The organism is Bradyrhizobium sp. NBAIM08, from assembly GCF_020193935.1.
In the GTDB taxonomy this organism is placed as follows: domain Bacteria; phylum Pseudomonadota; class Alphaproteobacteria; order Rhizobiales; family Xanthobacteraceae; genus Bradyrhizobium; species Bradyrhizobium yuanmingense.
In genome coordinates this window covers 394,375-504,537 of record NZ_JADYVR010000003.1, presented here as the reverse complement: position 1 = coordinate 504,537, position 110,163 = coordinate 394,375, and the positions used below count along the sequence as shown (strand labels likewise).

Genomic DNA, 110,163 nt, shown 5'->3' with positions numbered 1-110,163 from the left:
CTTCGTCATGCCCGGGCTTGTCCCGGGCATCCACGTTCTTCGTACCGCAATTGTCAACATCAAGCTCTATCCCGACGCCGACGGCCGGGTCGGCCACATCGATGTCGAGGAACGCGCGAGCGGCGCGCGGCTCGGCGCGCTGACGCAAGCCGCGAGCGGCTTTGCGATCCGAGCGGGCGCAGCCACGGCCGGCGGCATGCGCTTTGCTGCCGTGCCGATCATAATTCCCGCGCAGCAGATCGCGCGCGACCGCGGCTTCGTCGGCCAGGTGCATCTGGCGCAGACTGCGGGCCGGCAGATCGTCATCGAGCAGCGCGACTTCCGTCGCGCCAATCCGGCTGCGCTCAGCCGCATTCCGCGGCCGGCACAACCGCCGCAGCAGCAACAATTGCGGCCGACGACAACCCCAGGCCGGCAGCCGCAACGACCGAACGTCCAGCCGCGACAGGACAATCGTCCGGGTCAGCAGCAGCCGGGCACGCCGAGCCGGCAGGGACGACAGCAAGGTACGCAGCCGCCGCAGCGGCAGGGACAAGGACAACAAAGCGGCACGGTTCGGCCGGGCACGCCGCGTGCCGGGCAGCAGCAACACTTGCAACCGCAGCCCAGCCAGCCGCAAGGTGCCGGCCGTCCACGCGCACCACAGATCCTGCCGCAGCGTGATGGACAGATTCAGCCCGGAGGAATCGTGCCGCCGCAACCGGGCGGGAGACAGCAAGCAGATCCGCAGCAGCCATTGCCGCGCACAGGATTGCAACCGGGCCAGCCTCCGGCTCAACAACCAGGTATGCAGCGCCCCGGCGGCTTCCAGCCACGCCTCCCCGCCGCGCAACGTCCCGCAGCGCCGCACAGACCCGCGCCCGCTCCGAAGGAGAAGGAGCGGCGATAGTCTTCCTTCTCCCCTTGTGAGAGAAGGTGGCGCGAAGCGCCGGATGAGGGGTTCTATCCACTCGCCGGACCCGCTCGTGAGGATAGAGACCCCTCACCCGTCTCGCCGCTATTGCGGCGAGCCACCCTCTCCCACAAGGGGAGAGGGTGCACCTTCAATGCCGCACTGAAATTGCGCGTAAATAACTCACGCTTCGCCGCGCAGCCAGGCCTTCACCTTCCGCAACAGGCCATGCCGCAATTCATCGACGGAAGCTGCTTCCGCTTGTGTCAGCGTCTGCAATGATGCATGGATGTCGTCTTTCGCCAACGGCGACACCGGCTCGGAAACCTGCTCCGGGGCGAACAGAGGCGCCAGCCCTGCCGCCGCGAGCGCGATCGGTCCGATCTGAGTCAGGAAGACGCGTTCGTATTCGCGCGACAGACGGGCGATCGCGTCGTCCAGCGTCAGCCAGTCGACCGCCTTGATGTCGTTCATCAGCTTGCGGACCGGCCCGCCGTCGGCCTCCATCCGCCAGTAATGCACGACCTTGGAGCGCCCGCCGGACTGATAGACCAGCGTGCCTAGAAATTCGTGCACGGCCACGTCGTGGCCGGTCTCCTCCAACACCTCGCGGTGCGCGGCTTCCCTCGGCGTCTCGCCGTCGTCGAGCTTGCCCTTGGGCAGGACCCATTCGTTGCGCTTGCGCTGGCGCACGACTGCAACCAGCGGCACCGGCGCGCGCCGCAACACAATACCACCCGCCGCCATGACCGGCGCCCGCGCCATCGTCACATCCGTATCGATCGAATCGTCCCCGCCCGACGATATAGGCGGCGGGGGCGGCGGATTGAAGGCTACTTTCTCCTGAGCAGCGCTTGACCGGCGCGAATGCGCGTGCCCTCGGCAATGCCGTCGCAGAACGAGAAATCGCCGGGCGCGAGGATGATGATGGTCGAGCCGTGCTCGAACCAGCCGAGCTCCTCGCCTTTGCTCACGTTGACGTCGCAGGGAAAATTGACCGGGCCGCGCGTCTGCGCGTTCAGCACCATGTCGAGGAAGTGCAGGCGGATGCTCGCGACCAGAATCGCCGCCACCGGCACCAGCGTCACGGCTTCGCCGGTCGACAAATGCGTGCGGATCACCGCGCGCTCGTTCTTGCAGAACAGACGCTCGACGCGCTTGAGCGCGATCGGGTTGACGTTCCAGACGTCACCGTGGATCAGCGTGACCCGCTCGATGTGCGCGTCATAAGGCGCATGGAAGCGGTGATACATGCTCGACGTCAGCCGCAGCGTAACGAAAGAGCCGTTGCGGTGCTGCTCGACCAGCGCGGAATCGCCGACGAGATCGAGCAGCGAATAGGGCGCGCCCTTGACCTGGAACAGCTCGGTGTCCGCGATTTTCCCGTGAGCGCCGACGATGCCGTCCGAGGGGCTCGCCACCACTGCAGGATCAGGATCGAACGGCCGCAGGCCCGGCTTCAGCTCCCGGGTGAAGCAGTCGTGCAGACTGCTGAACTGCGTCTTGCGCGCCTCCGACAGATCGAGGTCGGAGAACAGCTTCCACAGCGCGATCGAGAAGTCCCGCACCAGGGGATTCTCGATCTTGGAGAACCAGCCCATGAAGCGGGTCAGGGCCGCGCGCGGGATGCGGTTGGTCAACAGGAAGTTGAGGTCTTCCTGCTGGGTGAAAGAGGCGATGAGGGCTTTGACTGTCATGAATCTGTCAGCTCGCAGGTTTAGCGCTTGTTGTCATGGAAACGACACTCCCGATTCTCTCGATGTCCGTGGCCGCCGCAGCGTCCGCTGCCGCCGTCCTCCCGAAGATCAAGGCGCGGGTCGAACTCTCCCGCGCCAAGCACCGCTCGCTGGCCGGGCACTCGAAGATGTCGCGCCGGGTGGCGCGGCTGCTGCCGTTCTACGAGTTCGAGGGTGATCAATACTTCGCCTGCGACGGCGCGCCGGCGAACATCGCAGCGCAACGCAAGGACGCCTTTTTCCGTCTCGCCAGGCTTTACGCCGAGCGCTACCCCAAGGGTCGCGCGATGACGAAGGAGGCCGCGGAGACGATCTCCGATCTCAACTTCACCGAAAGCTACCGCGTGCCGTTCCAGTTCTCGCGTCTCGTCCGCGAGCATCTGGGCACGTCGACCTTCATGGAATCCTCGCGCGGCGTCACCGTCACCGACGTTGACGGCAACACTGCTTACGACCTCACAGGATCCTACGGCGTCAACATCTTCGGCAACGACTTCTACAAGGAGTGCATCGAGGGCGCCGAGAAGCGCGCGCACGCGCTTGGACCCGTGCTCGGGCCCTACCATCCCGTCATCCTCGAGAATGTGCAGCGGCTCTGCCAAATCTCCGGCCTCGACGAGGTCTCGTTCCACATGTCCGGCACCGAGGCCGTGATGCAGGCGGTGCGGCTGGCGCGCTACCACACCAAGCGCACGCATCTGGTTCGTTTCGCCGGCGCCTATCACGGCTGGTGGGGCGACGTGCAGCCGGGCGTCGGCAATCCCATTCCTGCGCATGAGACCTACACCCTCGCCGAAATGTCGGAGAAGACGCTGCATGTCCTGCGCACGCGCAAGGACATCGCCTGCGTGCTGGTCAACCCGCTGCAGGGGCTGCATCCCAACGCCAACGCGCCCGGCGATTCCTCGCTGGTCGATTCCTCGCGCGGCGGCAACTTCGATCGCGCGGCTTACACCGAATGGCTGAAGAAGTTGCGCGAGGTCTGCGACCAGCGCGGCATCGTCCTGATCTTCGACGAGGTCTTCGTCGGCTTCCGCCTCGCTGCCGGCGGTGCCCAGGAGTATTTCGGCGTGCGCGCCGACATGGTGACCTACGGCAAGAGCCTCGCCGGCGGCCTGCCGGTCGGCGTGGTCTGCGGCAAGCGCGAATTGATGCGGCGCTTCCGCGACGACCGCCCCGCCGACATCTGCTTCGCCCGCGGCACCTTCAACTCGCACCCCTACGTCATGACGGCGATGGACGAGTTCTTGAGCCGCCTCGCCAGCCCGAACTTCCGCGCCGTCTATGATGGGCTGGAGGAGACCTGGAACGGGCGCGTGAAGAAGCTCAACCAGATGATGCAGGATGCCGACCTGCCGGTGCGCTTCGCCAACTTCTCCTCGATCTGGACGGTGAAATACACCACGCCGTCCCGCTACAATTGGATGCTGCAATATTACCTGCGCGCCGAAGGCCTGGCGTTGAGCTGGGTCGGCACCGGACGGCTGATCTTCAGCCTCAACTACACCGACGCCGACTTCACCGAAGTCGCCGACCGCTTCGTCCGCGCCGCGCAGAAGATGAAGGCCGACGGCTTCTGGTGGCACGATGGCGTGCTCACCAACAAGCAGATCAAGCGCCAGATCCTGAAAGAGATGCTGGCCAAGCGCTTCGGGCGCTGAGGCTTTCTGACACTTGGCCCCGATCACCGCTCGCCCTTCTCCCTCGCCCCGCTTGCGGGGAGAGGGTCGGGGTGAGGGGGACTCTCCGCGCGTGCGGTGAGCGTTGACGCACGACAATCTGGCAGCACCCCCGCGGATAGCCCCCCTCACCCGAATTTGCGCTCCGCGCAAATTCGACCTCTCCCCGCACGCGGGGAGAGGTGAAGGAAGCACCGCGTTCGCAGTCCCCAACACGTGGATGCCCGGGACAAGCCCGGGCATGACGTAGCCATTAGACATCGAAGCGTGTCGCGTGCGCGGCGCGCTTCAAGCGTGCTGCTCTTCGAGCACGGGCTCGTCGATGAAGCCCAGCGTGTGCTCGGGATTGAGGTGCAGGCCGGGATCCATCAGCTCGCCGCGCATCAAAGCGAGCGGAGCACCGCGATAGAGCATCAAATCGTGGAACGGATCGGTCAGGATCTTGGTCATCCAGACGAGGCCGGTCTCGACGTCGCGGATGAAGAACAGGTGCACGGTGCGGAACAGCAGGCCGCCGCCGCCGACCACGAGCCAGATCTTCGCCACCTGCCGCATGAAGTCGGTCGCGCTCTGCCAGGGCGTGAAGATGCCGAACAGGGTGGGGTCGACGACCAGCACCAGCGGCGACAGCGCCCAGATCGCCATCAGCACCACTTTGCGCTGCAAATTGTAGCCGACCTTGATCTCTTCCTTGTACTCGTGCGTCGCCTGATTGATGTGGTCGTAGGTGTGCGGCTCGAAGAAGAAGTGACCAGCCTGGCGCGAGGTCATCGACACCAGCCAGCCGACCAGCGCCGAGACGACGGGATCGATGAACAGCCAGACATAGGCAAAGAGGAAGCTCAGCGCGCTGACGAAGTGCAGGCTCTGATTGATGCGGCTGTGGTGATAGTAGCGATGGTCGTCCCAGCGCTGGATCCGCAGCTGCTCGAGATAGTTCTTGATCATGCTCATCCCCAAAATGCTTTCGGGTTCAGGATTTACAGAGATTCGATGTAGGCCGTGTGACATCATCATTTTGTCATGTGACGATGTGCAGCGGCGCGATGACGCACGAAAGACGCGTAAGCTCACGCCGCCTTGGCGACGTCGACCTTGCGGAAGCGCACCAGCGAGAAGTGTCCCAGCGGCGGAATCAAGCGGCGCTCGGCAAGCTCGATGCCGTGCGCGCCGGCGAGCCATTTGGCGTAGCGCGACCAGGCGAACTCGGCGGTGCGGAAGCCGAGCGGACGCACCACCGGCTGCAGCTTCTGCTCGATGAAGCGGCGCATGCCGGTGTCGGCGCTGACGCGGGTGAGGATGATCAATTCGCCGCCCGGACGCAGCACGCGGGCGAATTCGTCGAGCGCCTTCTCCGGGTTCGGCACGGCGGTGACGACGTATTGCGCCATCACGACGTCGAAGGAATTATCGGGGAATTCGAGCTTCTCGGCGTCCATCACCGCGAGGCCCTCGACGTTCTTCAGCTTCTGCTCCGTCACGCGGCGCCGCGCCTTGTCCAGCATCGCTTCCGAGATGTCGGTGCCGAAGATGCGCAGGTTCGGCGCGTAGAGCGGCAGCGAGATGCCGGTGCCGACGCCGACCTCGAGCACGCGGCCGCCGATCTTGTTGGTAGCCGCGATCGCCGCCTGCCGGCCCTTGGCGAACACGCCGCCGAACACGAGATCGTAGACCGGCGCCCAGCGGTCATAGGCCTGCTCGACCGTGCCGCGCGTGAGGTCGAGCTGCTGGGTGCCGTCAAGGTTCATGATCTTAGCCATCGATGAGGTTCTCGCTGTGGTTCGAATAAACGGTCAGCCGCGCACCGGCCGCCGCGCCATGCGAGGCGAGGCGCGCAAGGAGCGGCTGGGCTGCAGTGAGGTGAGGTTGCCGACGAACTGGCGCGCGCTGTTCTCCCAGGAGCGCTCCAGCGCGAAGTTGCGGCAGGTCTCGCGTGACATCGTGAGCGCGCGCAGGCAGGCGGTGCGCAGATCGTGGTCGATCGCGCCGATCGGGTGATCGGCAATGACGTCCTTCGGGCCCGTCACCAGAAACGCCGCAACCGGCGTGCCGCAGGCGAGCGCCTCGAGCTGCACCACGCCAAAGGTGTCGGTCAGGCTCGGAAACACGAATACGTCGGCCGCGGCGAGATGCGCGGTGAGATCCGCCCCCTTCTTCTCGCCGAGGAAGACTGCGTCCGGATATTTCTTCTCCAGCGCCGCCTTCTGCGGACCGTCGCCGACCACGACCTTGGTGCCGGGCAGGTCGAGCGAGAGGAACGCTTCGAGATTCTTCTCCACCGCCACGCGCCCCATCGTCAGGAAGATCGGGCGCGGCAGGTCGAGCTGTGCCGGAGCGTCGGGATGAAACAGCCCGGTGTCGACGCCGCGCGTCCAGAAGCCGAGCCGCTTGAAGCCGCGCTCCGACAGCTCCTGCCGCAGCGAGGGCGTCGCCACCATGGTCATGGCGGCGGCATCGTGGAAATGGCGCAGCACCGCATAGCCGACGCCCGCCGGGATGCCGGTCCGCACCGAGACGTATTCCGGAAAGCGGGTCGTGTAGGAGGTGGTGAAGGCGAGCCGGTTGCGGCGGCAATAGGCGCGCGCCGCCCAGCCGATCGGGCCTTCGGTCGCGATATGCAGCGCCTCCGGCGCGGCCTTCTCGATCCGCCGCGCGATCTCCTTCGCCGAAGGCAGCGCAAAGCGCAGGCCCGGATAGGTCGGCAGCGGCCAGGACGGAAAGCCGTCGGGAGTGAGGAAGTCGATCTCGACGTCGAGGGTCTTGGCCGCATTCGCCAGGGAGGTCAGGGTGCGGACCACACCGTTGACCTGCGGATGCCAGGCGTCCGTCGCGATTAATACCCGCATGGGAATATCCCGAGAGTTTGATGATTCTCAGGCATCGACCATCAACGAAGGTTATTTCAGGCGTGTGACGTCACAGAAGTGTCGGCGCGCTGTTTTGTTCGTTAACGAGCCGGCGGGGCCACGAAACTGTCATGAAACAATTCTTGCCGCCGTGAAACCGTTTTCGGTTTTCCGCGCAAATGTCCCGAAACGTTTTGCCGTTAGGAATTCAGGCAACGGAGCACCGCAACGGTGCCGCGGTGAGCAAAACACCGAGCAAACAGGGGCGATCACATGTTCAATCTGGACACGTTCAAGACGTTTTCGCGCGCCGTTGCACTCAGTGCCGTCGCGGTTTCCGCAATCGCATTTGCAGGTGCAGCCAAGGCCGCGCCGGTGCAGATCTTCCCGTTCTTCCAGCCGCTGCCGCCGATGACCGCGCCGCAGCCGCTGCAGCCGTATCAGCCGTCGTATCAGCCCTATCAGGCGCCGACCTACCAGACCGAGCCCGAGGATCAGGACGCGGTCGAGCTGCCGGCCCGCTTCCGCCGCCAGACCGTCTCTTACGCGACGCGCGAAGCGCCGGGCACGATCATCATCGATACGCCCAACACCTATCTCTATTACGTGCTCGGCAATGGCCAGGCATTGCGCTACGGCATCGGCGTCGGCCGCGACGGCTTCACCTGGTCCGGAATCCAGTCGGTGAGCCGCAAGGCCGAGTGGCCGGCCTGGACGCCGCCGCCGGAAATGATCGCCCGCCAGCCCTATCTGCCGCGCCACATGGCCGGCGGCCCCGGCAATCCGCTTGGCGCGCGCGCCATGTATCTCGGCGGCACCATCTACCGTATCCACGGCACCAACGCCCCCGAAACGATCGGCAAGCGCGTGTCCTCCGGCTGCATCCGCATGACCAACGAGGACGTCACCGACCTCTATTCCCGCGTCAACGTCGGCACCAAGGTGATCGTGCTGCCGATGACCGAGCGCCGCGCAGACCTCGGCGCCGCGAGCCGCTGAAGCGACAGGACAACGTAACGCGAACGGCCCCGGAACCCACCGGGGCCGTTTTCGTTTGCCCTGACATCCCGTTGCGCCTGTTGCGGCGCAATCCCCGATGGAGGCGCAAATGCGACCACGAAGGCAACCCTCGCCAAGCCCATGGCTGCACGCCCTCGCCGGCGCCGGAGCACTGACGCTGCTCGTGTCCGCGCCCGCCTCGCTCGCGCAGCAACCCGCGCCTGACGACGCCGGCAAGCAGGCTTTCAACAATTCCTGCCGCACCTGCCATTCCATGAAGGAAGGCGACAATCGCCTCGGTCCCAATCTCAACAAGATCGTCGGACGCAAGGCCGGCTCGCTGCCGGACTACAATTACTCCTCGTCCATGAAAGAAGCCGGCTTCGCCTGGGACCAGGACAAGCTCACCCGCTTCATGGTCAAGCCGGACGAGGTCGTGTCCGGCCACAAGATGCAGCCCTATGGCGGCATCTCGAAGGACGAAGCGGGTAAGGTGGTTGCGTATCTGCAAGCGGCGGGCGGGCAATAGATCGTAACGCGCTCTTTCCGCTGTGCGATTGCGGTGCGCTTACCGGCTGACTGCGCCCCGCCACTCCGCTATCAGCCTCAGCCACGCCGCGGCGTGGAACGCGCTCATCAAGAGATACATCGGCACCATCCCGCCGAGCAGAGAGCCCTGCCCGGCGCCGCACAGCATCTCCGCGGGCCCACCCCCGGGCAAAGCCGTCAGTACGGCCATGATGGCGAAGGTCGGCGTGGCCGCCAGCCCCAGCCATCTGGCGAGGTGGCGTGCGGCCGCGACGCCGTCGGGGAGGCCGCTGGGGACCGCGCTGACCGGACCGGTCATTTCCGCTCTCCCGCGGCCTCCTCGCGGAAGGCTTTCTCGCCGGCGTCCGAGATCTCCACCCATCGCTTGTCGGGCGCGGCGCCTTCGGTGTAGCTGTCGTGCCAATTCCACCATTTGTAGGTCGGGGTCTGCGGATAGCCTTTCGGCGAGTCCTCCCACACCTCCTGGCGGCCGAGCGGGGTGATGTCGAGATAGTTCCAGGTCCCACCCATCTGCTCGTCGCCGCGGCTCTTGACGAAATAAGTGCGGAAGATGCGTGTCCCGTCTCGGTAGAACACATTCGTGCCGTGCCATTCGTCGACGCCGAAATCGGCATCGAAGCTGTCGGTGATGGTGACCCAGGGCATGATCCAGCCCATCCGCTGCTTCAGCCTGACGATGTCGGCTTGCGGCGCACGCGAGGCGAACACCAGCGTGGTGTCGCGGGCATTCAAGTGCGAGACATGGGCGACCTGGTCGGCCACCATGGAGCAGCCGCGGCAGGCGTGATCGGGCCAGCCGAACACACCGGGCTCGAAGAAGGCGCGATAGACGATCAGCTGCCGCCGGCCCTGGAACAGGTCGTGCAGACTGAGCTTGCCGCCGGGCCCCTCGAACGCATAGGTTTTGTCGACAGCCATCCACGGCATGCGGCGCCGCTCGGCGGCCAGGGCGTCGCGGGCACGGGTATGCGCCTTCTCCTTTACGAGCAGCTGCAGACGGGCCTCCTCCCAGTCCTGCGGCGACACCACCGGTGGGGTCTGCATGGCGGTGTGTCCGTTGGTTCCTGCTTTTTCTGCTGATGTCATCATGACTCTCCAAAGCTTTTGCTCGACGTCCTGCCAACGACTTCTGGCACCAAGCGGTTGCGCGGTGGGAGTAACAAGTGTGGCGGGATTGACATGGAATCGCTGATCACTGCCGCTGCGCGCGCCTTAGAGGCCGGTGATCCGCTCGGCGCCCTGAACCGCGTCGCGCTGCGCAACGATGCGCCGTCGCTGGCGCTGCGCGGCATCGCAATGGCGCAGCTGGGCGATCTCGCCAAGGCCAAGTTGCTGCTGCGCACCGCCGCGCGCGCCTTCGGTCCGCGCGAGGCGGTGGCACGCGCAAGATGCCTGGTGGCCGAAGCCGAGATCGCGCTGGTCTCGCGCGATCTGAACTGGCCGGTGAAGACGCTCGCCGCGGCACGCGCGACGCTCGAACAGCACGGCGATCTCGTCAATGCCGCCCATGCGGGCCATGTCGAGGCGCGCCGCCTGCTTCTGGTCGGGCGCCTCGACGAGGCCGAGCGCACCCTCGCCGAAGTCCGTCCCGCGATGCTCCCGCCCGCGTCGCAGGTCGTCCGCGAGCTCGTGCTCGCCGGCATCGCCATCAGGCGGCTCAGAACGAACGACGCGCGCACGGCGCTCGGCCGCGCGGCTCACGCGGCGCGCCTTGCAGCCATTCCGGCGCTCGTGGCCGAGGTCGACAGCGCGAGCCTGATCCTCGACACGCCGGCAGCACGCCTGATCGCCCGCGGCAGCGAACATCCGCTGTTGCTGGGAGAGGTCGAACGTCTGGCGACCTCGACGGCGCTCGTCGTCGATACCTTCCATCACGTCGTGCGGAGGCAAGGCGTCGCGGTGTCGCTTGGAACGCGTCCCGTGCTGTTCGCGCTCGCGCGTCTCCTGGCGCAGGCATGGCCTGCGGATGTCTCGCGCGAGACGCTGATATCCGGCGCCTTTCAAGCCAGGCACGCCGACGAATCGCACCGCGCGCGCCTGCGCGTCGAGATCGGACGACTCCGCACCAAGCTCGCGCCGCTGGCCGATATCAGCGCGACGAAGCAGGGCTTCGTGCTGGCGCCGCGGAAGACGCGCGACGTCCTCGTGCTGGCGCGGCCCGTTGAGGAGAAGCACGCCGCCGTCCTCGCCTTTCTTACCGGCGGCGAGCCATGGTCGAGCTCGGCGCTCGCGCTTGCGCTTCGCATCAGTCCGCGCACCGTGCAGCGCGCGCTCGAGGAGCTGGCGCGGTCGGGCAAGGTGCAGTCGTTCGGACACGGACGGGCGCGCCGCTGGATGACGCCGCCCGTTCCGGGTTTCCCGACAGGCTTGTTACTCCCCACGCCGCTCCTGAAGACGTAGGATGCGCGTTAAGCACAGGGAGCAAGCACATGAAACGTTCAGCCGCCGAGATCGTCACGGAGTATGGACCCTTTCCAGGCGTCGAGGCCGTGCATGGCGTCACCTATGACGGCACGCGCGTCTGGTTCGCTTCCGGCGACAAGTTGAACGCGCTCGATCCGGCCGACGGCAGGATCGACCGCTCCATCGACGTCGCCGCGCATGCGGGAACGGCGTTCGACGGACGGCACCTGTTCCAGATCGCCGAGGACCGCATCCAGAAGATCGATGCGGCTTCGGGCAAGGTGCTCGGCACCATTCCGGCGCCGGGCGGCGGCGGCGATTCCGGCCTCGCCTGGGCCGAGGGCTCGCTCTGGGTCGGGCAGTATCGCGACCGCAAGATCCATCAGATCGATCCCGAAACGGGGAAGATCCTCCGCACCATCGAGAGCAAGCGCTTCGTGACCGGGGTGACCTGGGTGGACGGCGAGCTCTGGCACGGCACCTGGGAGAACGAACAGAGCGATTTGCGTCGGATCGACCCGGAAACGGGACAAGTGATCGAGCAGATCGACATGCCCGCCGGCACGATCGTGTCAGGCCTGGAATCGGACGGCGGTGACCGTTTCTTCTGCGGCGGAGGCAATCGCGGCAAGGTGAGAGCGGTCCGGCGCCCGCGGCAAAGCTAGAGCATGATCCGGAAAAGTGCGAAGCGGTTTTCCGAAAAGATCATGCTCAAACAACAACCTAAAGCGCGATGACGATTCATCCTAATCGCATCGCGCTTTAGTCCTTGGGTCTGGCGTGACGGCACGCCGACGGCGCGTTCACAATCCGTAACCTGTTCGCCCCAATTCCACCCAACGGGTGCGCTCTAGCGCCCTCCTCGCCCGCCCTGTAGAATCCCCGTCGGGGCGACTTGGGGGATTGATGCGTCTGACGTGGAATCTGAAGACTATCCTGATCGGTGTCGCGGTGCTCGCGGCGTCGTTCTTCATCAGCCTGAAGGCGATGGACTTGCTGGCGCCACGCGCGACGGATTCGGCGCCGCCGGTCGCTCAGCTGCAGCCGCTGCCGCCGGCCTCGAAGAGCTCCATCGTGATCGCGCCGGTCGCCATCGCGCTGTCGGCTATCCGCGAGCAGGCCGAAAAGGCCGCGCCGCGCAATTTCGCCGGCAAGGCCGACAACCCGATCTCGCAGATCCTGGAGAATGCCGATATCGGCTGGTCCGCCGCCCGGGGCCCGATGGCGGCAGCCGGCGACAAGGACGTGCTGACGATCTCGACCCCGCTCACCGGCAAGCTCAACGTGACCGGCTCTCTGTCGTCGAAGGCCACAGGCGCGCTTGGCGATGCGCTTGGCAGCGTGCTCGGCGGCGACGCCGCGAAGCGGATCGGCGCGGTCAACATCAAGAACCTGAACGCGAGCGCGGAGATCAAGGGCAACGTCGTCGTCACCTCGCGCCCGAAGCTCGCCGCCGCCTGGTATCTGGAGCCCAATCTCGGCGCCCAGGTCAATCTCGGCGACACCAACCTCAACGTCGCCGGCGCCAAGGTCAACGTGCCCGCGCAGGTCAAGCCGCTGATCGACAAGACCGTCGGCGAGCAGATCAACGCCGTCTCCGAGCGCATCCGCAACGATCCCAGCCTGCGCGAGAATGCCAAGGCGCAATGGATCAAGGCCTGCCGCTCGATCCCGCTGCAAGGCTCGGGTTCCTCGCTGCCGCCGCTCTGGCTCGAGATGAAGCCGGTGCGCGCGATCGCGGCGCAGCCGCGCGTCGATGCGCAGGCCGTGACCTTATTGCTCGGCCTCGAAGCCGAGACACGCGTGACCTCGACGCCGACCAAGCCGGACTGTCCGTTCCCCGACAAGATCTCGATCGTGCCGCCGACCGGCACAGGCGTGAGTATCGGCGTGCCGATCGACGTGCCTTTCACCGAGATCAACAAGCTGATCGCAGCGCAGATGGTCGGCCGCACCTATCCGGAGGACGGCTCCGGCCCGGTCGACGTCACCGTCAAGAGCGCCAACGTCATCCCGTCGGGCGACCAACTGCTGATCTCGCTTCTGGTGCGCGCCAAGGAGAAGAAGAGCTGGTTCGGCCTCGGCGCCGAGGCGAATGTGCACATCTGGGGCCGGCCGGTGCTCGACCAGGCGCAACAGACGCTGCGGCTCACCGACATCCAGCTCGCGCTGGAATCCGAGGCCGCCTTCGGCCTATTGGGTGCCGCCGCCCGCGCCGTCGTCCCGCAGATGCAGCAGGCGCTGCTGCAGAGGGCAACCCTGGATCTGAAGCCGATCGCCGCCAACGCCCGCGAGAAGATCGCCGCCGCGATCGCCGATTACCAGAAGAGCGAGGACGGCCTCAAGGTCGAGGCCAGGATCGACAGCCTCACTCTCGCCGACATCGCCTTCGATTCCAAGACCCTGCGCGTGGTCGCGGAAGCCGGCGGCTCGCTGAACGTATTCGTGACGAAGCTGTCGGGGATGTAGCGCGTCCCTGCGCATCGCAGGGCCGTCGCATGTGAGAGCTCTTCCCTGCGGCCATCCTTCGAGACGCCCGCTTGGGCGGGCTCCTCAGGATGAGGGCGGAGTGCGCGGCAGCTGTTGCAACGAGCACGGACGCCGATGAGCCTCATCCTGAGGAGGCGCGCAAGCGCCGTCTCGAAGGACGAGGCGTGCGTGCAGGCGCCGCCACCCGTCAGAGGCGGTTGTCCCGCCACTCGCCGGACCCGCACAATTCCTCGTCGCTTGCGCCGCTGGCATTCTCGCTGCAGGATGCTAATCTCGCACGCGCATTGTAGGGGACAACGCGAGGACAACATGGAAGCCGGCATGGTCACGCCTGCGCCGGCGCTGGTGCGTTTTTCCGGCATTCAAAAGACCTATGATGGCGAGCATCTCGTGGTGAAGAACCTCGACCTCGACATCAGGAAGGGCGAATTCATCACCCTGCTCGGCCCGTCGGGATCGGGCAAGACGACCACGCTGATGATGCTGGCCGGCTTCGAGGTGCCGACCCATGGCGAGATCTACCTCAGCGAGCGGCCGATCAAGAACGTGCCGCCGCACAGGCGCGACATCGGCATGGTGTTCCAGAACTACGCGCTGTTTCCGCACCTGACGATCGCGGAAAACATCGCCTTCCCGCTCTCGGTTCGCAAGTCGAGCAAGGCGGAGACGCAAGAGCGCGTCAGCGCGGCGCTGCGCATGATCAAGATGGAAACTTTTGCGCACCGGCGGCCCGGGCAATTGTCCGGCGGTCAGCAGCAACGCGTGGCGCTGGCCCGCGCGCTGGTGTTCAATCCGCAGCTCGTGCTGATGGACGAGCCCCTGGGCGCACTGGACAAGCGGCTGCGGGAGCAGATGCAGCTGGAGATCAAGCAGCTGCACGAGACGATGGGCATCACGATCGTCTATGTCACCCACGACCAGAGCGAAGCGCTCACGATGTCGGACCGCATCGCCGTATTCAACGACGGCATCGTGCAACAGATCGACCGCCCCGACGCGCTGTATGAGCATCCCGTGAACAGCTTCGTCGCCCACTTCATCGGTGAGAACAATGTGCTCGCCGGCACCGTGGAAACCGTGGAGAGGGATTATTGCCGCGTCGCGCTGGCCGGTGGCAGCACAGTCGCCGCACGGGCGGTCAACGTGTCAGGCGCAGGCGCATCGACCTCTCTGTCGGTGCGGCCGGAGCGTGTCGCAATAATTCCCAATGGCAATTCCAGTGAGGGACCGAACCGGCTGCCGGCAAAAGTGCAGAACACCATCTATCTCGGCGACCACGCGCTGGCCGTGCTGGATGTGGCCGGCAACGCCGAGTTCATGGTCAAGCTTCAGCCGGCAGCGCATCACGGCCTAAGACACGGCGAAAGCGTGTTCATCACTTTCCGCCCGGAGGACTGCCTCGCCCTCGATCCCGTCTGATCCGTCGGCGGCGAAGCTGGACACTCGATGTCAACGCAACTCACATGAAGAAGGAACGAAGACCATGCTGAAGCGCAAGATTGCTCTGGGTTTCGCCGCGGCACTGGGCGCCGGTGTCGCGCTGACCAATGTCGCAGAAGCGCGTGACCTCACTGTCGTCTCGTGGGGCGGCGCGTATCAGGAGGCCCAGAAGAAGGTCTATTTCGAGCCGTTCAAGAAAGCATCCGGCATCGCGATGAACGACGAATCCTGGGACGGCGGCGTCGGCGTGCTGCGCGCCAAGGTGCAGGGAGGCGCCGCCACCTGGGACGTCGTCCAGGTCGAGAGCGATGAGCTCGCGGTCGGCTGCGAGGAAGGCCTGTTCGAGAAACTGGACTATTCCAAGATCGGCGGCGAGGCCGCCTACATCCCGCCGTCGGTCAATCCTTGCGGGGTCGGCGCCATCCTCTACGATTTCGTCCTCGGCTACGACAAGGACAAGCTGAAGGAGGCCCCGAAAGGCTGGGCCGACTTCTTCGACACCAAGAAGATTCCGGGCAAGCGCGCGCTGCGCCAGGGCCCGAAGACCACGCTGGAGATCGCCCTCATGGCCGACGGCGTCGCACCGAAGGACGTCTACAAGGTGCTGGCGACCGACGAAGGCATCGAGCGCGCCTTCAAGAAGCTCGACACCATCAAGGGCGACCTCGTCTGGTGGAAGGCCGGCGCGCAGCCGCCGCAATTGCTCGCCTCCGGCGAGGTGGCGATGACCTCGGTCTACAATGGCCGCATCGACACCGCGAACAAGAACGAGAAGAAGAACTTCGGCATGGTGTGGGACGGCGCGCTCTTCACCCTCGACAGCTGGGTCATCCTGAAGGGGAGCCCGAACAAGGATGCGGCCTACAAGTTCCTGGACTTCGTCGGAAAGGCGGAGAACCAGTCCAAGCTGTCGGAGAACATTGCCTATGGCACTTCGAACAAGGATGCCGCCGGCCGGCTCGCGCCCGCCGTCCTGAAGGACCTGCCGACGGCGCCTGACAACATCAAGAACGCGGTCGAGATCAACGTGGCCTTCTGGCTCGAGAACATCGACCGCCTGACCGAGCGCTTCAACAAATGGGCCGCGAAATAGCGGGAGCAGCTAGAGGTGCGCGCGGACAACTCGCCCGTGGCGCATCCTTCGAGACGCCCGCCTACGGCGGGCCCTCAGGATGAAGGTCTGAGTCTGTGGCAGCGACGTTACTGGCACCAATGTCAATGAGCCTCATCCTGAGGAGACCGCGAAGCGGTCGTCTCGAAGGACGAGGCGCTTGCTCAGGCTGCTCCAAGAGGCTTTCTCCATGACAGCAGCGCCCGCGCTCGGCGCCGATAACAAGACTGAGGTGCCGCTCAAACGCCGATTGAGGCGTGCGGAGCGGACACGCCAGGTCAAGGCATTGGCGCTGGTCCTGCCGCTTCTGCTGTTTCTGCTCTTCACCTTCGCAGGTCCCATCGCCGGCATGCTGTGGCGCTCGGTCGAGGACTGGGAGGTGCGTCAGGTCCTGCCGCAAACGGTCGCTGCTCTTGCCAGTTGGGACGGCAAGGACTTGCCGGATGAAAACGCCTATGCGGCGCTTGCAAGCGACATCCTGGCGGCGCGCGCCGCCGGCACCCTTGCGATTGCGGCCAAACGGCTCAACTACGCGCTGAACGGCTTCCGCACGATCCTGACCAGCACAGGACGCAATCTGAAGGCGGTGCCTGAGCCCGGTACGGCCAGGGAGACGCTGGGCAGGATCAACCCCGCCTGGCGCGAACGCGCCACCTGGACCACGATCAAGGACGCCGGCGGCCCGATCACCGGCTTCTACCTGCTCGCCGCGCTCGACCTGACGCGAAACGCCGACGGCGCGATCGTCGCCGCACCACCGGATCAGGCCATCTACCGCGACATTTTCCTCCGCACCTTCCTCATCAGCCTCGCTGTCACGGCCCTCTGCCTGATTCTCGGCTTTCCGGTCGCCTACCTCCTGGCGACGCTGCCGCCCGGCCGGTCGAACCTCTTGATGATCTTCGTACTGCTGCCGTTCTGGACGTCGCTCCTGGTTCGCACCTGCGCCTGGATCGTCCTGTTGCAGAGCAAGGGCGTCGTGAACGATAGTCTGCTCTGGCTCGGCATCATCGACGCACCCTTGCGCCTGATCTACAACCGCTTCGGCGTCTGCGTTGCCATGACCCACGTTCTGCTGCCGTTCATGATCCTGCCGCTGTACAGCAGCATGAAGGCGATCTCGCCCGCCTACATGCGTGCCGCCGCTTCGCTCGGTGCACCGCCCCTCACCGCCTTCCTACGGATCTACCTGCCGCAGACCCTGCCTGGCATCGGCGCGGGAAGCCTGCTCGTCTTCATCCTGGCGCTCGGCTACTACATCACGCCGGCCCTCGTCGGCGGCGCCGCCGACCAGATGATCAGCTACTTCATCGCCCTCTACACGACCGAGACGGCCAATTGGGGCCTTGCTTCGGCGCTGGGCGCGGTGCTGCTGCTCGCCACCGTTCTGCTCGCTCTCGTCTACGGCAAGCTGGTGCAGGGCCAGCAGGTCACGGGAGGGATGAAGAATTGAGCGACAATTCCTCCTTGCGCACCCCCAGCCAGCGCATCGCGTGGACCGCGACTATCGTTGTCTCCACGCTGGTGTTCATCTTCCTGATCGCGCCCATCCTTGCGATCATGCCGCTGTCGTTCAGTTCCAGCTCGTACCTCACCTATCCGCTGCCGGGCCTTTCCTTGCGCTGGTACGACGACTTCGTCAATTCGCCGCGCTGGATGAACTCGCTCAAGAACAGCGTGATCATCGGCGTCGCCTCGACGCTGTTGTCCATGGTCCTCGGCACGCTGGCCGCGCTGGGGCTGGCGCAGTGGAAGAGCCGGTTCAAGCCGCTCGTGCTGGCCTTCGTGCTGTCGCCGGTGGTTGTGCCCGGGGTCATCACCGCGGTCGGCCTGTACTTCTTCTTCGCGCCGATCGGGCTGACCGGCAGCTATCTCGGCCTGATCCTGGCTCACACCGCGCTGGCGACGCCCTTCGTAGTGATCACGGTCGGGGCGACGCTGCAGAGCTTCGACACTAATCTGGCACGCGCGGCCGCCTCGCTCGGCGCCTCGCCAATCTACGCGTTCCGTCGCGTGATCCTGCCGCTGATCCTGCCGGGTCTGGCATCAGGCGCGCTGTTCGCGTTCGCAACCAGCTTCGACGAGGTGGTGATCGTGCTGTTCATGGCGGGTCCCGAGCAGCGCACCCTGCCGCGCGAGATGTTCAGCGGCATCCGCGAGAACATCAGCCCGACCATCACGGCAGCGGCCGTGATCTTGACGACCGTCTCGGTCATCTTGCTCGCCACCCTGGAAGCCCTGCGCCGACGCAATGAACGGCTCAAGGGCAGCGGGGGTTGAGGAAGTTAAAGACATGACAGCGCGCCCGGTGAAAACCAGGCGCGCTTCGTTCAGGCAGTTACGCGAGCCGCATTACTCCGCGTACTTGAACTGCGGCATGTTCTTCAGCTCGTCCTTGCTGGCATTGAACACGGCGTGGTCCGGGTACCATTTTGACGCGGACGACGTCGATGCGGTCGCGGCAGGCCTGTCGGTACCGGTCGCAGCGCCGGTCGTCGTGCCGGCGGGCCGGGCGCCGGTGTTCGCGCCGGTGCCGGTATAGGCGACGGGCTCGTTGACGAACTTCAGCTTCTCGTAGGGCACGGCGACCAGATGCTCGCCCATGCCGAGGAAGCCGCCGACTCCGATCACGGCGATCTTGATGTCACCGTTCTTGTCCATCAGCAGGTCGTTGATCGTGCCGATGTTCTCGTTGGCCTCGTTGTAGACCTTCAGGCCATCCATTTTCGAGGTACGCCACTGGCCGGAAGCCGTCGTGGTCGTTGCGGTGGCCGCAGGGGCCGCCTTGTCGGTGGTGGCGGCGGGCGGCGTTTGCGCGATTGCGACGGTCGCAAGTAGCGCGGTACCGGCGAGGCCGGTGACGATCGATTTCATCAACATTGTTGTCCTCTCCTTCACAGAAAACTCGTGCGGAGAAAACCGCTCTGATCGGGCGCAGTTCCGTGCGCGCCGCAATTTCGTCGCGCCATGCGCGAACTGTTCCTGCGTCACTCAGGAACATTTTGCGGTGCACGGTTCCCCGCCGAGGATCATGCGCATTGGGGCAAGGCAGGACCGCGGCGAGGACCTCGCTGACCCGGCGTCGCCGAGGTCAGCTCTTGTAGTCGATCAGGAGCGCGGCGAGGCTCGAATTGCCGGTTGAGCTGCCATTGGCACCGTAGGAGGAGGCTGACGATTGCGATTGCTGCAGCGCCTGGAGGAATTGCTGGAGGATCTCGGCGGTGGTCTGGTCCGTCGAGCTACTGCTCGTCGAATCCGTCGTCGTCGAATCCGAAGAGCCGTCGTCCGGCGGCGGACCGCCTAGTCCACGCGCGAAGGCGGACTGAAACACGCTTTTCAGCTTCTCGGCCTGTTCGGAGGTCAGCGTCCCGTTCGACACTTCGCTCGAGATGAGGTCCTCGATCTTCGACTGCATCTCGTCCTTGGAGGGAGGCGCGCCGCTCGACTGGCCTCTCGATCGGCTCTGCTGGAGCGTCATGTCGATATCCGTCAGCGCCGTCGAGAGCGCGGACTGGTGCGACGACGAGATCGTGCCGGCGGAGACTTGCGACTGCAATTCCTGCTGAAGCCGTTGCAGTGGCGATTGATAGCTGCCGGCGGAGGCCGCCGAGATCGAGGTCATGATGGCTCCCTTGGTTTTGCGGGTTTCGCCGCGGACCACGCCACGGTATGGTTAACGGCCTTAACGAGAGCTTCCCGCTCGGCGGTGGGGCGATTGCCGTCCGTTGCTGACCGCCCGGTAGAAACAATTCGAAACAAAAATCTTCGCCTTTTGGCCGGAATTTTGGACAAACAAGGTCCATGGCCATTCCCAATCCCAACATCCTGGTCGTCGAGGACGACCGCGAAACCCGGACGCTGATTGCGAAATATCTGCGCAACAACGCCTGCAACGTCACCGCCGTCGCCGACGGCCGCGAGATGTCGCGCGCCATGGCCGACCACCGCGTCGATCTTATCATCCTGGACGTCATGCTGCCTGGCGACGACGGCCTCAGCCTGTGCCGCAAGGTGCGCGCCGAAAACCAGACGCCGATCATCATGCTGACCGCGCGCGGCGAGGACATCGACCGCATCGTCGGCCTCGAGATGGGCGCGGACGATTATCTGCCGAAGCCGTTCAACCCGCGCGAGCTGCTCGCCCGCATCAACGCGGTGCTGCGTCGCCAGGCGGCCGCGCAAGCGGCGAGCTCGGTCGAAGGTGCCTCCGCGCTCACCTTCGAAGGCTGGCGCATCGATCTGCGCTTGCGCGAGCTCCGCAATCCCGCAGGCGCGCGCGTCGCGGTGACCAGCGCCGAGTTCGACCTGCTGCGCACGTTCTGCGAGCGGCCCGGCCGCGTGCTGTCGCGCGACAGCCTGCTCGACCTCACGCAGGGGCGCAACACCGGCGCGTTCGAGCGCTCCATCGACGTCTTGGTCAGCCGCATCCGCCGCAAGATCGAGCCCAATCCGGCCGATCCCACCCTGATCAAGACGGTGCGCTCCGGCGGCTATCTGTTCACGCCACGAACCGAGGTCGCGAAAACCGAGGCAGCAAGCGCCGAAGCGACCGCAGTGCCCGTGAGCAGCTGAGGGGGACGACGATGAAGCCGTTTTCGTTCTTCCACCTCAAGGGTATCGGCGGGCAGATCGCCGCGCTGGTGCTGGCCTCGACAGTGGCGCTCCATCTCGTCATCACCACCGCCTTCCTGATTATCCGGCAGGACCGCCCTGATGCCCCGCCGGACCGGGCGCATCAACTGGCCGATGCCGCGCTGCTGCTCGAGGCGGCGGAGGCGAGCGAGCGTCCGCGCCTCGTCACCGATCTCGCGCGCGCCTTCCCCGGGCTCGGCATCGAGATGCTGGCGCCCGGCACGGCCAATCTCGCGGAGAGCGACAGCCTGCATCTGCGCTGGATGCGCCGCCATCTCGGCCGCGCCTACAAGACCGGACGGCTGGCTTCAGGCAGCATCGAGCCCCGTATCGGCGTGCAATTGCCCGACGGCACCGTGATCGCGGGCCATGTCGATGGCGCCCCGCGGCCGTTGTTCTCTGGCGCGCCCTGGCTGATGGCACTGATGAGCGCCTTCATCTGCGTCACCGTGCTCGGCCTGTGGGCGGCGCGCGCGCTGACGAGGCCGCTGTCGTCCTTCGCCGCGGCGGCGGAGAATTTCAGCCTCGAGGGCGCCGCCGAGCCGCTGCCCGAGCGCGGCCCGGAGGAGATCCGCGCGGTGGCGCGCGCGCTCAACCGCATGCACGAGCGGATCGTGCGGCTGATGTCGGACCGCACGCGGATGCTGGCGGCGATCAGCCACGATTTGCGCACGCCGATCACGCGGCTGCGCCTGCGCGCCGAGTTCATCGAGGACGAAGCCAACCGCAAGCGCATGCTGATGGATCTCGACCAGATGCGCGCGATGCTGGAATCGGTGCTGTCGCTCTTGCGCGACGACCGCAAGGTCGAGGCGGTGACGCTGGTCGACATCGCCAGCACGCTGCAGCTCGTCGCCGATCAGTTCGGCGACATGGGCCATGTCGTGCACTATGTCGGGCCGGCGTCCGCGACCGCCGCCGCGCGGCCCGACGATCTGCATCGCGGCGTCACCAACCTGGTCGAGAACGCGGTGCGCTTCGGCGCCGAGGTGACGATCCGCCTCGACGTCTCGGACGCCATGCTCGTCATCGACGTCGAGGACGACGGCCCGGGCATTTCGGATGCACGCAAGCAGGAGATGCTGGAGCCGTTCGCGCGCGGCGACGACGCGCGCACCATGGACTACTCCACCGGCTTCGGGCTCGGCCTGTCGATCGCGCGCGCAATCGCGCTCGGCCACGGCGGCGAGCTGTCGCTGCATGACCGCGCCCCGCGCGGCCTGATCGTGCGGATGCGATTGCCGGTCTCGCAGGCGCCGCGCCTTGCCGCCTGATCAAGCCGCGAGCGGCGGGTGCTCGATCGCCTCGTGCGGGAAGATCGCCACCGCCTCGAAGCGGTAATTGCAGGCGTGGCAGGTCCAGAGATAGGAGACGCGCCCTTCGCCCGGCTCGATCCAGTCAGGGAACGGGATCGGTGTGCCACATTGTGCACAAGGGTTCTGCTTGGGAATGTCGTCGATGTCTGCAGGGGTCATGGACGTCTCCCGAGTGCTGGCTTTGACTAGCGATTGTTGGGCGAATGCGCGAAATGGACAGACCCTCTGTCGCGTAAGGCGCTCCACCAGCTCCGAGCTTAACCCAGGTTTAAGTCGCAAAAGCGACGAGCCGGCGAAAATCGCCGTTGGTGACATTTCGCCACATCATCGCCGTGTTCCCACGGCCTAACGCGCTCGGGCGCGGGTCCGTTATGCCGAGGAATATTTCGATGAAAATCTTACGAATTGTCGCGTTGCTCGCGGCGGGACTGACGTTGCCGCAGGCAGCTTGCGCCGGGCAAGCCGAATATGCCGAGATGGTGGCCGCCCATGCCCGCGCCAACGGCGTGCCGGAAGCGCTGGTGCATCGCGTCATTATGCGCGAAAGCCGCTATCAACCGCATGTGGTCGGCCGCGGCGGCACCATCGGGCTGATGCAGATCAAGCTCGCGACCGCGCGCGGGGTCGGCTACACCGGCGATGCCGCCGGCCTGCGCGATCCCAACACCAACCTCACCTACGCTGTGAAATACCTCGCCGGCGCCTACCGCGCCGCCAATGGCGATCACGCCCGAGCCGTGCGTTATTTCGCGGGCGGCTATTACTATGCTGCAAAGCGCCAGCGGCAGGAGGCGGTCCAGGTCGCCCATGCGGGCGAGACCATGGGCCAAGGCACTATGGGCCAGCCCTGGCTCGAGCCGAACGGCAATCCGCAGCCGATGTTCGCCGCGCCGACGCACAGGAAGCTCGCCCAGCGCGTCCGCAACGCGCGGGCGCAGGTTCCCGCTCATTGATCTCCGTCATGGCCGGCTTGACCCGGCCATCCACGTCTTTGCATCCGCGCCAAGAACGTGGATGCCCGGGCCTTCGCCTCGCCGCAGCGGCTTCGGCCGCGCAGGCGGGACAAGCCCGGGCATGACGACTGTTACCGCGTTGACCACCCCATCCTGCTGGCATACATTACCACCGTTCCGAGGGGTGCTCCGAGGAGGAGCTGAGATACCGCTAAATGGGCAATACCGCCCAGGACCGCGGTGACCCTTTGAACCTGATCCGGGTCATGCCGGCGAAGGGACAGGGATGTTGCAGACCATCAAGCGACCGGATTCACCGGTATCCATCATCGGCGCAGGCATCGCGGGCGCCTGGCAGGCGTTGCTGTTCGCGCAGGCCGGTCATGCCGTCACCTTGCACGAGCGCGGTGACGAGGCGATGACGGATGCCACCAGCCATTGGGCCGGCGGCATGCTCGCGCCCTATTGCGAGGCCGAGATCGCCGAGCCCATCATCAGCCGCTTGGGGCTGCGCTCGCTCGATCTCTGGCGGCGCGAGCTGCCCGACACGCCGTTCAACGGCTCGCTGGTCGTCGCCCACCCGCGCGAGCGCAACGATTTCGAGCGGTTTGCGCGCATGACCGAGCATCACCGCCGGCTCGATGCCGCCGGCCTAGCCGCGCTCGAGCCGTCGCTGGAGGGCCGCTTCCGTGACGCGCTGTTCTTCCCTGCCGAGGGCCATGTCGAGCCGCGCCGCGTGCTGCCGCAGCTGCACGAGCGCATCAAGGCTGCCGGCGGCACCATCACGTTCTGCAGCGACGTCACCGCGAACGAGCTTGCAAACCTGAATCCTAAAAGCATCGTCATCGACTGCCGCGGCCTTGGTGCCCGCGACGAGCAGAGCGAGCTTCGCGGCGTCAAGGGCGAGATGATCCTGATCGAGACGGACGAGGTGCAGCTGGCGCGCCCGGTGCGGCTGATCCATCCGCGTTGGCCGCTCTACGTGATCCCGCGCGAGAACGGCCTGTTCATGCTGGGCGCGACCTCGATCGAGGCCGAAGACACCGGCGTCAGCGTGCGCTCCGCGCTGGAGCTATTAGGGGCCGCCTACACTGTGCACCCGGCGTTCGGCGAAGCCCGCATCGTCGAATTCGGTTCGGGGCTTCGTCCCGCCTTTCCCGACAATTTGCCGCGCATCGGCATTCGCGATCGCAAGATCAGCGTCAACGGCCTCTACCGCCACGGCTTCCTGATCGCGCCTGCGCTCGCCGAGCTGACGCTCGCCTATGTCGAGCGCGGCCAGATCGACAACGAGGTAGTGCAATGCGCGTGATCGTCAACGGTGAGCAGCGCGAGGTGATTTCGTCCAGCGTGGACGCGCTGCTCGCCGAGCTCGACTACGAAGGCAGCCATTTCGCCATCGCGCTCAATTACGACGTCGTGCCGAAGAGCCGCTGGGCGGAGACGCTGCTGAAAGCCGGCGACGAGATCGAGATCATCACGCCGCGGCAGGGAGGGTGAGCCGAATGACGGAGCGCGCCTTCCATCTGCCGCCCGTTCAGGGTTCTTTCCGTCATTGCGAGGAGCGCAGCGACGAAGCAATCCAGAGTGTCTCCGCGGATGAATCTCTGGATTGCTTCGCTTCGCTCGCAATGACGGCGGAGAGAGCGTTAATCGAGGAAACACCGACATGGTGACCTTCTACGGCAAAACCTTCGCCTCCCGCCTGCTGATCGGCAGCGCGCTCTATCCCTCGCCTGCGATCATGCAAGAGGCGATCCGCGCCTCCGGTGCCAACATCGTCACGGTGTCACTGCGGCGCGAATCCGCCGGCGGCAAGACTGGCGATGCGTTCTGGAAGCTGATCCGCGAGCTCGACGTCACCGTGCTGCCGAACACCGCGGGATGCCGCACCGTGCGCGAGGCGGTGACGACGGCCAAGCTCGCACGCGAATTGTTCGGCACGAGCTGGATCAAGCTCGAGGTCATCGCCGACAACGACACGCTGCAGCCCGACGTCGTCGGCCTGGTCGAAGCCGCCGGCATCCTGATCAAGGACGGCTTCGAGGTGTTCCCCTATTGCACGGAAGACCTCTCGGTCGCGAGCCGCCTGGTCGACGCCGGGTGCAAGGTGGTGATGCCGTGGGCCGCTCCGATCGGCAGCGCCAAGGGCATCACCAACCGCGATGCGCTAAAACTGTTGCGCGAGCGGCTGCCCGACATCACGCTGGTGGTCGACGCTGGCTTAGGGGCGCCCTCTCACGCCGCGCAGGCGTTCGAGCTCGGCTATGATGCCGTGCTGCTCAACACCGCCATCGCCAAAGCCGCCGATCCCGTCGCAATGGCGAACGCCTTCCGCCTCGGCTGTGAGGCCGGCCGCACCGCTTACGAGGCCGGGCTGATGAACGCCCGCGACTTCGCCTCGCCCTCCACCCCTGTCGTTGGGACCCCGTTCTGGCATGCCGTATCCTGATCGCTTCTATCCCGTGGTTGATAGCCTGGCCTGGGTCGAACGCCTGACCAAGCTCGGCGTCGGCACCATCCAGCTGCGCGCCAAAGAGCTGAACGACGCCGACGCGCTGCAGATCGTCACCGACGCGCTGGCCATCACCAAGGACACGCAGGCCAAGCTGGTGGTGAACGATTATTGGCGCGCAGCGATCGTTGCGGGTGCACAATACCTGCATCTCGGCCAGGAGGATCTTGCAGACGCAGATCTCGGCGCTATCCGCGAGGCCGGCCTCAAGCTCGGCATCTCCACCCATGACGACGCCGAGCTTGAGACCGCGCTGGCGGCGAAGCCCGACTACGTCGCGCTCGGCCCGATCTTCTTCACGACCCTGAAATCGATGCGCTTCGAGCCGCAGGGCATTCCCAAGATCACCGAATGGAAAAAGCGCATCGGCACCATCCCGCTGGTTGCCATCGGCGGCATCAAGTTCGAGCACGCCGCGGAGATTTTTGCCGCCGGCGCGGATTCGATCGCTGTTGTCTCCGACGTGACCCAGAACCCCGACCCCGATGCCCGCGTGCGGCAATGGCTCGACGGTTCGAAGGAGGCGGCGTGATGATCGCCCCGCTCTCACCCCACACGCCACTGTCATCGCCCGGCTTGACCGGGCGATCCAGTACGCCGCGGCCTCTCGGTTCTAGCCGCACCGCCTCTGGAATACTGGATCCCCGCCTTCGCGGGGATGACAGCCGAATTTGTCTCTCGCGCAGCGACGCCATCGAACTGAATTAGGAGGATCCCATGAACATCCGCTCCAACCCCGATAAGACCGTTCCCGCCGTCACCACCGGCCCCCTGCCCTCCTCGCGAAAAATCTTCGCGACACCCGACGCCGCGCCGGATATCCGCGTGCCCTTGCGCGAGATCATCCTGTCTGAAGGCGCGGGCGAGCCGAACCTGCCGGTCTATGACACGTCGGGGCCCTACACCGACCCCTCCGTCACCATCGACGTCAATGCCGGCTTGGCGCGCAACCGCAAGCAATGGGTGCTGGAGCGCGGCGGCGTCGAGGAATATGAGGGCCGGCAGATCAAGCCGGAGGACAATGGTAGCGTCTCCACCGACAAGGCCGCGCGCGCCTTCTCGGCCTATCACAAGCCGCTGCGCGGCCTCGACGGCCACAAGGTGACGCAGCTCGAATTCGCCCGCGCCGGCATCATCACCAAGGAGATGATCTACGTCGCGGAGCGCGAAAACCTCGGGCGCAAGCAGCAACTCGAGCGCGCCGAAGCCGCGCTCGCCGACGGCGAAAGCTTTGGCGCCTCGGTGCCCGCCTTCATCACCCCGGAGTTCGTGCGCTCCGAGATCGCGCGCGGCCGCGCCATCATCCCCTCCAACATCAACCATTCCGAGCTCGAGCCGATGATCATCGGCCGCAACTTCCTGACCAAGATCAACGCCAATATCGGCAACTCCGCGGTGACGTCGTCGGTCGAGGAAGAAGTCGAGAAGATGGTGTGGGCGATCCGCTGGGGCGCCGACACCGTGATGGACCTCTCGACCGGGCGCAACATCCACACCACCCGTGAGTGGATCCTGCGCAACTCGCCGGTGCCGATCGGCACCGTCCCAATTTATCAGGCGCTGGAGAAGTGCAACGGCGATCCGGTCAAGCTGACCTGGGAGCTCTACAAGGACACGCTGATCGAGCAGTGTGAGCAGGGCGTCGACTATTTCACCATCCACGCCGGCGTGCGGCTGCAATACATCCACCTCACCGCCAGCCGCGTTACCGGCATCGTCTCCCGCGGCGGCTCGATCATGGCGAAGTGGTGCCTCGCGCATCACAAGGAGAGCTTCCTCTATACGCATTTCGACGAGATCTGCGACCTCATGCGCAAGTATGACGTCTCGTTCTCGCTCGGCGACGGCCTGCGTCCGGGTTCGATCGCGGATGCCAACGACCGCGCGCAGTTTGCCGAGCTGGAGACGCTCGGCGAGCTCACCAAGATCGCGTGGGACAAGGGCTGCCAGGTCATGATCGAAGGCCCCGGCCACGTGCCGATGCACAAGATCAAGATCAACATGGACAAGCAGCTCAAGGAATGTGGCGAAGCGCCATTCTACACGCTTGGACCGCTGACCACCGACATCGCGCCGGGCTACGACCACATCACCTCGGGCATCGGCGCCGCCATGATCGGCTGGTTTGGCTGCGCCATGCTCTGCTACGTCACGCCGAAGGAGCATCTCGGGCTACCCGATCGCAACGACGTCAAGACCGGCGTCATCACCTACAAGATCGCCGCCCACGCCGCCGACCTCGCCAAGGGCCACCCCGCCGCACAACTGCGCGACGACGCCCTCTCCCGCGCGCGGTTCGAATTCCGCTGGACCGACCAGTTCAACCTCGGCCTCGATCCTGATACCGCCAAGAACTTCCACGACGAGACCCTGCCGAAGGAAGCCCACAAGGTCGCCCATTTCTGCTCGATGTGCGGCCCCAAATTCTGCTCGATGAAGATCACGCAGGACGTGCGGGATTACGCGGCGACGCTGAACGATCCGAACTCGGTGGGGATGTCGATGAGCGGCACCGCCGAGGACGGCATGGCGAAGATGAGCGCGAAGTTCAAGGAGATGGGGAGCAGCGTTTATCTGGATGCGGAGAAGGTGAAGGAGAGCAATCGGGTGCTGTGAGGAGAGGGCCTGCCATATTTTCGACCGAGTTCCACAGCAGGAACGAGAGAATTGCTCGGCTCGACCTGAGAGGCTCCCAATGCCTGCGCTTAAGGGTACGACGGTAAGGCGTGGCGGCGTGACCGCCCGCTATTGGTATGAGACTATCAATTCGGTTTCGATCACTGCGGCGAGTCAGATCAACATCGCGTTCACTATGGACTCGAAGGGCGGGGGTCGGACTCAAGTCCAAATGGAGATCGGGCCGGAAGACTTTCCAACCCTGGTGCAGATGATGTCGCTCGTAGATCGACAGGCTGCGATGGAAGCAATGGCATCCGAATTAGCACGCCAAGTTCAAACGCAACCTGCACGAAATATTGAAACTGCCAGTGCAGCTATGGAAACTTGGCTTCACTATCGTTTGAGGCACGGCTAGTGGACTTCTGGGCCCTTTGCTGCTTTGCCACCATATCTCTCCAAATCAACACACGAAGCTAATCTATCGAAACTGCAATGCCACTCTTAGTAGCTGGAACGAAAGTGGACATAAGCAAGTAGTATGGCAATAGAAATATTCCGGCTGACCACAGACTCTACCCGGGATGATTGACGCACCCGCTTCCGTCCCCCACCGCCTCCCCGATCGACTCCGCGCAGGCCTCCGCCTCGTCTTCGTCGGCACCGCCGCCTCGACGCGCTCGGCCGAGCTCGGGCACTACTACGCCCATCCCGGCAACCGCTTCTGGCGCGCGATCCATGAGGCCGGGATCACGCCGCGGCGCTATCAGCCAAGGGAGTACGCGTCGCTGATCGAGCTCGGGATCGGCTTCACCGATCTCTGCAAGACGGGCGCCGGGATGGATCACCAGATCGCGGCGGAGACGATCGACGTGCCGGGATTCCGGGCGAAGATGGACAAGTATCGGCCGCGGACCGTTGCGTTCACGAGTAAGAAGGCGGCGAGCTTGTTTTACGGCAGGCCGTCAGCTGCGATTGCGCTGGGGCGGCAGCCACGCGACGGAAGCTGGCCGGAGACATTCGTGCTGCCCTCGCCCTCGGGTGCTGCGTCGGGGAGTTGGACGCTGGAGCCGTGGCGAGAGCTTGCGGCGTGGATCGCTGCGTAGGGTGGATTAGCCCGCGGCTGCGCGAAGCGCAGTCCGCCGGCGTAATCGACCAACTTCGTCCAGCAACCGAGAAGGGATGGTGGGTTACGGCTTCGCCTAACCCGCCCTAGGCGCCGTCGCCTCAGCCCGCATACGCGCTGTCCAGCTCCGCGATCACGATCTTCCGCATCCCCATCATCGCCTGCATCACGCGGTTCGCCTTGGTGCGGTCGGCGTCGCCGAGATAGCGGCCGAGCGCCGTCGGGATCACCTGCCAGGACAGGCCGAACTTGTCCTTGAGCCAACCGCACTGCGATTCCTCGCCTCCATCGGCGGTCAGTGCATTCCAGAAATAGTCGACCTCGCCTTGCGTCTCAACGCTGATGAAGAACGACACCGCTTCGTTGAAGCGGTATTTCGGCCCGCCATTGAGCGCGTGGAAGCGCTGGCCTTCGAGCTCGAACACCGCCACGAAGTCGCTGACGGTTTCGATCTTGGCATTGGGAAATACCGATTTGTAGAAGGCGATGGCCGCCGGGACGTTGTTATCGAACCAGAGAAACGGTGTGATGGACGTCATGAATGGAGCTCCTTTCGGCCCGTGCGGCGCGCGGGCACTTCAAGGACGCGGGCGGGAGGGGTGTTCCGACAAGGTCGGCCGGTTTTTTTTGCCTAGCACAATTGTAGCGCGGAAAACGTGATACCTGTCGGCCGCCGCCCCGGTCGTTCGTCCTCTGGAAACGATCACCCCGAGCCCCCGATGCCCACCATCACCGCCTTCGAATCCTCCCCCGACCGCGGCAAGGGCCACGCGCGCGACATGCGGGTACGTTGGGCGCTGGAAGAGGTCGGGCAGCCCTACGACGTCCGCCTCCTCTCGTTCGCGACAATGAAGCAGCCCGCGCATCGCGCGCTGCATCCGTTCGGGCAGATCCCAACCTATGAGGACGGCGATCTCACGCTGTTCGAATCCGGCGCGATCTTGCTCCACATCGCCGAGCGCCATGATGGCTTGCTGCCGAAGGATGCCAACGCGAGGAGCCGCGCTATCGCATGGATGTTCGCTGCGCTGAGCACGGTGGAGCCGTCGATCGTCGAGCTCTCCATGGCCATGCTGCTCGAGCGCGACAGGAGCTGGTACGCCGAGCGCTTGCCCATGCTGCAGGACCGCGTTCGCACCAGGCTCGGCGAGTTGTCGCGCCGCCTCGGCAAAGCCGACTGGCTCGACGGCGCCTTCAGCGCCGGCGATCTCATGATGGTAACGGTGCTGCGGCGGCTGAATACGTCGGGCCTGCTCGACGAGTATCCCGACATCGCCGCCTATGTTGCCCGCGGCGAAAGGCGGCCGGCGTTCAAACGGGCGTTCGAGGCGCAGCTCGCAATGTTCAACGCCGCGGCGCGCTCGTAGGTGGATTGGTCGCTTCAGCTCAGCTCAACCAGTTCGCGCGCGAGGTTGGCACGGGCCTGGCGGTCAAAGCTCGCGGCGAAGACCGGATCGGGAAAGATGACCTCGCGGGCCGCGAAACGGCGCAGCACGCGGGCGCGGCCGGCGCGATACTCGTCCTCGGCGACATAGCTGAACTCCCGGCGGATCGCGGCGGCGTACGCGTCGTAGCGGGCGGGATCGGCGCCGAGAATGCTGAGGTCGATCGAGATCAAGATCGCCCCGAGACGATCGCCGGCGGGAACGTCGTGCGTTTTGGTCAGCCGGATCAGGCGGCCGACCTCCTGGCGAAGCTCGGCGCGGACGTGCTGCTCGGCGAGCTCCGCGCTGCGCTCCTCGTTGTCCGTCCGCGTCGGATCGTAGACGGCGTCGTGCCACCAGATCGCTTCCGACAGCGTCTCGCGCTCGGCGGCCGAGAGACCATCGATCCGCGCGAGCGCCGCCAGGCAATCCTCGATATGCGCGAGATTGTGATAGTGGCGGCCGGGCGCCGCATAGGCAGCGACCAATTCGTCGCGGGTCATGGGCGAAGTCTCACGTCGTCGATCTTGTTGATGGCCATCGTGATCTCCCGGACCAGAGGATTGCGGTCATCCTATTGCGCAAAAGGCAATTCGCAAATGGCGCTCTGACGTAGCCCGGATGAGCGCAGCGATATCCGGGGAGCCCATTCCCGCATGTCGCTGCGCTCTGCGGGCTACGAGGATTGCATCCGTTTCCACTCCCTAGCATGCTGGCCTCCGCCACCCCGGAGGAGCCCGCCCATGCTGACCCTCTACTCCTACCCAGAGCTCTTCGGCGTCGCCGACAACAACGGCTACGGCCTCAAGGTCTATGCGTTTCTCAAGCTCGCGGGCGTGCCGTTCGTGCATGAGCACGTCTTCGATGCATCGGCCGCGCCGCGCGGGCAGCTGCCTTACATCGTCGACGACAGCGAGATCATCGGCGACAGCGAGACCATCATCGCGCACGCGACTAAGAAATACCGCCTCACGATCCACGCCGGCTTGTCATCGGAACAGCGCCGCACCGACCATCTCGTCACGCGCATGCTGGACGATCTCTACTGGGTGATGTCCTATTCGCGCTGGAAGGACGAGCGCTTCTATCCGGCGTTCCGCGACGCCTTCATCGCGCAGCATCCGCAGATCGACCCTACCGGCTTCGAGAAGGCCAAGGCCTACAACGCGCAGCGCTATCACTTCCAGGGCATCGGCCGCTACACGCCCGAGCAGGCCTATGCCCGGGGGCTGGCTGATCTGCAGGTGCTGACTGACATCGTGCCGGCGCAAGGCTTCGTGCACGGCGCGGCGCCGACGAGCGTTGATGCCGGCATCTACGGCTTCATCGCCAACATCTATTTCTTTCCGATCCCGACGCCGCTCAAGGCCTTCGTCGATGCGCACGCAAACCTCGTCGCGCATTGCGAGCGGGTGCATGCGATGGTCGGGAAATCGTAGGGTGGGTTAGCTTCGGGCGGCGCGAAGCGCTGTCCGAAGCGTAACCCACCTCCTCTCTTTCCAAGGCGGCAGAAATGGTGGGTTACGCCCTGCGGATTCGCTTCGCGCATCCGCAGGGCTAACCCACCCTACGGCACCTCGCCTACCGCATCGTGATCGCAAGCCCGCTGAGATCCGCATTCGCCATCAACCCCACCTGCGTGCCCGACAGCTCCAGCACTGCGCCCTTCTGGTTGGTCAGCACGATGGCGCGGGCGCCGGAGCCGACGGCGATGCCGGCACCGGCGGCGCCGTAGACGCCGGCAACGTCGGAGGGACGGTTGATGTTGGAGACGCGGCCGCGCAGCACGGTCTTGGATCCCCCGAACACCAGGCCGTAGTCGAGGCCGCCGGTGGAGAGCCCGTACGAGCGGCCGCGGAAGTTGAGGACGCCCGAGCCGCCCGAGCCGCCGATGATCCAGCCCGCCTTGTAGATCGTCAGCGTCACGAAGCCGCTGTCGGCCTGCGCGGTCGTCGAGAGGCCAGCCAGGGCGACGATGGCGACGCACGCGGCGCGGAGGGTGGATGCGAGCTTCATGGGGGTCTCCGGGGGCTGTTTTTTAAAGGAGGGTTCGAATCAGACGGAGCGAATGTACCTGATCGATCGGGGCGGCAACATGATCGGCGGGCGTTTCCGCAAGCAAGGCGGCGGCGAGACTCGCGGAAGGTCCTCATGCTCCGTCATTGCGAGCCAACGGGTCCGCGCGAAGCGCGGCCTGATGACAGGCTCCGCGAAGCAATCCAGAATCGCTCCGCGGCGGCAGTCTGGATTGCTTCGTCGCAAGGGCTCCTCGCAATGACGGGTGAATGGCCTGCTCTCTCGCCACGCGCAGGCCGCACGCGGGGAGAGGCGAAGACCACCAACCGCCAGCATGCCATAATGCCCCTGTTTTGCCCGACGGAGCAACCGAATGCTTCGCGTTTGGCGAATTCTGGAAAACATCAATGATTTCCGTGCGGCGCCTACTGTGCATGGGGTTGTTTTCGCACTTTTGTTTTGAGCATCCCCGCGCCAGCCGCTACGCTCCTGCGTCCGCCCCCGTCCTGAGGTGATCCCATGCCGATCCAGCATTTCGCGCCCCCGCCGCACGTCAAGGCGCCGCCGCTGTCCTTTGCGACGCGGGTTGGCGACCTCCTGTTTGTCTCCGGCATTCCCGGCTTCGATGCCAATGGTGCGCTGCCCGACGGCTTCGAGACGCAGTTCGCCAATGTCGTCGTCAACATCAAGCGCGTGCTGGGCGAGGCCGGCGCCGGGATGCATGATCTCGTCAAGGTCAACGTGCTCCTGACCCGCGCCTCGGACGTTGCCGCGATGAACGCGCTCTATGCGGGCGCCTTCGGCCCGCCGCCGTACCCGGCGCGCACGACTTGCGTGGTGCAGGCGCTGCCCGATCCGAAGATGCTGATCGAGATCGAGGCGGTCGCTTCGCTGGCCAAGTAGGAGCCTAGTCAGCTGCGTGTGACCTATCGGGCACGCGTCCAAACCAAATGCGTTGGGCACAGCTGACATGTCCGTGAATGGCGGCCCCCCGGCTTGCAAAGGACCTGCTTTTACCGCACGAATTTTTTCGGTCCCATGTCCCACCACCCATGTCCCACCAGGAGATACTTCATGCGTCGCCTTCTCGCGCTCAGTGCCGTTGCCGGCATCGCTAGTTCCGTGTTCGCCGTGCCCGCCTTCGCGAAGGTCGGCTATTACGTGATCCGCTGGGACAACACCGGCATCTGCCAGGTCTGGAACGAGGACCTGCAGTACAAGCCGTTCCAGTTCGGTGTCTCGACCTACAAGGTCGTCAGCAAGCCGTTCCCGACCTTCCAGCAGGCCTCGGACCTGCAGATCAAGATGCGCACCGAGCGGAAGTGCACGCTCTGAGCCGGACGCGAGAGTAGCGTTTGAGGGCGGGTCGCGCGGGCGATCCGCCCTTTTGCTTTGCGTGGCCTGAAGCGTTTCCCGGCCGCAATCAGACCTGTCCCGCGCACATTTTTTGAACCTCGGCGGCGGGTGGAACTACTCACATCTTGTCCGGGGCGCATGCCAAGCGCGTCCCGCACCACCCCTCCCCGTCATTGTCGGGAGGCGCATCACATCATTCATTTGAGGAGCTGATCATGCGTCGTATTTCCATGCTGTGCGCTGCCGCCGGTCTTGCCGTCACCGCGTTCGTCGCCGCGAGCCCGGCCGAAGCCAGCTATCATCTGATCCGCTGGCAGGACACCGGCTTCTGCCAGATCTGGGACGAGAGCATCCCGACCACGCCGTGGCCGGCCGGCTATCACCGCGCCAGCGCGAGCGTGCCGACCTTCGTCGATGCACTCATGGTCAAGGACGCCGCGCTCAAGAGCGGCAGCTGCAAGTGGTAAGATAATCGATCGGCGGACGAAGAACCGGGCAAGGACGAGGGCGTCCTTGCCCGGTTTGCTTTTCGAAGGCCCGAGACGCTCACGCGTCCTTGTGCGCGCCCGGATGGATCAGAATGTCGCGCGCGGCGGCGAGATCGATGAAGGCTTCGGCGCTGCCGCCCTGGTCGGGATGCAGGCCCTTGGCGGCGCGGCGATAGGCCTGGTTGATGTCCTCGCAGGTGAGCTGCACCGCGAGCGGCAGGCCGAGCACCTTGCGCGCGCGGTCCTCGCTGGAGAGCTTCTTCGGCGCGGCGTTACGGCGGCCGAAGCGCGGCGCGGTCAGATCGTGCACGACCTCGAGCACCACACTGATACGGCGCTGGGCCGCCAGCGTCACGCTGTGATCGTCGTTGTCGACGGCCTGGCGCAGCACCGGCAGCGCCTGCTCGGCAGCCTGGCGCAGCGTGACGTCGCTGCTCATCCGCGCGATCTCGGCCACCAGCCGGCCGGCCTCGGCCCAGTCAGGCGCTTGCGCCGACCGCAGCCGCTCCAGAGCGAGTTTCCAGGTTTCGAGCCGTTCCATCATGCGCGCAACGTTTAGCAATCAGGATCAGTATGCCAAGGCCGCCGTTTCCGACCCCTTAATTTCGCGTTAGCGTTTCGTGAAACTTCGAAACGAAAACGGGAGGAAACTGCCATGGCGCTGCTCGCAAACCACATCGCTGTCGTCACCGGCGCCGGTTCCGGAATCGGCCGGGCGATCGCCACCGGCTATGCGCGGGAGGGCGCGCAGGTCGTGCTGCTCGACGTCAACGCCGAGACGGCGGCGGAGGCCGCGCAGGAGATCCGGACAGCGGGCGGCAAGGCCGAGAGCTTTGCGCTCGACGTCGTCAGGCGCGAGGATTGCTTCGCGCTCGCCAGGCAGATCGCGGACAAAATCGGGCAGGTCTCGATCCTCGTCAACAATGCCGGCATCACCCGCCGCAACGCCTTCACCGCGGAGACCGAGACGGTGGCGAAGGACTGGAACGACATCATCTCGCTCAACCTCAACGGCGTGTTCAACGTGACGCAGGCGTTCCTCGCGCCCTTGCGCGCCAGCAAAGGCCGCATCATCAACATCGGCTCGATCCAGTCCTTCGTGCATCTGCGCACGCCGAGCTCGGCGGCCTACACCACCTCGAAACACGGCGTGCTCGGCTTCACCAAGGCGCTCGCGGTCGAGCTCGGCAAGGAAGGCGTGCGCGTCAACGCGATCGGCCCCGGCTTCATCGAGACCAACCTCAACGCCAATGCGCGCGCGACCAATCCGGCGCTGGTGCAGGCCTTCATCGATCACACCCCACTGGCGCGCACCGGCAAGCCCGAGGACATCGTCGGCCCCGCGGTGTTCCTCGCCTCCGATCTGTCGGCCTATGTCACCGGAACCATCGTGATGGTGGACGGCGGCTATCGCACGGTGTGAGGGATGCGAGGCTCGCACCAATCGCGGCGGCATCTGGGCATTCTCAAGATCAATTCGGTGCAGCCCCTCCAATTAACCTTTCATTAACCAAACCGGACCACCGTAGATTCACGGCTTGGGGGTCGTTGGTTCTCGATCCGCTTCCGACGATGGAAGCGGGCGTTGATCGGGAGGTGTTTTGATGACCACTGTTCATGTCGCCGCGTCCGGGCCGGACGCACAATTCCTTGCCCCGAACCAGATCGTTCCGCTTCTGATCGGTGCCACCGTCGACGAGGTCGAGCGTGAGCTCGTGATCCAGACGCTGGCGCGCTGTGACGGCAACCGCACGCGCGCCTCGCGCGTGCTCGGCCTTTCCGTACGCACGCTGCGCAACAAGATCAGGCTCTATGCCGCCTCCGGCATCGACGTGCCCGCCTGTCAGGATTAGCGCACGACATCAATCGGCCAGCGACGGCGCGCTGCGCAGCCACGCGCGATCGATGAGGCGGCCGCTCGCGCCGCCGATTGATGTTGATCAAGCCTGGCACGATGCGCGGGCAGAATTGCTGCTGTCGTCAAACGCCGCTAAGTAGCTTGCTCCAGGTGAAGGGAGCGGTGGCGTGGCAGACGACCAGGGACGACGGCCGGGGCCTCAGGGGCCTCGCGGGCGGCAAGGCGAGCCGGGACGGCCGGGGCCACAGGGGCATCCGGGCCGGCGCGGCCCCGACGGCGCACGCGGCAAGCCCGGGCCGCAGGGCAAGCCGGGCCCGGTCGGGAAGGCCGGGCCGCCCGGCAAGCCCGGTCCGCAAGGCAAACAGGGCGAAGCCGGTCCGCGTGGGCCAGCCGGCGCACCGGGACCTGCCGGGCCGCAGGGACCGGCGGGGCCGCAAGGCCCGCGCGGCGAGCCGGGTCCGCCCGGCCAATTGCCGTCGATCGAGCAGGTGCTGCCCTGGCTCGACCAGCTCTTCGATGCCTGGGACGAACGCCGCCGCCAACGCGAGCGCGAAGCCGCCGAGCGCGAAGCGCTCGAAGCCGCCGTCCAGGAGACCGACGAGGCAATCGTCGATGACGAGAGCGATGATGGCGACGATCACAGGAAGAAAAAGAAGAAGCAGGGCAAGGATAGCCGACGGGTCTAGTCGGGCCGATCCTCGCGCCGCGGCAGCATGCCCATGCGCTCGAATTGCCAGCGCATGGCGCGATACCAGAAATAGCCGACCGCCGCGCCGCACAGGGCGAGGATGATCACGTTCGCGCTCGAGAACGAGCCGCCCCACCACATCATCCACGCGGTCCACAGCAGCGTGAAGACGATGGCACCTGCTTTCAAAGGAAGAAGGGGGTGGCTCATGTCGTGCTCCGGGCGATCAAAACCCCGGCCGCCACCATCGCAAGCCGAGGCAGCAGATACCGTGAGCCAGATCACGGAGCACGCTGCCTGACCTCACGTACCGAAGCGCAGCCGCGAACGCTCTTTCGCCTTCTCCGCCTCAACCTCGCGGTCGCGCGCCGGCGCGTTCGTATGCAGCGAGGTCAGGAGTTTTCGCGCCGCCTCGGAGACCTCGGCCACCGCACGATCGAACGCCGCCTCGTTGGCCTGCGATGGCTTGTTGAAACCCGACAGCTTTCGCACGAATTGCAGCGCGCTGGCGTGGATCTCATCCTCCGTCGCCGGCGGCTCGAAGTTGAACAGCGTCTTGATGTTGCGGCACATGCACTTTCTCCCGGCGTTTTCCTTAAGACGAAGGTCCGAGCCGAAATCCTACATCCGCCTTCTCGCTTCTGCGACCAACTTGGTGGATGCGCCACAAGCTGATCTCGCAGCGCATCATAAGCGGGGGGCGCCGGCATCGCATATTATTTGAGCATGCATTGCAGTGACGGCTCAGGCTTAATCCGTGCCAACGATAGGGAAAGACGCGCAGGACAATCGCGCGCCCATGGCACGATACGCGACGAGGAGGATCGCATGCACAGGCTCGCACTGTGCGTTTGGTTGGTTGCGACGACAGCACTGGCAAACGTTGCGTTCGCGCGCGACAATGGCCAATACGACCACGTTCCGCCCGACATCCGCGCCTGGTTCAAGAGCGTGATCGCGCCGAACGGGGTTCCCTGCTGCGACATCTCCGATGGCCATCGCACCGAGTATGACGTGCGCAATGGCGCTTATTGGGTGCCGATCGAGGGACAATGGATCGAGGTGCCCGGACGCGCCATCATCCGCGACCAGGGCAATCCGATCGGCCAGGCCGTGGTGTGGTACGTCCACCACCGCGGCTCCATCATCATCAGCTGCTTCGTGCCGGCGGATGCGGTGTAACGCGCCTTGGTGATTTCCATTGGCTGGCGACGGCCCGATCGGGTAGCTTGAAGCCCAGCTGAAGCGGAGGCACGCCGTTGACCGATCTTAGCGCCGAAGACCTCGCCACCATCTATGCTATGCCGAGCCCGCGCGTGATCGCGAAGGCACGGCCCGCGATCGATGCGCATGCGAAGAAATTCATCGAGATGTCGCCATTCTGCGTGCTCGCGACATCGGGAGCGGACGGCAGCGTCGACGCTTCGCCGCGCGGCGGCGGCATCGGCTTCGTCCGCGTCGCCGGCTCCAACCAGCTGCTGATGCCCGACCGCTCCGGCAACAACCGCATCGACAGTTTTCGCAACGTGGTCGAAGGCTCAGGCTTCGTGCATTTGCTGTTCTTCGTGCCGGGCATCGAGGAGACGCTGCGCGTCGGCGGCCGCGGCACGCTGTCGGCCGACCCGGATCTGCTCGCCTCGATGGTGGAATTCGGCAAGCCGCCGCGCGCGGTGCTGAACGTCGCGGTCAGCGAGGTCTATTTCCATTGCGGCAAGGCGCTGATGCGCTCGAAGCTGTGGGGGTCGGAGAAGGTGCAGCGCTCGGTGATGCCGAGCATCGTCACGGTCATTCACGAGCAGACCGGCCTCGGCGAACCGGCGAGCCAGGAGGCCGTGGAAGAGCTCTACAAGACGCAGCTGTAGCCAAGAGCGGTTCCGCAAAACGAAGCGTCGTGCGGCAACACGTGGATGGCCGGGGTCAAGCCCGGCCATGACGATGGAGGGAGCCAGGCCCGAGTTTAGTGCCCCTCGCCCTCGAGCCCGCCGACATGCTTCTGGGTGTAGAGCTCAAGGCCGATGCGGCCGATCAGATCGAGCTGGGTCTCGAGGAAGTCGATGTGGTGCTCCTCGTCGCTCATCAGCTTCTCGAACAGGTCGCGTGTGACATAGTCCTTGGCGCTGTGACAGTAGGTCGCCGCTTCCTGATAGAGCGCCCGCGCGCTCATCTCGGCGGCGAGATCGCACTCGATGATCTCCTTGACGTTCTGGCCGATGCGCAGGGGATCGAGCACCTGCATGTTCGGAAAGCCGTCGAAGAACAGGATCCGCTCGGTGAGCTTGTCGGCGTGCTCCATCTCCTCGATGGATTCCTTGCGCCAGACCTTGGCCATGTCCAGCAGGCCCCAATTGTCGAGGAAGCGGTAATGCAGCCAGTACTGATTGATCGCAGTCAGCTCGTGACGCAGCGCCTTGTTGAGATAGTCGATGACTTTTGCGTCGCCCTGCATGGTTCACTCCAGCTCTTGCAGTCCAAATCGGTCCCAAACCGAGTTTAGAACGCTTCTAAATCACTTTGCGAGCGAGAGCAACCGGCTACGGGAACCCAGCCGGGGAAAAGCTCAGCCGGAATTGCGGAAGTTTTCAGCAGGCCGCGAGGGCGAACTCGGCGGGTTCGGCGGTCTCGTCGTTGGCGGCCACGGTGTGGCTATGCGGGCAGCCGGCGCAGCAGGACTGCGCACAGGGGCCGAGCGCTTCGTCGATGATACTCTTGATCGTCCGGGCGCAGCGCCCGCATTCGGCGCTGCAGCCGAGACAGCCATAGACCTGTTTGGCATGCCGCACGGCGTCGTCGGACTCGGCGACGGCGGCGCGGATATCATCATCGCTCAGCACGTTACAGGAACAAACGATCATGGAAGCGGCAGGCCCTTCGGTGATGCGCCATCATCGATATTTAACAGGCCGGCCGGATGCAAAAGGAAAAACAGGTATTTGAAGCTATTCCAAACTGGCCTGATCAAAGCCTAGAACGGCTCTAAATCAAGCTCTTGCGCTGGATCAAGATTGTAGCCCACTAGTCGCCGCCACCGCCGCCTCCTCCTCCGCCGTCGCCACCGCCTCCGCAGTCGCCGCCGCTACTGCTGCTATCGCTGCTGGAACAGCTTGCGCCGTCGCCAGAGCTCCCCGAACTGCCGCCGGAAAACCAGCTTCCCAGCGAGAAGCCGTCATTCGTCCCGGAATAGGTGCTCTCCCCGCTACTCCCTCCGTGGCTGCCGGCGGTAGCGCGGGAGCGCCGTGCGCGGTTCTGGAGATGTGCGATCCAGCCGTAGCCGACCGCGAAAACGATCCCGGCCGCAATCAAAGCATTAACCATCGCGTTGCCCATCATCGTCTCCCGGTGGGACCCATACCAATTGGTCGTCTCCGGCAAAGGTGCCGTTCATTGATCATTCAAGCGGAATATGGAACCTTGCGGCCCAAAGGTTCCCGCGTGTTCGTCTGAAAGGTCAAGCAATGAAGAAGTCGCTCCTGGCGGTCGCTGCCGTCGCCATTCTGGCCCTGACGGCCGGAACGCCGGCCCATGCCCAGCGCGGTGTCGCGGCAGGCGTGGCCGCCGGGATCATCGGCGGCGCCCTTGTCGGCGGCGCGCTGGCTTCTCCGTATTATTACGGGCCTAGCTATGGCTACTATGGGCCGGGCTACTACCCGCCGCGCTACTACGCCCCGGGTCCAGGCTATGTTGCCGACGACTATTACGGCGGCTGCGTCTGGCAGAAGCAGCGCTTCTGGGATGGCTATGCCTGGCGCGTCCGTCGCGTCCGAGTCTGCGGCTGAGGCGCGCCAAGCCGGTTCACTACGGATGCGCCGTTCATCTCAGGGCCTGAAAAAGACCGCTTTTTCTCGTCACAGCTCCGTGTGCGTTTACCGTGGATTGACCATTTGCGCGCTTCCTAGCTGCAGGGCCAATTCCATCAGAGTGTGCGTGAACCTTTGAAACCCGGGCGCCTCTAGCAGGAGGAACCCATCTCCCAGGAGAGCCAAGAGCATGAACAAGACTTTAGTTGCCGCCCTCACGGTCGCGACGGTCGCCGGTTCGCTGGTGACCGCCGCTCCGTCCGCGAAGGCCCATGACGGCGTCGGCGCCGGTATCGCAGCCGGCCTGATCGGTGGCGCCATCGTCGGCGGCGCCATCGCCTCCAGCCGTCCGGCCTATGGCGGCCCCGTTTACATCGCCGAGCCCCCGCCGCCCGCGCCCTGCTACTGGCGCCGCGAGCGCTATTGGGACGGCTACGGCTGGGTCAGCCGTCCGGTTCGCGTTTGCTACTGATCTGATTGCCTGGCGCATGCGCGCCGCGATCGGAAAGCCCGGCCGAGAGCATTGGCCGGGCTTTTTGTTTGCGCACGCTAAAGCGCGATGCGGTTAGGATGAAGCGTCATCGCGCTTTAGGTTATTGTTTGAGCATGATCTTTTCGGAAAACCGCTTCACACTTTTCCGGATCATGCTCTATCGCGCCGCCTGGATCGAACGCAGCACCTCTTCGCTCGGCCAGCAATCGAGCTTGAGGCCCGCCGACTTCTGATAGGCGCCAAGCGCCGCACGGGTCTGCATGCCGGCCTTGCCGTCGATCTTGTCCTTGTAGAGCCCGATCCGCGTCAGCTCGCGCTGCATGGTCTCGACGTCCTTGGTGCGCAATTGCTTCGAGGCGGACCAGGGCGTTGCGAACGGCAGCGGGCTCGTCATGCGGTCGCTGAGATGGCCGACGAACAGCACGTAGAGATCGGAGAAATTGTATTCCTTGATGACGAAGTAATTCTTCGTGGTCAGGAATGACGGGCCGTAGATGCCTTCGGGCTGGAGCAGCGAGGCCGGCTGCGCCTGCTCGGCGGCGCTGAGCTTTTGGCCGCGTACCGGGACAAAACCCTCGCGCAGCCATTGGCCGATCGGCTTCGTCACCTCCGGCACGCCCGTCGTGCAATCGACCTTCGCCGGCGCCTGCACCTCGTAAGCCCAGCGCACGCCGCTCTGCCAGCCCTTGTTGACGAGCTGCTGCGCAGCCGAGGCCAGCGCATCTGGCACCGAGTGCCAGATGTCGATGCGGCCATCGCCGTCGAAATCGACGCCATGCTTGTAATATTCGGACGGCAGGAACTGGGTGAGGCCGGTCGCGCCGGCCCAGGACGAGCGCATGTCCTTGCGCGTGACGACGCCTTCATCGAGGATCTTGAGCGCGGCAATGAACTCGTTGCGATACTGATCCTTTCGGCGTCCGACATAGGCCTGCGTCGCCAGTACGCGCACCAGATCGTAGGGCAACGTGTGCCGGCCATAGTCTGTCTCGCGGCCCCAGATGGCGAGCATGACGGTCGCCGGCACCCCGGACTTCTTCTCGATCTCGTCCAGCGAGGTACGATGCTTTTGGAGCAGCCGCTGCCCCTCGCCTGCAAGCCGCGCGATCGAGGCTTCCTTGACGTAGTCGGCCGGCACCTGCACGAACTCGGCCTGCGACGGCGCACCCGTTGCCGGCCGCCCGGGCAAGAGCAGATCGGGCAGCTTGTAGTCGGGCTCCAGCCCGCGCGTTTGCGCATCGAACGTTGCGCGCGAAACGCCGGCCTGTTGGGCCTCCGGCCACAACGAGGCGATGAACTGGGTGAAAGCGGCGTCGGCAGCACGGACGGGCGACCAGCTGCAGGCGATGACGATCCCCGCAGCGATGAGCGCCCGTCGCATCATGCCGCCATCACCGCGTCAGCTTCTTGTACTTCACGCGGTGCGGGATGATGCTGTCCTGGCCGAGCCGGCGCATCTTGTCCTTCTCGTAGTCCTGGAAATTGCCTTCGAACCATTCGACGTGGCTCTCGCCCTCGAAGGCGAGGATGTGCGTCGCGATGCGGTCGAGGAACCAGCGATCGTGGCTGATGATGACCGCGCAGCCGGCAAAATCCTCCAGCGCCTCTTCGAGCGCGCGCAGCGTATCGACGTCGAGGTCGTTGGTCGGCTCGTCGAGCAGCAGGACGTTGGCGCCGGACTTCAGCATTTTCGCCAGATGCACGCGGTTGCGTTCACCGCCCGAGAGCGCGCCGACCTTCTTCTGCTGGTCCGCGCCCTTGAAGTTGAACGACGAGCAATAGCCGCGCGAGTTGACTTCCTTCTTGCCGAGCAGGATCAGTTCGTTGCCGCCAGAGATCTCCTCCCACACGGTCTTCTTGCCGTCGAGCGCGTCGCGCGACTGGTCGACGTAGCCGAGATGCACGGTCTCGCCGACCGTGATCGTGCCGGAGTCCGGCTTCTCCTGAGCGGTGATCATCCTGAACAACGTGGTCTTGCCGGCGCCGTTGGGACCGATCACGCCGACGATGCCGCCGGGCGGCAGCTTGAAGGTGAGGTTGTCGATCAGGAGACGATCGCCAAAGCCTTTGCTGAGCCCCTCGAAATCGACCACGTTGGCGCCGAGCCGCTCGGCCACTGGAATGATGATTTGCGCGGTCTGGGTCTGCTTCTCGCTCGCCTTCTTCAGCAGCTCCTCATAGCGCTGGTAGCGCGCCTTCGACTTGGCCTGGCGGGCCTTCGGCGACGAGGCGACCCATTCCTGCTCGCGCGCGAGCGTCTTCTGGTGCGCCGCATCCTCGCGGCCCTCCTGCTCCAGACGCTTCTGCTTCTGCACCAGCCAGGACGAGTAATTGCCCTCGTACGGGATGCCGCGGCCGCGATCGAGCTCGAGGATCCAGCCCGTGACGTTGTCGAGGAAGTAGCGGTCGTGGGTGACGATCAGGATCGCACCGGGATAGTTGCGCAGGTGCCCTTCCAGCCACGACACGGATTCCGCGTCGAGATGGTTGGTCGGCTCGTCCAGCAGCAAGAGTTCGGGCTGGTCGAGCAGCAGGCGGCACAGCGCGACGCGGCGGCGCTCACCGCCCGAGAGTTTCGTCACGTCGGCATCGTCGGGCGGACAGCGCAGCGCGTCCATGGCCTGGTCGACCTTGCTGTCGAGATCCCACAGGCCCTGGGCCTCGATCTCGTCCTGCAGCTTGGTCATCTCGTCGGCGGTCTCGTCCGAATAGTTGACCGCGAGCTCGTTGTAACGGTCCAGGATCGCCTTCTGCTTGGCGACGCCCTGCATGACGTTTTCGCGCACGGTCAGCTTGGAATCGAGCTGCGGCTCCTGCTCGAGATAGCCGACGCGGGCGCCCTCGGCGACCCAGGCCTCGCCGGTGTATTCCTTGTCGAGACCGGCCATGATCTTGAGCAGGGTCGACTTACCCGAGCCGTTGACGCCGAGCACGCCGATCTTGGCGTCCGGGTAGAAGCTCAGATGGATGTTATCGAGCACCTTCCGGGTCGGGTAGCTCTTGGTCAGGCCCTGCATGAAATAGATGAACTGGCGCGCCATCGGTCCCGTGAAACCTTCGATTTGAGGAAATTTGCTTCGCCAGCGATGTAGCGATCCCGCCCCCAAAGGGCAACGTTTTCCGTCCGTTCACCACGGATGAATACGGTCAGGAAACCATCCGGCCACCGATCCGGACAATTGAAACCATCTTTTAATAAATCAGGCCAAAGCTCGGTTTCGCGCGGAAACAGCGCCACCCGCTCAGAACGAACGGGGAGCACAGCGAGGCCGCATCATGGCTCTGATCGAGACCCATTCTCTTCCTGTTCCGGCAGGAGCCGGGCGCGACTCCGGGTTCGCCTCGGAGATCAAGGCCTTCTGGAAGCGCTTCTTCGTCACCGCCTTCAATCCCTACCGGCCCGAACTGCATTACATGCGCGGCCCCGGCCCCGCCTGGCGCGCCAAGCACGGCATGGATGCACCGTTCCGCCTGAAGCCCCGCGACGTCTGAGCGTATCGGACTTTTGAAGACGCAGGCTGCTTGCGCGCCGGCGCGATTGCGCGCAAACCATGGCCAGGTTCCGATGACGGCGCCCGCCTGGCGCCTTCACCTCTCGCCATGGATGAACGCTGATGAGCCGGCTGCGCTGCGCAATCCTCGACGACTATTTCAATCTCGCCCTCGACGTCGCCGACTGGCCGAAATTGTCGGATCGCGTCGACGTCACCGTGTTCAGCCATCCCTTCGCCTCCGAGCAGGCCGCAGCCAGTGCGCTCACCGACTTCGAAATCATCTGCGCGATCCGCGAGCGCACGGCGTTTCCCAAGAGCCTGTTCGATCGCCTGCCGAAGCTGAAGCTGCTGCTGACCTCGGGCATGCGCAACGCTGCGATCGACATCGAGGCCGCGAAAGCGCGCGGCATCGCCATCGGCGGCACGCAATATTCCCGCGATCCGACGGCGCCGCTCACGATGGGCCTGATCCTGGAATTGACCCGCGGCATCGGCCGAGAGAACGCGCGCATGCATGCGGGCGAGTCCTGGCAGACATTTGCCGGAGTCGAGATCGAAGGGCTGACGCTCGGCGTCGTCGGGCTCGGCAAGCTCGGCAGCAAGATGGCGGGCATTGCGAAGGCGTTCGGCATGAACGTGATCGCCTGGAGCCCGAACCTCACCGCGGAGAAATGTGCGGCGGCCGGCGTCGGCTACGCCTCCAAGGAGGAGCTGTTCGCCAAGGCCGACATCGTCACCATCCACGTGGTGCTGAGCGAGCGCTCGCGTGGCCTCGTCAGCCGCGCGGATCTTGCGCGGATGAAACCGACGGCCTTCCTGGTCAATACCGCGCGCGGGCCGATCGTGGATGAGCAAGCGCTGCTGGACGCTTTGCAGCAGCGCAAGATCGCAGGCGCCGGCCTGGACGTGTTCTCGGTCGAGCCGCTGCCGGTCGACCATCCCTTCCGCAAGCTCGACAATCTCGTGCTGACGCCGCATCTGGGCTACGCCACCACGGATGGTCTGCGCATCCATTACGGCCAGATGGTCGAGGCGATCGACGCCTTCACCAAAGGCGGCGAGCTGCCGCGGAAGCTGGCCTAAAACGAAAAGGGCGTGCCGACGGCACGCCCTTCGCAATCTCATCGAGTTGAGGCCCTCAGCGCACGGTGACCGGCGCGGGCAGCGGCGGCACAACGGTGGGCTGCGTCCCCGGGACCGGGCCCGCCTGGGCGGACATCGGAGCCGGCCCGGCAGCGCTCTGCGTCGGCGCGGCGGAGGCCGTCGCCGTTCCCGGCGGCGGACCACCCGGCATCACGACAACGCGGGTGCCGACCTTGACGCGCTCGAACAGGTCGGAGACGTCCTCGTTCAGCATGCCGATGCAGCCGGAGGAGACGAACTTGCCGATGGTCGAGGGCTGGTTGGTGCCGTGGATGCGGTAGACGGTCGAACCTAGATACATCGCGCGGGCGCCGAGCGGATTACCCGGGCCGCCGGCCATGAAGCGCGGCAGATAGGGCTGACGCTCGATCATCTCGGTCGGCGGATGCCAATCCGGCCACTCGGCCTTGCGGGTGATCTTCTGCACGCCCGTCCAGGTGAAGCCGTCGCGGCCGACTCGGACGCCGTAGCGGATCGCACGGCCGCCTCCGAGCACGTAATAGAGGTAGGTGTTGGGCGTATCGACCACGAGCGTGCCGGCCGGCTCCTTGGTCTGGAACGCGACCTCCTGACGGCGCAGGTTCGGCGGCAGCTGCACCGGCGCGGCATCGGGCTGCTCCTCGGGCGGCAGCGCGGCCAGGGTCACCGGGCGGCCATCCGTGCCCACGGGCGGCTGTCCGGCCTGGACCGTCCCAGTCGCGGAGGGACCGCCCACAGACTCGGGCGGACGCAGGCCATCGTTGGCGGGCGATTGCTGAGGCGGACGGTCGGCGTAGATCACCGCCGGCGGACCGGCGGGGCGGCCGTAGCGGGGATCGTCGGGCGACATCACGGGGCCCTGCGGCGCGGCCGAATAGACCGGCGGGGCGCCAGCCGGGCGCCCATAGCGCGGATCATCCGGCGACATCACCGGACCTTGCGGCGGGGCGGCCGAATAGACCGGAGGCGCGCCCATCGGACGACCGTAGCGCGGATCGTCGGCCGGACCGGGCGGGGGCAGCGAGGCATGCGGCATCGCCTCGTCGTCTTCGTCGAGCGCGTCGAAATTCGGCATGCGGTCACCGGGCCGATATTCGGCCGGTGCGCCATAGCTTGGCACCTGCTGGATCGGATAGCTCTGAGCCTGAGCGAGCGAGGTTCCCGCCGCAGCGACTGTTGCGGCAGCGCATATCGTCAGAAAGTGTTTGATCATCATCGCTCTTGTATAGTCCCCAAGCCCGACCGGACCGTTAACGGCCAGATGACGGAAGATAGCGGCACATTCAAGACATATCAGGCGTATTTGCGCCGGATTTGCCGATTTGTGATCCGCAAGACTACCGTTGCCCCGTTGCATCACGGGGCTGAAATCGTATCGCGCCTTCGATTGGCGCGATGGTCGACCGCGATTTTAACGGAACGATGCGGAGACGTTGCGATATGGTCGAATCAGCCTGATTCGCCACCTTTTTGAGCTCCGATCCCGCGTGGCGAACGCGGCAAGCAGTACCGTCACCGCGTTCAGATGGCTCTTGAGCCCCGGCCACTCCGCCGCCGGGGCGGAAATTCGCAATCGCTCAATGCTTCCCGGCTTTCGCTTCCTGTTTGCCGCGATCCTGCTGTCAACCTCCATCCTGGTGTTCGGCCTAGGGGCCGCCGCTCTGCTCCGGGCGACCCATCAGCAATATGTCAACAACCCCGGCTGGCGGAACGGGCCGCAGGAGCAAATGTTTGCGCAGGCGCCCGAGCCGGCCCAGCCGGTGCTCGCGGTGCTGCGGACCGAGCCGGAGCCACCTGCCGAGACCACGCCATCGCTGCGCGACCAGGTGCCGACCATCGCTCTGCCCCTGAGCGAGCCCGAACAGGTTGCTGCACTGACGACCGAGACCGACGTCCAGCCCGAGGCCGCCGCGCCCCTGGCTGAAGTGCCGGCCATCGAAGCAGCCAAGCCCGAACCGACCGCGACGGCCGCAGCGCCGGCTTCCATCGATACGCTGACCCCCGCCGACACCACGGCCGGGATTCCCGAGGCCCAGCCTGCCGCAATCGCCAGCGAGCCGGAACCAGCTGACCCGGCCCTCGCCGCCGCGGCGCTCGATGTCGCCTCCGCAAGGCTCGCTGCGCTGAACGCCGCCACAGCGGCGACGGACGCGCCGGCGAAGGTCAAGGCCGAGAGCAGCAAGGCCGAGAGCACCAAGTCGGACAGCAAGGCGACCAAGCGCAAGGCGAAAGCCAAGAAGCGAGCCCGCGTGGTGCGGCGCCCGCCGCCTCAGCAGTTGCAGCAGCAGCTCGATCCGTTCGGTCAGCAGCAGCCGGCCTTCGCGACAACGACGACCGCACGCACGCGGTGATCTTACTTCTTCACCTCTCCCCGCTTGCGGGGAGAGGTCGGAATACGCGCGTCGCGCGGATTCCGGGTGAGGGGGTACAGGTCCGTCGATAGTCTCATCGTGTGGAGAGAGGCCCCTCACCCCAACCCTCTCCCCGCAAGAACGGGGCGAGGGAGCGCACCGTCATCGTGGCTGCAACCTCAAGCCGGGCCGGTCGCGATGGCCGGGCCGCCGGCCTGGCCCCATTCCGACCACGAGCCGTCATAAAGCGCGGTGTCGGTGATGCCGAGGCGGTAGAGCGCGAGCGTCAGCACGCCGGCCGAGACGCCGGAGCCGCAGCTCGTCACGATCGGCGCATCCAGCTTGACGCCGGCATTGGTGAAGGCGGCACGGAGCTCGTCGAGCGGCTTCATCTCGCCGGTCGCGGCGTCGAACAGCAGATTGTAGGGCACGTTGCGGGCGCCGGGGATGTGACCGGAGCGGATGCCCGGGCGCGGCTCGGGCGCGCGGCCTTCGAAGCGATCGGCGGCGCGCGCGTCGATCACCTGCTCGTTGCGGCTTTCGACATTGGCGATCAGTTGCTGCATGCTGCGCACGCGGTTTGCGTCATAGCTCGCCGTGAAGGTCGTCGGCTTCGGCTTGACCTCGCCGCTCTCGGTCGCGCGTCCCTCAGTGCGCCACTTCTTCAGACCGCCATTGAGAATGCGCACGTTGCTGTGGCCATAGGACAGGAACATCCACCACGCACGCGGCGCTGCGACCCAGCCGCCGGCATCATAGAGCACGACGGTGTCCGCGTTGGAGATGCCGAGATTGCCGACGTCGCGGCCGAACTGCTCGGCGCTCGGAAACATGTGCGGCAGCGGGTTGGAATGATCCGACACCGCATCGACGTCGAAGAACACGGCGCCCGGCAGATGCGCGGCGAGATAGTCGTCCTTCGGCAGCGGCAGCACGCCCGGCAGCTTGAAGCTGGCGTCGAGGATCTTGACGTTGGCATCGCCGATGTGAGCGGCGAGCCATTCGGTGGAGACGAGGGGGTCGGTGGCGGTGGTCATTGAAGCATTCTCCGTTGGTCATTCCGGGGCGTGCGAAGCACGAGCCCGGAATCCATCGTGCCTCAGACTCTGTGGATCAATGGATTCCGGGCTCACGCTTCGCGTGCCCCGGAATGACGGGTGGAGAGGGCAAGGCCCTCACCCCTTCTTCTTCGGCTCCCACTTCTCCGTGGGCCCGCCGGCATCGCGCCAGGCTGCGTAGCCGCCGGCGATGTGGGCGACGGGCTTGAGGCCCATGTCCTGCGCGGTCTTGGCGGCGAGCGCGGAGCGTAAGCCCCCGGCGCAGTGGAACACGAACTTCTTGTCTTCCTGGAAGATCGGTTTTGCGTACGGGCTCTGCGGGTCGATCCAAAATTCGAGCATGCCGCGGGTGCAGGCGAAGGCGCCGGGGATGCGGCCGTCGCGCTCGATCTCGCGGGGATCGCGGATGTCGACGATGACGACGTCGCCGTTCCTGGATATCTCGATGGCGTCCTTGGCGGTGAGCGTCTCGATCTCGGCATTGGCCTCGTCGATCAGCGCCTTGATGCCGCGGGTGATGGTCTGGGGCACGTGCTTCTCCCTCTTGTTGTCATTCCGGGGCGCGCGTAGCGCGAGCCCGGAATCTATTCCTCTACATGCACTGCGGCCCGATGGATTCCGGGTTCGCCCTTCGGGCGCCCGGAATGACGACGGGAGGCATCAATGCGTCAATTCCTTCATCGCGGCTTCCAGCCCCTCGATCGTGATCGGATACATCCGATTGGCGAAGATGCGCTTGATGATGGTGGTGGATTCCGAATAGTCCCAGTGCTTCTGCTGCACCGGGTTCAGCCACACCGTATGCGGATAGGTGCGGATGATGCGGTCGAGCCAGACCGAGCCGGGCTCCTCGTTGACGTGTTCGACCGAGCCGCCGGGCACCATGATCTCGTAAGGCGACATCGAGGCATCGCCGACGAACACGACCTTGTAGTCGTGCGGGTATTTGTGCAGCACGTCCCAGGTCGGCGTGCGGTCGGTGAAGCGGCGCTTGTTCTGCTTCCACACGCCCTCATAGAGGCAATTGTGGAAGTAGAAATACTCCATGTGCTTGAACTCGCTCTTCGCCGCCGAGAACAGCTCCTCGACCTGCTCGATATGCGCATCCATCGAGCCGCCAATGTCGAAGAACACCAAGAGCTTCACCGCGTTGCGCCGCTCGGGTCGCATGTGCACGTCGAGATAGCCGTGATTGGCGGTCTCGCGGATGGTGGTGTCGAGATCGAGCTCGTCGGGCGCGCCGGTGCGGGCGAATTTGCGGAGGCGCCGCAGCGCCACCTTGATGTTGCGGATGCCGAGCTCGACATTGCCGTCCAAATCCTTGAACTCGCGCTTGTCCCACACCTTCACGGCGCGGTTGTTGCGGTTCTTCTCCTGGCCGATCCGCACGCCCTCGGGGTTATAGCCGTGCGCGCCGAACGGCGAGGTGCCGGCGGTGCCGATCCATTTCGAGCCGCCCTGGTGCCGCCCCTTCTGCTCCTCGAGGCGCTTCTTCAAGGTCTCCATGAGCTTGTCCCAGCCCATGGCCTCGATCTGCTTCTTCTCTTCCTCCGTCAGGTACTTTTCGGCGAGCTTCTTCAGCCACTCCTCGGGGATCTCCGCCTTCTCCATGGCGTCGAGCAGGCTTTCCAGCCCCTTGAACACCGTGCCGAAGACGCGGTCGAACTTGTCGAGATTGCGCTCGTCCTTCACCAGCGAGGCGCGGGACAGATAGTAGAAATTCTCGACCGTATAGTCCGCAAGGTCGGCGTCGAGCGCCTCCATCAGCGTGAGGTATTCGCGCAGCGTCACGGGGACCTGCGCATCGCGCAGAGAGGTGAAGAATTGCAGGAACATGGGTGACAGATTGCCCGTCGGGTGGCGAACGTCAAGGGGCGGAGGCCGCTGCGGGACGCTGGACCGGCAGGCATTTTGCTCTAGAATTGCCGGCCTCAAGGGGTTGTTTGGGGGACGTTTGCAATGGGAATTCTCGCAGCGCTGATCATCGGCGCCATCGCCGGCTGGCTTGCGGGCAAGATTGTCCACGGGGCGGGATTTGGGCTGGTCGGCAACATCGTCGTCGGCATCATCGGCGCGCTGGTGGCGAGCTGGGTTCTGCCACAGCTGCACATCCAGCTGGCAACGGGCACAATCGGCGCCATCGTCAACGCCACGATTGGCGCGGTGATTGTGCTCGTCATCCTTTCGCTGATAAAACGGGTCTGAAAGCCTGACCGAACCAGGAACGGCCGCCGCGAGCGGCCGTTCGCTTGTCGTGACCGAGGCCATTGATACTGACAATGCCTCGCGACGACGACCAACAAGGACGCGCAATGAAATTTACCGGCACCAAGGACTACGTTGCGACCGATGACCTCAAGGTCGCCGTCAACGCTTCGATCGTGCTCGAGCGCCCGCTCCTGGTGAAGGGCGAGCCCGGCACCGGCAAGACGGTGCTGGCGGAGGAAGTGGCGAAGGCGCTGAACGCGCCGCTGCTGACCTGGCACATCAAGTCCACCACCAAGGCGCAGCAGGGCCTCTACGAATACGACGCGGTGTCGCGCCTGCGCGACAGCCAGCTCGGCGATGCGCGCGTATCCGACATCCGGAACTACATCAAGCGCGGCAAGCTGTGGGACGCCTTCACCAGCGAGCAGCGCCCGGTGCTCCTGATCGACGAGATCGACAAGGCCGACATCGAATTCCCCAACGATCTGCTGCTCGAGCTCGACCGCATGGAATTCCATGTCTACGAGACCGGCGAGACGATCAAGGCGAAGCAGCGCCCGATCATGATGATCACCTCCAACAACGAGAAGGAGCTGCCCGACGCGTTCCTGCGCCGCTGCTTCTTCCACTACATCAAGTTCCCCGACGCCGACACGATGGGCCGCATCATCGACGTGCACTTCCCCGGCATCAAGAAGCGCCTGGTCGAGGAAGCGCTGCGCATCTTCTTTGAGGTGCGCGAGGTCCCGGGCCTGAAGAAGAAGCCGTCGACCTCGGAGCTGCTCGACTGGCTCAAGCTGCTGCTCAACGAGGACATGAGCGCCGAGCAGCTGCGCGAACGCGACCCGCGCAAGCTGATTCCACCGCTGCACGGCGCGCTGCTCAAGAACGAGCAGGACGTGCATCTGTTCGAGCGGCTGGCGTTCTTGAGCCGAAGGGAAGTGTAGGCACGCCGTAACGCCTCGCACGGTGCCGTAGGGTGGGCAAAGGCGCATAGCGCCGTGCCCACCATTCCTCCGTGATGGATGCAGATCGTGGGCACGCTTCGCTTTGCCCACCCTACGATATCGAGTGTGTCGCGAGCAGCCTCCCGATCCCGTCATTGCGAGCGCAGCGAAGCAATCCAGTATCCCTCCACCGCAGTAGTCTGGATTGCTTCGCTGCGCTCGCAATGACGGAGCAAGGGGCAACGGCGTCGTTCTCCGACTCGCATCTCTATTGCAGACACAGCTTCGCAGCCTCGCGGCTCATCTCGCCCGAGCTTTGCTTCATTCCATCGCCTCTTCCGAACAAAGAGGGCGCAGGGAAGACCGGGTGCCGACGGGCACCCGCGGTCCGCTGCGCGAAAAGCACACGCAGAGAAACCGCACAGCAGCATACAGGTGTCGCCGATCACTCGGCCTTCCCTGCGCGATGGTCGGACGGCTTATGCCGTGCTCTCCCGGGAGCCGAATTCCTTCTGGCCTCCCTCGCCCCGCGAATTGACGATGCCGTCTGCCCGGTTGGGCTCGCGCGCATCTCCGCAAAGGGCTTGACCGTAGCAACGACGGCCAGGACCACACGGTTTTGCCGTACGCAGCTCATCCGGCTTCGCCAAGAGGCTTCGCCGGACTTCAGCGCCGCTCGTCTGCACGGGGCCTCGGGCTCACAGGGACTACCCGCCCTGCCCGCGCCTCTCGCGCACGACGCTGCCGCGTCCACCGCAACCCGGCCCGCGTTTCGAACGACTCGCGAACCGCCCCTCTTTCGTGAGCCGGGCTGTTTCGATCTATGCCGCAATTCCGAATTTCGGTAAAGTGGAATATTTTTGCGAGACGGGGTTGACGATGCGGCGGGTGTTTTGCCCGACGGGCTACGGGCCGTGAAGCGTCGCCGCCCACTCCAGCGCCGGCAGCACCGTGCCTACGAGCAGACCATATGAGAAGGCCTTTTGAACTGGTGTGGGCCGAGGAAACCATCCTATTCCGCCCATGAAGTACATTATCGCCCAGAGGCCGGCAAAGAGGGTCCAATCGCGCCAGCCCACGCGGAGCAGCAGACCGAGCGGAATAGCGGTGCAGAGAAAGACGATGCCGCAGATGGCAATCTGGCCAACGGATTGCCGCTCAGCGCCGGATTGGGGCATTTGGCGTTTTGCCTATCGGTGAAGCGCGTAGGGCGGATTGGCCGAAGGCGTAACCGCCACGGCTCGTTTTCACATCGAAAGAAACGGTGGGTTACGCCTACGGCCGCGCTTCGCGCCGCCGCTGGCTAACCCACCCTACGAAGATATCACGCCACCGCTGCGTCCGGAATCCTTGCGGCTTCCAGCGGCTGCTTACCGCGGATGAGGTCGGAGGCGCGGTCGGCGATCATCATCGTCGACGCATTCAAATTTGCCGAGATCATGCGCGGCATGACGGAAGCGTCGATGACGCGGAGGCCTTCGAGGCCGTGGACGCGGAGGTGGTCGTCGACCACCGCCCAGGTGGAATCCGCCGGGCCCATGCGGCAGGTGCAGCCGGGGTGGAAGGTGGTGGTGCCGCGCTCGGTGGCGGCGTGCAAAAATTCGTCGTCGGTGTTGACGTTGGGGCCGGGGAAATCTTCGTAGGCGTAATAGGGCGAGAGCGGCGCACTCTTCAATAGGCGCCGCGCCAGCTTCATGCCGCCGACGATGACGCGGCGGTCGAGCTCGGCGTCGAGATAATTGGTCTGGATGATCGGCGGCGCGAACGGATCGGATGAGCGGATCCGGACATAGCCGCGGCTCTCCGGGCGCTGCTGCCAGGACGCCACGGTCATGCCGGGCTCGTCCTCGAGCTGGCCCTGCACGCCCTCCTTGTAGCTTGCCGGCGTGAAGGTGAGCTGCAGGTCGGAGCTCTCCGCGCTCTCGCCGGAATGCCAGAAGCAATAGACCATGGTCGGCGACAGCGACAGCAGGCCGCGGCGCGCGGTGGCCCATTTCGCCGCCTCGACCCAGAGACGCCAGCCGCGGCGAAGCTCGTTGATGGTCTTGATGTCCTTGACCCGCGCCACCGTGCGCGGGGCATAATGGTCCTGCAGGCCCTCGCCGACCGGTAGCGCGTGACGCACGGCAATGCCGTGCTGCTGCAATAGGTCCGGCGAGCCGATGCCGGAGAGCTGCAGCAGCTGCGGCGAATTATAGCTGCCGCCGGAGAGGATCACCTCCTTGTTGGCGTGCACTTCGACAGGATGGCCGCCGCGGCCGCCCTTCATGTAGCGCACGCCGACGGCGCGCTTGCCCTCGAAGATGATCTCGGTCGCGTGCGCATGCGTATGCACATGCACGTTGGGCCGCTTCATCGCCGGCTTGAGGAACGCGGTCGCGCCGGAGACGCGCAGGCCGTTGTTGATGGTGCGCTGGCAGTAGGAGACGCCTTCCTGGGTCTTGCCGTTGTAATCGGGATTGCGGGGAATGCCGAGCGAGACCGCGCCTTCCATGAAGGCCTCGCAGAGCGGATCGCGCCAGTTCATGGTGGTGACGATGAGGTTGCCGTCGCGGCCGCGATAGGTCTCCTCGCCCTCGCCGATCCGCTTCTCCAGTCGGCGGAAATAGGGCAGCACGTCGGCATAGCCCCAGCCGCGATTGCCCATCTGCGCCCAGGTGTCGAAATCCATGCGCTGGCCGCGATTGTAGATGTGGCCGTTGATCGAGGACGAGCCGCCCAGCGTCTTGCCGCGCGGCGCATAGATGCTGCGCCCGCCGGTCCACGGACCGGGCTCCTGCTGATAGGCCCAGTTGATGCTCTTCATGTGGAAGGTCTTGATGAAGCCGGCCGGCAGATGGATGTAGGGGTGCCAGTCGGACGGGCCCGCCTCGAGCACGCAGACACTGGTGTTCGGATCCTCGCTGAGCCGGCTGGTGAGCACGCAACCGGCGGAGCCCGCGCCGACGATCACATAATCAAATCTATCCATGGTCCCTCGGCCGCCCCTAGCGCGGCTTGTCGTTGAGTTGAAATTCGAGATGCGCCTGCACCGTCGGCCATTCGGCGGCGGTGATGCTGTAAACGACGGTATCGCGCAGCGTGCCGTTCGGCGCGATCTGATGGCTGCGCAGGATACCGTCCTGCTTGGCGCCCAGGCGCTCAATGGCGCGGCGGCTCTGGTGGTTGAAGAAGTGCGTGCGGAACTCGACCGCGATGCAGTTCAGCGTCTCGAAGGCATGGCGCAGCAGCAGCAGCTTGCACTGCGTGTTGAGCGGGCCGCGCTGCGCGCTCTTGCCATACCAGGTCGAGCCGATCTCGACGCGGCGGTTGGCGGCGTCGATGTTCATGTAGGTGGTCATGCCGACGATCTTGCCGCCGGCATCGAACACGGTTAAGGGCAGCATCGAGCCCGCGGCCTGCAGGCCTAAGCGGCGGTCGATCTCCTTGCCCATGTTCTCCGGCAGTGGGATTGCGGTGTACCACAGCTTCGACAGCTCGCCGTCCTTGACCGCCTCGACCAGCCCTTCGCGATGGTCATGCGACAGCGGCTCGAGACGGGCATGCTGTCCGCGCAGGGTGACGGGATCGGGCCAGGGCATTCTGTCGTTCCTTATGATTGTCATTCCGGGGCGGCTTGAAGAGCCGAACCCGGAATCTCGAGATCCCGGGTTCTATGCTCCGCATAGCCCCGGGATGACAATCGCGTTTTACGCGATTGTCACTTGTTCAGAAAATTCAACGGCAATCCGCCGCGCGGCCAGTCCATGGCGATCAGCTCGCCCTTGCCCGACAGCGTGATGTAGGCGGTCTTCAGCTCGGGGCCGCCGAAGGCGATGTTGGTGGTGACGCGGTCGCCGGTCGGAACCTGTTCCACCAGGGTGCCGTCGGGCGCGATCACCGAGATGCAGCCGGAGACGAGCGTGGCGACACAGACATTGCCGTTCGCTTCCACCGCGAGCGAGTCGAACATCTGGTAGCCGCCAAGGCCGCAGATCGGCTGGCCGCGCTCGCCGCGATAGATCGGATCGCGCGGCTTGAGCGTGCCCGGCGCCGAGAGCTCATAGGCCCAAAGCCGCCCGGTCGGCGTCTCCGCGATGTAGACCGTATTCTCGTCCGGCGACAGGCCGATGCCGTTCGCCGGCAATACGCCATGCACGATTTCGACGATCTCGCTCATGCCGGGCTTGAGGTAATACATGCCGCCGACATCCATCTCGCGCGCGCGCCGCTTGCCGAGGTCGGAGAACCAGAGACCGCCGTGCTTGTCGAAGACGAGGTCGTTCGGCCCGCGCAGATCGTGCGCGCCACATTTGGTCACGACGGTCTCGACCTTGCCGGACTGCAGGTCGACGCGCTGGATCGCGCCGCCGAGATAATCGTCCGGCTGCGGGCCGGGCATGATCATCTTGCCGGCCGGAATCCAGGAGAAGCCGCCATTGTTGCAGACGTAGATCTTGCCGTCGGGTCCGAGCGCGGCGCCATTCGGGCCGCCGGGAATCTTCGCCACGATCTCCTTGCGGCCGTCGGGATAGACGCGCGTCAGGCGCTGTCCCCGGATCTCCACCAGCACCACCGAACCGTCCGGCATCACGACCGGCCCTTCGGGAAATTCGAGGTCGGTGGCGAGAACGCGGACGCTGGACATTGGAGACCCTCCCGGCGGCTTGTTATGGCTTGCACGGGATGTCCGGCTCGGGCCCCCGCAGGCAAGATTTGCCTGCGGTTATGGCAAAGTCGCCGGGGCTTGCCAAGCAAGCGGGACGGTATGCCAGCGTTGCGTGTTACTCTCGCACCGGTATCCAGATTTCAAAGCCGCCATGGCCGGTCGCGGGATCGAATTTCTCGTCATAGCGCTCGAAGTTGGGCGCGTCCGCGGCTTTCAGGCCAGACGCCGGCAGCCATTGATTCCAGATCGTGTTGACGGTGCGCCGGATCGAGGCGACGTGATCCTTGTGCGTGAACACCGCATAGCGCTGCTCCGGAATGCGGATGCGACCGAAGCGGCGCGGCAGGTCGGAGAAATCGGCGACCTCGACGCCGGCAATGTAATCGAAATTGCCGGCATCATCGCCGTTGCAGCAGACGCCGTAGGCGACGTGACCGACCCGCGCGGGGATGTCGGCGACCTCCTGATTGAAGCGCTGCCACAGACCAGGGATCATGGCACCGTTGTCGCAGGAGATGCGCTCGGCGCAACCGGCGACGAGGAAGGCCTTTGCGGTCTCGAAACGCGGTGGGGCAAGATGGTCGAGCATGGTGGAATCCATGAGGATCGGCTCCTGTAGCCTGAGCTGGTTGACGCACGCTGCCGCCCTCACCGCTTCGGGCGTGGTGCCGAATTGGTCGCGGAACGCGCGGGTGAAAGCTTCGTGCGAGCCGTAATCCGCCTCCAGTGCCAGCGACAGGATGTCAGGTGCGCCCTTTGCCAGACTGCGCGCCGCCTCCGTCAGCCGCCGCGCGCGCACGTAGCGCATCACCGGCAGACCGACGGCTGCGGCAAACGCACGCACAATGTGGAACCGCGACACGCCCGAGATCGCAGCGATCTCGTCGAGCGTCATCGGCTCGGCCAGATGGCTCTCGATATACCAGAGCGCGCGCTGGGCTGGATTCATGGCGGTTCAGGCTCTCGTTCGAAGCGCGGTGATGATGCGCCGATCGGCATCACTTTGCTTGATCGGCATTGCTGTCGTTTGCATGAGGATAGCCGGTCAATGGAAGCTGGCAACGCCCCGGTGTTCGTGGCTACACTCGCCGAAACCGCTCACGAGAAAGAGGAACCGGGTCATGGAAATCACCGATGTGCGGGCGCACCATATCCGCATCCCCTATGATGCCGGTGTCGCGAGCTTCCGCCAGGGCGCTTCCGCCATCACGGCGCTCGACATGGTGCTCGTCGAGGTCACGACCGATGCCGGGCTGACCGGCTGGGGCGATGCTTTCGCCTATGTCTGCCCGCGCACGACGCGCAGCGCGGTCGAGGAGATGATCGTGCCGCAGGCCCGCGGGCTGGAGGTGCCCGATGCGGCCGGCATCCCCGCCGTGATGGAGCAGATCCAGCGCAATTTGCATCTGTTCGGCCGCTACGGCATCACCATGTTCGCGATCTCCGGGCTCGATATCGCATTGTGGGACCTCGCCGCGAAGGTCGCGGGCGTGCCGCTGCACCGCCTGCTGGGCGAGATCAGGCGCCCGGCGATCCCGGCTTACGCGAGCCTGCTCCGGATCGGCTCGCCCGACAGCATCGCCGCCGAATGCAGGAAGGCGCTCGCGCTCGGCTATGGCGCGATCAAGCTGCACGAGACCACGACGCCTGCGGTGCTTGCCGCGCGCGAAGCGATCGGTCCGAGGATTCCACTGATGGTCGACATGAACTGCCCGCTGACCGGGGAGCAGGCGATCGCGTTCGCGGCGACATGCCGCGACGCGCAGCCGATGTTCCTGGAAGAGCCGGTCTGGCCGCCGGAAGACTTCGCCACGCTTGCCGAGGTGCGCCGCAAGAGCGGGCTCGGAATTGCCGCCGGCGAGAATGCCTGCACCGAATATCAATTCCGCCAGATGATGGAAGCGGGCGCGGTCAGCCACGCCCAGCCGTCAGTCATCAAGGTCGGCGGCATCACGGAATTCCTGAAGGTCGCAGGCTTGGCCGATCGGCTCGGCATCAGGATCGTGCCGCACTCGCCTTACTTTGGCCCGGGCCTGCTGGCGACGCTGCATCTGCTCGCGACGCGCGACGACGGGCTGGTCGAGATGTTCTATTTAAAGCGCGAAGCCTGCCTCTGGGGCGGCCGCGCCGATGTCGATGCAAGCGGCCATGTCGCGGTGCCGGCGGGTCCCGGGCTCGGCTACGAGCCCGATCGTGGCGTGATGGAGCGATATCGCGTCGCGTGATCGACGCGCCTATTTCGCAGCATCCTTCGCCGGCGGCGCGTCCTGCTTGTTCTTCAGATCCTCAGTGGTCTTCGCCTGCGCGGCCTGGAGATCGAGAAGCGTCTTCTGCAGGCCGGCGATGGCTGTCTTCAGCGCATCGATCTGGCGATTGGCAACATCCAGCTTTTGCTGATGGTCGAGGCTGAGCTTGGTGATCGTCTTCTGCAGGAAGTCGACATTGCTCTGGAGGCAGCTGGTGCGGCGCTCCATGGTTTTCTCGACCGTGCAGATCTCGATGCCGGGCACGTCCTGCGCGAGCACCGGCAGAGGCGCCAGCGCTGCGAGCAGCAACATTGCGAAACAAACTCCGGCGTTTCGAAGCAGCATGAAAGTTCCTCGGCCAGTCGATCACATCAATGTGCGCTGTTTGCGCGCTGCAGCGTGAGGCTACCACACTCGCACCGCATTCTCGCGTTGAGCTTGGGCCCGTTCCCCTGGGACGGGGAGCAGTGAACCGCATGCGGGAGAAGTGGGCGCTCTCCGCGGCTTTGTTTAGGGGAGATTTTTGGAATGGCAACGCGCGATAGACGTTTGGCGGAATTCGACGGCGCCGGAGAACCACCGCCGGGCCTGCCACTTGAAGTGCTGTGCGAGGATCACAGCGGGACATATCAACTGCCGTTCGCCTGCCGCTATGTCGAAGGACGCTGGCAAAACCACGAGGCCGGGATTGCGGTGGAAGCAACCGTGATCGGCTGGCGCCTGCCGCGCCTGAAGCAGCGCGGGGCCGCCTGAAGGCGGTGTCTGTTTCAAAATGCGACGGGGCCGCGCTGCGCTTTAACCTTCGGAACGCGGCCCGAACGAATCACGTCCGAATCAGCCGAAGCGCCTTGTACGCACCTGTTCACGGCTAGATCTCGCTGCGGTTCGGCAGGCGCGCACAATATCTGCGCAGCCGGCCGGATCGCAGGCGCCTGTCGCCGGGTCCAAAGGTTAATTGTTGCAAGGGCATAGCGCCGCGGTCCGCAGCGGAGGGCCGCCGCCCTCGAAACAGGCACAGCCGTGCAACGCCTGCCTAATATTCGACCTCGAGCTCCTCGATCTCGGCCGGCTCCTCCTTCGCCGCCGCGACCCATTCCTGCATCTCGGGCACGGCCATGATGGTGTCGGCATAGGCCTTGAGCGGCGGTGCGAGCTTGACGTCATAGGTCACGAAGCGCGTTACGACGGGAGCGTACATCGCGTCCGCCATGGTGCGCTTCTCGCCAAACAGGAAGGGACCGCCCGATTTCTCCAGGCAATCGCGCCAGATGAACCAGACCCGGTCGATATCGGCCTGCGCCCGCGACCAGATCTTGAAGCCGGGAAAGTGCCCCTTCAGGTTGACCGGCAGTGAGGCGCGCAGCGTGGTGAAGCCGGAATGGATTTCGCCCGAGATCGAGCGGCAATGGGCGCGCTGGATGCGGTCGGCCGGCAACAGGCCGGCGTCCGGCATGACCTCGTTGAGATATTCGGCAATCGCCAGCGTGTCCCAGACCACGGCGCTCTCGTGCCGCAGGCACGGCACCAGGATCGAGGACGACAGCAGCAGGATCTCCGCACGCGCCGACGGATCGTCCGGCGCGGTGACGATCTCCTCGAAATCGAGCCCGGAGAATTTCGTCAGCAGCCAGCCACGCAGCGACCAGGACGAGTAGTTCTTGCTGCTGATGGTCAGTGTCGCCTTCGCCATAGAGCCCTTCCCTCACGCCTGGGCAACGCACCGCCGCGCGTGCGTGCCCGTGATCTGTGCCAACCCGACGGGGCGCAGCAAGCGACATGCCAATTTTCCGGGCGGTCCGGCTCCCGTCTGGCTTCGATATTGCATCACGACAGGAGGCAAGTGGGCGCTTCAGTATGATGTCGATGTATTATCAGGCTTTTCAGAACCACATGGACCTGACGGCGCCATGGCGCGCGGGGGCTTCGTCCGCACTCAAATTCCTCAATCTGGTGCCTCAGGGCTCATCGGACCAAGTGGTCGGCCGGCTTTCGGCCGCGCTGGAGCTGATCTCGCGCTCCACCCTCACCTATGACCGTCCCGCCTACGGCATCGACAGCGTCATGGTGGGCAACCGCGAGGTCGCGGTCAGCGAGGAGATCGCCTACGCGACGCCGTTCGGCTCGCTGCTGCACTTCAGGAAACACGGCGTGGCCGAGCAGCCGCGCATGCTGCTGGTTGCGCCGATGTCCGGACACTTCGCCACGCTCCTGCGCGGCACCGTGAAGACGCTGCTGCAGGACCACGACGTCTACATCACCGACTGGCACAATCCGCGCGACATCCCGCGCAGCGAGGGCCGCTTCGGGCTCGACGACTACACCGAGCACCTGATCGACTTCCTCGGGCAGCTCGGGCCGCGCCCGCACATGGTGGCGATCTGCCAGCCGTCCGTCTCCGCGCTCGCGGCCGCCGCGATCATGTGCGAGGACAACCATCCCTCGCGCCCGGCGACGCTGACGCTGATGGCCGGCCCGATCGACACACGGATCCAGCCGACCAGGGTCAACGAATTCGCCAAGAGCAAGCCGATCGAATGGTTCGAGCGCAATCTGATCAACTACGTGCCGGTGCAGTGCCGCGGCGCCCTGCGCAAGGTGTATCCCGGCTTCGTGCAGCTCACCGCCTTCGTCTCGATGAATCTCGAGCGCCACATCAAGCAGCATCTCGACCTCGCCAACCACATTGCCAAGGGCGAGAAGGAGAAGGCCGCGACCATCAAGACCTTCTACGACGAATATTTCGCCGTGATGGATCTGCCGGCCGAATTCTACATCGAGACCGTGCGCGACGTGTTCCAGGAGCATCTCCTGCCGCAAGGCAAGCTGATGCATCGCGGCCGTCCCGTGAACACCAGGGCGGTCAGCCGCATGGGGCTGATGACGGTCGAGGGCGAGAAGGACGACATCTGCTCGATCGGCCAGACGCTCGCCGCCCAGGACCTCTGCACCGGCGTACGCGCCTATCGCCGCGTCCACCACATGCAGGCCGGCGTCGGCCATTACGGCGTGTTCTCCGGCAAGCGCTGGAACAACGAGATCTATCCGCTGCTGCGGGATTTCGTGCACGTGAATTCGTGAGGCGCACGCCGGGGCGCACGAGAGCTACTCTTCAAGCTCGTATCGCGCTGGGCCACGCGATGACTTGCCCTGACATCACAAGGCGGTTGCGCCCGCTCTCCTTGGCGGCGTAGAGCGCCTTATCCGCGGCCGCTATCAACGACGTGAAATCAGCATTATCGCCGAACGACATATGTGTGGCGCCACCAATACTGAGGGTGACCTGCTTGGATGGCGGGTTGAGCGCGTGCAGGATGCCGAGGTCTTGAATCGCTTGCCGGATTCGCTCGCCGACCTGCTCGCACCCTCCCGTGTCCGTATTTGGTAGCAGCAAGGCGAATTCCTCACCACCATACCGAGCGGCCAAGTCTGCTGGCCGCCGGGCCTGTTCTGCCAGGACCCCGGCGACCGAGCGGAGACATGCATCGCCCGCCTGATGCCCGTACTGATCATTGAAACTCTTGAAATGATCGACATCCATCAGCAACAGTGACAGAGGCCTTCCTTCGCGCCTGGCTCGGTCCCATTCCGCCTCTAGCCGCTCGTCGAAGTGTCTGCGGTTTGCCAAGTCCGTCAGGCCATCCGAACTGGCGAGAGCCGCCAGCTTATCCTCCAGGTCCTTACGTTCGGTCATGTCGCGCGAGATCGCCACCACGCCGTTGATGTCTCCACTCTGCGCACTTCTGGCGACGCGCAGCGCGGTTTCGATCCAGACCTCGCCTTTCTCGCGATGCCGAGTGCGATAAGTGATTCTCGCCTCCTCGGCTTCGCCGTTCATCAACGCGGAGATCGTCTCCTCAACCCGCGCCAGATCCGCCGGATTTATGCCGGCGAGGGCCGACGTATCCACCAATTCGTTCGGAGCCCAGCCGAGGACTCGCGCGCTGGACGGCGACGTATAGAGAATCCGTCCATCGACCGCTATACGCATGACCATGTCTCCCGACTGCTCCGCGAGGAGACGAAAATCCGCCTCCTTGGCGATCAGAGCAGCGGCCATCTTCTGCCGCATGTGCAACTGGCGCACCAGCCAAACCCCTGCAACAGCGAGCCCTCCTATCAGTCCCAGCACCGCAACCACGCGCGTCAGCGCCGCTTTGCGCCAGGGGGCCAAGACGTCGTCTTCCGATTCCGTCGCAACCACGACAACAGGGTAGCGACTGCTGAGTTGATAAAAGCTCAGACGCCGAACGCCGTCGAGAGGCGACGTGAAGTAGTAGACGTCCGCACTTGGCCGCTCGCGGAAATTCCTAAAAAGCGGTGCATTCGACAGATCGCGACCCGTATATCCGTTGTCCGGGCTACGCGCGAGGACAACGCCCTTCGCGGTCGCCAGTGCAATTGAGCCGTTCTGGCCAACGTCGAACCCGCGATAGAATTGCAAAAAATAGTCGACATCGATCGTGGTAAGAGCCACTCCGGCAAAACTGCCGTCAGGATGATCGAAGCGCCTTGACGCTGTGATGATCCATTGCCCCCTCGATCTGCTCCTCACTGGACCCCCAATGAAGGTTCCTCGCTCAGCCACGGCGCGATGATGCTGGAAATACTCGCGGTCGCTGTTGTTGAGGCCGGCGAAATCCACGGGCTCGCTGGTTGCGAGCCAGCGGCCGGTCTCGTCATAGACGAACACAGCTCGAATCCGGTTCGCGGCTTTGCGCCGGGAAAGAAAGGTCTGAATCTTCGCGATCGCCGCCGGGCTGGTCCCCTCGAGTTCGAGTTGGCCGACCAACACATTGAGAACGGTGTCCGCGAGTTCGAACGTATCGTCCGCGTGTTGCGTCACCGACCGGGCCAGATTGGCCACGTCTGTTTCGGAGCCCTTCAGCAGCGTCTGTCGCTGGGACCACTCCCGCCAGCCGCTGAGCGCGACAATCGCCAAGCAAGCGACCGCCACGAATGCGGAGGCCCAGAGCGTCAGACGCCCCTTCCGAAGATCGCTGCGGTGATCGATCAAGAGATGCTCCCTGCACCCTCAACCCCGTAAACGCCTTGGGCTAAAGGATGGTTGCTCGTTCCGCTTGTGATTTTTTGGGAGAACACCGGAAGGAGATTGACGGCATCGATGAGCGGCTTGACCGTCGATCGATAGCGCATGGACTGGTCCGGCGAGAAGGACAACACAGCAATCAACTCGGCGCGACGGCTTCGATTACTGTGCCGGCCACTCGGCCAAGGCCAGGTTCAGTAAAACTCGTCGGATGCAGGCTTCGAGCTCCGGCAAGAAGTGCAAAATCGTCTGTCCGCGGTTGAGGCCGAATGACCATGCTCTCTGCCGGCAGACGCTCGGTCGGCGAGACCGACGCGGGCTTCGCGCCGCCTGCAACAATGTGGGGCAACGGTGCGGCCATCAACCAGATGTTCTTAAGCATCGCCCTATTCACCGAGCACGCGACGACACCTTTCCGCTTCAGACGGGCGACGGTAAAGAGCTTGCGGATCAGCAGGTCTCGTTCAAGCGACTGCGGCAATTTGAACTGCACCCCGATGAGCCGGCCCCTTTGTTGCGCAATCACCGCATCGACCCATCCGACCTGCATGATGTGCACGCGCAGCGGTTCTCCGGCGCGAGGAAAGTCAATACCGGAGCCAAGCAGAACGCCGGCGCCAGAGAGGGAGATGTTGCTCACGCGTCCAGAAAGCTGCTCGCCGGTCGCGGTCTGGATCAAGATAGTTTCGTCGATGTCGAAACGCTCCTCGGTACGTCCCATCCGCGCCTGCAGCGAGGTCATGCAGACGAAGAAAAGCACGACGATGTTCACGACCGACCAGAAGGCGACCATCGGTAGAGCCGCCGGATGATCGATGATGCGCCATTCCGGGATCGTGTTCAGAACCACACCGACAACCGTCAACGCCATCAAGACCGCCGACGGCCAGAATATCTCCGCAGCGTAACTTGCGCGCCGCGCGGCAGCGCCCTTCGGCGTCACCCTGAACGCATGTCCCGCCGGCTTGACGAGAGTCCCCAGCACCGTCGGCAATATCTTGAAGCTCTGGATCGTCGCCGACACCTGAGCGGCGAGCGGAAAATGCACGTGCGGCGCGAACCAGGAGATGCCGCCGTTGAGCGCCAGGATCGCGGGGAACAAGTAGTAGAACACCGATTCGGGGGTGACATCGACGACAGGCGCCAAGCCGGTCCACATGAACACGATCGGAACCACCACGACCATGAGCGCCCGCAAGCCCAATGAGAGCCAATGCGTCGGAAAGAAGAGGAGCCGATGCATCAAGCCCAGTCCGGGGCCGAGCGGACCGGCGGCGAGGTACAGCGTCTGAATCGCGCCACGCGCCCAGCGTTGCCGCTGCACGAAAAAGGCATCAAGGCTTTCCGGCGCCAGTCCAATCGCCAGCGGCTCGCAGAGATAGCGGGTGACGTATCCCTTGCGCAGCAGGACGAGCGTCAGCAGGATGTCTTCCGTAATGGACTGGGTCGGCAAGGCATCGCCTACCGCGCGGAGTGCTGCGCGACGCGTGACGGAGTTGGACCCGCAACAAAAGGCACCATCCCAGCCGTCGCGCGCGGGCATGATGGAATCGAAGAAGAACCGTTGCTCGTCCGGCAGTCCCCTGTGCAGGCCGAGATTCGCCTGCATCGGGTCCTCATTGTAGAAGGCGTGCGGGATCTGAACGATTCCGACCTTTGGATCAGCGAAGAAGCCCATCGTGCGCATCAGGAAATTGCGCTGCGGCACGAAATCCGCATCAAAGATCGCGAAGAACTCGCCGCTCGTCTTGGTCAGGGCATGATTGATATTGCCGGCCTTGGCATTCAAATTGTCGGCGCGCGTGAGATAGCCGGCGCCCTTTTGCGTGCAGAGTGCCCTGAGCCAAGGCCTGCGACCATCATCCAAGACCCACACCTGGACGTTCGGATAGTCCAGGCACAGCGCGCCGGTGATCGTCTTTTCCAGCACCTCGAATGGCTCGTCGTAGGTCGGAATAAAGACGTCGACCGAGGGCAGCTCATCATCCGGCAGGCTGCGAAGCCGACGCTCGTGCTGATCTGCTTCGCTTCGGCGATCGGTCCTGCGAAGGAACGTCAGATAGAGAATGAACTGATCTGTGAAAGTCAGAAGCTCGACGAACAGACAGAACCAGATCCAGCCGACCTGATACCAGGTCCCGCTTGCCGGCAGCACTGTGGTGAAAATACGCCATTCGAGATAGTGGGCAACCACAAGCCAAACCACAACAAAGACCGCAAGACGCGCCCAAGGGCGCGCGACCGGAAAGGTCGGCGCCAACAGATACATCGCAGCAAAGATGCCCAGCATCGGCGCGAACAGCTGAGAGAGAGGCAGAGTCATGGCTTGCATGGAACATCTCGCTCACAGGAGCGATTGGTCGAGTTCCAGGCGAGCGGTCAGCCATTTCAACTTCGAGCTGACCAATCGTAGCAGGCCGTCGGCTCTGCGCTCGAAGCGCACCTCAGCCAATCGTCCGATATCGCAGGAGCCGTTGCGGTCGGCCGACGTCTCATTGGGCGGAAGCGATATCTCAATGGTAATGTTGCCCGGATCAGGCCGCGGCACCCGAGCCGCAAGCAGCCGATCATCGCCGTACGCGGCCGATCCGCGGACCTGCCGGATCTGGCCGCTCTTCCATTCGCGACTCCCAATCAGACGGACGGTAGCCGCATCTCCAGCCTTGATCTTCTCGAAATCGCGCTCGGGTAGTTCAACGACGATAAACCGGCGTTTGCAATCTGCGAAATCGAAGACCGACTGCCCTTCCGTGACCATCGAGCCCGGGCTGGCCGCGACCGACCAGACCACATGGGCTGCGGGCAAGGACAGATCGTAGTGATCGAGACGATCAAGTCGAGTGCGTTCCTCTGCAATTTCCGCGGCCAACTGCGCGGCACGTGAGCTGTTCTGCAACAGGTCTGTCTCGAGCTCCTGGCGGCGGAGGACAAGCCGCTCGCGCTGCTGCTGAGAATAGGGCACGTCGTTGGCATCGCCACGAAGATAAATGCCCTTGTCGGCCGCCCCCAATTCCGTCTTGAGGCGCCGCAGGCGTTCATCGGCCATCTGGCACCGCGTTGCGGTTGCCTCCTGCGAGGCCTGGGCCTCACCGGAGCGGATCTGCGAACTGATGCCGAGCTTCACGAGCCTCTCCATCCGGCCCGCGACATCGTTCCGCTGCCGCGCCTCAGCGAGACAGCCGCCTTTTTCAACTTCCGTTTCACCTATCTCGTGGCGCAGGCGCGCTACCATCCCCGAACGATAGTCCTCGCTTCGCTCGCGGAGCTTGCGATCGAGCTCGGCGATTTCCTCGAGTTGCCGGCGTGCGAGCTCGGCGCGTTTGGTGGACATGGCCAGCTGCTGATCAAGGTCCATGAGGTGCCGGCGATCCGGCGAACGCGCCTCGACCAGCGGCACCATCCGGGTGTGCTCGAAATATTCGCCCTTGCGTGGAAGATCTGACGAGAGCTGACCCGCCATCGGCGCAGTCACCCGCATGAGCTCGGCATTGACATAGGCGGAGGGGGCGATTCGGTAGGTCACATACGGCAACAGGGCCCATCCGCTGAGAGCGATGATCCCGAGCGCCAGGGACCGCCGAGCGATCCGGCTGCGAATGAAACGTTCGACATGCAGGCGAACCACGACTGGATCTCCAAATGGGCTTTGGTCGCTCCGCCTGCCCTTGCGAAGGCAAGCCTATCACCGCATGGCCCAGGTGTTGGCATGAAGCCTGCGCCTTGAGACAATGAGCAATCCGACAACAGCTGCTTGCCGAAATCAGGATTCGCCGCCGCAGCAGACTCCCCCTCGCAACCACGAGAAGCATATCTAGCTTTCACCACAGCAGGTTAAGACGTGTCAAAACCGGAGAACTACGGCTCGGGAATCGAGAACAAGATGCCGACCTATTCTGGCTTGAAGTCGGCGCGGCGCTTGTACTGATCGAATGGCGGCGCGGCTAACGCCCATTCCTAAGCAGCTCTTTCGCTTCCGCGAATTCGGGAAGACCATGCTCCGCCTCGAATTGAGCGACCACGGGCGCAAGCACTTCGGATAGCGTACGCGCTCGGCCATTTGTCTTGTACAGGCGTGCAAGTTCAAGAGCGCTGCGCAGCTCAAAGGTCTTGGTCTGCTGATGTTGTGCGATGTCCAGCGCCCGCTTGAGGGCGTCTTCGGCACTGGATTCGTCCGAAGGATTATGGCGCGATAAGAGTTTACCGCGGACACGATGCAGCTCGGCATCAAGCCAATGCTGGCCGGATTGTCCCGTCCCGGCGATCAATTCGTCCAGGATTTCCAGCCCGGTCTCGACGTCGCCTAAATCTGCAATCGCCAGGGCGACATGCATCCCCCAGAACGGTTCGCAGAGGTAGCAATCGTTCTCGTGCAGGAAGGTCCAGCCGTGACGCATGTCCGCCAGTCCGGTCATTCGGTCTCCCGCACGCCACTTGGCGAGGCCGTTCAGGTAGGTGCCGGCGGCCACGTACAGCGGCATCGTGTGGTCGCGCGCGAGACCGAGCGCCAGGATCGTCTCTGTCTGCTGCAACATGCCCCCGCATACTCCGTCGAACACCGCGCGATGAACCAACGCATTGGCCTGGGACAGCGCCCGTTTTTCTCCCGGAGTACCCACCGCTTCCGCGGCGAGCTTGCGCGCACGAGCGATGTCGCCAAGCGGCCAGAGCACCAAAGCGAGAAATCGCATGATCACGAACGGGAGATCCAGCGCCGAAGCCCTGAAGGTCGCGGGATCCGGTTCGGCCCGATAGATCGCCAGCGCCCGCTCAAGATGCGTACGCGCGTTCAAATACTCGCCGGCGAACCAGCAGGTCACGCCCCCAGTCGAATGGGCCACGACGGCGGCCACGGGCGAGTCCGGCCGTCGCTCAGCGGCGCTCCTGATGGCATCCGCCAGCTCCCGCATCGGAGCAAGTTCGCCATGGGTCAGGCAGGCATTGAAGAGGCCGGAATGGACCGGCGCAAGTTCAACGGGATCATCGATACCGGCTGCGAATTGTCGCGCGCGCGTCCATGCGGCGACCGTTTCCGGAGCACTGTGGCCGAGGCTGCCCCGCAAGGCACGGCCATATGCGATTTGAAGATGCAGCCTGCTCATCATCCGGTGGGGCTCGCCAGGCAATTGATCGGCGATCGCGATGGCCTTGCCGAGATGCGCGATCGCCTCGGAATAGGCCGAGCGTTTCAACGCCTGCTGGCCCGCCTTGCGCCACCATTCGAGGGCGATCTCGCTCAGCCCCGCCTCGGTGAAGTGGTGCGCGAGAACTTCCGGCTCGGTCTCGGCGACGATTGGAAACTTGTCGCGCAGGACATCGCCAATCCTTGTGTGAAGCACCTGCCGTTTGCTCTTGAGCAGGCTCTCGTAGGCCGCTTCTTGAACAAGGGCATGCTTGAAACTGTAATTTGCTTCGGGCGGCGTCCCACGACGCAGCAGCAGTTCGGCCTCTTCAAGTTGTCCCAGCGCAGCGCTCAGCGTCAGATCGTCGCGTGCCGCCACGGTTTTCAGCAGCGCGTACGAGAAGTCGCGGCCAATGGCGGCGCCTATCTGAGCCACCTCCTTGACCGGGGCGAGCCGATCGAGCCGCGCCATCAGCGAATCCTGCAGCGTCGCAGGGATAGCAAGCGGCGGCAGCGGACTATTCAAGCGGTAGCGCCCGGCATCCTCAACGAGCAGCCCGGACTCCAGCACCATCTTGGTCAATTCCTCGACGAATAGCGGAATGCCATCCGTCTTGTCGATGATCTGCTCCATCATCTCGCGTGGCAGCTGGCGACCGACGACAATCTGCTCGACGAGCGCGCGCGTGTCCTGCCGATCGAGCCGGTCGAGCCGCAACAGACTGACGTTGGCAAGGCCCGACCAGGAGGGCTCGAACTCCGGCCGCGACGTCAAGAGCACGAGTATCGGCAGTCCCCTGATCCGATCGACCGCGAGATCGAACAGTTCAAGTGTCGTGGCATCGGCCCAATGCATATCCTCGCAGATGATCAGCAGCGGCTGGCCTCGCGCCAGTCCCTCAAGCTGATCGAGAAGGGCGGCAAAAGTCTGCCGCCGCTGCTGCGCCGGGCTCAAGCCGAGGGGCGGGCAATGGTCGCCGGTGGGAATCGAAAGCAGAGCGGCAATGAGCGGTGTTGCCCGGGCGACCTGCTGGGTTCCTATCGCCAGCATTGCCTCGAGCTTGTCGAGTTTTTGATCCGCCGTGTCGTGCGAGCGAATTCCGGCGGCGCGCTCGAGCTGCGCGACGAAGGGATGAAGCGCACTATTGATGTGGTAAGGCGAACACTGATATCGCACGCGACGGTGCGACCCCAACGAGGGGCTTTCCGACAGCGTTGCTACAATACGCGACTTGCCGATGCCCGCTTCGCCGGAAATCAATACGAACTGGCCCCGCCCCTGCCATGCCTCCCGCTGGCGCGAGAGGATGAACTCGATCTCGTTCTTGCGGCCGACAAAGCCGATCGAGCGCGCGGCACGGACTGCCTCGAAGCGACTCTCGGATGCGGTCGCGCCTTCCACCGCCCAGACCGCGATGGGGTCTGCCATTCCCTTGACCTCCCGACGGCCGAGATTGCGCAGGGAGAACAGATCGCCAAGCAGCCGGCGCGTCGATGAAGCAACGACGACGACCCCCGGCTCCGCCAGGCTCTGGAGCCGGGCGGCGAGGTTTGGTGTGTCGCCGATAGTTGCGTGCTCCTCCGACGCATCTCCGCTGATGAGGTCGCCGACCACCACAAGTCCGGTCGCAATTGCGATCCGCAGTTCAGCTCGTTCGTCGGTCCCTGTCTTGAGCTGGCGTATCGCGGAGATCATGTCGAGGCCGGCGCGCACCGCGCGCTCGGCATCATCTTCGTGGGCGCGCGGATAGCCGAAATAGACGAGTATTCCATCGCCGACGAATCTAGCTATCCTGCCATCATAAGCAGCAATCACGCTCGCGCAGGCAGCGCGATAGGCCCGGATCACCTCCCACATATCCTCGGGATCGAGACGCGCCGAGAGCGCAGTCGAGCCGACCAGATCGCAAAACATGACCGTGAGATGACGCCGCTCGGCGTCCTGAGGAGGAGCGGGAGATGCGATCAACGCGGCCGGATCGAGGTCAGCGATAGCACGCAGCATCTTGCGGCGATGGCCGAGCAGGACTCCGAGCTTATCGAAGTCCTCATCCATCAGTTCGGGAAGGACGCCTATGTCGATCCCATTTTGGGCAAAGCGCTCCGCGTATTGCGCAAGCCCCAGCTTCTCGAGCCACTCCGCAATCTGCATTGGCTCCACCGATCGTGTGGTTAGCGGTTAGCAGAAGTTTTGGACCACGGCGCGCGGGGACAATATACCAACACCACCATGATGGCACGTCTTGTTTGTTGCGCGACAACTTAGGTTTCTCATTGCCGATATCACTTTCAAGTGGTGACGCTGCTCGATGCGAACGGCTTTGCTACCAAACATCGTCGGCACGCAGCATTGGACGGCGGAGGTTGCGATGAGTCGTCGCGCTCGTTTCGAACCGGAACCGAACCAACACTGCGGCTTGTGCCGAACGGACATTTTCCGCGACCGCAGCTCCTTCATTGCTCGCCGATAGGCGCTTCATAGCTGCGAGCCATCGTGCCCGCCGCAACCTGGAGCGAAGAACCGATTACCCAGCAGCCGGCAACAAAGCCGATCAGGCCGTTAGGCAGATTTTGATCAAGGACAAGAATGCTGACGGACAGAGTCGCAGCGATTGCCGCACCGAACGTGCCAGCCGCACTCATAATCTCGACCGGCTCGGAACCGTTCCATTCTTCCGAGATGCTCGATGTCGACCTCTGTGCGCCATGGCCAGCCATATCAATTCCGACGTAATAGCCGACAGCTCCGTAGAGCATTGTTATCAGGACGATCCAGCCGCTTTCGAATAGTCCGGCTTTCTGACGTAACAGGGCCGCCCCAACATAGAGGCCGCCAGATGCACCAACGGCGGCCAGCCCGATTCTTTCAAAAAGATGAGCCGATTTGATCAGACTTGAACGGGCGATCCGAAGATTGCCGACGCGCCTTGTTGCAGAAAAGGCGCTGAAAATTGCGCTGCTTATCGTCATAGGAGCTCCTTCTGAGTAAGTAGCAGCCTACCGGCCGACCCCGAACAGAAGCTGCGTGAGTTGCGCGATGCCCTTTCATTCCAATTTCTGAAGAATCTTTGCTGAGTGATGGGACTGGCTTTGCTCGTGAGCGAGACGGAACCAATCCAAAGCTGCGAGCATGTGGCTGCGCAGGCATTGCATCTCACCCGTGTTTCAAATGATCCGGGTGCGGCAATTTTCGTTGCGAGAGTGGTAATTCAGAAAGAGAGCGAGCGCGTATGAAGCGGTTCACACACGGTCCTCCCTGTCGCTCTATTCGGTCACAATTTCCGAAGGACGCATCTCATTTCGCGATAACGGACGGCGAACATGCTGGATCTGCAACGCGCGGTTGGTCAGCACGCTGCCCGCGTCTGGCGAAATCAAAGATACGCGCATGGTTTCGTGAAGCTCGCAGCCTCAGCCCGACCACTCCTCGCCCCAGACCTGCACGACGTGGCCGGGCGACACTTCGCGATAGTGCCGCACCGGCGGCTGGTAGTCCGGCGCGCGGACCGGGCTTCTGATCTCGTCGTTGGAGGCTGGTCGCTGCGTGCCGCGGCGCGACGGATCGGGCACCGGCACGGCGGCCATCAGCTTCCTGGTGTAGGGATGCTGCGGATTGCCGAACACCGACGCGCGCGGGCCGATCTCGACGATCTCGCCGAGATACATCACGGCGACGCGGTGGCTCATGCGCTCGACCACGGCGATGTCGTGGGAAATGAAGAGATAGGCAAGGCCCATGCTGGCCTGGAGGTCGAGCATCAGGTTGACGACCTGCGCCTTGACCGAGACGTCGAGCGCGGAGACTGCTTCGTCCGCGACGATCAGTTTCGGGCCGAGTGCGAGCGCGCGCGCGATGCAGATGCGCTGGCGCTGGCCGCCGGAGAATTCATGCGGGAAGCGCGCGGCCATGTCAGCGGAGAGGCCGACGCGGACGAGCAGGTCGGCGACCTTGTCGCGCACCTGCGACGCCGTTGCCAGTCCGTTGGCAAGCAAAGGCGCAGCGATCGCCGTTCCCACCGACATGCGCGGATTGAGGCTCGCGAACGGATCCTGAAACACGATCTGCATGTGCTTGCGGACATCGCGCAAAGCCCGGCCGTTCATGGCCAGCACATCCTGGCCATCGATCAGGACCGTACCGCTGTCCGGCTGCGTCAGCTTCAGGATGGAGCGTCCGGTGGTCGACTTGCCGCAGCCGGATTCGCCGACCAGCGCCAGTGTCTCGCCGGCGCGCAAGGTGAAGGAGACGTTCTCGACCGCATGGACGCGGCCCGAGACCTTGCCGAACAGGCCCGAGCGGATCGGAAAGCGCGTCGTGAGGTTTGAGACTTCCAGCAGAGGCCGCTCGGCGGGCGAGACCGTATCGGGCGTCTCGGCCGGCTCGTCCGACGTGCCCGTCACCTTGTCGACGATCGGAAACCGCATCGGCCGCATCCGCCCGTCCATCGAGCCGAGCCGCGGCACGGCCGCGAGCAGCGCGCGCGTATAGGGATGCGCGGGCGCGGCAAAAATGCGCGCGGTGGCGTCCGTCTCCACCGCCTGCCCGCCATACATCACCACGGTGCGGTCCGCGATCTCGGCGACCACGCCCATGTCGTGGGTGATGAAGAGGATCGACATGCCCTCCTCCTGCTGAAGTTCTTTGAGCAGTTCCAGGATCTGGGCCTGGATGGTGACGTCGAGCGCGGTGGTCGGCTCGTCCGCGATCAGAAGCTTCGGCTTGCAGGCCAGCGCCATCGCGATCATCACGCGCTGGCGCATGCCGCCGGAGAAGCGATGCGGGTGCTCGTGGAAGCGCGACGCCGCCGCAGGGATGCGGACGCGATCGAGCAGGCGGACGGTCTCCGCCTCTGCCGCCGCGCGCGACAGGCCGCGATGCTGGATCAGCGCCTCCGCGATCTGGAAGCCGATGGTGAGCACCGGATTGAGGCTCGTCATCGGCTCCTGGAAGATCATGGCGACGTCATTGCCGCGGATATCCTTCATATCAGCCTCGGGCAGCGCGAGCAGATCGCGCCCCGCCAGCATGACGCGCCCCTCGACCCGGCCGATCTCGCTCGGAATGAGCCGCATGATCGACAGCGCGGTGACGCTCTTGCCCGAACCGGACTCGCCGACGATCGCGACGGTTTCGCGGGCTGCGATGTCGAACGAGACCTTGCGAACGACGGGAATCCATTGCCGCTCGAGCATGAAGGAGGTGGTGAGGCTGGAGACGGAGAGTACCGCTGCCTGTGCTTCGGCAACGGCCTGATCAGATCTTTTTGTGCCGATGCTCATGCGATTGCCCTAATAGCCCCGCCTGCGATCGACCAGACCCGGCAGCTCCTCGCCCCGACGATGCCGCGCGATCACGTCGAGCACGAAATCGACGGCCGTATCGGGCGTGGTCATGCTGGCGTTGTGCGGCGTCAGCAGGATGCGCGGATGGCTCCAGAACGGGTGGCCTGCCGGCAGCGGCTCGGGATCGGTGACGTCGAGCACCGCACCTGATAGCGCGCCGCTGTCGAGGGCTGCGAGGAGATCGGCCTCGACGAGATGCGGGCCGCGTCCGACATTGACGAGCCCTGCCCCGCGCGGCAGGCGCGCGAACAGCTCGGCATTGAGAATGCCGCGCGTTTGATCCGTCAGCGGCAGCAGGCAGACGAGAATGTCGGCCTGCGCCAGAAATTCTGGCAAGGCATCGGCCCCCGCATAGCAGGTGACGCCTTCGATCTCGCGCGGCGAACGATTCCACCCAAGAAGCGGAAAGCCGAACGCCTTGAGCCGCTCCAGCACGGCCTGGCCGAGCTGGCCGAGCCCCATCACGCCGACGTGCCGGCGCCTGGCCGGCGTGATCCGGATCTCGCGCCAGACCTGCTGCCTCTGCTGGCTGATGAAATCGAGGAGATCGCGATGCAGGGCAAGCACGGCCATGGTGACGTATTCGACCATGGTCTCGGCAATGCCGGGCTCCAGCATGCGGACCAGCGGGATGTGCGCCGGGACTGTCGTGGTGTCGAACTGATCGACGCCCGCGCCCACCGAGAAGACCAGCTCGAGATTGGGAAAGGTCGTCGTGATGTCATCCGGCGGCACCCAGGCCACTAGATAACGCACCGCGGCGGGATCGCCGATGTCGGGCCAGAGCCGGAACGGCACATCAGGCGCGCGCTCCGCGAAGAAGCGCGCCCACTCGGCGCCGCGCACCATATTGGCCTTGTAGAGAACCGTCATGCCGCCCTCAGAACGGGCTGACTGGCGCGAGCCGGCGGCCGTCGATCATGCGCTTGTGGCTGTAGGCGGCCGGATCGACCAGCGGCGTCGCGCCCGTCACGAGGTCGGCCGCAAGCTTGCCAGCGGCGGGACCGATGCCGAAACCGTGGCCCGAGAAGCCGGTCGCGAGGAAGAAGCCCGGCAGCGCATCGACCGGTGAGATCACCGGTATCGTATCGGGCGTGCAGTCGATGGTGCCGCCCCAGGCTTCGGCGATCTCGATGTCCTTCAATTCCGGATTCGACTTGATCAGCGCCGCCAGCGCCGCATTGACCAGCGACATGTCGGGCGCGGGATCGCGCACGCGCTCGGCCTCGAACGGCGATGGCTTGTCGAAACTCCAGCTGGTGCCGCGCATGAGCTGATCGAAGAACGACTTGCCGAATGAGAGCTTCAATCCGTTCTTGCGATGCTGATAGGTCGGCCAGAAGGTGCGCGCGTAACGGAACAGGTCCGGCGACAGCTCGACCGTGCCGCGGTTGCGCAGCGCCAGCGTGAAGCCGCCGTCGAGGCGGCGGCGGATGCAGTAGAAATCGGTGCCGAGCGCGCCGGAGGTGATCTCCGGTCCCGGCGTGGTCCGGCACGCGGTGGCGTTGACGAGTCCGATCGGCAGCTCGATGCCGTGGCGGCGGCAGAACAGCGACGACCACGCGCCGCCCGCCAGCAGCACGGATTGCGTGCGGATGGTGCCCTTCTCGGTGACGACGGCGCTGACGCGCCCGCCAGTCGTCTCCAGCCCGCGCGCGGCGCAGCCCTGGTGGATGGTGACGCCGTGCTTGCGTGCGGCGGTGGCGAGCGCAGGGACGGCCATCGACGGCTCGGCGCGGCCATCGCTCGGCGTGTGCAGGCCGCCGACCCATGTGTCGGCGTTGCCGGGCATGCGCTCGGCGACCTCGGCCGGCGTCAGCACGGTGGAGTGAACCTGCATCTCGCGCGCGACCGCGGCCCAGCGCTCCCAGCTGGCGAGTTCGTCCTTGCTCTTGGTCAGGAACAACACCCCGGTTCGCCGGAAGCCGGCATCGACGCCGGCATCGTTCTGCATGTCCTCCCACAGAAGCAGCGCCTCGCGCGCGAGCGGGATCTCCTCGCGTGCGCGGCCTTGCTGGCGGCACCAGCCCCAATTGCGGCTCGACTGCTCGCCGCCGACATGGCCCTTCTCGACCAGCGCGACGGAGTGCCCCTTCTTCGCCAGATGATAGGCGGCCGAGACGCCGATGACGCCGCCGCCGATGACGACGACATCTACCTGCGCCGGCAGGCGTTCGTCGCTGTTGATGCGGTTGAGCGGCGGGGACATGGGGCACTCCTGGAGTTCAGTTCGAGCTCTTGCGCGTCAGAGGTCTTGCGCGTCACGGGATGTTCATTCGCGGATCGAGCGCATCGCGCAGGCCGTCACCGAGAAAGTTGAAGCTGGTCACCGCGAGCGTGATGGCGACGCCCGGCGCGATCGCAAGCCACGGCGCGCTGGTCAGATAGATCTGCGCATTGTTGAGCATGTTGCCCCAGCTCGCCGCCGGCGGCTGGATGCCGTAGCCGAGATAGCTGACATAGGATTCGAGCAGGATCGCCTTGGCGACGTTGAGCGTCGCGGCAACGACGATCGGCGCGATCGCGTTGGGCACGAGCTCGCGGAACATGATGCGCAGGTTCGAGGAGCCGAACGCGAGCGCGGCCACCGCGAATTCCCGCTCGCGCAACGAGCGCACCTGGGCTTCGACGACGCGCGCGACCGCCATCCAGGCCGTGGCGGCGATCAATATGGTGGTGGTGACGAGACCGGGCTCGGTCAGCGCTGCGAGGGCCAGCAGCAGGAAGATGGTCGGAAAGCACAGCACGGCGTCGACGAGCCGCATCAGCACCGCGCCGACCGCGCCGTCATAGAACCCGGCAAAGGCGCCGACGACAATGCCGACCGCCATCGCGATCACCATCGCGACGATGCCGATCGAGAGCGAGACCCGCCCGCCCATCATCAACCGTGCCAGCACGTCGCGGCCGAGCTCGTCGGTGCCGAGAATATGCGCGCCGGAGAGCGGCGGCGCGAACCGCTTCATGATGTCGATGTAGGTGTCGTCGAACGGCAGCAGGTAGGGGCCGAACGTCGAACCGAGCACGAGCACGAGGATGATCAAGGCGCCCGCGAGCGCCAACCGATGCCGGCGAAAGCGCCGCCACGCGGCCTGGCCGGGCGCGAGCTGAACGGTGGAGAGGGCTGCGGTCGCCATCGCTTCAGCCCACCCGGATGCGCGGATCGACGACGGCATAGAGGATGTCTGCCAGCAGCGAGCCGATCAGCACCATCGTCGCCGAGAACATCAGGATGCCCATCACCACGGGATAGTCGCGGTAACCAATCGAATCCAGGAACAGGCGGCCCATGCCCGGCCAGGTGAACACGGTCTCCGCCACCAGCGCACCGCCCAGCAGCGTCGGAAACTGCAGGCCGGCGACCGTGATCATCGGCAGCAGCGCGTTGCGAAGCGCGTGCACCGTGAGAATGCGCCATTCCGGCATGCCCTTGGCGCGTGCAGTGCGGATGTAGTCCTGGTTGATGACCTCGAGCATCGAGGAGCGCATGAAACGGCCCCACATCGCGGTCTCGACCAGCGCCAGCACCATGGCCGGCGCGATCAGATGATGCAGCAGGTCGAAGAAGGAGCCGTCGCCAATGGTGTGCCGGTTGCCCGCCGGCAACCAGCCGAGCTTGACCGAGAAGACGTAGATGGTGACGAGGCCGAACCAGAAGGTCGGGATCGACAGCGCGATCATGGCGCCGACGGTGGCAAGCGTATCGAACAGCGAGTAGCGGCGTAGCGCGCCAAGGATGCCGATCCAGCAGCCGAGCAGCACGGCGATGATGGTCGCCGTCGCCATCAGCTCCAGCGTGGCGCCGAGATGCGAGGAGATCACCGACAGCACCGCCTCGCCGTCGCGATACGACTTGCCCCAATCACCCCGCACCATGCGGCCGAACCAGTCGAGATATTGGACCGGCAGCGGACGATCGAGGCCGAGCTGCCTGGTGACGCGGTCGAGATCCTCCTGCGTCATCTGGCTTGAGACGGCAAACTGCGACAGCGGCCCGCCGGGCGCCAGATGCAGGATGGCGAAGCCGATCCCCGAGACGATCACCAGCAGCATGATCGCCTGCGCCAGGCGATTGACGACGTAGCGGGCCATCTCAGGCGATCCGACCAGCCCGAGACATCAGGCCCAATACCATTCGCGCATGTTCCAGCTGTTGATCGACATGTTGATGTTGGGACGGAAGCCTTGCAGCCCCTCCTTGATGCCCTCGGCGATGAAGCCCTGGAACAGCGGCAGGATGGCGAGGTCGTTGCGGATCAGCTTTTGCAGCTCGCCATAGGTGGCCTTGCGTTGCGCCAGGTCGAATTGCTTGGCGCCTTCAGACAACAGCCGGTCGGCCTGCGCGCTTTGATATTGATAAGTGTTGAAGCCGCGGCCGCCCTTGGCGGGAATGGCGCCGGAGCCGAAGCGCGGCGTCACGTCGGGGTCGCTGCCCAGCATGAAGTTCACGCCGACGATCACTGAATTGAACTTCGATTGCTGCCAGAAGTCGCCCCAGATCACGGCCGCCGGCATGTTGCTGACGCGCATCGCCGCGCCAATGGCCCGCCAGTCCTGGATCAGGAGCTGCTGGCACTGTTCGCGCACGGCACTGCCCGCCGTCGTCGAGTTGGTGAATTCGAGCTTGACGCCGCCCTTCTCGCGAATGCCGCCGGAGCCGCGAACCCAGCCCGCGGCGTCGAGCAGCGCGTTGGCCTTGGCAGGATCGTATTTGTGCTGCGGCAGACCCTGCTGGAACGACCAGGCCTGCTGCGGCACGAAGCTCTCGGTCTGCGTCGGCAGACCGTAATAGAGCGCGTCGATGATCGCCTGCTTGTTGATGCCGAGATAGAGCGCCTCGCGCACGGCACGATCAGTGAAAGGGCCAAAATCCAGGTTCGGCGCGATATGCTCTACCGAGGAGGTCGAAGAGACGAAGATCTTGCGGCCCTTCAGCGTCTTTGCCTCCTGCACGAAGTTCGGCAGGATGCCTTGCAGGCCGGTGTAGTCGACCTGACCGGTGCGGAACTGGGTGTAGAGCACGGTGAGATCAGGGATGTATTTGAAGACCACGCGTTCGAGGTACGGCCCCTTGCCGTGATAGCCGGTGTGGGCGTTCAGCTGGATATGGTCGCCGGGCACGCGCTCGCCCCAGCGAAACGGGCCGGTCCCGACAGGCGCATTGTGGAACGATGAGGCATTCGGATCGGACACCTTCTCCAGGATGTGCTTGGGCACGATGAAGGTGAACGACGCCAGGATCGACATATAGGGCGAATAGGGCGCTTCCATTCGCCAGTGGATCTCGTCGGACGCCACGACGGTGATGTCCTTGACGAGGCTATGGCCGACCCGGCTGCGCGCACGGAATGCGGGATTGTTGATCAGCTCGATGGAGAATTTGACATCCTCCGCCGTGAACGGCGTGCCGTCGTGCCACTTCACGTTATTGCGCAGCTTGATCTTCCAGGTCAGGCCATCGGCGGAGAGGCCGCCATTCTCGATGGTCGGGACTTCGCGGGCGAGGTCGGGGACGAACTTGCCATCGGGCTCGATGTACCAGAGCGGCGAGAACACCTGCCACCAGATGCCCTGATCGACCTCGATGCCCGGCATCAAGGGATGAAAGACGGTCGGCTCTTGCGACAGCGCCGCAATCACTTGGCCACGCGGCTTGCCCGGCGGATTGGTGGGACGTTCGGTCTGCGCGGAAGCGTTCCCTGAAAGCGTCCAGCCTGCGGCCGCGCCCGCGCCGAGCTGGAAGAATTGACGGCGATTCGGAATGCCGAGATGTCCTGCCCCAACGCCGAACTTGCCGGTGTCGTCCGCCATGACCCACTCTCCGTTTCCGCACGCGGCACCGTCTCCCGCGCCCCCGAGACCCCGGCAAAGGGACAGGAGTGGGCTTTAGTGCTTCTAAATTTTTCTCCCAAAAGTTCATCACGACTAAATACAGCTGTCAATCGCATTGCTAGAATGCCGCCAGCTTTTCACTCTGACTGAAGGCACGGGACTCGATACCCGAGGCTGAGATGACGCATGGGAGAGCGACATGGATGGTCGCGGCGATACCAACGGCACCAAGGACGCTTCCACGTTCGAAGCCGACGATGCGGTCGACCAGCGCCTGGGTGAAACCGTGCGGCTGCTGCGGCAGCGCGCCGGCCTGTCGATCCAGGACGTCGCCAACAAGACCGGCCTGTCGACCGGCATGATCAGCCAGCTCGAACGTGCGCGCGCCATGCCGTCGATCCGCACGCTGCGCCTGCTCTCAATCGCGCTCGACGTTCCCATCTCCTATTTCTTCGAGAGCAGCGATCCTGCCGAAGCGCCGCGCTACACCGTGCGCAAGAACGCCAGGCGGCTGCTGCGGCTCACCGCCAGCGGCGTCGTCAAGGAAGCGCTGACGCCGGAAGGCAAAGGCCAGCTCGAGCTCTACGAGCTCACGCTCAACCCCGGCGCCTCCTCCGGCACCGACTTCCTGCAGCACACCGGCGAGAAGGCGGGCTACATTCTCTCGGGCAGCCTGCGGCTGTGGCTCGACAACCAGGCCCATGTGCTGGAAGCCGGCGACAGCTTTCGTTTTCCGAGCATCGTGCCGCACATGTTCGACAACCCGACCCAGCAGGTGGCGCGCGTGATCTGGGTGACGACGCTGCGCCAGACCGACTCGCCGGCGGGTTGAGTCCGGCATCAAGGTCTGGCGAGACGGATCTAGCTCATCCTTCGCCGCAGCGTGGCTGACGGCGTCTCGCCGAATTTCTCGCGGTAGGCGCCGGCCATGCGGCCAAGATGGGTGAAGCCGAGATCGAAGGCCATCTCGGTGATGGAAACATCGGGTGCGGCTTGCGCGAGGCGCGCATTGAGGCCGGCGAGGCGCATGTCGAGCAGCATCTGCGAGATCGACACGCCGAAGTGACGGCGGAAGCCGAGCTGCAGCGCGCGGATGCCGATGCCGGAGGCGCAGGCGAGCTGCGCGAGGTCGAGCGGCTCGCCGGCATGGTCGGCAAGGTGGTCGCGCGCGGCGCGAAGGGCACGCGGCAAACGCTCGGCCTGCCCCGAGAACGTATCAATCGCATCCGACAAGCCATGCCGCTGCCGGTTGAGCAGATGATCGAGCAACGCTTCGCGCCAATCGGCCATCGCGGCCGGCGAGAGCCGGCCTGATGGCCCGAGGCGCTCGGCGAGCGTCATTAGCTCGGCGAGCCTCGTCTGCAGGGCCCGCCCGGACGGCGCATCCAGCTCGATCACCGGATCGAACTCGACCACCCCGGTCGCCCTGCCCGACAAGGCCGCGGCGCGCTGCTCGACCATGCGGCGATCGAGCAGCAGGATCGCCTGCGCGCAATCGCTCCACGTCATCCGGGTCGGAATCGTCGGCGACAGCAGCGAGGCGACCCGGCCCGGCGCTGCATCGAGCTCGCGACCACCGGCACGAATGCGGGCGCTGCCCGCGAGCGGGACCTGCACCAGGAAGAAGCGCTCGAGGCAGCCCGGATCGATGCTGACCGATCCGCCATAGGCGACGTAGTTGATGGAGAAGCCATCGAAGGCCGCGCAATTGTGCCGGGCCGAGAAGCCGGCCGCCCGCGCCTGCGTCGGCTTGAGATCATGCGGGCAGAAGATCCGCCCGATCTGCTCGGCCGCCTCGTCGACGTCATCAGTGGTGACGCGGGCGAAGGCCGCAAGCCGTTCGGCTGCAGAGGCTGTTGCGCTCATTTCCAGCTCGGCTGCGGACATCGTCGACCATGCTTCGCGCCCGGAATTCCTTTAAGCCTATAATAGTTCCGCGGGGGCGAAAAGGGCCGTAGCTCGCAAATTCGTCGTGCTGCATGGCAATAGGTTCATCCGGATTCGTTTAGCGGATAGACAGGCGGTCCGTCCCCGGCCGATGCTCCGTCCCCGCCGGAATCCATGAGGAGCAAGCCATGACTGCACTCGAAAAAGGTATCACCGCGAACGGCACAGGCTACGGCGGCAAGAGCTGGAACATCCTTGGCCAGGTCTATTTCCCCAAGGCCGTCACCGATTCCACCTTCGCGTTCGAGACCAACAGCGATCCCGGCCAGTTCGTGCCGGTGCATATCCATCCGACCCAGGACGAGTTCATCCTGGTGCAGGAGGGCACGCTTGATCTCAAGCTCGACGGTCAATGGGTCAAGGCCAATGCCGGCGACCTCGTGCGCATGCCACGCGGCATCCCGCACGGCTATTTCAACAAGTCCGACAAGCCGTGCCGCGCGCTGTTCTGGGTCTCACCGATGCAGAAGCTGGAGGCGCTGTTCAACCAACTGCACAATCTGACCGACCCGGCCGAGGTCGTGCGCATTTCGGCGCTGCATGAGGTCGACTTCCTGCCGCCCGAGGCCAACGACTAGCGGTCGCCGCTCCCTCCACTTGCATCTGCTTGCAGCCTGGCCGGCCGCACCGTGCGGCCGAACGCGGTCGCTTGCGCGCCAAACACATCGAGCAAACCCATGGTCAGCCCAAAACATGTCTGCGTGATCGGCGCCGGCGTCTCCGGCCTTGCCGCCGCGAAAGCATTCTCCACCCGAGGCCACCGCGTCACCATCGTCGAGCGCAGCTCAGATCTCGGCGGCGTCTGGGAGCCGGCGCGCTCCTACCCCGAGGTGCAGACCCAGAGCCCGAAGGAGCTCTACCGCTACACCGACCGCGCCATGCCGGATGCCTATCCGGAATGGCCGACCGGGCCGCAGGTCCACGCCTACCTCGCCGACTATGCCAAGAGTTTTGGCCTCGAGCGCATGCTGCGGCTCAACACCGAAGTCGCCGGCATGGCGCGCCGTGGCGACGGCAGGTCGGGATGGACGCTTGCCTTGAAGGACAGGAACGGCACGACCACGAGCGAGGATTTCGATTTCGTCGCGGTCTGCACCGGGCAATTCAACGAGCCACGCGAGCTGCATTGCCCCGGCGAGGACGGCTTTCTGGCGCAGGGCGGCCAGATCCTGCACTCGTCGAAATACGGCGATCCGACCTTGGCGAAGGAACGCCGCGTCGTCGTGCTCGGCGGCTCGAAGTCCGCAACTGACATCGCCGTGAATGCGGTGAAGTCAGGCGCGCGCGAGGTCACCATCGTGATGCGTGAGCCGGTCTGGCGCATTCCCTATTTCATCGGCGGTCTCGTGAACTTCAAGCGCATCCTCTACATCCGCGCGCAGGAGGAGATGTTTCCGGGTTGGGGCATCAGCACGATGGGACGGCTCGCGCACCGCCTCGCCGCGCCGCTGGTCTGGGCCAATTGGCGCGGGCTGGAGAGCCTGTTGAAGGCGCAGCTCAAGCTCGGCCGCTGCAACATGGTGCCGAAGGAGCGCATCGAGGACGGCGTCAACTGCTCGGTGCCCATCGCAACGCCGGGCTTCTACCCGATGGTCGCCGACGGCCGCATCAAGGCCGTGTTCGGCACGTTCGACCATTATGAGGGCGACAGCATCGTGATGAGTGGTGGCGAGCGCGTGGGCGCCGACGTCGCCGTGCTCGCGATCGGCTACAAGCTCGGCGTGCCGTTCCTGCCCGAGGCCTACCGGCAGAAACTGGTCGATGCCGACGGGCAGTACCGGCTCTATCGCCTGATCGCCAATCCGGATCTGCCCGAGCTCGGCTTCGTCGGCTTCAACTCCTCGTTCTGCACCGTGCTCTGCGCCGACCTCGCGGCGAACTGGCTGGTGCGTTATGCCGACGGCCAGCTCGCGAACCAGCCGACGGCACAGGCGATGCGCGACAACATCGAGATGATGCTGCACTTCAAGCGCGTCGAGCGGCCGGCCGCGGGCGTCTATGGCGGCCTCTGCGTCGCCCCTTATCACTACCGCCATTTCGACGAGCTGATGGCCGATATCGGCGCGAAAAACCAGAAGCGCGGCGGACTCGCGGGCCGCTTCCAGCCGCCGGATGCGGATGCTTACGCCAAGTTCCTGGCGACGGCGCCGGACTACCGGGCGGCGTGAAAGGAGAATTGCGGCGGCTCGCCTCCGACGTCTACGATCTCGCTGGCCATCGAATCGACGGGAACCAGCCATAGGATCGGCCATGGGATCGAGACGACTTGCCGCCGCGGCCCTTGCGGCTGTTGCCATCTTCGGCGCGGTGCCCACCGTTGCGCAAAAGGCGGCGCCGACGCCACAGCAATCGGAGGCGCTCGCGGCTTACGAGCGCGCGCTCGGCGACTTCAAATCCATCCTCACTGAGCGGCGGCGCCAGATCGAGGCGAAGGAGCCGCTGCCGAACCTGCCGGGACAGGCGCTCTATCTCGCGCGCGTCGCTGTGATCAGCAGCTACAAGGACCTCACCGACGTCATGCCGTCGCGGATCGGCCGGCCGAACAAGTTCGAGATTCCTCCGGCCTATTTCGATGCCGAGATCGAGCCGCTGGTCGAGGAATACGGCAGGCTGTTCGACCTCATGGAGGCGCCGCCTGCCAACGCGCAGAGCTCGCCGACGCCGTTCGAGGACGTCGTCGATCTTGCGGTCGCGATTGCGCGCGCCAAGGGCCTCGCTCCCGAACACGCCGAAGCTGCCGGGCGGATCAGCCTCGGGCTGTTCTTTGCGGAGACCAACGGCAAGCAGAATGTCCGCAATGCACGCTCGAACACCTATATGGGCAGCTTCCAGACAGGCCCCTCCGAAGACCGCAACGGCCGGCGGAAATGGGAGAAGATCAAGGGCGACGTAGCTGCGATCGACCCGGGCTTGAGCGCGCGAGACGACAAGGAGGAGGCGCGTGCCCGCGGCACCGATCAGCGCTTCAACCACTGGACCAACGTCCGCAACGGGTTGATGAACGCGCACTCCGATCTGTTCCGCGAGATTCCGGGAATCGTCAAGACGCTGCCCGACCCGATCGACCAGATGAAGCTGTTCCAGCTGATCCAGATCGTTCCTACCCCGACGCGGTCCGCGCTCAAATCGGGCGATCTCCTGAACTATCGGGTGTCGAGCCCCAGAATCATGAGGTACCTGCGCAACAACAGCATTTTTGCCTTCGGACAGGCCGACCGGGCAAAGACCTCGGCGAGCTACCGCGAGATCTTCGCCGCGATGTGGCTGTTCAACCGGAAGTTCGAGAAAGCGATAGCGAAATACGCCGAGATCAAGCCGCGCTGAGGGATCGTTGCAACCGCCGGTGGAGGTTGTAGTCTCGCGGCCTCATCGGCGACACTGGACTGTTTCATGCGCATTCTCATCCTCGGCGGCAGCCAGTTTCTTGGGCGCGCGATAGCAAGCCATGCTTGCGCGGTCGGTCACGACGTGACCTGCGCCGCGCGCGGACTCGCGGGGCCGATCGCTACGGGTGCGCGCTTCATGCAGATCGACCGCGACCTGGCCGACGGACTTGGGCCACTCACGGGTGAGACGTTCGACGCCATGGTCGACGTCTCGCGTCATCCCGGCCAGGTCCGCCGTGCGGTCGCCGCGCTGAAGCGGCCGGGCGTGCATTGGACCTTCGTGTCCACCGTCAGTGTCTATGCGGACAACCGCGTGCCGGGCCAACGGGCCGACACGGCGCCGCTGCGCGAGCCCATTGGGGCAGATGTCGAGCACAGCACCGACGCGATCTACGGCGCCGCCAAGGTGGCCTGCGAACAGGCGGTCGGCGATGATGCCTTCATCTGCCGCGCCGGACTGATCGCAGGCCCCGAGGACCCGACCGGACGGTTCGCCTATTGGCCGGCGCGGCTTGCGCGCGGCGGCGAGGTGCTGGCGCCGGGATCGCCGGAGGATGCGGTCCAGTTCATCGACGTGCGCGATCTCGCGCAATGGATCGTGCATGCGGCAGAGAGCGGTCTCGTCGGCATCTATGACGGGATTGGGCCGATCCGCACGCGCGGCGGATTCCTGAGCGAATGCGCATCCGCGCTGAACGCGTCCTGCACCTTCACCTGGATCGATCGCGCCTTTCTGGAAGCGCATGACGTCAGGCGTTGGGCGGGCCCGCGGTCCTTACCGATGTGGCTGCCATTGCCGGACTACGCCGGCTTCCTGACGCGCGATACCTCGCCGGCGCGCGCGGCCGGATTGACCTCGCGACCGCCGGGAGACACCGCGCGCGATACGCTTCATTGGCTCCGCGCCAACAACGGGCCAGTCGTCGGTCTCACTGCCGAAGACGAGAAGGATGTGCTCGCGGCGTGGCATGCGCGCCAGCCCTAGGTGCGGACGGGCCATCGTTCGCCGGTGAAAAGCGCCTTGTCGTGACAAATCTGTCAAAGGCCACACTGCCGTTTTCGGTGCAAGACCCGTGACCGCCATGGCTATGGTGTTCCACGACTGCCCGTTTGTTGGTAGCCTGCCGCACCGACAGACAGCAATCGGGGACCACCGAATGAGCCGCGCAAATCCCGCATCTCCCGCACGACGCAATGGAGCAGCGAGGAAACATATCGGTCGGGCACTCGCCGCAACCGCGGCATTGGCTGTGCTCGCCGGCTGCGAGGACAAGAACACGTTCGTGGCGCCGCCGCCGCCCAAGGTCGACGTCGCGACGCCGGTGCAGCGTCCGGTGACGCGCTACATCGAGGCGACCGGCAACACGGCACCGATCAAGAGCGTCGATCTCGTCGCGCGCGTGCAGGGCTTTCTGCAAACGATCGACTATCAGGACGGCACATTCGTGAAGCAGGGCACCCAGCTGTTCACGATCGAGCCTGAGACCTACAAGCTCAAGCTCGAGCAGGCGCAGGCGGCCGAAGTCGGCGCGCAGGCCTCGCTCCGGCAGGCGGAGGCCGACTACAAGCGACAGGCCGAGCTGGTGCAGCGCCAGGCGGTCTCGCAAGCCACGCTCGACACCTCGACCTCGAACCGCGACAACGCCCAGGCCAATCTGCAGCAGGCCCAGGCCAACACCAAGCTCGCCGAAGTCAATTACGGCTACACCAAGGTCACGGCACCGTTCGACGGCATCGTCAGCGCGCACATGGTCTCGATCGGCGAGCTCGTCGGCGTCTCCTCGCCGACCCAGCTCGCCACCATCGTGGCGATGGACCCGATCTATGTGAACTTCACCGTCAACGAGCAGGACGTGCTGCGCATCCGCGCCGAGGCGACCCGTCGCGGACTGACGCCCGCGGACATGAAGCACTTCCCGATTCAAGTGGGGCTGCAGACCGATACCGGCTACCCTCATGAGGGCAAGCTCGACTACGTCTCGCCGACCCTCAACCAGTCGACCGGCACGCTGGCCGTGCGCGGCCTCGTTCCCAACGACAAGCGGGTGCTGCTGCCTGGCTATTTCGTCCGGGTCCGCGTGCCCTTCGACCAGGAGAAGAGCGCCCTGCTCGTTCCCGACACCGCGCTCGGCAGCGACCAGGGCGGCCGCTATCTCCTCGTCGTCAACAGCGACAACGTCGTCGAGCAGCGCAAGGTACAGATCGGCCCGGTCGACAACGGCCTGCGCGTGATCGAGAGCGGCCTGAAGCCAGAGGATCGCGTCGTGACCGCGGGGCTCTTGCGCGTCATCCCGGGCCAGAAGATCGACCCGCAGGTGACGAAGATCGAGCAGACGCAGGCCTCGAGCAAGTAGGGGCTGCCAGCCATGATCTCAAAGTTCTTCATCGAGCGGCCGGTCCTCTCGAACGTCATCGCGCTGTTGATGATCCTGATCGGCGGCGTCGCGCTGTTCAATCTCGCCATCGCGCAATATCCCGACGTGGTGCCACCGACCGTGCAGGTCACCACGCGCTATCCCGGCGCCAGCGCCAAGACCGTGATCGATACCGTGGCGCTGCCGATCGAGCAGCAGGTCAACGGCGTCGAGGACATGCTGTACATGCAATCCTACAGCGGCTCCGACGGCACCTACACGCTGACCGTGACCTTCAAGATCGGCACCGACCTCAACTTCGCGCAGGTGCTGGTGCAGAACCGCGTCTCCAGCGCATTGTCGCAATTGCCGCAAGCCGTGCAGAACCAGGGAGTCACCGTGCAGAAGCGGTCGACCTCGATCCTGTTGTTCGTGACGCTCACCTCGCCGGATGCGAGGTACGACAGCCTCTACTTGAGCAACTACGCCACCATCAACATCCGCGACGAGCTCTCGCGCCTGCCCGGCGTCGGCAACGTCACCGTATTCGGCGCCGGGCAATACTCGATGCGGATCTGGCTCGATCCCAACAAGCTGCAGGTGCGTGGCCTGGTGCCGCAGGACGTGATCCAGGCAATCCAGCAGCAGAGCCAGCAGGTCGCCGCCGGTCAGGTCGGCGCGCCGCCGACGCCGCCGGGACAAGCGTTCCAGTACACGCTGAACGTCAACGGACGGCTCGACGACGCCGGCCAGTTCGAGAACATCATCGTCAAGACGGGCACGAGCGGCGACGTCACGCGGGTGCGCGACGTCGGCTGGGTCGAACTCGGCGCGCAGACCTACAGCCAGATCTTCTCGCTCAACAAGCAGCCCGCGGTCGGCATCGGCGTGTTCCAGTCGCCGGGCGCCAACGCGCTGCAGGTCGAGCAGGCCGTCGAGAAGAAGATGGCGGAGCTCGCCAAGCGCTTCCCCGAAGGCATCAAGTACGACACGCCGTTCGACACCACCAAGTTCGTCGAAGCCTCGGTGCACGAGGTCTATATGACCCTGATCGAGGCCGGCCTGCTGGTGCTGGTCGTGATCCTCATCTTCCTGCAGGACTGGCGCGCGATGCTGGTGCCGGCGACGACCGTGCCTGTCACCATCATCGGCGCCTTCGCCGCGATGGCGGCACTCGGCTTCACCATCAACATGTCGACGCTGTTTGCGATCGTGCTCGCGATCGGCATCGTGGTCGACGACGCCATCGTCGTGGTCGAGGGCGCCGCCCACAACATCGAACAGGGCATGAACGGCCACGACGCCGCGATCCGCGCGATGGACCAGCTGTTCGCGCCGATCGTCGGCATCACGCTGGTGCTGATCTCGGTGTTCCTGCCCGCTTCGTTCCTCGCCGGACTGACCGGGCGCACCTACTCGCAATTCGCGCTGGTGATCGCCGCGACCGCCCTGCTCTCCGCCATCAACGCCGCGACCTTGAAGCCGACGCAATGCGCGCTGTGGCTGCGGCCGGCCGTGCCGCCGGAGCAGCGCAATTTCTTCTATCGGGGCTTCAATGCGGTCTACAACCGCGTCGAGCGCGGCTACACAAGGCTGATCACGTTCCTCGTGAAGCACGCCACCATCTCGGTCGCGTTCGCACTGCTGATCATCGCCGCCAGCGGCTATGGCCTGTCGCGGGTGCCGACCGGCTTCCTGCCGATCGAGGACCAGGGCTATCTGATCGCCGCGGTGCAGCTGCCCGACGGCGCCGCGCTGGAGCGGACGCAGGCCGTGCTCGACAAAGCGAGCGGGCTGATCAAGGACACGCCCGGCGTGGCGCAGGTCATCACCATCGCCGGCATCTCCGCGCTCGACAACAGCGCCAGCCTCGCCAATGCCGGTGTCGCCTACATCATCCTGAAGGATTGGGACGCGCGTAAAGGGCCCGGTGAGGATCTGCGCTCGCTGGTCTTTGGCCTGAACGACAAGCTCGCTGATATCATGGAGGCGCGCACCATCGTGTTGCCGCCGCCACCGATCCAGGGCATCGGCAACGCCGCCGGCTTCTCGATGCAGGTCGAGCTGCGCGACGGCAACAGCGATTTCGCCAAGCTGCAGGCCATCACCGGCGCGATGGTCACCAACGCTCAAAGCCAGAGCGCGCTGCAGCGCGTGCAGTCCTCGTTCCGCTCCTCGGTGCCGCAATTCAACGTCGAGATCGACCGCGTCAAGACTCAGACGCTTCATGTCACCACGGATCAGGTGTTCTCGGCGCTGTCTACCTATCTCGGCTCTTCCTATGTCAACCAGTTCAACAAGTTCGGCCGCGTGTTCCAGGTCTATACGCAAGCCGATCCCGCCTTCCGCGTCACCGAGCGCGACATCGCCAACATGCAGGTGCGCAACTCGAACGGCGACATGATCCCGCTCGGCACCGTCGCCAAGATCACGCCGGCCACCGGCCCGTCGCTGATCAGCCTCTACAATCTCTATCCGTCCTCGACCGTGATCGGCCTGCCGGCGCAGGGCTATTCGTCGGGCCAATCGCTGAAGCTGATGGAGGAAATCGCGGACAAGACGTTGCCGCCGGGCACCGGCTATGAATGGACCGCGATGTCGTATCAGGAGAAGGCGGTCTCGAACCAGATCTACTGGGTGTTCGGGCTCGCCATGCTGCTGGTCTATCTCGTGCTCGCCGGCCAGTACGAGAGCTGGTACGCGCCGATCTCGGTGATTCTCGCCGTGCCGCTGTCGCTGCTCGGGCCGATGCTGATCCTCTCCGCCCTCAAGATCGACAACAATCTCTATTGCCAGATCGGCCTGATCCTCTTGATCGCGCTCTCGGCCAAGAACGCCATCCTGATCGTCGAGGTGGGGCTCGAGCTGCACGGCCGCGACGGCAAGCCGATCATCGAATCCGCGATCGAGGCCGCGCGCGCCCGCTTCCGGCCGATCCTGATGACCTCGTTCGCCTTCATCCTCGGCGTCGTCCCGCTGGTGCTCGCCACCGGCGCCGGCGCCAGCGCGCGCAAGTCGATCGGCATCACGGTATTCTCGGGCATGCTGGCCTCGACCTGCCTTGCGGTGCTGTTCGTGCCGGCCTTCTTCGTCGTGGTGCAGCGTTTCGAGAACTGGCGGTCGTCGAAGAAGAAGCCGCAGGCGGTGGCGGAGGTGAAGCCCTAACCCTGCTCCGCCGGCGCCTGCCGCGCCTCGCCGCTCGAGACCAGGAGCACCGAGACCTTCGACTGTCGCAGCACTGCATCGGCGACGCCGCCGAAGGAGAGATGGTCGGCCTGGATCCGGTCAACGCCCATGACGACGAGGTCGACGTCGGTGGTGTCGATCTCGCGCAGAATCGCCGCCTCCGGCGCGCGGTTCACGCGCAGGGTCGTGGTGATGTCGACGTCGTAGCGGGCGGCGAGATCGCTGGTGTCCTTGAGGATGCCTGTCTCCTGGCTCAACCCGCGCGAGCTACCGCGCTGCGCACCCTTGTCGCGCGTCGTCGCTACATAGACCACCCGAAGAGAACCTGAGCCGGCCTGCGCCAGCGCCACGGCGACCTCGGCACCGCGCTTGGAGACGGCGCTGCCGGACACGGGAACGAGGATGTTGAGCGCCTCGGGCATCGGCTGTTTCAGGTGCTTGCCCTTGGCGGCCACGATCGCAAGCGGTCCTTCGAACTTCGCGGCAATATCCTCGACCTTGCGATCGAAACGGTCCTTGGTGGCGGCGACCTTGGCGATGCCGACGACCAGGAGATCGAAGCCCTTGCGCGCCTCGTCGGCAATGGTCTCGCCAAGCTCCGCGCGCCTGGTGCGGCTGATGACATCGACGCTGCCGGCATCGTTGTCGCTGTTGGCGGAGACGGTTTCGGCCGCCTTCTTCACCACGGCTTCGTGGCTCACTTCCTCGCCGCGCCCCTTCTCTTGTTCCTCGGCGCGCTTGCCGATATGCAGCACCGTGATCGGCAGGCCGCGCATGCCGGCGATCAGTCCGGCGACATGCGCGGCGAAGGTGGCGTTGACGCTCTCGTCCACCGCGAGCAAGGGACGTTCGAGATTGGCGACGAAGCCGCGCCTCTCGAACTCCTCGCGCTCCAACCGCTCCTTCTCCTCCGCGCTCATCGGCAGCCTGGCCAGCGCCGCGCGCAGCATCGGCGGCATCGCCATCGTGGTCACGATCGCCATCGTCACGATCATCGTGAACAGGTTCTGGCTGAGCACGCCGATCGACAGGCCAATGGTCGCGATGATGACCTCGGTCGAGCCGCGCGCGTTCATGCCGCTGGCGAGGGCCAGCGACTCCCTCCCGTTCAACCCGCCCACGGTGCCGCCGACGAACGCGCCACCGAACTTGCCGACGCTGGCGATCACGACGAGCAGGCCGGTGAGCATCAGGAGGTTGGGATCGCGCAGCACCGTGAGATCGGCGCTGAGCCCGGCGAGACCGAAGAACACCGGCATGAAGAAGCTCGAGATCAGCCCGCGCAGGCGCTCGTCGATCTGCCGCGTCAGGATCGGCGATTCCCCGACCAGGATGCCGGCGACGAAGGCACCTAATACGGTGTGGACGCCGATCAGATGCGTGATCATCGCCATGACGCTCATCAGCAGCAGGATCACGGAGATGACCGCGGCCGCGCTGACGAGATTATCGTTGGCCCAGCGGATCAGCTGGAACACCAGGCGGCGGCCGATGGTGAAGCTGACCGCGAGGAAGGCGAGCGTTCCCAGCACCGACTTGGTCACGGAAGCGATGTCGAGCGAGCCTTGCGAAGCGAGGCTGAAAATGACGGCGATGATGATCCAGCCGATTGTGTCGTCGATCACGGCGGTCGCGACGATGATCTGCCCGACGTTGCGGCGCATGAAGTTCATCTCGCGCACGACGACCGCGACGATCTTCACCGAGGAGATCGACAGCGCCGTGCCCATGAACAGCGACGCCACCAGGCGCTCCTGCGGATTGGGCAGCAGCGCATCCGGCAGGAACTCGCCGAGTGCGAAGCCGCAGGCGAACGGCACGACGATGCCAGCGATCGAGATCGCGATCGCGGCCCTGCCCACCTTCCGGACCAGCTTGAGGTCGGTTTCCATGCCGGTCAGCAGCAAAAGCAGCAGGATGCCGAACTGGGCGATGCCGGCGATCATCGCCTTCTGCTCGGGCGCGTTGGGAAAGATCGCGGCTTGCGCCTCGGGCCAAATCCAGCCGAGCAATGACGGCCCCAGGATGATGCCGGCGAGCAGCTCGCCGATCACTGAGGGTTGGCCGACGCGCATCATGATCTCGCCGAGGCCGCGACCCACCGCGATCAGCAGGACGATCTGCGCCACCAGCAGGAATTCGGACGGGCCGGCCGATTTGCCCGCTTCGGCGCCGGCCGCAATGGTGGTGAGGATGAGCGCCGCGGGGACGAGGCCGACCGGCCGGAGCAAGGTCCACAGCATGCAGGCGTCATTTCCCCTTTACCCGGCCCCGCTGTCGGGGCCACGGGGATAGAACCCGCGGGAGGCGGCGGGAGTTCCTGCCGCGCACGACGGGACGGAGGGGGCAAAAACGCCAAACGCGAAAACAACCCCATGCACAGTAGGGATGCCGTTGAAAACTTTCAAAAAGTTCGGCTTTGCCGAAACGGCTTGCTCCGTCGGGCAAAACACTGGCAGAATGGCATCGTGGGTGGCATGGCGAGGGTGCCTCCTCATTCTCCGTCATTCCGAGCGCAGCGACTTGTCCGCCGAAGCCTTGGCGAAGGCGGAAGCAATCCAGAATTTTTCCGCGGCGGCAATTTGGATTGCTTCGTCGCAAGGGCTCCTCGCAATGCGGTGGAGAGAGTCTCCCTCACACCACCTGCGGCGTGCGGATCTCGCGCGGCAGGATCAGCGCGGCGGCGATGGCGAGCAGGCAGAGGGCGGCGAAGGCGTGCAGCATGGTGACGAATCCGCCCCGCTCATAGAGCCAGGCGACCAGACCGACGGAGGCGCCGGCCGCGGTGAAACCGACGAAATAGCGCACGGCATAGGCGCGCGAACGCCACTCTTCCGTGGTGTATTTGCCGACCATGGCGTCGTTGACCGTCACCTGCCCGAACGCACCCATGACGATGCCGATCGAAACGACGATCAGCGGCAGGTTGGACAGGCTCGCGGCCAGATACAGGAATGGCGCCAGCATGAAGGAAAGTGGCAGCGCCACCGTCTTCAGGGAGTAGCGGTCGAGCAGCCGGCCGATCGTGTACTGCGTCATCGCGCCGAACACGTAGACGCCGGCGGCGATGACCCCGAGCAGCGCCGGGCTTTTGGTCAGGTCCGCAAGCCGCTCGGCGAACAGCTTTGGCAGCGCCACGGTGACGGCGTTGAAGGTCGTGGAGATCGCGATCACCACGATCAGCAGCGCCAGGATCACGCGCCACATGTCCCGTTTGGCCACCCGCGCCTGCGCCGCCGCTTGCTTCGAGCCCTTGCGGTCCTCATGTACGATGGTCAGCGCGAAGGCGATGCCGATCAGGACCGTAACCGCGCCAGGAACGATGAACGCAAAACGCCAGCCGAGATATTGGCCGATCACGCCGGTGACCAGGGCCGACGACGCCACGCCGAGATTGCCCCAGACGCCGTTGATGCCCATCTCGCGGCCGAGCCGATCGGCGTAGGACACGATCATGGCGGTGCCGACGGGATGATAGATCGACGCAAAGATGCCGATCGCAAGCAGCGCGGCGCCGAGCTGCACGGGGGTCTGCACGAAGCCGACCGCGATCATCGAAAGGCCGATGCCGACGAAGAAGATCAGCATCATGTGGCGGCGGCTCCAGCGATCGCCCAACCAGCCGGTGAGCAGCGAGCCGGCGCCGAAGGCGACGAAGCCCGGCGTCGCGTAGGGCAAAAGTTCCGAATAAGCCATGCCGAGCGCCGGGCCCATGATGATGACAGCGGCGGCGAAGATCAGCATCGAATAATGGTCGATGAAATGACCTGCGTTGACGAAACCGATGACCCGACTGGGGCTGTTCATTCCCGAATCCTCTCCTGCTCCGAAATGAGTTATATGTCCTCCCCATGACGGGATGCTGCCAATGACTGTCTTGGAAACGCCAATCCTGCGGGAGGTCCGGAGCAACCACCACTCGCCCGCGGGCGTGCACCTGGTCGCCCGCGACTATCCCAAGGGGATGCGGATCGATCTGCACATGCACCGCGAGGCGCAGCTGATCTATGCGGCAAAGGGCACGATGCAGGTGACGACGCCCGCCGGACGCTGGCTGGTGCCGCCGGACCGCGCGGTCTGGGTGCCGGCCGGGCTCGAGCATGCCATCGACCTGCTGGCCGACATCGAGATGCGCACGCTGTATTTCGACCTGTCCTGGCTGAAGCGCGAGCAGCGCTATGACGGCCTGACCAGGGAATTCGTGGTGCGGGTGTCGCCGCTGCTCAATCAGGCGATTCTCGCGCTGTTCGACGGGCGCAACACCGAAGAGCGCACCGAGCTCCTGGTGCGCCTGGTGATGCTGGAATTGCACCAGGCCGAGGATTCCGCGACCTTCGTGCCGCTGCCGCGCGAAGCGCGCTGCCGCCGCGCGGCGATGATCGTGCTCGACGATCCCACCGGCCTGCACGACATCGACACGCTGGCGCGCGCGGTCGGAACCTCCGCGCGTACGCTGTCGCGGCTGTTTTCGAGCGAGACGCAGCTGAGCTTCAAGAGCTGGTGCCAGCGCGCTAGGATTGCGGCGGCGATCGAGCGGATATCGACGGATGCGAGCGTGTCGGTGAAGCAGCTCGCGACCCAGCTCGGCTATGCCAGCGTGCCGGCGTTCTCGGCCGCATTCCGCCAGGTGACGGGTCGGACGCCGACGGAGTTTGCAACACACGCGGTGTCGTCGCCCGGCTTGACCGGGCGACCCAGTACGCCGAGACGGCTCGGCTAGAATCGAGAAGCTGCGGCGTACTGGATGCCCGGTCAAGCCGGGGCATGACAGCGCGTTGGAATGAGCACTGCCCGGCATATCATCGACCCGTTCCGGCATGCCCTCATTCTCCAAACGCACGGCGGAGCGAAAGATGCCGCATTCGCCTGCTTGATTGTGATCGGCTTGCACCCAAATCCCGTGTAAGCTTGCCGCATCGCACAGACCTGATACGAAAGCCCCGATGGCCAACGCCTTCTTCTCCGACCTGCTTGCCACCATCTCCGAGCGCGGCCGCACGTTGCTTCGCCGGGGGGACGCCGCCGAAACCAAGCATGATGCCGACGGACTGCTCGAGCTCTGCGATGCGCTGCTGTCGGGCCGGGGCGAAGCCTCGGGCACCGCGATGGCGCGCGAGGTGCTCGACATCTACCGGGAGCTGGACGCGGCGGCACGCCGCGCCTTCTTCGAGGGCTTGGTGCGCGATTTCGGTCCCGATCGGGAGCGCCTGTCCAAGGCGATCGAGACATGGCGCGCCGCGCCCAGCGACGAGGACGCAAGCTCGCTGCACTTCGCCTCAGAGCCGCGCCGGCAGGAGCTGATCCGGCGGCTCAACCGCGCACCCGGCGGTACCGGCGATCTCGTCAACATGCGGGCCGATCTGCTCGGCATGATGAACGGGCACACCGATCTCGCCGCGCTCGATCGCGACGTCTCGCATCTTCTCTCTTCGTGGTTCAACAGGGGGTTTCTCGTGCTGCGCAGGATCGACTGGTCGACTCCGGCCAACATCCTCGAAAAGATCATCCGTTATGAGGCCGTGCACGAGATCTCGGACTGGGACGATCTGCGCCGCCGCATCGATCCGGTCGACCGGCGCTGCTACGCCTTCTTCCATCCTGCGATGGTGGACGAACCCTTGATCTTCGTCGAGGTGGCGCTGACCGAGACGATCCCCGGTGCGATCCAGCCCCTGCTCGCGGTCGACCGCCAGCACCTGCCGATCGAGCGCGCGCGCACCGCCGTGTTCTATTCGATCTCCAACACCCAGCGCGGCCTGGGCGGCATCTCCTTCGGCAGCTTCCTGATCAAGCAGGTGGTGGAAGAGCTGCGCCGCGAGCTGCCGAAGCTCGACACGTTCGTGACGCTGTCGCCGGTGCCTGGCTTCATGGCCTGGGTGAAGCAGGACAAGGATCTGCCGCTGTCGGACGAGGACCGCGAGGTGCTGAGGCGCCTCGATGATCCCAGATGGTTCGAGAGCCCGGAGACGGCGGCACTGCTCCGCGCCGTGCTGGAGCCGCTCGCGGCGCACTATTTCCTCAAGGCGCGCACGCCGAAGGGCAAGCTGATCGATTCCGTCGCCCGCTTCCATCTCGGCAACGGCGCGCGGCTGGAGCGCATCAACTGGCTGGGCGACCTCTCGCCCAAGGGAATGCGCGAGTCCGCCGGCGTCATGGTCAACTACCTCTACCGCCTCGACGACATCGAGAAGAACCACGAGGCCTATGCCAATGACGGCGAGGTCGTGGCGTCGAATGCGGTGAAGAAGCTGCTGAAGGGCGAAGGGCGAAGGCTGCTGGATATGAGGCTGTCGTAGGGGGCGGACGCTTACCACATCGTCATTGCGAGCACAGCGAAGCAATGCCGCCGTGGAAAGATTCTGGATTGCTTCGCTGCGCTCGCAATGACGGAGTGTGGGGCGACAGCTTGCGAAACCCAACGACCGCCCGCTGCAGGCTCGGACGACGACCGGATGACTTCCGCTCCCTCCCCGTCGTTGCGAGGAGCCCTTGCGACGAAGCAATCCAGACTGCCTCCGGGGAGAGATCCTGGATTGCTTCGCTACGCTCGCAATGACGGAGGACGTGGCAGCGGCTCGCCGAGTAGCCGCAGATCTCCTGCCGGTCAGATCAGCGTCTCGTACAAATCGTCCCAATTCGGATTGAGGCTCTCAATGAGCGCAAGCTTCTTCGCCCGGCTGCCACCTTTGATCTGCTTCTCGCGCACAATCGCGTCGGACATGGTCGCGTTCAGCTCGTACCAGACGAGGAGCTTGCAGCCGTACTTCGATGAAAAACCCTTTACCAGTCCTTCGCGATGCTCGAACGCGCGGCGCGGCGGATTAGAGGTGACGCCCGTGTAGATCGTTCCGTTGCGACGATTGGCGAACATGTACACGCAGGGTTGCTTCATAATCGTACTCGGCTGAGAATAGCCGCTACGATATCACAACTAAGAGATGATTACGAGGCTTTCGCCACACCGTCATTGCGAGGAGCCGTTGCGACGAAGCAATCCAGACTGCCGTAGCGGAAAGATTCTGGATTGCTTCGCTGCGCTCGCAATGACGGAGTGTGTGGCGACAGCTCGCGCAATTCGGCACATTGGGCTGCGGGCCAGACGCCCGCGAGCGGCCAGTGGCTCCTCCACCGTCATTGCGAGGAGCTCTTGCGACGAAGCAATCCAGACTGCTTCCACGGAAAGATTCTGGATTGCTTCGCTGCGCTCGCAATGACGGAGTGTGTGGCGACAGCTCGCGCAATTCGGCACATTGGGCTGCGGGCCAGACGCCCGCGAGCGGCAGTGGCCCCTCCACCGTCATTGCGAGGAGCTCTTGCGACGAAGCAATCCAGACTGCCTCCGCGGAAAGATTCTGGATTGCTTCGCTGCGCTCGCAATGACGGAGTGTGTGGCGCGGACGTCGCGCTCCAACGATACTCCTACTCCGCCAGCGCCTGCATCTCCTTGTAGAGATCGGACTTGCCTTCGAAGCCGATGCCTGCAAGCTCGGGCATGGTGATGTGGCCGTTCTCGACGCGGACGCCGTCGGGGAAGCCGCCATAGGGCTGGAACAGGTCGGGATAGCTTTCGTTGCCGCCTAAGCCGAGGCCGGCGGCGATGTTGAGCGACATCTGGTGGCCGCCGTGCGGGATGCAGCGGCTCGGCGACCAGCCGTGGGTCTTCAGCACTTCGAGCGTGCGCTGGTATTCGCACAGGCCATAGGACAGCGCGCAGTCGAATTGCAGCCAGTCGCGGTCGGGGCGCATGCCGCCGTAGCGGATCAGATTGCGGGCGTCCTGGTGGCTGAACAGGTTCTCGCCGGTCGCCATCGGGCCCGGATAGAATTCGGCGAGCGCGGCCTGCAGCGCGTAGTCGAGAGGATCGCCGGCTTCCTCGTACCAGAACAAGGGATAGTCGCGCAGCATCTTGGCGTAGGCGATGGCGGTCTCCAGATTGAAGCGGCCGTTGGCGTCGACGGCGAGCTGGGCGTCCTTGCCGATCTCCTTCAGCACCGCCTCGATGCGCCTGCGGTCCTCGTCGATATCAGCGCCGCCGATCTTCATCTTGACGACGTTGTAGCCGCGATCGAGATAGCCGCGCATCTCAGCCCGCAGCATCGAGAGATCCTTGCCGGGATAATAATAGCCGCCGGCGGCGTAGACGAAGACGCGCGGATTGGCTTTGACGCCGTGACGCTCGGCGAGCAAGCGGAACAGCGGCTTGCCGGCGATCTTCGCCACCGCGTCCCACACCGCCATGTCGATGGTGCCGACCGCGACCGAGCGCTCGCCGTGGCCGCCCGGCTTCTCGTTGGTCATCATCGCGGCCCAGACCTTGTCGGGGTCGAGATTGTCGCCGGCTGCGTCGAGCAGCGACTTCGGATCAGCTTCCGTGATGCGCGCGGCGAAGCGCTCGCGGATCAGGCCGCCCTGCCCGTAACGGCCGTTGGAGTTGAAGCCGTAGCCGACGACGCGCTTGCCGTCACGGACGACATCGGTGACGACGGCGACGAGGCTGGTCGTCATCTTCGTGAAGTCGATATAGGCGTTGCGGATCGGCGAAGAGATCGGCTTTGTAATTTCGCGGACGTCGACGATGCGGACGGACATGGGGTGGGCCTTCAGTGGTTATTATCGTCATTGCGAGGAGCGAAGCGACGAAGCAATCCAGACTGCCTCGGCGGAAAGATCCTGGATTGCTTCGCTGCGCTCGCAATGACGAGGAGCGAACGGCGCGCGCTCAGGTCAAGCCTATTTCTTATCCCTGAAATACGGCTCCACCGGACCGTGCACCTTGATGGTCAGCGGGTTGCCGTGGCGGTCCTTGGCGTTCCCTGCGGTGACGCGGACCCAGCCTTCGCTGATGCAGTACTCCTCGACATTGGTCTTCTCGATGCCCTTGAAGCGGATGCCGACGTCGCGCGACAGGATCTCCGCGTTGTAATAGGGGCTGTTCGGGTCGACCGACAGGCGGTCCGGAAATTCGTCGCTCATGATTGTCTCGCTCACAACAGTGTTTCGATTTGATTGCGCAATCCTTCGGGCCGGGCGGTCGGCGCGTAGCGCGCGACCACGCGGCCCTCACGGTTCACCAGGAATTTGGTGAAATTCCATTTGATGGCGGCGCCGAGAAGCCCGGATTGCTGGCGTTTCAGGTACTCGTACAGAGGATGCGCCTTCGGCCCGTTGACGTCGATCTTCTCGAACAGGGGAAAGGTGACGTCGTAATGGGTCGAGCAGAATTCCTGGATCTCGCTCGCCTGCCCCGGTTCCTGCGCGCCGAACTGGTTGCAGGGAAAGCCGAGCACCGAGAAGCCGCGCGGAGAGAGGTCGCGATGGAGATCCTCGAGGCCGCGATATTGCGGCGTGAAACCGCATTTGCTCGCGGTGTTGACGATCAAGAGCACCTGCCCCTCGAAACGCCGCAGGGCGACCTCCTCGCCGGCCAGCGAGTTGGCCTTGAAGTCGTAGATGGCGGTCATCGCTAGCCCACGGGATCGATCGGCGATGGCGGCACGCCGCCGGCCTCGATCGCTTCGCCGGCGAGCAGGCACAGATCCTCGCGATAGCGGCCAGAGACGATGTGCACGCCGACCGGCGCCCTGCCGACGAGACCTGTGGAGACCACGAGGCCCGGCAATCCCATGAAGGGAATCGCGATCTGCGGCAGCTGCGCTTCCCATACCCGCTTGAAGGAATCCTCGTCCTTGCGGTCGAGATGGTCGGGGAACGGCAATTCGCCGGAGACCGGCGTCAGCAGCACGGCGTATTTTTCGAAGAACAGCATCCAGTCGCGGGTCAGCGTGGCTCGCCGGGTCAGCGCCTTGGCGTAATTGGCCTGATCCATCGGCGTGACCCTGGCGCGGTTGCCGCGCAGGCAGGCCAGTGCGCCGGGATCGCCCTCGCGCTCGGCCATCTCCAGCTGCGCCTCATAGCCGTCACCGAGCCAGAGCTTGATCTGCCATTCCACCGCTTCGCGCATCGGCGGCGTGTCCTCGATCACATCGACGGTCCAGCCGGCGCGCTCCAGCCGCTTGCCGGCATCGCTCACCGCGGCCTTCACCTCCGGTGCGGTGGCAAGCCCACCCGGATTGAGGCACAGCGCAGCGCGCTTGTCCCGTGCGGGTCCTTGCAGCGGCACCGGCGCGAACCAGGGATCGCGGATGTCGCGGGCCGACATCGCTTCAAGCGAGATGCGCAAATCGTTGACCGTGCGCGCCAGCGGGCCCGAGACCGCCATGATCTGCGGACCGATCGGGCGCTCCGGCAGCGCCGGGTTGAAGGCGGGAATGCGTCCGAGCGTCGGGCGCAGACCGTGCACGCCGCAGGCATAGGCGGGATAACGGATCGAGCCGGCGATGTCGGTGCCGTGCGCGATGTGGCCGATGCCGGCCGCGACCGCCGAGCCGGCGCCGCCGGACGAGCCGCCCGGCGTCAGCGAAGCGTCGCGGGGGTTCTTGGTGTCGCCGTGGATGAGATTGGTGGTGAACCAGCGGTAGGAGAAGGCCGGGCAATTGGTGCGGCCGAGCAGGATGGCGCCCGATTTCCGGAAATTGGCGACCACCGGATTGTCCTCGCGCGCGATCAGGTCGCGCTGCAGCTTGAGGCCGTTGGTGGTGGCAAAGCCTTCCTGGTCGACATTGGCCTTGATGGTGACGGGCACGCCCGCGAGGACGCCGGGGTCCTCGCCCCGGCTAATTGCGGCATCGACGGCATCGGCCTGCTTGAGCACGTCATCCGGCCGGTGGTCGATCACCGCGTTGAGCTGGGGATTGACGGCATCGAGCCGCGCGAGACCGGCCTTGGCGGCCTCCCTGGCGGAGACTTTTTTGGACCTGACGAGGGTGGCGAGGTCGGCGGCCGACAGGCGCCAGAGATCTTGCATGGCTTGCTCCGTTTGACCGGCGTCTTTTAGCGCCGGGAACGCGGCAAAGCCATGCGGATTTCGCGGGGGTGCCTCCGTCATTGCGAGCGCAGCGAAGCAATCCAGACTGCCGCCGCGGAGGCAGTCTGGATTGCTTCGTCGCAAGGGCTCCTCGCAATGACGTGGAGGGAGTGGTGGGCCTCTCTTGCCACCTCGCGGACTGGTCCGGCTAATGCCTCGTCGCGGACTGGTCCGGCATGTCGAGCAGCGCTTCGGTGAAGGGAAACTCCAGCACGATCTCGCCGTCGGCGTCGGTGACCTCGATGACGGCCTCCAGCAGCGCCGGCTGGGTTCCTTCCGACTTCACGACCTCGAGGATCATCTGGCGCGCGACCTCCCAGGCGCGATCGGGGTTGCGCAGGTCCTCGCCGTCAGGATCCACGATCAGTTCGTCTCCGATGCGGGTGTTGAAGAAATATCTGGGCATGCCTGATCCATTGGGGTCGTCTGTCGCCGATGAGAAGCCGGTCCATACTCACAACTGGTTTATCCCGACAGGGATCACGACCTATCGGCAATTTTGCGTATCTGATCCGCTCATCTTTGCGGCCGCAATACGCCATCTTTGCAGTGCAACAATTCCCGCAGCCTACTACCTAGGTCGGGAAAATTTCACTGGCGAACTTTGCCGTCCGCACTAATTTGTCCAATGGGCGGATACGTCCGAATTCGCGAAAATGGAGAGCCAAATGGCCTGGAAAGCCCCTAAGATCGTCGAAGTGCCCTGCGGCATGGAAATCAATATGTATGTGAGCGCCACCCGCAAGTAAGCGGCTGGTGGAAACGCGTTCTGCGCAGGTGGTTCTTTCGGTCACGATACGTTTCCGGCAAGAGAAACCTTGTCCGAAACTGTCTCGGCCTGAGATCCACCTCGCCAATTCGCCTCCAGGAGACGGATCATGCTTCGCGTCGTCGTCCTGGGCGCCGGGGCCGGCGGCGGAGTTCCGCAGTGGAATTGCGGCTGCGAAGGCTGCCGCGCGGCTCGTGCGAAGGGACAAGAGCTGTTTCGAACCCAGGCTTCTGTCGCCTTCAGCGGCGACGGCGAGCACTGGTTCCTGATCAACGCCTCACCCGATCTTCGCCAGCAATTGAACGCCACGCCGCAGCTGCACCCAAAGGCGGGCGCGCTGCGCCACACGCCGATTGCGGGCGTGATCTTGACCAACAGCGAAGTCGATGCCGTGGCCGGCCTGCTGTCGATGCGCGAAGGCTCGCCCTTCACGATCTATGCGCACGAGAAGGTGCTGGCGATCCTCAGCTCCAACAGCATCTTCAACGTGCTGAACGAAAAGAACGTGCGGCGCCAGCCGATCGCGATCCGCGAGCCGTTCGAGCCGCGGCTGCCCGACGGCACGCGCTCGGGGCTCGAGGTGCTGCCCTTTGCCGTGCCGGGCAAGTCGGCCTGGTATCTCGAAGGCAAGGTGCATCCGGGCGGCGAGAGCGGCGACGGCGACACGCTGGGCCTGAAGATCACCGACAAGGCCACGGGCAAGTTCTTCTACTTCATCGCGGCCTGCGCCGAGGTGACCGACGCGCTCAAGGCCGAGATCGACGGCGCTTCACTAGTGTTCTTCGACGGCACCGTCTGGCGCGACGACGAGATGATCAGGGCCGGCCTCGGCCACAAGACCGGCAAGAGCATGGGCCATGTCGCCATGTCCGGCGAGGACGGCGCCATCGCCCGGCTGGCCGATCTCAATATCGACAGGAAGCTGTTTCTGCATATCAATAACTCGAATCCGGCGCTGCTGCCCGGCTCGCCCGAGCGCAAGCTCACTGAGGAGGCGGGCTGGCAGATACCCGCGGATGGAACGGAGATCGTGCTGTGAACGCCGAATCACTGACTGGAATGACCGCGCTCTCGATCGGCAAGGACTTGAGGCTCAACTCGGCCGAGGAGCTCGAGGCGGCGCTGCGCCACATCGGCGCCACGCGCTATCACAGCCTGCATCCGTTCCATAAGCTGCTGCATGGCGGCAAGCTGAACAAGGGCCAGGTGCAGGCCTGGGCGCTCAACCGCTACTATTACCAGAGCACGATCCCGATCAAGGACGCGGTGGTGATCTCCCGCTTCCGCGACCGCGCTACCCGCCTGGAATGGCGCCATCGCATCGAGGACCATGACGGCGATGTCGGCAGCGAGGGCGGCATCGAGCGCTGGATCAAGCTGACCGAGGGCCTCGGGCTCGACACCGCTTACGTCGAATCCACCGAAGGCATCTTGCCGGCGACGCGCTTCGCGGTGGAAGCCTATGTGCACTTCTGCCGCGAAAAAAGCCCGCTGGAGGCGATCGCCTCCTCGCTCACCGAGTTGTTCGCGCCGAACCTGCATGAAGAACGCATCTCGGGCATGCTGGAGCACTACGACTTCGTCAACCCCGATATCATGAGCTACTTCAAGCGCCGCCTGACCCAGGCGCCGCGCGACGCCAATTTCGCGCTCGATTATGTCAAGAGGCACGCCACGACGCCGGAGCAGCGCGCGCAGGTCTGCAACGCGCTGATCTTCAAGACCAACGTGCTGTGGGTGCAGCTGGATGCGCTCCAGCATGCCTATGTCGAAGGCCACATTCCGCCGGGCGCGTTCGTGCCCAAAGCGAGCTGAGGATTAAAGCAATGGCCGGGCCGCGGAACATCAGCGTCAGCGAGGCGAGCCGCCCCGTGCTGCCGCGGCATGCCAAGCTGAAATACGACGAGACCCGCAAGGTCTGGGTGATCCTGGCGCCGGAACGGGTGCTGGCGCCGGATGAGATCGCGGTGGAGGTCTTGCAACTCTGCAACGGCGAGCGCAATGTCGGCGACGTCGCCGATCAGCTCGCCGCAAAGTACGCAGCGCCGCGCGAGGCGATCCTGGCCGACGTCATCGCCATGCTGCAGGATCTCGCCGACAAGGGCTTTCTCACCGAGATCAGGGAGAAGACGTCATGAGCGACGTGACCATCCCGCCCAGCGACAGCCTCGCGGTGCTTGAGAAGCAGCGCTCGACGGCGGAGACGTTCGGCATTCCGCTCGCCGTACTGCTCGAGATCACCCATCGCTGCCCGCTGCAATGTCCCTATTGCTCCAACCCGGTCGAGCTCGACCGCTCCGGCAAGGAGCTGACGACCGAGGAATGGAAGAAGGTCTTGAGCGAGCTCGCCGAGATCGGCGTGCTCCAGGTGCATTTCTCCGGTGGCGAGCCGACGGCACGGAAAGATCTCGTCGAGCTGGTCAAGCATGCCAGCGACGCCGGGCTCTATACCAATCTCATCACCTCGGCCGTGCTGCTGACGCGCGAGAGGCTCAGCGATCTCGCAGATGCCGGGCTCTGCCATGTGCAGATCTCGTTCCAGGGCATCGAGGACGGCCTCGCAGATCGCGTTGCCGGCTACAAAGGCGGCCACCGCAAGAAGCTCGAAGTCGCGAAATGGACGCGCGAGCTCGACCTGCCGCTCACCGTGAACGCGGTGATGCACCGGCAGAACCTGCACCAGCTGCCCGACATCATCCAGATGGCGCTCGATCTCGATGCCGACCGGCTCGAGGTCGCCAATGTGCAATATTACGGCTGGGCGCTGAAGAATCGCGCCGCGCTGATGCCGACCGTGGCGCAGCTCGATGAGTGTACCCGCCTCGTTGAGGAGGCGCGCGAGCGGCTGAAGGGCCGACTGACGATCGACTACGTGGTGCCGGATTATTACGCGCTGCGGCCGAAGAAGTGCATGGGCGGCTGGGGCCGGCAGTTCTTCAACATCTCGCCCGCCGGCAAGGTGCTGCCCTGCCATGCCGCCGAGAGCATCACCGGGCTCGATTTCGAATCGGTGCGCTCCAACCATTCGATCGCCTGGATTTGGCAGAACTCGGAGGCCTTCAACCGCTATCGCGGCACCGGCTGGATGAAGGAGCCGTGCAAGTCTTGCGAGTTCCGCGAGATCGATTTCGGCGGCTGCCGCTGCCAGGCCTTTGCACTGACCGGAGACGCCGCCAACACCGACCCGGCCTGCGCGCTGTCGCCGCTGCACGAGACCATCTTCAAGCAGGCGGAAGCCGAGGCCGCAGGCGACACCAGCCGCTTCCTCTATCGCAACTTCGCCGGCGGCACCCTGGAATCCGAGAATGACGCCTGACGCCGACGCGGGCACAGCGGCCAAACGCACTGATCCCTTTGCACCGCTGACCTCCGATATGCTCGACGTCGGCGACGGCCATGAGCTCTATGTCGAGAGCGTCGGCCGCAGCGACGGCATCCCCGCGGTCTATCTGCATGGCGGGCCCGGCAGCGGCTGCCAGCCCGACCATCGCCGGCTGTTCGATCCCGACCGCTTCTGCGCCGTGCTGTTCGACCAGCGCGGCTGCGGCCGCAGCCGGCCCAAGGGATCGCGCGAGCACAACACCATTGCGCACCTGATCGCGGACATGGAAAAGATCCGCGAAAAATTCGGCTTCGAACGGTGGATGGTGGTCGGCGGCTCCTGGGGCGCGACGCTGGCGCTGGCTTATGCAGAGGCGCATCCCGAGCACGTCTCGGGCATTGCGCTGCGCGCGACGTTTCTCGGCACGCGAGCAGAAGTCGAGACGGCCTTCACCTCGCGCCTGTCGCAATTCCATCCGGCGCTGTACGAGGATTTCCTCAGCGTGCTGCCGCCAGAGGAACGCGACCGGCCGGTGGATGCCTATTGGCGCCGCATCCTCGATGCCGACCCTGCCGTGCATGGCCCGGCGGCGAAGGCCTGGCACGACACCGAGCGCGTCTTGTCCGAGCACAAGCCGGCACGGACGCGGCTCGACCTCGCCGGGCTGAACGTCTGGCGCACATTGCCGGCGACGCCGTTCATGGAAGCGCATTATTTCATCAACGACAGCTTCATGAACGAGGACCAGCTGCTGCGGAACGCGGGCCGGCTCGACGGCATTCCCGGCGTGATCGTGCAGGGGCGCTATGATCTGTTGTGTGCTCCCGCGACAGCGCAGGCCCTTGCGAAAGTATGGCCCGGTTCCGAGCTTCGCATCGTGGAAGAAGCCGGGCATTCGCTCTATGATGGCGGCGTGAGGGACGCGGTCATGAAGTCGATCGCGGACCTTGCGTCGAAGATCGGGCGATGAGAGGACAAGAATGCCGCTCGCCGGAAAGGGCATGCTGCTGACGTCGATGAACATCGACGCTGCGGACGAGGCCGATTTCAACCGCTGGTACGATCGCGAGCATCTGGAAGAGCGTGTCGCAATCGACGGATTTCTCGAAGCGCGGCGCTATGTCGCGCATGCCGCCAACCCCAAATATCTCTCGCTGTACTCGACCGAAACGCTCGGCGTGCTCGACAGCCCCGCCTACCGGGCGCGCCTCGCCGACCAGACCGAATGGTCGCGGCGATCCATGGCGCGCTTCAGGGACATGCTGCGCGTGGTCGCGCGCATCACAATCAGCAAGGGTACTGGCCGCGGCGCGTCGCTCGGCCTGGTGCGGCTGCGGCCGACGCCCGACAACGCCGGTGCGTGGCGTGATGCGCTGCAAGAAAAGCTGGCGCCGCAGGACCGCGACGGCATCATCTCGATGCACCTGCTCGAAAGCGAGCCGGAATTGTCGGGCGCAACGGCGGGAATTCCGGCGGTGCGCAACGAGGGCGCGCGCGACTGGTTCGTGCTGATCGACGGCACGCATGTCAATGCGGTCTCCGCCGTCATCGCCGAGCGCTTCACCGGCCCGGCTGCGGCGCCCTTCCCGCTCCCCATCTCCGTCGGCACCTACTGCCTGATGTGGGACCTCGCCAAGAGCGATGTCGCGCGCGGCTGAACGGCATCCGCATCGCAGCATATTGCACCGCACGCATCTCGTGCGCCGCGCGTTAATGCCGCGCACGCGTAGCTCCCATGAAAGCGGTGACGCGCGCAAATTTGCCGTTGTACTTCGGAACGGTTCTAATAAGCTAACCCAATGACGTCATTCAGAAACCAGATCAAAGCGCGTTAAGCGCTCGCCAAGCTCAAACAAAAAAGGCCGCGGGGTCTTCGGACCTGCGCGGACAGGGTAGGAATGAAACCGACCGACATCGCGGCCCCCGACTACTTTCACAAAGTGGTCGATTGCCAATGGGCCTGTCCTGCACACACCCCGGTTCCCGAATACATCCGACTGATCGCCCAAGGCCGCTACAGCGACGCCTACATGATCAATTGGAAGTCGAACGTGTTTCCCGGCATTCTGGGACGCACCTGCGATCGTCCCTGCGAGCCGGCGTGCCGGCGCGGACGCGTTGAGGAAAATCCTGTCGCGATCTGCCGCCTCAAGCGCGTTGCCGCCGATTTCAAGGACGACATCAGGCAGCGGCTGCCGAAGCCCGGGCCGAAGAACGGCAAGCGCGTCGCGCTGGTCGGCGGCGGTCCCGCTTCGCTGACGGTGGCACGCGATCTCGCGCCGCTTGGCTATCACTGCACCGTGTTCGATGCCGACCCGGAAGCCGGCGGCATGATGCGCACGCAAATCCCGAAATTCCGCCTGCCCAATTCGGTGATCGACGAGGAGACCGGCTACATCCTGGGTCTCGGCGTCGAGTTCAAAGGCGGCCACCGCATCGACAGCATGAAGGCGCTGCTCGCGGAGAAATACGACGCGATCTTCGTCGGCTCCGGCGCGCCCCGCGGCCGCGAGCTCGAGCTTCCCGGCCGGAAAGAGGCCGCCGCCAACATCCATATCGGCATCGAATGGCTGGCCAACGTGTCGTTCGGCCATGTCGACAAGATCGGCAAGCGCGTGATCGTGCTCGGCGGCGGCAACACCGCGATGGATTGCTGCCGCACCGCGCGCCGGCTCGGCGGCGAGAAAGTCACGGTGGTCGTGCGTTCCGGCTTCGACGAGATGAAGGCCTCGCCCTGGGAGAAGGAAGACGCGATCCACGAGGATATTCCGATCCTCAACTACATGGTCCCGGTGGCCTTCAAGCATGTCGCCGGCAAGCTGATCGGCGTCACCTTCCAGCACGTCAAAGCCGAATACGACGCCAAAGGCCGCCGCAATCTGGTGCCTTCGGGCGATCCCGATCAGACCATTCCCTGCGACGACGTGCTGGTCGCGGTCGGCCAGGAGAATGCCTTCCCCTGGATCGAGCAGGATTGCGGCATCGAGTTCGACAAATGGCACATGCCGAAGGTCGATCCGAAGACCTTCGCCTCGACCAATCCGAAAGTGTTCTTCGGCGGCGATGCCGCGTTCGGCCCGAAGAACATCATCTGGGCGGTCGCGCACGGCCATGACGCCGCGCTGTCGATCCACAAGATGCTCTCGGGCGAAGCGGTCGACGAACGGCCGCTGCCGGAGGTGCAGATCTCCTCGCAGAAGATGGGCATCCACGAATGGAGCTATGACAACGACATCTCGCCCGACAAGCGCTATAAGGTACCGCATCGCGACAAGGTCGTTGCGCTGAAGGACATCCGCGCCGAGGTCGAGCTCGGCTATGATGTCAAGCTGGCGCTCGGCGAAGCGCATCGCTGCCTGAACTGCGACGTGCAGACCGTGTTCTCGACCTCGCTCTGCATCGAGTGCGACGCCTGCGCCGACATCTGCCCGATGGATTGC

General features: G+C 64.8%; 110 protein-coding genes, 1 pseudogene and 1 riboswitch (1 of these 112 only partly in view). Of the genes and pseudogenes, 59 read left to right on the top strand and 52 right to left on the bottom strand.

The features are described 5' to 3' along the window. Positions 1 to 52: 52 nt before the first annotated feature. Positions 53 to 889 (top strand): annotated as a pseudogene (locus I6F37_RS13270) (iron dicitrate transport regulator FecR); the annotation flags it as partial. Positions 890 to 1,075: 186 nt separating this feature from the next. Here the strand turns inward: I6F37_RS13270 and I6F37_RS13265 are convergent. Continuing rightward, positions 1,076 to 1,657, bottom strand: a complete 582-nt coding sequence (locus tag I6F37_RS13265) for an NUDIX hydrolase (RefSeq protein ID WP_036028428.1) — start codon at positions 1,655 to 1,657, stop codon at positions 1,076 to 1,078. Between the two features lie 68 nt (positions 1,658 to 1,725). Then, complete coding sequence (asd, locus tag I6F37_RS13260) at positions 1,726 to 2,589, bottom strand: archaetidylserine decarboxylase (RefSeq protein WP_036003438.1); 864 nt, start codon at positions 2,587 to 2,589, stop codon at positions 1,726 to 1,728. Positions 2,590 to 2,624: 35 nt separating this feature from the next. Between asd and I6F37_RS13255 the strand changes: the two genes are divergently transcribed. Continuing rightward, a complete protein-coding gene (locus I6F37_RS13255) occupies positions 2,625 to 4,289 on the top strand; it encodes an aminotransferase class III-fold pyridoxal phosphate-dependent enzyme (protein ID WP_225151422.1) in 1,665 nt (554 codons plus the stop codon). A 306-nt stretch (positions 4,290 to 4,595) separates the two neighbouring features. On the opposite strand, the gene I6F37_RS13250 is transcribed toward I6F37_RS13255, so the two are convergent. From I6F37_RS13250 to I6F37_RS13240, 3 genes are all read right to left on the bottom strand, one after another. Then, positions 4,596 to 5,255, bottom strand: a complete 660-nt coding sequence (locus I6F37_RS13250; protein ID WP_025034507.1) for a membrane protein — start codon at positions 5,253 to 5,255, stop codon at positions 4,596 to 4,598. A 122-nt stretch (positions 5,256 to 5,377) separates the two neighbouring features. Then, positions 5,378 to 6,067 carry a methyltransferase domain-containing protein gene (locus I6F37_RS13245; protein ID WP_036003432.1) on the bottom strand — a complete coding sequence of 230 codons (690 nt, stop codon included), beginning with the start codon at positions 6,065 to 6,067 and terminating at the stop codon, positions 5,378 to 5,380. 33 nt (positions 6,068 to 6,100) lie between these two features. After that, positions 6,101 to 7,153: a glycosyltransferase family 1 protein gene (locus I6F37_RS13240; RefSeq protein ID WP_074447537.1), complete on the bottom strand. Its 1,053-nt coding sequence runs from the start codon at positions 7,151 to 7,153 to the stop codon at positions 6,101 to 6,103. Positions 7,154 to 7,426: 273 nt separating this feature from the next. Here I6F37_RS13240 and I6F37_RS13235 point away from each other — a divergent pair, with 273 nt between their 5' ends. After that, positions 7,427 to 8,152, top strand: a complete 726-nt coding sequence (locus I6F37_RS13235) for a L,D-transpeptidase (protein ID WP_036003416.1) — start codon at positions 7,427 to 7,429, stop codon at positions 8,150 to 8,152. A 97-nt stretch (positions 8,153 to 8,249) separates the two neighbouring features. After that, a complete protein-coding gene (locus I6F37_RS13230) occupies positions 8,250 to 8,681 on the top strand; it encodes a cytochrome c family protein (protein WP_036003413.1) in 432 nt (143 codons plus the stop codon). Between the two features lie 39 nt (positions 8,682 to 8,720). On the opposite strand, the gene I6F37_RS13225 is transcribed toward I6F37_RS13230, so the two are convergent. Beyond that, positions 8,721 to 8,999 (bottom strand): hypothetical protein, encoded by a 279-nt coding sequence (locus I6F37_RS13225; protein WP_225136828.1) that lies wholly within the window; start codon positions 8,997 to 8,999, stop codon positions 8,721 to 8,723. Continuing rightward, positions 8,996 to 9,790 (bottom strand): thioredoxin family protein, encoded by a 795-nt coding sequence (locus I6F37_RS13220; RefSeq protein ID WP_225151419.1) that lies wholly within the window; start codon positions 9,788 to 9,790, stop codon positions 8,996 to 8,998. The genes I6F37_RS13225 and I6F37_RS13220 overlap by 4 nt, the downstream gene beginning before the upstream one ends. A 90-nt stretch (positions 9,791 to 9,880) precedes the next feature. Between I6F37_RS13220 and I6F37_RS13215 the strand changes: the two genes are divergently transcribed. The 7 genes from I6F37_RS13215 to I6F37_RS13185 all read left to right on the top strand — a co-directional run bounded on the left by I6F37_RS13215 (position 9,881) and on the right by I6F37_RS13185 (position 18,425). Continuing rightward, complete coding sequence (locus I6F37_RS13215; RefSeq protein WP_225151723.1) at positions 9,881 to 11,101, top strand: helix-turn-helix domain-containing protein; 1,221 nt, start codon at positions 9,881 to 9,883, stop codon at positions 11,099 to 11,101. 29 nt (positions 11,102 to 11,130) lie between these two features. Next, positions 11,131 to 11,769: a glutaminyl-peptide cyclotransferase gene (locus I6F37_RS13210; RefSeq protein WP_036003402.1), complete on the top strand. Its 639-nt coding sequence runs from the start codon at positions 11,131 to 11,133 to the stop codon at positions 11,767 to 11,769. A 241-nt stretch (positions 11,770 to 12,010) separates the two neighbouring features. Beyond that, complete coding sequence (locus I6F37_RS13205; protein WP_036003399.1) at positions 12,011 to 13,573, top strand: DUF4403 family protein; 1,563 nt, start codon at positions 12,011 to 12,013, stop codon at positions 13,571 to 13,573. A gap of 330 nt (positions 13,574 to 13,903) precedes the next feature. Beyond that, entirely contained in the window at positions 13,904 to 15,013 is a 1,110-nt protein-coding gene (locus I6F37_RS13200; protein ID WP_036013299.1) for an ABC transporter ATP-binding protein, read from the top strand. Positions 15,014 to 15,077: 64 nt separating this feature from the next. Next, a complete protein-coding gene (locus tag I6F37_RS13195; protein WP_036013275.1) occupies positions 15,078 to 16,127 on the top strand; it encodes an ABC transporter substrate-binding protein in 1,050 nt (349 codons plus the stop codon). Positions 16,128 to 16,335: 208 nt separating this feature from the next. Next, positions 16,336 to 17,598 carry an ABC transporter permease gene (locus tag I6F37_RS13190; RefSeq protein WP_036013273.1) on the top strand — a complete coding sequence of 421 codons (1,263 nt, stop codon included), beginning with the start codon at positions 16,336 to 16,338 and terminating at the stop codon, positions 17,596 to 17,598. Further along, on the top strand, positions 17,595 to 18,425 hold the full coding sequence (locus tag I6F37_RS13185) for an ABC transporter permease (RefSeq protein WP_036013270.1): 831 nt from the start codon (positions 17,595 to 17,597) through the stop codon (positions 18,423 to 18,425). Before I6F37_RS13190 ends, I6F37_RS13185 begins: the two co-directional genes overlap by 4 nt. 72 nt (positions 18,426 to 18,497) lie before the next feature. Here I6F37_RS13185 and I6F37_RS13180 read toward each other — a convergent pair whose 3' ends face one another. Next, positions 18,498 to 19,025, bottom strand: a complete 528-nt coding sequence (locus I6F37_RS13180) for a PRC-barrel domain-containing protein (protein ID WP_036013268.1) — start codon at positions 19,023 to 19,025, stop codon at positions 18,498 to 18,500. Positions 19,026 to 19,236: 211 nt separating this feature from the next. Next, complete coding sequence (locus I6F37_RS13175; RefSeq protein WP_225151417.1) at positions 19,237 to 19,767, bottom strand: hypothetical protein; 531 nt, start codon at positions 19,765 to 19,767, stop codon at positions 19,237 to 19,239. A 179-nt stretch (positions 19,768 to 19,946) separates the two neighbouring features. On the opposite strand from I6F37_RS13175, the gene I6F37_RS13170 reads away from it, so the two are divergent. Further along, a complete protein-coding gene (locus I6F37_RS13170) occupies positions 19,947 to 20,717 on the top strand; it encodes a response regulator (protein ID WP_225139102.1) in 771 nt (256 codons plus the stop codon). An 11-nt stretch (positions 20,718 to 20,728) separates the two neighbouring features. After that, a complete protein-coding gene (locus I6F37_RS13165; RefSeq protein WP_225151415.1) occupies positions 20,729 to 22,051 on the top strand; it encodes an ATP-binding protein in 1,323 nt (440 codons plus the stop codon). On the opposite strand, the gene I6F37_RS13160 is transcribed toward I6F37_RS13165, so the two are convergent. Then, complete coding sequence (locus I6F37_RS13160) at positions 22,052 to 22,252, bottom strand: hypothetical protein (protein WP_036013259.1); 201 nt, start codon at positions 22,250 to 22,252, stop codon at positions 22,052 to 22,054. Between the two features lie 230 nt (positions 22,253 to 22,482). Here I6F37_RS13160 and I6F37_RS13155 point away from each other — a divergent pair, with 230 nt between their 5' ends. From I6F37_RS13155 to I6F37_RS13115, 9 genes are all read left to right on the top strand, one after another. Beyond that, positions 22,483 to 23,046 carry a lytic transglycosylase domain-containing protein gene (locus tag I6F37_RS13155; protein ID WP_225139103.1) on the top strand — a complete coding sequence of 188 codons (564 nt, stop codon included), beginning with the start codon at positions 22,483 to 22,485 and terminating at the stop codon, positions 23,044 to 23,046. A 170-nt stretch (positions 23,047 to 23,216) separates the two neighbouring features. Further along, positions 23,217 to 23,345, top strand: a riboswitch (TPP riboswitch). Next, positions 23,333 to 24,358, top strand: a complete 1,026-nt coding sequence (locus I6F37_RS13150; RefSeq protein ID WP_225151413.1) for an FAD-dependent oxidoreductase — start codon at positions 23,333 to 23,335, stop codon at positions 24,356 to 24,358. (Overlaps the previous riboswitch by 13 nt.) After that, positions 24,349 to 24,546: a sulfur carrier protein ThiS gene (gene thiS, locus I6F37_RS13145; protein ID WP_036028477.1), complete on the top strand. Its 198-nt coding sequence runs from the start codon at positions 24,349 to 24,351 to the stop codon at positions 24,544 to 24,546. The genes I6F37_RS13150 and thiS overlap by 10 nt, the downstream gene beginning before the upstream one ends. A gap of 5 nt (positions 24,547 to 24,551) precedes the next feature. After that, complete coding sequence (locus I6F37_RS13140) at positions 24,552 to 24,722, top strand: hypothetical protein (protein ID WP_225149094.1); 171 nt, start codon at positions 24,552 to 24,554, stop codon at positions 24,720 to 24,722. Next, on the top strand, positions 24,716 to 25,498 hold the full coding sequence (locus tag I6F37_RS13135; protein WP_225151411.1) for a thiazole synthase: 783 nt from the start codon (positions 24,716 to 24,718) through the stop codon (positions 25,496 to 25,498). The genes I6F37_RS13140 and I6F37_RS13135 overlap by 7 nt, the downstream gene beginning before the upstream one ends. After that, entirely contained in the window at positions 25,485 to 26,093 is a 609-nt protein-coding gene (locus tag I6F37_RS13130) for a thiamine phosphate synthase (protein ID WP_225151409.1), read from the top strand. The genes I6F37_RS13135 and I6F37_RS13130 overlap by 14 nt, the downstream gene beginning before the upstream one ends. A 185-nt stretch (positions 26,094 to 26,278) precedes the next feature. Continuing rightward, entirely contained in the window at positions 26,279 to 28,177 is a 1,899-nt protein-coding gene (gene thiC / locus I6F37_RS13125) for a phosphomethylpyrimidine synthase ThiC (protein ID WP_225151407.1), read from the top strand. Between the two features lie 79 nt (positions 28,178 to 28,256). Beyond that, positions 28,257 to 28,595 carry a hypothetical protein gene (locus tag I6F37_RS13120; protein ID WP_225151405.1) on the top strand — a complete coding sequence of 113 codons (339 nt, stop codon included), beginning with the start codon at positions 28,257 to 28,259 and terminating at the stop codon, positions 28,593 to 28,595. A 166-nt stretch (positions 28,596 to 28,761) separates the two neighbouring features. After that, positions 28,762 to 29,283, top strand: coding sequence for a mismatch-specific DNA-glycosylase (locus I6F37_RS13115; RefSeq protein ID WP_225151403.1), 522 nt, complete (start codon positions 28,762 to 28,764; stop codon positions 29,281 to 29,283). A gap of 121 nt (positions 29,284 to 29,404) precedes the next feature. On the opposite strand, the gene I6F37_RS13110 is transcribed toward I6F37_RS13115, so the two are convergent. Beyond that, positions 29,405 to 29,842, bottom strand: coding sequence for a VOC family protein (locus tag I6F37_RS13110; RefSeq protein ID WP_225151401.1), 438 nt, complete (start codon positions 29,840 to 29,842; stop codon positions 29,405 to 29,407). 180 nt (positions 29,843 to 30,022) lie between these two features. Here I6F37_RS13110 and I6F37_RS13105 point away from each other — a divergent pair, with 180 nt between their 5' ends. Next, positions 30,023 to 30,670, top strand: a complete 648-nt coding sequence (locus tag I6F37_RS13105) for a glutathione S-transferase family protein (protein WP_225151400.1) — start codon at positions 30,023 to 30,025, stop codon at positions 30,668 to 30,670. 14 nt (positions 30,671 to 30,684) lie between these two features. On the opposite strand, the gene I6F37_RS13100 is transcribed toward I6F37_RS13105, so the two are convergent. Continuing rightward, positions 30,685 to 31,230 (bottom strand): phosphohydrolase, encoded by a 546-nt coding sequence (locus I6F37_RS13100; RefSeq protein ID WP_225151398.1) that lies wholly within the window; start codon positions 31,228 to 31,230, stop codon positions 30,685 to 30,687. Between the two features lie 240 nt (positions 31,231 to 31,470). Between I6F37_RS13100 and I6F37_RS13095 the strand changes: the two genes are divergently transcribed. Then, positions 31,471 to 32,166 carry a glutathione S-transferase family protein gene (locus tag I6F37_RS13095; RefSeq protein ID WP_225151396.1) on the top strand — a complete coding sequence of 232 codons (696 nt, stop codon included), beginning with the start codon at positions 31,471 to 31,473 and terminating at the stop codon, positions 32,164 to 32,166. A gap of 142 nt (positions 32,167 to 32,308) precedes the next feature. On the opposite strand, the gene I6F37_RS13090 is transcribed toward I6F37_RS13095, so the two are convergent. After that, positions 32,309 to 32,743, bottom strand: coding sequence for a hypothetical protein (locus tag I6F37_RS13090; protein ID WP_036013234.1), 435 nt, complete (start codon positions 32,741 to 32,743; stop codon positions 32,309 to 32,311). A 519-nt stretch (positions 32,744 to 33,262) separates the two neighbouring features. Here I6F37_RS13090 and I6F37_RS13085 point away from each other — a divergent pair. From I6F37_RS13085 to I6F37_RS13075, 3 genes are all read left to right on the top strand, one after another. After that, positions 33,263 to 33,646 (top strand): RidA family protein, encoded by a 384-nt coding sequence (locus I6F37_RS13085; protein ID WP_109144713.1) that lies wholly within the window; start codon positions 33,263 to 33,265, stop codon positions 33,644 to 33,646. 171 nt (positions 33,647 to 33,817) lie between these two features. Then, on the top strand, positions 33,818 to 34,078 hold the full coding sequence (locus I6F37_RS13080; protein WP_225151394.1) for a hypothetical protein: 261 nt from the start codon (positions 33,818 to 33,820) through the stop codon (positions 34,076 to 34,078). 236 nt (positions 34,079 to 34,314) lie between these two features. Further along, complete coding sequence (locus I6F37_RS13075; protein ID WP_036013225.1) at positions 34,315 to 34,566, top strand: hypothetical protein; 252 nt, start codon at positions 34,315 to 34,317, stop codon at positions 34,564 to 34,566. A 79-nt stretch (positions 34,567 to 34,645) separates the two neighbouring features. Here the strand turns inward: I6F37_RS13075 and I6F37_RS13070 are convergent, their stop codons facing one another. Further along, positions 34,646 to 35,131: a molecular chaperone DnaJ gene (locus tag I6F37_RS13070; RefSeq protein WP_109144714.1), complete on the bottom strand. Its 486-nt coding sequence runs from the start codon at positions 35,129 to 35,131 to the stop codon at positions 34,646 to 34,648. A gap of 111 nt (positions 35,132 to 35,242) precedes the next feature. Here I6F37_RS13070 and I6F37_RS13065 point away from each other — a divergent pair, with 111 nt between their 5' ends. The 3 genes from I6F37_RS13065 (at position 35,243) to I6F37_RS13055 (ending at position 37,131) form a co-directional block, all read left to right on the top strand. Continuing rightward, positions 35,243 to 36,010, top strand: coding sequence for an SDR family NAD(P)-dependent oxidoreductase (locus I6F37_RS13065; protein ID WP_225151392.1), 768 nt, complete (start codon positions 35,243 to 35,245; stop codon positions 36,008 to 36,010). 181 nt (positions 36,011 to 36,191) lie between these two features. Then, positions 36,192 to 36,440: a helix-turn-helix domain-containing protein gene (locus I6F37_RS13060; protein WP_036013218.1), complete on the top strand. Its 249-nt coding sequence runs from the start codon at positions 36,192 to 36,194 to the stop codon at positions 36,438 to 36,440. 172 nt (positions 36,441 to 36,612) lie between these two features. Further along, the gene (locus I6F37_RS13055) at positions 36,613 to 37,131 is read left to right on the top strand and encodes a collagen-like protein (RefSeq protein WP_225151390.1); all 519 of its coding nucleotides are present in this window, start codon (positions 36,613 to 36,615) and stop codon (positions 37,129 to 37,131) included. Here I6F37_RS13055 and I6F37_RS13050 read toward each other — a convergent pair. Both I6F37_RS13050 and I6F37_RS13045 read right to left on the bottom strand, forming a co-directional pair. Continuing rightward, positions 37,128 to 37,343 (bottom strand): hypothetical protein, encoded by a 216-nt coding sequence (locus I6F37_RS13050; RefSeq protein ID WP_225151388.1) that lies wholly within the window; start codon positions 37,341 to 37,343, stop codon positions 37,128 to 37,130. The genes I6F37_RS13055 and I6F37_RS13050 overlap by 4 nt on opposite strands. Positions 37,344 to 37,436: 93 nt before the next feature. Continuing rightward, on the bottom strand, positions 37,437 to 37,706 hold the full coding sequence (locus I6F37_RS13045; RefSeq protein WP_036013210.1) for a DUF2277 domain-containing protein: 270 nt from the start codon (positions 37,704 to 37,706) through the stop codon (positions 37,437 to 37,439). Between the two features lie 255 nt (positions 37,707 to 37,961). Here I6F37_RS13045 and I6F37_RS13040 point away from each other — a divergent pair, with 255 nt between their 5' ends. Then, on the top strand, positions 37,962 to 38,315 hold the full coding sequence (locus tag I6F37_RS13040; RefSeq protein WP_036013289.1) for a hypothetical protein: 354 nt from the start codon (positions 37,962 to 37,964) through the stop codon (positions 38,313 to 38,315). Between the two features lie 77 nt (positions 38,316 to 38,392). After that, positions 38,393 to 38,995: an MSMEG_1061 family FMN-dependent PPOX-type flavoprotein gene (locus tag I6F37_RS13035; RefSeq protein WP_225151386.1), complete on the top strand. Its 603-nt coding sequence runs from the start codon at positions 38,393 to 38,395 to the stop codon at positions 38,993 to 38,995. Between the two features lie 95 nt (positions 38,996 to 39,090). Here the strand turns inward: I6F37_RS13035 and bfr are convergent, their stop codons facing one another. The 3 genes from bfr to I6F37_RS13020 all read right to left on the bottom strand — a co-directional run bounded on the left by bfr (position 39,091) and on the right by I6F37_RS13020 (position 40,460). Next, positions 39,091 to 39,579: a bacterioferritin gene (bfr, locus tag I6F37_RS13030; protein ID WP_036013205.1), complete on the bottom strand. Its 489-nt coding sequence runs from the start codon at positions 39,577 to 39,579 to the stop codon at positions 39,091 to 39,093. Positions 39,580 to 39,712: 133 nt separating this feature from the next. Next, positions 39,713 to 39,985: a bacterioferritin-associated ferredoxin gene (locus I6F37_RS13025; protein ID WP_036013202.1), complete on the bottom strand. Its 273-nt coding sequence runs from the start codon at positions 39,983 to 39,985 to the stop codon at positions 39,713 to 39,715. Positions 39,986 to 40,145: 160 nt separating this feature from the next. After that, the gene (locus I6F37_RS13020) at positions 40,146 to 40,460 is read right to left on the bottom strand and encodes a hypothetical protein (RefSeq protein ID WP_225151384.1); all 315 of its coding nucleotides are present in this window, start codon (positions 40,458 to 40,460) and stop codon (positions 40,146 to 40,148) included. 125 nt (positions 40,461 to 40,585) lie between these two features. Between I6F37_RS13020 and I6F37_RS13015 the strand changes: the two genes are divergently transcribed. Beyond that, positions 40,586 to 40,906, top strand: coding sequence for a hypothetical protein (locus I6F37_RS13015; RefSeq protein WP_036013200.1), 321 nt, complete (start codon positions 40,586 to 40,588; stop codon positions 40,904 to 40,906). Between the two features lie 211 nt (positions 40,907 to 41,117). Then, positions 41,118 to 41,399 (top strand): hypothetical protein, encoded by a 282-nt coding sequence (locus tag I6F37_RS13010; protein WP_036013199.1) that lies wholly within the window; start codon positions 41,118 to 41,120, stop codon positions 41,397 to 41,399. Positions 41,400 to 41,577: 178 nt separating this feature from the next. Here I6F37_RS13010 and I6F37_RS13005 read toward each other — a convergent pair whose 3' ends face one another. Both I6F37_RS13005 and ettA read right to left on the bottom strand, forming a co-directional pair. After that, the gene (locus tag I6F37_RS13005) at positions 41,578 to 42,804 is read right to left on the bottom strand and encodes a lytic murein transglycosylase (RefSeq protein ID WP_225151382.1); all 1,227 of its coding nucleotides are present in this window, start codon (positions 42,802 to 42,804) and stop codon (positions 41,578 to 41,580) included. Positions 42,805 to 42,811: 7 nt separating this feature from the next. Then, on the bottom strand, positions 42,812 to 44,461 hold the full coding sequence (gene ettA / locus I6F37_RS13000) for an energy-dependent translational throttle protein EttA (RefSeq protein ID WP_036028509.1): 1,650 nt from the start codon (positions 44,459 to 44,461) through the stop codon (positions 42,812 to 42,814). A gap of 235 nt (positions 44,462 to 44,696) precedes the next feature. Here ettA and I6F37_RS12995 point away from each other — a divergent pair, with 235 nt between their 5' ends. Beyond that, entirely contained in the window at positions 44,697 to 44,912 is a 216-nt protein-coding gene (locus I6F37_RS12995) for a hypothetical protein (protein ID WP_036013194.1), read from the top strand. Between the two features lie 122 nt (positions 44,913 to 45,034). Then, positions 45,035 to 45,997, top strand: coding sequence for a D-2-hydroxyacid dehydrogenase family protein (locus I6F37_RS12990; protein WP_225151381.1), 963 nt, complete (start codon positions 45,035 to 45,037; stop codon positions 45,995 to 45,997). A gap of 55 nt (positions 45,998 to 46,052) precedes the next feature. Here I6F37_RS12990 and I6F37_RS12985 read toward each other — a convergent pair whose 3' ends face one another. Beyond that, positions 46,053 to 47,249, bottom strand: a complete 1,197-nt coding sequence (locus tag I6F37_RS12985) for a L,D-transpeptidase (protein WP_036013287.1) — start codon at positions 47,247 to 47,249, stop codon at positions 46,053 to 46,055. Positions 47,250 to 47,616: 367 nt separating this feature from the next. Here I6F37_RS12985 and I6F37_RS12980 point away from each other — a divergent pair, with 367 nt between their 5' ends. Then, the gene (locus I6F37_RS12980; RefSeq protein ID WP_225151379.1) at positions 47,617 to 48,387 is read left to right on the top strand and encodes a hypothetical protein; all 771 of its coding nucleotides are present in this window, start codon (positions 47,617 to 47,619) and stop codon (positions 48,385 to 48,387) included. Positions 48,388 to 48,566: 179 nt separating this feature from the next. Here I6F37_RS12980 and sseA read toward each other — a convergent pair whose 3' ends face one another. From sseA to I6F37_RS12965, 3 genes are all read right to left on the bottom strand, one after another. Then, on the bottom strand, positions 48,567 to 49,424 hold the full coding sequence (gene sseA, locus I6F37_RS12975; protein WP_036013189.1) for a 3-mercaptopyruvate sulfurtransferase: 858 nt from the start codon (positions 49,422 to 49,424) through the stop codon (positions 48,567 to 48,569). A gap of 138 nt (positions 49,425 to 49,562) precedes the next feature. Next, on the bottom strand, positions 49,563 to 49,976 hold the full coding sequence (locus tag I6F37_RS12970) for a rhodanese-like domain-containing protein (protein WP_036013188.1): 414 nt from the start codon (positions 49,974 to 49,976) through the stop codon (positions 49,563 to 49,565). A gap of 129 nt (positions 49,977 to 50,105) precedes the next feature. Further along, positions 50,106 to 51,281: a VWA domain-containing protein gene (locus I6F37_RS12965; protein WP_036013185.1), complete on the bottom strand. Its 1,176-nt coding sequence runs from the start codon at positions 51,279 to 51,281 to the stop codon at positions 50,106 to 50,108. A gap of 123 nt (positions 51,282 to 51,404) precedes the next feature. On the opposite strand from I6F37_RS12965, the gene I6F37_RS12960 reads away from it, so the two are divergent. Both I6F37_RS12960 and I6F37_RS12955 read left to right on the top strand, forming a co-directional pair. After that, positions 51,405 to 51,650, top strand: coding sequence for a GlsB/YeaQ/YmgE family stress response membrane protein (locus I6F37_RS12960; RefSeq protein ID WP_036013183.1), 246 nt, complete (start codon positions 51,405 to 51,407; stop codon positions 51,648 to 51,650). Positions 51,651 to 51,757: 107 nt separating this feature from the next. Then, entirely contained in the window at positions 51,758 to 52,600 is an 843-nt protein-coding gene (locus I6F37_RS12955; RefSeq protein ID WP_036013181.1) for a MoxR family ATPase, read from the top strand. A gap of 905 nt (positions 52,601 to 53,505) precedes the next feature. Here the strand turns inward: I6F37_RS12955 and I6F37_RS12950 are convergent. From I6F37_RS12950 to I6F37_RS12930, 5 genes are all read right to left on the bottom strand, one after another. Further along, positions 53,506 to 53,778, bottom strand: a complete 273-nt coding sequence (locus I6F37_RS12950; protein ID WP_036013178.1) for a hypothetical protein — start codon at positions 53,776 to 53,778, stop codon at positions 53,506 to 53,508. A 146-nt stretch (positions 53,779 to 53,924) separates the two neighbouring features. Beyond that, positions 53,925 to 55,571, bottom strand: a complete 1,647-nt coding sequence (locus tag I6F37_RS12945) for a GMC family oxidoreductase (protein WP_036013175.1) — start codon at positions 55,569 to 55,571, stop codon at positions 53,925 to 53,927. Between the two features lie 16 nt (positions 55,572 to 55,587). Beyond that, a complete protein-coding gene (locus tag I6F37_RS12940; protein WP_036013172.1) occupies positions 55,588 to 56,181 on the bottom strand; it encodes a GNAT family N-acetyltransferase in 594 nt (197 codons plus the stop codon). A gap of 119 nt (positions 56,182 to 56,300) precedes the next feature. Continuing rightward, positions 56,301 to 57,227 carry an SMP-30/gluconolactonase/LRE family protein gene (locus I6F37_RS12935; protein ID WP_036013170.1) on the bottom strand — a complete coding sequence of 309 codons (927 nt, stop codon included), beginning with the start codon at positions 57,225 to 57,227 and terminating at the stop codon, positions 56,301 to 56,303. 136 nt (positions 57,228 to 57,363) lie between these two features. Continuing rightward, positions 57,364 to 58,197: an AraC family transcriptional regulator gene (locus tag I6F37_RS12930; protein WP_036013167.1), complete on the bottom strand. Its 834-nt coding sequence runs from the start codon at positions 58,195 to 58,197 to the stop codon at positions 57,364 to 57,366. 172 nt (positions 58,198 to 58,369) lie between these two features. Between I6F37_RS12930 and I6F37_RS12925 the strand changes: the two genes are divergently transcribed. After that, the gene (locus I6F37_RS12925) at positions 58,370 to 59,473 is read left to right on the top strand and encodes a mandelate racemase/muconate lactonizing enzyme family protein (protein ID WP_036013165.1); all 1,104 of its coding nucleotides are present in this window, start codon (positions 58,370 to 58,372) and stop codon (positions 59,471 to 59,473) included. A 9-nt stretch (positions 59,474 to 59,482) separates the two neighbouring features. Here I6F37_RS12925 and I6F37_RS12920 read toward each other — a convergent pair whose 3' ends face one another. After that, positions 59,483 to 59,839: a hypothetical protein gene (locus tag I6F37_RS12920; RefSeq protein ID WP_225151377.1), complete on the bottom strand. Its 357-nt coding sequence runs from the start codon at positions 59,837 to 59,839 to the stop codon at positions 59,483 to 59,485. 183 nt (positions 59,840 to 60,022) lie between these two features. On the opposite strand from I6F37_RS12920, the gene I6F37_RS12915 reads away from it, so the two are divergent. Further along, the gene (locus I6F37_RS12915) at positions 60,023 to 60,247 is read left to right on the top strand and encodes a hypothetical protein (protein WP_036028537.1); all 225 of its coding nucleotides are present in this window, start codon (positions 60,023 to 60,025) and stop codon (positions 60,245 to 60,247) included. Positions 60,248 to 60,527: 280 nt separating this feature from the next. Here I6F37_RS12915 and I6F37_RS12910 read toward each other — a convergent pair whose 3' ends face one another. Continuing rightward, positions 60,528 to 61,184 carry a glutathione S-transferase family protein gene (locus I6F37_RS12910; RefSeq protein ID WP_225151375.1) on the bottom strand — a complete coding sequence of 219 codons (657 nt, stop codon included), beginning with the start codon at positions 61,182 to 61,184 and terminating at the stop codon, positions 60,528 to 60,530. 164 nt (positions 61,185 to 61,348) lie between these two features. On the opposite strand from I6F37_RS12910, the gene I6F37_RS12905 reads away from it, so the two are divergent. Next, the gene (locus I6F37_RS12905; RefSeq protein WP_085969180.1) at positions 61,349 to 62,572 is read left to right on the top strand and encodes a polyhydroxyalkanoate depolymerase; all 1,224 of its coding nucleotides are present in this window, start codon (positions 61,349 to 61,351) and stop codon (positions 62,570 to 62,572) included. 31 nt (positions 62,573 to 62,603) lie between these two features. Here I6F37_RS12905 and I6F37_RS12900 read toward each other — a convergent pair whose 3' ends face one another. The 11 genes from I6F37_RS12900 to I6F37_RS12850 all read right to left on the bottom strand — a co-directional run bounded on the left by I6F37_RS12900 (position 62,604) and on the right by I6F37_RS12850 (position 80,814). Next, positions 62,604 to 64,508 (bottom strand): diguanylate cyclase, encoded by a 1,905-nt coding sequence (locus tag I6F37_RS12900; RefSeq protein ID WP_225112147.1) that lies wholly within the window; start codon positions 64,506 to 64,508, stop codon positions 62,604 to 62,606. A 172-nt stretch (positions 64,509 to 64,680) separates the two neighbouring features. Next, the gene (locus tag I6F37_RS12895; protein ID WP_225112146.1) at positions 64,681 to 66,873 is read right to left on the bottom strand and encodes a glycosyltransferase; all 2,193 of its coding nucleotides are present in this window, start codon (positions 66,871 to 66,873) and stop codon (positions 64,681 to 64,683) included. 12 nt (positions 66,874 to 66,885) lie between these two features. Then, the gene (locus I6F37_RS12890) at positions 66,886 to 68,166 is read right to left on the bottom strand and encodes an HlyD family efflux transporter periplasmic adaptor subunit (protein ID WP_225112145.1); all 1,281 of its coding nucleotides are present in this window, start codon (positions 68,164 to 68,166) and stop codon (positions 66,886 to 66,888) included. A gap of 316 nt (positions 68,167 to 68,482) precedes the next feature. Beyond that, a complete protein-coding gene (locus I6F37_RS12885) occupies positions 68,483 to 71,812 on the bottom strand; it encodes an adenylate/guanylate cyclase domain-containing protein (RefSeq protein WP_225112144.1) in 3,330 nt (1,109 codons plus the stop codon). A gap of 302 nt (positions 71,813 to 72,114) precedes the next feature. Next, on the bottom strand, positions 72,115 to 72,630 hold the full coding sequence (locus I6F37_RS12880) for a hypothetical protein (RefSeq protein ID WP_225151373.1): 516 nt from the start codon (positions 72,628 to 72,630) through the stop codon (positions 72,115 to 72,117). A gap of 441 nt (positions 72,631 to 73,071) precedes the next feature. Next, the gene (locus I6F37_RS12875; RefSeq protein ID WP_225112142.1) at positions 73,072 to 74,940 is read right to left on the bottom strand and encodes an ABC transporter ATP-binding protein; all 1,869 of its coding nucleotides are present in this window, start codon (positions 74,938 to 74,940) and stop codon (positions 73,072 to 73,074) included. A 9-nt stretch (positions 74,941 to 74,949) separates the two neighbouring features. Next, positions 74,950 to 75,876 (bottom strand): glyoxylate/hydroxypyruvate reductase A, encoded by a 927-nt coding sequence (locus I6F37_RS12870; RefSeq protein ID WP_036013135.1) that lies wholly within the window; start codon positions 75,874 to 75,876, stop codon positions 74,950 to 74,952. A gap of 7 nt (positions 75,877 to 75,883) precedes the next feature. Then, the gene (locus I6F37_RS12865) at positions 75,884 to 77,212 is read right to left on the bottom strand and encodes an FAD-binding oxidoreductase (protein WP_036013132.1); all 1,329 of its coding nucleotides are present in this window, start codon (positions 77,210 to 77,212) and stop codon (positions 75,884 to 75,886) included. Positions 77,213 to 77,264: 52 nt separating this feature from the next. Beyond that, positions 77,265 to 78,140 carry an ABC transporter permease gene (locus I6F37_RS12860; RefSeq protein WP_225151371.1) on the bottom strand — a complete coding sequence of 292 codons (876 nt, stop codon included), beginning with the start codon at positions 78,138 to 78,140 and terminating at the stop codon, positions 77,265 to 77,267. A 4-nt stretch (positions 78,141 to 78,144) separates the two neighbouring features. Next, positions 78,145 to 79,095 (bottom strand): ABC transporter permease, encoded by a 951-nt coding sequence (locus I6F37_RS12855; RefSeq protein ID WP_225151369.1) that lies wholly within the window; start codon positions 79,093 to 79,095, stop codon positions 78,145 to 78,147. A 27-nt stretch (positions 79,096 to 79,122) separates the two neighbouring features. Continuing rightward, positions 79,123 to 80,814 (bottom strand): peptide ABC transporter substrate-binding protein, encoded by a 1,692-nt coding sequence (locus tag I6F37_RS12850; protein WP_225151367.1) that lies wholly within the window; start codon positions 80,812 to 80,814, stop codon positions 79,123 to 79,125. Positions 80,815 to 81,034: 220 nt separating this feature from the next. Here I6F37_RS12850 and I6F37_RS12845 point away from each other — a divergent pair, with 220 nt between their 5' ends. Next, the gene (locus tag I6F37_RS12845; RefSeq protein WP_225151365.1) at positions 81,035 to 81,667 is read left to right on the top strand and encodes a cupin domain-containing protein; all 633 of its coding nucleotides are present in this window, start codon (positions 81,035 to 81,037) and stop codon (positions 81,665 to 81,667) included. 29 nt (positions 81,668 to 81,696) lie between these two features. Here I6F37_RS12845 and I6F37_RS12840 read toward each other — a convergent pair whose 3' ends face one another. Next, entirely contained in the window at positions 81,697 to 82,722 is a 1,026-nt protein-coding gene (locus I6F37_RS12840) for an AraC family transcriptional regulator (RefSeq protein ID WP_225151363.1), read from the bottom strand. 188 nt (positions 82,723 to 82,910) lie between these two features. Between I6F37_RS12840 and I6F37_RS12835 the strand changes: the two genes are divergently transcribed. From I6F37_RS12835 to I6F37_RS12810, 6 genes are all read left to right on the top strand, one after another. Beyond that, positions 82,911 to 83,360: a cupin domain-containing protein gene (locus I6F37_RS12835; RefSeq protein WP_036042217.1), complete on the top strand. Its 450-nt coding sequence runs from the start codon at positions 82,911 to 82,913 to the stop codon at positions 83,358 to 83,360. Positions 83,361 to 83,459: 99 nt separating this feature from the next. Next, entirely contained in the window at positions 83,460 to 84,950 is a 1,491-nt protein-coding gene (locus tag I6F37_RS12830) for an NAD(P)/FAD-dependent oxidoreductase (protein ID WP_225151362.1), read from the top strand. A gap of 82 nt (positions 84,951 to 85,032) precedes the next feature. Continuing rightward, a complete protein-coding gene (locus tag I6F37_RS12825) occupies positions 85,033 to 86,106 on the top strand; it encodes a hypothetical protein (RefSeq protein WP_225151360.1) in 1,074 nt (357 codons plus the stop codon). A gap of 66 nt (positions 86,107 to 86,172) precedes the next feature. After that, entirely contained in the window at positions 86,173 to 87,153 is a 981-nt protein-coding gene (locus I6F37_RS12820; protein ID WP_225151358.1) for an NAD-dependent epimerase/dehydratase family protein, read from the top strand. Between the two features lie 172 nt (positions 87,154 to 87,325). After that, positions 87,326 to 88,522 (top strand): efflux RND transporter periplasmic adaptor subunit, encoded by a 1,197-nt coding sequence (locus tag I6F37_RS12815; protein WP_057026060.1) that lies wholly within the window; start codon positions 87,326 to 87,328, stop codon positions 88,520 to 88,522. Positions 88,523 to 88,534: 12 nt separating this feature from the next. Continuing rightward, positions 88,535 to 91,687: an efflux RND transporter permease subunit gene (locus I6F37_RS12810; protein WP_225151356.1), complete on the top strand. Its 3,153-nt coding sequence runs from the start codon at positions 88,535 to 88,537 to the stop codon at positions 91,685 to 91,687. Here the strand turns inward: I6F37_RS12810 and I6F37_RS12805 are convergent. Both I6F37_RS12805 and I6F37_RS12800 read right to left on the bottom strand, forming a co-directional pair. Next, positions 91,684 to 93,951 (bottom strand): cation:proton antiporter, encoded by a 2,268-nt coding sequence (locus tag I6F37_RS12805; protein WP_036015690.1) that lies wholly within the window; start codon positions 93,949 to 93,951, stop codon positions 91,684 to 91,686. The two genes, I6F37_RS12810 and I6F37_RS12805, sit on opposite strands and share 4 nt — an antisense overlap. Positions 93,952 to 94,342: 391 nt before the next feature. Beyond that, positions 94,343 to 95,515 (bottom strand): MFS transporter, encoded by a 1,173-nt coding sequence (locus I6F37_RS12800; protein WP_036015693.1) that lies wholly within the window; start codon positions 95,513 to 95,515, stop codon positions 94,343 to 94,345. A 61-nt stretch (positions 95,516 to 95,576) separates the two neighbouring features. Between I6F37_RS12800 and I6F37_RS12795 the strand changes: the two genes are divergently transcribed. Both I6F37_RS12795 and I6F37_RS12790 read left to right on the top strand, forming a co-directional pair. Continuing rightward, a complete protein-coding gene (locus I6F37_RS12795) occupies positions 95,577 to 96,428 on the top strand; it encodes a helix-turn-helix transcriptional regulator (RefSeq protein WP_225151354.1) in 852 nt (283 codons plus the stop codon). Positions 96,429 to 96,651: 223 nt separating this feature from the next. Then, entirely contained in the window at positions 96,652 to 98,004 is a 1,353-nt protein-coding gene (locus I6F37_RS12790; RefSeq protein ID WP_036007375.1) for a malonyl-CoA decarboxylase, read from the top strand. Positions 98,005 to 98,312: 308 nt separating this feature from the next. Here I6F37_RS12790 and I6F37_RS12785 read toward each other — a convergent pair whose 3' ends face one another. The 6 genes from I6F37_RS12785 to I6F37_RS12760 all read right to left on the bottom strand — a co-directional run bounded on the left by I6F37_RS12785 (position 98,313) and on the right by I6F37_RS12760 (position 103,038). Next, complete coding sequence (locus tag I6F37_RS12785) at positions 98,313 to 98,600, bottom strand: GIY-YIG nuclease family protein (protein ID WP_036007372.1); 288 nt, start codon at positions 98,598 to 98,600, stop codon at positions 98,313 to 98,315. Positions 98,601 to 99,127: 527 nt separating this feature from the next. Next, positions 99,128 to 100,297 carry a D(-)-tartrate dehydratase gene (gene tarD, locus I6F37_RS12780; RefSeq protein WP_225142232.1) on the bottom strand — a complete coding sequence of 390 codons (1,170 nt, stop codon included), beginning with the start codon at positions 100,295 to 100,297 and terminating at the stop codon, positions 99,128 to 99,130. A 141-nt stretch (positions 100,298 to 100,438) separates the two neighbouring features. Continuing rightward, the gene (locus I6F37_RS12775; protein ID WP_036007363.1) at positions 100,439 to 100,681 is read right to left on the bottom strand and encodes a DUF3297 family protein; all 243 of its coding nucleotides are present in this window, start codon (positions 100,679 to 100,681) and stop codon (positions 100,439 to 100,441) included. 11 nt (positions 100,682 to 100,692) lie between these two features. Further along, positions 100,693 to 101,169, bottom strand: coding sequence for a glutathione peroxidase (locus I6F37_RS12770; protein ID WP_036007360.1), 477 nt, complete (start codon positions 101,167 to 101,169; stop codon positions 100,693 to 100,695). A 2-nt stretch (positions 101,170 to 101,171) separates the two neighbouring features. Beyond that, positions 101,172 to 102,572, bottom strand: a complete 1,401-nt coding sequence (locus I6F37_RS12765; protein WP_036027256.1) for an amidase family protein — start codon at positions 102,570 to 102,572, stop codon at positions 101,172 to 101,174. A gap of 208 nt (positions 102,573 to 102,780) precedes the next feature. Beyond that, positions 102,781 to 103,038 carry a hypothetical protein gene (locus I6F37_RS12760; RefSeq protein ID WP_036007354.1) on the bottom strand — a complete coding sequence of 86 codons (258 nt, stop codon included), beginning with the start codon at positions 103,036 to 103,038 and terminating at the stop codon, positions 102,781 to 102,783. A gap of 262 nt (positions 103,039 to 103,300) precedes the next feature. Between I6F37_RS12760 and pqqA the strand changes: the two genes are divergently transcribed. From pqqA to I6F37_RS12720, 8 genes are all read left to right on the top strand, one after another. Then, the gene (gene pqqA / locus I6F37_RS12755; protein WP_007595659.1) at positions 103,301 to 103,381 is read left to right on the top strand and encodes a pyrroloquinoline quinone precursor peptide PqqA; all 81 of its coding nucleotides are present in this window, start codon (positions 103,301 to 103,303) and stop codon (positions 103,379 to 103,381) included. A 129-nt stretch (positions 103,382 to 103,510) separates the two neighbouring features. Continuing rightward, positions 103,511 to 104,440: a pyrroloquinoline quinone biosynthesis protein PqqB gene (gene pqqB / locus I6F37_RS12750; RefSeq protein ID WP_109144745.1), complete on the top strand. Its 930-nt coding sequence runs from the start codon at positions 103,511 to 103,513 to the stop codon at positions 104,438 to 104,440. Next, on the top strand, positions 104,437 to 105,216 hold the full coding sequence (gene pqqC / locus I6F37_RS12745; RefSeq protein WP_225151352.1) for a pyrroloquinoline-quinone synthase PqqC: 780 nt from the start codon (positions 104,437 to 104,439) through the stop codon (positions 105,214 to 105,216). Before pqqB ends, pqqC begins: the two co-directional genes overlap by 4 nt. A gap of 11 nt (positions 105,217 to 105,227) precedes the next feature. After that, positions 105,228 to 105,539, top strand: coding sequence for a pyrroloquinoline quinone biosynthesis peptide chaperone PqqD (pqqD, locus tag I6F37_RS12740; protein WP_057026049.1), 312 nt, complete (start codon positions 105,228 to 105,230; stop codon positions 105,537 to 105,539). Further along, a complete protein-coding gene (gene pqqE / locus I6F37_RS12735; RefSeq protein ID WP_109144747.1) occupies positions 105,536 to 106,717 on the top strand; it encodes a pyrroloquinoline quinone biosynthesis protein PqqE in 1,182 nt (393 codons plus the stop codon). Before pqqD ends, pqqE begins: the two co-directional genes overlap by 4 nt. Beyond that, on the top strand, positions 106,707 to 107,693 hold the full coding sequence (gene pip / locus I6F37_RS12730) for a prolyl aminopeptidase (protein ID WP_225151350.1): 987 nt from the start codon (positions 106,707 to 106,709) through the stop codon (positions 107,691 to 107,693). The genes pqqE and pip overlap by 11 nt, the downstream gene beginning before the upstream one ends. A gap of 10 nt (positions 107,694 to 107,703) precedes the next feature. Beyond that, positions 107,704 to 108,381 (top strand): DUF4286 family protein, encoded by a 678-nt coding sequence (locus I6F37_RS12725; RefSeq protein WP_036027271.1) that lies wholly within the window; start codon positions 107,704 to 107,706, stop codon positions 108,379 to 108,381. Between the two features lie 240 nt (positions 108,382 to 108,621). Next, positions 108,622 to 110,163, top strand: partial view of an FAD-dependent oxidoreductase gene (locus tag I6F37_RS12720; RefSeq protein WP_225151348.1) — the 5' portion only. It continues 258 nt past the right edge of the window; 1,542 of the gene's 1,800 nt are visible here — the first part of the coding sequence; it begins with the start codon at positions 108,622 to 108,624; its stop codon lies off the right edge, out of view.

Excerpts from the sequence above, each read along its gene's own strand:
- I6F37_RS12990 (WP_225151381.1), top strand. The coding sequence starts at position 45,035 with ATGAGCCGGCTGCGCTGCGCAATCCTCGACGACTATTTCAATCTCGCC.
- I6F37_RS13080 (WP_225151394.1), top strand. The coding sequence starts at position 33,818 with ATGCGTCGCCTTCTCGCGCTCAGTGCCGTTGCCGGCATCGCTAGTTCC.
- I6F37_RS13220 (WP_225151419.1), bottom strand. The coding sequence starts at position 9,790 with ATGATGACATCAGCAGAAAAAGCAGGAACCAACGGACACACCGCCATG.
- I6F37_RS12980 (WP_225151379.1), top strand. The coding sequence starts at position 47,617 with ATGCTTCCCGGCTTTCGCTTCCTGTTTGCCGCGATCCTGCTGTCAACC.
- I6F37_RS13255 (WP_225151422.1), top strand. The coding sequence starts at position 2,625 with ATGGAAACGACACTCCCGATTCTCTCGATGTCCGTGGCCGCCGCAGCG.
- I6F37_RS13010 (WP_036013199.1), top strand. The coding sequence starts at position 41,118 with ATGAACAAGACTTTAGTTGCCGCCCTCACGGTCGCGACGGTCGCCGGT.
- I6F37_RS13175 (WP_225151417.1), bottom strand. The coding sequence starts at position 19,767 with ATGACCTCGATCTCGGCGGCCTCCGCCGGCAGCTATCAATCGCCACTG.
- I6F37_RS12880 (WP_225151373.1), bottom strand. The coding sequence starts at position 72,630 with ATGACGATAAGCAGCGCAATTTTCAGCGCCTTTTCTGCAACAAGGCGC.
- I6F37_RS13115 (WP_225151403.1), top strand. The coding sequence starts at position 28,762 with ATGATTGACGCACCCGCTTCCGTCCCCCACCGCCTCCCCGATCGACTC.
- pip (WP_225151350.1), top strand. The coding sequence starts at position 106,707 with ATGACGCCTGACGCCGACGCGGGCACAGCGGCCAAACGCACTGATCCC.
- I6F37_RS12845 (WP_225151365.1), top strand. The coding sequence starts at position 81,035 with ATGGATGGTCGCGGCGATACCAACGGCACCAAGGACGCTTCCACGTTC.
- I6F37_RS13250 (WP_025034507.1), bottom strand. The coding sequence starts at position 5,255 with ATGATCAAGAACTATCTCGAGCAGCTGCGGATCCAGCGCTGGGACGAC.
- I6F37_RS13040 (WP_036013289.1), top strand. The coding sequence starts at position 37,962 with ATGCACAGGCTCGCACTGTGCGTTTGGTTGGTTGCGACGACAGCACTG.
- I6F37_RS12865 (WP_036013132.1), bottom strand. The coding sequence starts at position 77,212 with ATGTCCCCGCCGCTCAACCGCATCAACAGCGACGAACGCCTGCCGGCG.
- I6F37_RS13090 (WP_036013234.1), bottom strand. The coding sequence starts at position 32,743 with ATGAAGCTCGCATCCACCCTCCGCGCCGCGTGCGTCGCCATCGTCGCC.
- I6F37_RS13130 (WP_225151409.1), top strand. The coding sequence starts at position 25,485 with ATGCCGTATCCTGATCGCTTCTATCCCGTGGTTGATAGCCTGGCCTGG.
- I6F37_RS13245 (WP_036003432.1), bottom strand. The coding sequence starts at position 6,067 with ATGGCTAAGATCATGAACCTTGACGGCACCCAGCAGCTCGACCTCACG.
- I6F37_RS12915 (WP_036028537.1), top strand. The coding sequence starts at position 60,023 with ATGGCAACGCGCGATAGACGTTTGGCGGAATTCGACGGCGCCGGAGAA.
- I6F37_RS12850 (WP_225151367.1), bottom strand. The coding sequence starts at position 80,814 with ATGGCGGACGACACCGGCAAGTTCGGCGTTGGGGCAGGACATCTCGGC.
- I6F37_RS12905 (WP_085969180.1), top strand. The coding sequence starts at position 61,349 with ATGATGTCGATGTATTATCAGGCTTTTCAGAACCACATGGACCTGACG.
- I6F37_RS13045 (WP_036013210.1), bottom strand. The coding sequence starts at position 37,706 with ATGTGCCGCAACATCAAGACGCTGTTCAACTTCGAGCCGCCGGCGACG.
- sseA (WP_036013189.1), bottom strand. The coding sequence starts at position 49,424 with ATGACCACCGCCACCGACCCCCTCGTCTCCACCGAATGGCTCGCCGCT.
- I6F37_RS13180 (WP_036013268.1), bottom strand. The coding sequence starts at position 19,025 with ATGTTGATGAAATCGATCGTCACCGGCCTCGCCGGTACCGCGCTACTT.
- I6F37_RS13060 (WP_036013218.1), top strand. The coding sequence starts at position 36,192 with ATGACCACTGTTCATGTCGCCGCGTCCGGGCCGGACGCACAATTCCTT.
- I6F37_RS12885 (WP_225112144.1), bottom strand. The coding sequence starts at position 71,812 with ATGCAGATTGCGGAGTGGCTCGAGAAGCTGGGGCTTGCGCAATACGCG.
- I6F37_RS12840 (WP_225151363.1), bottom strand. The coding sequence starts at position 82,722 with ATGTCCGCAGCCGAGCTGGAAATGAGCGCAACAGCCTCTGCAGCCGAA.
- I6F37_RS12760 (WP_036007354.1), bottom strand. The coding sequence starts at position 103,038 with ATGCCCAGATATTTCTTCAACACCCGCATCGGAGACGAACTGATCGTG.
- I6F37_RS13100 (WP_225151398.1), bottom strand. The coding sequence starts at position 31,230 with ATGACCCGCGACGAATTGGTCGCTGCCTATGCGGCGCCCGGCCGCCAC.
- I6F37_RS12950 (WP_036013178.1), bottom strand. The coding sequence starts at position 53,778 with ATGCCCCAATCCGGCGCTGAGCGGCAATCCGTTGGCCAGATTGCCATC.
- I6F37_RS13210 (WP_036003402.1), top strand. The coding sequence starts at position 11,131 with ATGAAACGTTCAGCCGCCGAGATCGTCACGGAGTATGGACCCTTTCCA.
- I6F37_RS13015 (WP_036013200.1), top strand. The coding sequence starts at position 40,586 with ATGAAGAAGTCGCTCCTGGCGGTCGCTGCCGTCGCCATTCTGGCCCTG.
- I6F37_RS13230 (WP_036003413.1), top strand. The coding sequence starts at position 8,250 with ATGGAGGCGCAAATGCGACCACGAAGGCAACCCTCGCCAAGCCCATGG.
- I6F37_RS12920 (WP_225151377.1), bottom strand. The coding sequence starts at position 59,839 with ATGCTGCTTCGAAACGCCGGAGTTTGTTTCGCAATGTTGCTGCTCGCA.
- I6F37_RS13195 (WP_036013275.1), top strand. The coding sequence starts at position 15,078 with ATGCTGAAGCGCAAGATTGCTCTGGGTTTCGCCGCGGCACTGGGCGCC.
- I6F37_RS13070 (WP_109144714.1), bottom strand. The coding sequence starts at position 35,131 with ATGATGGAACGGCTCGAAACCTGGAAACTCGCTCTGGAGCGGCTGCGG.
- I6F37_RS12995 (WP_036013194.1), top strand. The coding sequence starts at position 44,697 with ATGGCTCTGATCGAGACCCATTCTCTTCCTGTTCCGGCAGGAGCCGGG.
- I6F37_RS13050 (WP_225151388.1), bottom strand. The coding sequence starts at position 37,343 with ATGAGCCACCCCCTTCTTCCTTTGAAAGCAGGTGCCATCGTCTTCACG.
- I6F37_RS12895 (WP_225112146.1), bottom strand. The coding sequence starts at position 66,873 with ATGCAAGCCATGACTCTGCCTCTCTCTCAGCTGTTCGCGCCGATGCTG.
- I6F37_RS13265 (WP_036028428.1), bottom strand. The coding sequence starts at position 1,657 with ATGGCGCGGGCGCCGGTCATGGCGGCGGGTGGTATTGTGTTGCGGCGC.
- I6F37_RS12960 (WP_036013183.1), top strand. The coding sequence starts at position 51,405 with ATGGGAATTCTCGCAGCGCTGATCATCGGCGCCATCGCCGGCTGGCTT.
- I6F37_RS13110 (WP_225151401.1), bottom strand. The coding sequence starts at position 29,842 with ATGACGTCCATCACACCGTTTCTCTGGTTCGATAACAACGTCCCGGCG.
- I6F37_RS12790 (WP_036007375.1), top strand. The coding sequence starts at position 96,652 with ATGGCCAACGCCTTCTTCTCCGACCTGCTTGCCACCATCTCCGAGCGC.
- I6F37_RS13190 (WP_036013273.1), top strand. The coding sequence starts at position 16,336 with ATGACAGCAGCGCCCGCGCTCGGCGCCGATAACAAGACTGAGGTGCCG.
- I6F37_RS13170 (WP_225139102.1), top strand. The coding sequence starts at position 19,947 with ATGGCCATTCCCAATCCCAACATCCTGGTCGTCGAGGACGACCGCGAA.
- I6F37_RS13005 (WP_225151382.1), bottom strand. The coding sequence starts at position 42,804 with ATGATGCGACGGGCGCTCATCGCTGCGGGGATCGTCATCGCCTGCAGC.
- I6F37_RS13200 (WP_036013299.1), top strand. The coding sequence starts at position 13,904 with ATGGAAGCCGGCATGGTCACGCCTGCGCCGGCGCTGGTGCGTTTTTCC.
- I6F37_RS12825 (WP_225151360.1), top strand. The coding sequence starts at position 85,033 with ATGGGATCGAGACGACTTGCCGCCGCGGCCCTTGCGGCTGTTGCCATC.
- I6F37_RS12765 (WP_036027256.1), bottom strand. The coding sequence starts at position 102,572 with ATGCAAGATCTCTGGCGCCTGTCGGCCGCCGACCTCGCCACCCTCGTC.
- ettA (WP_036028509.1), bottom strand. The coding sequence starts at position 44,461 with ATGGCGCGCCAGTTCATCTATTTCATGCAGGGCCTGACCAAGAGCTAC.
- tarD (WP_225142232.1), bottom strand. The coding sequence starts at position 100,297 with ATGTCCGTCCGCATCGTCGACGTCCGCGAAATTACAAAGCCGATCTCT.
- I6F37_RS12870 (WP_036013135.1), bottom strand. The coding sequence starts at position 75,876 with ATGACGGTTCTCTACAAGGCCAATATGGTGCGCGGCGCCGAGTGGGCG.
- I6F37_RS13095 (WP_225151396.1), top strand. The coding sequence starts at position 31,471 with ATGCTGACCCTCTACTCCTACCCAGAGCTCTTCGGCGTCGCCGACAAC.
- I6F37_RS13065 (WP_225151392.1), top strand. The coding sequence starts at position 35,243 with ATGGCGCTGCTCGCAAACCACATCGCTGTCGTCACCGGCGCCGGTTCC.
- I6F37_RS12775 (WP_036007363.1), bottom strand. The coding sequence starts at position 100,681 with ATGAGCGACGAATTTCCGGACCGCCTGTCGGTCGACCCGAACAGCCCC.
- I6F37_RS12810 (WP_225151356.1), top strand. The coding sequence starts at position 88,535 with ATGATCTCAAAGTTCTTCATCGAGCGGCCGGTCCTCTCGAACGTCATC.
- I6F37_RS12910 (WP_225151375.1), bottom strand. The coding sequence starts at position 61,184 with ATGGCGAAGGCGACACTGACCATCAGCAGCAAGAACTACTCGTCCTGG.
- pqqA (WP_007595659.1), top strand. The coding sequence starts at position 103,301 with ATGGCCTGGAAAGCCCCTAAGATCGTCGAAGTGCCCTGCGGCATGGAA.
- I6F37_RS12860 (WP_225151371.1), bottom strand. The coding sequence starts at position 78,140 with ATGGCGACCGCAGCCCTCTCCACCGTTCAGCTCGCGCCCGGCCAGGCC.
- I6F37_RS12785 (WP_036007372.1), bottom strand. The coding sequence starts at position 98,600 with ATGAAGCAACCCTGCGTGTACATGTTCGCCAATCGTCGCAACGGAACG.
- I6F37_RS13140 (WP_225149094.1), top strand. The coding sequence starts at position 24,552 with ATGACGGAGCGCGCCTTCCATCTGCCGCCCGTTCAGGGTTCTTTCCGT.
- I6F37_RS12935 (WP_036013170.1), bottom strand. The coding sequence starts at position 57,227 with ATGTCCAGCGTCCGCGTTCTCGCCACCGACCTCGAATTTCCCGAAGGG.
- I6F37_RS12965 (WP_036013185.1), bottom strand. The coding sequence starts at position 51,281 with ATGTTCCTGCAATTCTTCACCTCTCTGCGCGATGCGCAGGTCCCCGTG.
- I6F37_RS12805 (WP_036015690.1), bottom strand. The coding sequence starts at position 93,951 with ATGCTGTGGACCTTGCTCCGGCCGGTCGGCCTCGTCCCCGCGGCGCTC.
- I6F37_RS13150 (WP_225151413.1), top strand. The coding sequence starts at position 23,333 with ATGTTGCAGACCATCAAGCGACCGGATTCACCGGTATCCATCATCGGC.
- I6F37_RS12930 (WP_036013167.1), bottom strand. The coding sequence starts at position 58,197 with ATGAATCCAGCCCAGCGCGCGCTCTGGTATATCGAGAGCCATCTGGCC.
- I6F37_RS12875 (WP_225112142.1), bottom strand. The coding sequence starts at position 74,940 with ATGAGCATCGGCACAAAAAGATCTGATCAGGCCGTTGCCGAAGCACAG.
- I6F37_RS13225 (WP_225136828.1), bottom strand. The coding sequence starts at position 8,999 with ATGACCGGTCCGGTCAGCGCGGTCCCCAGCGGCCTCCCCGACGGCGTC.
- I6F37_RS13205 (WP_036003399.1), top strand. The coding sequence starts at position 12,011 with ATGCGTCTGACGTGGAATCTGAAGACTATCCTGATCGGTGTCGCGGTG.
- I6F37_RS12725 (WP_036027271.1), top strand. The coding sequence starts at position 107,704 with ATGCCGCTCGCCGGAAAGGGCATGCTGCTGACGTCGATGAACATCGAC.
- asd (WP_036003438.1), bottom strand. The coding sequence starts at position 2,589 with ATGACAGTCAAAGCCCTCATCGCCTCTTTCACCCAGCAGGAAGACCTC.
- I6F37_RS13160 (WP_036013259.1), bottom strand. The coding sequence starts at position 22,252 with ATGACCCCTGCAGACATCGACGACATTCCCAAGCAGAACCCTTGTGCA.
- pqqD (WP_057026049.1), top strand. The coding sequence starts at position 105,228 with ATGGCCGGGCCGCGGAACATCAGCGTCAGCGAGGCGAGCCGCCCCGTG.
- I6F37_RS13240 (WP_074447537.1), bottom strand. The coding sequence starts at position 7,153 with ATGCGGGTATTAATCGCGACGGACGCCTGGCATCCGCAGGTCAACGGT.
- I6F37_RS13215 (WP_225151723.1), top strand. The coding sequence starts at position 9,881 with ATGGAATCGCTGATCACTGCCGCTGCGCGCGCCTTAGAGGCCGGTGAT.
- I6F37_RS12800 (WP_036015693.1), bottom strand. The coding sequence starts at position 95,515 with ATGAACAGCCCCAGTCGGGTCATCGGTTTCGTCAACGCAGGTCATTTC.
- I6F37_RS13135 (WP_225151411.1), top strand. The coding sequence starts at position 24,716 with ATGGTGACCTTCTACGGCAAAACCTTCGCCTCCCGCCTGCTGATCGGC.
- I6F37_RS12815 (WP_057026060.1), top strand. The coding sequence starts at position 87,326 with ATGAGCCGCGCAAATCCCGCATCTCCCGCACGACGCAATGGAGCAGCG.
- I6F37_RS12925 (WP_036013165.1), top strand. The coding sequence starts at position 58,370 with ATGGAAATCACCGATGTGCGGGCGCACCATATCCGCATCCCCTATGAT.
- pqqB (WP_109144745.1), top strand. The coding sequence starts at position 103,511 with ATGCTTCGCGTCGTCGTCCTGGGCGCCGGGGCCGGCGGCGGAGTTCCG.
- I6F37_RS12795 (WP_225151354.1), top strand. The coding sequence starts at position 95,577 with ATGACTGTCTTGGAAACGCCAATCCTGCGGGAGGTCCGGAGCAACCAC.
- I6F37_RS13165 (WP_225151415.1), top strand. The coding sequence starts at position 20,729 with ATGAAGCCGTTTTCGTTCTTCCACCTCAAGGGTATCGGCGGGCAGATC.
- I6F37_RS13105 (WP_225151400.1), top strand. The coding sequence starts at position 30,023 with ATGCCCACCATCACCGCCTTCGAATCCTCCCCCGACCGCGGCAAGGGC.
- I6F37_RS12945 (WP_036013175.1), bottom strand. The coding sequence starts at position 55,571 with ATGGATAGATTTGATTATGTGATCGTCGGCGCGGGCTCCGCCGGTTGC.
- I6F37_RS13025 (WP_036013202.1), bottom strand. The coding sequence starts at position 39,985 with ATGATCGTTTGTTCCTGTAACGTGCTGAGCGATGATGATATCCGCGCC.
- I6F37_RS13085 (WP_109144713.1), top strand. The coding sequence starts at position 33,263 with ATGCCGATCCAGCATTTCGCGCCCCCGCCGCACGTCAAGGCGCCGCCG.
- thiC (WP_225151407.1), top strand. The coding sequence starts at position 26,279 with ATGAACATCCGCTCCAACCCCGATAAGACCGTTCCCGCCGTCACCACC.
- I6F37_RS12820 (WP_225151358.1), top strand. The coding sequence starts at position 86,173 with ATGCGCATTCTCATCCTCGGCGGCAGCCAGTTTCTTGGGCGCGCGATA.
- bfr (WP_036013205.1), bottom strand. The coding sequence starts at position 39,579 with ATGCAGGGCGACGCAAAAGTCATCGACTATCTCAACAAGGCGCTGCGT.
- I6F37_RS12955 (WP_036013181.1), top strand. The coding sequence starts at position 51,758 with ATGAAATTTACCGGCACCAAGGACTACGTTGCGACCGATGACCTCAAG.
- I6F37_RS12855 (WP_225151369.1), bottom strand. The coding sequence starts at position 79,095 with ATGGCCCGCTACGTCGTCAATCGCCTGGCGCAGGCGATCATGCTGCTG.
- I6F37_RS13235 (WP_036003416.1), top strand. The coding sequence starts at position 7,427 with ATGTTCAATCTGGACACGTTCAAGACGTTTTCGCGCGCCGTTGCACTC.
- I6F37_RS12770 (WP_036007360.1), bottom strand. The coding sequence starts at position 101,169 with ATGACCGCCATCTACGACTTCAAGGCCAACTCGCTGGCCGGCGAGGAG.
- I6F37_RS12940 (WP_036013172.1), bottom strand. The coding sequence starts at position 56,181 with ATGCCCTGGCCCGATCCCGTCACCCTGCGCGGACAGCATGCCCGTCTC.
- pqqE (WP_109144747.1), top strand. The coding sequence starts at position 105,536 with ATGAGCGACGTGACCATCCCGCCCAGCGACAGCCTCGCGGTGCTTGAG.
- I6F37_RS13020 (WP_225151384.1), bottom strand. The coding sequence starts at position 40,460 with ATGATGGGCAACGCGATGGTTAATGCTTTGATTGCGGCCGGGATCGTT.
- I6F37_RS13075 (WP_036013225.1), top strand. The coding sequence starts at position 34,315 with ATGCGTCGTATTTCCATGCTGTGCGCTGCCGCCGGTCTTGCCGTCACC.
- I6F37_RS12835 (WP_036042217.1), top strand. The coding sequence starts at position 82,911 with ATGACTGCACTCGAAAAAGGTATCACCGCGAACGGCACAGGCTACGGC.
- thiS (WP_036028477.1), top strand. The coding sequence starts at position 24,349 with ATGCGCGTGATCGTCAACGGTGAGCAGCGCGAGGTGATTTCGTCCAGC.
- I6F37_RS12985 (WP_036013287.1), bottom strand. The coding sequence starts at position 47,249 with ATGATCAAACACTTTCTGACGATATGCGCTGCCGCAACAGTCGCTGCG.
- I6F37_RS13120 (WP_225151405.1), top strand. The coding sequence starts at position 28,257 with ATGCCTGCGCTTAAGGGTACGACGGTAAGGCGTGGCGGCGTGACCGCC.
- I6F37_RS13155 (WP_225139103.1), top strand. The coding sequence starts at position 22,483 with ATGAAAATCTTACGAATTGTCGCGTTGCTCGCGGCGGGACTGACGTTG.
- I6F37_RS12830 (WP_225151362.1), top strand. The coding sequence starts at position 83,460 with ATGGTCAGCCCAAAACATGTCTGCGTGATCGGCGCCGGCGTCTCCGGC.